Raw genomic sequence first — 110950 nt, 5'->3', positions numbered from 1 at the left:
GCGCTCCTCCGTCAGGTCGTCGGCGGCACCGGCCTCCAGTGCCGCCGGCGACGAGATGGCGAAGCCGGGTGCTGCGAGAGCCGGGATGAGGCCTGTGATCCGGCTGGTGAGCCGTAGCTCGACGGTGTGGTCCCCGCGCGCCGTGCAGCCCGAGTAGAGGGTGATCTCCGGCTGGTCGGAGTACCCCTTGAAGACGTTCTCGAACGGCAGGCGGCTCACCCCGGACCGGGCTTCGCGGGGCAGCGTGAACCAGCGGTCGAAGTTGGCGCACACTGCCGCCGCGTCCAGGGTTGTGCCGTCGTGGAAGGTGACGTCGTCCCTCAGCCTGAACTCGTAGGTACGGCCGTTGTCCCGTTCCTTCCACGACTCGGCGAGCAGCGGCGTCGGCTCGGAGGTCAGCGGGTCCACGCCGACGAGCCCCTGCAGTATCTGCTGCGTCACTCGATAGGACTCGGTGTCGTTCGCGAGCGCGGGATCGAGCGTCCGCGGTCCGGCGGCCGTGCCGAAGGTGAAGGTCGAGGCGTCGCTCGCCGCGGGGGACGACGACGCCGGCGCGGGTTGGGGAGCGGGGGCTTCGCCTCCGGTGCAGGCGACCAGCGAGGCAACCGAGATCAGGGCGGACACCACCCGCAGCCGGCGGGTCGCCGGTCGCCGGCCGAGCCGGGTGCCGCGCGCAGGGGAAGTGTTCACAGGGAGGTTCTCCGAGGGCAGGGGGAGTCCGGTCATCGCGATCCGGGGGTGGCAGCCCTCAGTCTAGGTGATCGCCCTGCACGGGCCGGTCAGGATGTCCGGCCCTGGGCCGGACCCGGGCCGAAGCCTGCTCGAGCCGCGTCGAGCCGGAATGAGGACGGGCCCCCTCACCGTGAGGTGAGGGGGCCCGTCCGTGATCCCTGGAACACGTTAGAGGGGTGTATCAGGGAGGTCATTCATGATCAGCCGGCTGCCGGCGGCATGAGGACGGTGTCGATCAGGTACACGACGGCGTTGGCGGTCTGGACGCCACCGCAGATGACGTTGGCGTCGTTGACCATCAGCTCGTCGCCGGAGCCGGTGACCTCGAGCGTCTCACCCTGGACCGTGGTCTGGGTGGTGCCCTCGAGCTCCGACGGCTGGATCTTTCCGGGGACCACGTGGTACGTGAGGATGTTGGTCAGGCCCTCGGTGTCGGTCTTCAGACCCTCGACGGCCTCGGCCGGCAGGGCTCCGAAGGCCTCGTCGGTGGGGGCGAAGACGGTGAACTCGTCGCCGTTGAGGGTGTCCACGAGGTTGACGTCGGGGTTGATCCCGCCGGAGACCGCCGCGGTCAGCTGGGTGAGGATCGGGTTGTTCGATGCGGCGGTGGCCACGGGGTCCTGGGCCATACCCGCAACGGAACCGTCGCCCTCGGGGACGTCGGCTGCATAGCCTTCGCAGCCGGGGCCGACGAGGTTGGCGGCGGGGTCCATCATGGCGTCCTCCGTGGCCTCCATCGAGGGGCTCATGCTGGCCTCTTCCGAGGGAGCTTCGCTGGCCATCATGCTTTCGCTGGTCCCGGTGCTCGGGGCGGTCTCAGCGGCGGTGTCATCTCCGCCGCCGCAGGCCGCGAGGCCGAACATGGAGACGGCTGCGATGCCGAGGATCGAGAGGTTCCTGCGCTTGGTGATTTCCATGAGATTTTCCTCCATAGATGTGACCCGGCGGGTGCCTGCGGTCTGTGGCTGTCTGGTGAAACACATCGTGTCGATGTCTCACAGGTACTTCGGGTGACCCGAGGGGGTGGATGGGTTGGATCTGCAAAGAAATTCATGACCCCGCCGCAGGCACGGCATCGTGACCTGCCTGTGACCTGCGGCGATGCTCACCGCGGCGTCCGCAGACACGCGAAAGCCCCGCGGCGAGTGCTGCCCGCGGGGCTTCCTGGGGACCGTGACGATCACGGTCGAAGGAGGCTGGTCGTGCCTGCCTTCGTAGAGCCTTGTGTCCTGTCTGTTGTGCGCGAGAGGGGACTTGAAAACTTGGCTGAGGCTTTCGGCGGGGTGACGACGATCTATCTCGCCGCGTAATGGCGCGAACTTGAACAGTCCCGGTGGTATGGCGAATCGGGGTTCTGTTGATGCGATCAACATGCGCGGAGAGGGGACTACGTCCCCGCGCGAGGCAATGAAGTAGCGTTCAGCCGTCGCGGTGGCGTTGTCGTTCCTCGATCTGCCGGCGTCGGACAGCGCCGGCGTCTACCCAGGCCTCGCGGGCGATGCTGAATTCGACCCATTGCACGCGGACGAGGCTGTTCGTCCATGCCATCGCGAAGGCCTTCACGGTCTGCTTGCTGCCGTCCGTGTAGATCAGGTCTACCCAGAGCGGCGGCGCTTTCGATGAGGTCTCGGTGATCCCCGAGGTCGGCGCTGGCAGGGACAGTGGCGGCACGTATCGGTCGGTCGAGGGCGGGATGCCGTGCCAGCCTGGCCGAGGTGCTCGTTCCATGCGGTGACCGTAGTCGCCGGCGGTGACTATTCGCCGTGACCCGGAACGTGACATGACCGGACGTGAGTGTCGGGTACGCCTAATGCTTCCTGTCGCTCGATCGCCATCTCCCGCAGCGCTACCGAGATGAGGTCGCGTTGCAGTGGAAAGAGTTGCACGTCTCCGACTGCGTAGCGCACGAACTGCTCCTCAGTGGCCGAACCTCCTATGGCAAAGTAGCGGAGCCACACATCCCACAGCTCCAGTCCTTCCTCGACCACGATCCTGGCCAGCTGCCCCCGCTGCTCGTCGGCGTCCACCGTTATCCCTCCGTCTGCGTCCGTTCGTTCGTCCATGCTGTCAAAGTCGACGCCGTGGGTGCGTGGGGAATTATCGGTTGCGTTCGACAGTGGGACTGTCTACTGCCTGAGCCGCGAAGGCAACGACGAAAGCGCCCCACCCTCACGAGGAGGGTGGGGCGCTTTGCTGTCTCAGTCAGAGTCGGTGGTCGGGGCCGTCGACGCGGTCGAGGGACGCCGCCTGCTGCCTGGTTGCAGCGTCCGCGGTGGTGTCCTCGATCGGCTTGGCCTCGTGGCGTCCGGGCGGGTTGCCGTCGGGGGAGAGTGCCCGCAGGTATTTGCGGAACCACTCGACGACGCCCGGGATCGCCATGATGCGGGTGATCGCCGCGGACGCCGCGGTGATGAACCCGGCGGCCGCGACGAGCCAGGCGATGAAGCCAGGTGGCAAGTATTCGCTGAGCGGCCCGCTGGCGAGCTCAGAGAGCACCAGGGGCAGCAGGAGGACGAGGCCGGCGAAGGCCGGGATGCCGACCGCCACGGCGGTGCGGAGGGTGGCCCGCCACGGGTGCGCGGCCTGCGTGGGTGTTGCCTCGATGGTGGCCATCACTCCTCGCCTCCCTGGGCATCGGCGTCGCGACGCAGCTGGTCGAGGAAGCCCCCGAACGCCTTCTGAGCCGCATCGCCCATGATCTTCTGCACGACCGCCGGGCTCAAAGCCGGGTCAGTGGACTGCGCAGCGATGGTCTGCGTCAGCCCGTCCAGCATGCCGATGATCTTGGCGGCGTTGGCGTTCTGGTTGTTGTCGATCCACCCGATGGTGTTGCCCAGCGGTCGCACCTCCCCGTTGGGGAGCTTGATCGGGGTGGATGCGACCTTGGCGGCGACGTCGCTGATCTTCAGGTCGAGGTAGGCGACGGCCTTCTTGGCTCCGTCGACGACCGGGCCGTCGAAGTTCTTCTCGCGTGGTGTTGCCATGGTGGTGATCCTTACTTGGAAAGGCCGGAGATCCCGGCGATGAGGGTGTCGGTTGTGTCTGCTGCGCCGCCGGTGTTGCCCGGGGCGATGGGGATGGTCAGGCCCGCGGGGATGCGGGAGAGCGGGTTGATGCGCCCATACATGACCGTGGTGTAGACCTCGGCGGCGACGATGAGGGACCAGTGGAGGTGCGGGCCGCCGGAGCGCCCGGTGGTGCCGCTGTATCCGCAGAGGTTGCCCGCCAGCACCCAGGTGCCGGCGGTGAGGTCGGTCTGGTCGAGGTGGAGTAGCGCGGACAGGAGCCCGTTGCCGTGGTCGATGAGGACCGCGATGCCACCGCTGTCGTCGTTGACCAGGTACCCGTACTTGTCGGCCACCCATTGCGGCATGTCCCTGAACCAGCCGGCGAAGTCGACACGGCCGGCGCCCGGGGCGAAGACGAGGGTCCGCATCTGGCAGCCGAAGTCGATGCCGTCGTGGCCGTACTCCTGGTAGTTGCCGTGCTTCGCGACGAGCTGCTCGACCGTCGTGCCGTTCGGGTTCGGGGTGACGCCGGCGGTGGCATTCGCTTTCCACGCCTGGCTGATGAAGTCGCCGACGGGCAGCCGCTCGAGCATCGCGATACTCATGCGCTCAGCCCTCCCAGCTCGGGGATGAGCAGGCCAGCGGCGGCTTCGGTGACTGCTGCTCGGAGTCCCGGCATGGGCCCAGGGTCCCGGTGGTTCTCGCCGGGGACTTGGATGTGGCCGTAGTGGCCTGCCCGGGCGTTCCACACGTCAGCGTCCTGCGTCGATTCCCAGGTGGGTGAGCCGAGCGGCCAGACGGGCGGAACGCCCCAGGACTCCATCCAGTCCACGATCTCCTCCAGACCCGTGCAGGGTGTCTGGTCAACGCTGAGGTACTGGGTTCCCCCGCGGATCACTCCGGGGCTGAAGTAGATCTCGACCTGCAGGTTCACCGCCCCGTCCTCGTTCCAACGAGACAGCGCCCGGGCGCCGACGTCGGCCGGGTACGCCTGCACCAGGTACCCGTCGAAGGGGTCCCAGAGCAGGTGCGGGCAGTAGCCGACGTTCCGCAGGTAGTTCCAGACGTTGGCCCGGGCGGGCTGCGCCATGGTAACCGGGTCGAGGCGGTCCGCGGTGATGTGCCACGTACCGCGCGCTGGCAGCGCCTTGTTCAGGCGTACGCCGCCGGGCTGCGGGTCCTTCACCGCGCCCGGCAGCCAGAGATCAGGCATGAGCGTGTCCTTCCGTTGGGCATAGAAAAAGCCCCGACCAGATGGTGGGGCTCGTGCTGATCGTGAGACCGGTCAGGCTTTTGGGGACGCGTCGTGCTCCCGCTGCTGTCGGTGGTGCTCGTCGATGAGCGATGGGTCGAGGTGCTCGTAGAGCGACTCGGGGATGTCCGGGATGGGAGGGCGGGACCCGGTCTTCGCCCACTGCCACAAGCGCTCGATGTAGTTCATGCTGATTCGGAAAGTGCGGGTTACCTTGTCGAGGTCCGCTCGCACTTCCTTGAGCTCGTCCTCGAGCTTGTCGAGGCGCTTCACGAGATCCTGCGACCAGGTGATGGCGTTCGCTTCCTTGGACAGTTCGGCTGTGACCTTGTCTCGTTTTCTGGTGGAGTGGTACACGAACCATGCTGAGGCGAGCGAAACGGACGCGAGAGCCAGGCTGCCGGTCACTTGCAGGATGGCGTCAAGCATGCGGAACCTCCCGATCGAGTTTGTTGATCATCCGAGAGATACACACGACGATCACCGCCGTCGCGATGTACGTGGCAGCGGTGATCCATGAGCCACGGGCGGCGTCGAGTCCGTCCACGTAGGTCCGCGTACTCGCGGCCCACACATACACGCCGGCCCACAGGGTTGCCATCGAGGCCATGACGGCTAGCGCGAGCGCGTGGTCGCGGCGGAACGCTTGCACGAGCAGGAGGATGCCAACCGCACCCCAGAGGGCACCCCAGACGGGTATCGGTATCGGCCACTCCTGCAGCAGTGCCGGCGTGAACGTGGGGTGCTCGGAGGGCAGGTAGGCGACCGCCCTGCCGAGCGCGACGATTGACAGGGCGAGCATGATCACCCCGCGGGGCCCATAGGGTTTCGCGCGACGCAGCATGCCGCGGTTCATGCTGTCGTCGATTCGGTGCCTCGGTGGAGGTAGCCGGCGACGGCGTCCCACTTCTCGTTCACCGTGTACTGGATGTCGGCGTCGGGCACCGTCGATGCGTCGACGGTGCCCTCGCTCACGGTGACGTTCGCGGCGATGCCCGGGCTGGTCGACACGTGGGCGACCATGCGGTCCACGACCTGCATCGGGTTCTCCAGCACCCAGGAGCACAGGGCCCTGGACGGCGGGCTCAGCTCGAACAGCTCAATCTCTTGGGCGCGGACGGTCATCGCTGCGGCGATGCGGGACACGAAGTCCGTGTCGTCGCGGGCCCGGGCGTATTTCAGCAGGTCGGACATGGTGGTTCTCCTTACTTGGTGTACTTGATCCGCAGGCGTGCCCGGTTGGCGATGCCGTAGGTCTGGAGTGTGTTGTCTCCGTCGAGGGCGAGCCCGCGGGCCGCACCGGATTTGAAGCCGGCGTAGAGGCTGTCGGGGAGGCGCACCCAGAGCCCGGTGGCGCGTGGCCACTTGGCGCGGTCGATGCCGTTGCCGATGCCCCCGTAGGTGGTGGGGGCTGAGCTGTGGCCGTGGGTGCGGATGCGGGCGGTGCCGCCGGCGCCGTAGTTCCAGTGCTCAAAGTAGAAGTAGGCGTAGATGTCCGTGATCGTCGCGCCCGAAAGCTCGGCGGTCAGGGACGGGAACGTCCAGATCGATTTCAGGTTGCCGCTGTTCGTGTAGGGCTGGAGGCCCTGGTATCCCTTTCCCGGCTGGTAGGTGTACTGGGCCCCGCTGCCGAGGTAGGACCTGACGCCGGTGTATTCGAAGTACCGGTCGTAGTTCCGCACGATCGGCGGCGGCGTCGGATCGGTCTGGGGCGGCTGGGTGGCCGACCCCGTGGGCGCGTCTCCTGATCCGTTGCGAATCTCACCGGTCTCCGGGATGGCAGGCCCGATGTCGATCACGGTGAAGCTCACCGTCCTGGTGCCCGTACCTGCGGAGATCTTCGCTCTCCCGCCCAGGCACGAGTAGGACAGGAGAAGGCTGACGTCACCGGCGGGCGGTGTGATGAGCCGGTTGATCGTGACCGGCGAGCGCCGGGTCTGCAGGCTGGCTTGCACGGACATGCCTTCCGCGATCACCGGGGACGCCGTGGTCGCGTTCGTGCCCGACGTTTCGTAGTGAAGGTGGACGCGGGCTTCGGTGTTGGCGGTGTCGCCGTCCAACCAGATCGGGGTGGTCTGGATCATGTAGGCGCGGCCGGGCGCGGCCTCGAACCGGAGGTGAAGGTATGGCTGGAGTGCGTTCGCCCAGTACAGGCTTGAGCTGGCACGGGAAGCCCAGGCTGCCAGCCTGCTGCCGGACCCGTCGAGGAGGTCCTGCAGCTCGGTGCCCTTGTAGGTGAAGGAGTCCCGGGCTGCGAGGTCCCGGCCGGCGATACCTCCGTCCTTGTCGATTGAGACCGACAGCTCGTTGCTGTCGTCGGTGAGGCCGAAGTAGTCGGCGGTCCCGTTGAACGTGCCGAGGCTGATCCGGTCCTGCTCCTCCCCGGTGACCGGGTCGGTGTAGAAGACGCGGAGGCCTTCGCTGGTGATCTGCGAGGTGAACCCTGACCCGTCCGTGTTCGACAGGAGTGTGAGGACCTGGGCGTTGGCCTTGGAGATCCACGCAGTGTCCGCCCACAGGTCATTCACGTCGACCTGGTTCGCTTTCACGGTGAGGAACTGCGCGATCTTCGCTGTCAGTTCCTCGCTTGCGACGATCTTCGGTGCGGTGACCGCCCCATCTCCGATCATGACCGCTCCGACGGCACGGCGGACGATGACGTTGGTGATCTGGTAGGTCCCGTTGGCCGGGTTGTACCAGGTGAACCGGGGGTACATGAGCCGTCGGCCGGCGGGGACCTCGTAGGTCCCTTCGTAGGTGTGCCAAACGCCGTCTGCCATGGGTTTGGTGCCGAGGACCGAGACGTTCATGTTGCTGTTGTTGGCGTCGTAGAAGTAACCCCTGAGGTCAGCGCCCGAGGGCATTGACCCGCCGGTGAGCTTTACCGTTGCTGAGAAGTACAGCAGCTCCCCGGGGGTGACCGGGATTCGCCAGGCGTAGGAGGTCGGCGCGTAGACCGTGCTTGGGGTTGTGTTGACGTACTGAGCGACGTTCTCCCCGTTTGGCCCTGCCCCGGTGACGATCGTCCATCCGTCGGCGGACCACTGGTCGAAGCCAAGCGCGAAATCCCCGTTCGCCCGGAGGTTGGTGTAGTCACCGATAGCGATCTGCCCGGCGGTGATCTTCCGGCTGTTGACGACTTCGGTGTAGAGCTTGTCGATGACGCCGGTGCTGATGCTGGCGGCGCCGGCGGTGAGCTGCGATACGGCGAGGCTGATGAAGCTTCCGGTCTCCGCGGCCAGCCGTTTCGCGACGGCGTCCGCGAGGGACGCCGTGCCGGTGACGAAGAGGTTCTTCGCGTCGACCTGCTGAAAGGACGCGGTGCTACCCGCGACGCTCCTGGCGACGACGTCGGCCAGCGTGGACGTTCCCACGACGGTGAGGGCGCCGAGGTCGACGCTGGCGATGGACTGGTGCCCGCGCTGCTGCTGCGACCAGGCGGTGCCGGTCCAGGTCCATTCATCGATGACGACCTTGTAGGTGTCGTCCGCGAACCTCCACCAGATGTCACCGGCCGTGCTCCCGGCGCCGCTCGGGGCAGCGAGGTCCCGGTAGACCTTGGTCTTCCCGTTCGCGCTGGACAGGGCGAGGTCGGCGGTCTCCTTCGCTCCGCCGGCGAGCGAGTAGGCGTCGTTCGCCCGGGTCTGGGCGGTCGCGGCCGCGGCTGCGGCTTCGTTCGCCTTTGTCTGGGCAGCCCCTGCCGCGGTGGCGGCGTCGAGCGCCGCCTTGTCGGTGACGGCCTCCCACTTCGAGACGTTCGTGCTGTCCGGGTTCCACCGGTGCGGCTTGTTGTCCGACGAGCGAATCCAGAGGTTCTGCGCGACAGCCCGGGTACCGGTGGGTGCGCTGAGCTGGTAGATCACCTCACCCTTGCTGCCGGCCAGACCGGACGCGGCGAGCGCGTCCGCCTTCGCCTGGTCCGCGGCCGTCTGTGCCGTCGTGGCCACAGCTTTCGCCGCGTCGGCTTTCGTCGTCGCGTCGGATGCTGCGGCCTCCCGCACCAGGGCGTCCTTCGCTGCAGCGTCGGTTTTCGCGTCGGCGAGGGCCTTATCCGCGCGGGCCTGAGCGTCCAGGGCCGCTGCGTCGGTGGCGGCCTTGATGGCGGCCTGATCGGTGATCGGCGTCCAGGTTGCCCCGTTCCACTTCTTCGGGATGTTCTTCCCGTCCGTGGTGTCTATCCACAGGCCGGTGAGGCGAAGGTCTCCCGTGCCGCCGTCGAAGTACTCGTCGCTGGTGGGCGTCGTCGTGCGGAGCTCCTGCAGTGCATCGCTGCCGTAGGTCCGCAGCCCGTCGATGCCGAGGCCGTCAGTGCCGAAGTCGAGGACGTTCTCGAGCTGGACGTTGGTGGTGCCCGCGGGTGCTACGCCGACGGCCGCGAACCACTGCCACGTGTTCGCTGGCAGTGAGGCCGTGGGCCCGTTCACGGTGCCCTTGCTGGCTCCCGCGTCGTCCTGCCAACGCATGGTCAGGCGGGCGATGGGAATTGCGACGGGGGAGTACATCCACAGGCCGGCTCCGACGGACTGGCCGGGGGCGACGCGCATGGTCGCTGCGGCGAGCTGGCTACCGCTCGCCCCGGTGTTCCCGGCTCCCGCGGCACGCCCGTAAGGGCTGTATCGTCCTGTGCCGGACTTCACCCACATGCGCGTATTGATGCCCGGCCGGCGCTGCATGGTCGAGGTCGGCTGGCTGTTGTAGCCCGAGCTCGTCGCCCAGCCGGGCTCGCCGCCCTGCGGGCTGGTCGAGTGGTTCGTGCGGACTGTTCCGTCGGGCATCGTGCACGTGCTCGCGCTGCGGCCGGGTGTGCCGGTCCACGCGTACTGGGTGCTGACGATTGGCTCCGTGGACTGCACCCACGTGATCCCGCCGGCCATCCCTGCCGCGCGGGCGGCAGCAGCCTTCGCCGCGTCGGCCTTCGCGGTGGCGTCGGCCGCGGCGGCGTCGAGGGTTTGCTGCTTCGCGGTGCTGATCTGGGCGGGGACGGCGTTGATCGCCCCGAACGCGTCCGAGAGGTCGGATTCGGCGGCGTCCAGACGGACCTGCGCGTTGGATAGGTCCGTGGTCAGCGCGGGCAGGGTGGTGTTCTTCAGCGTGGACACGGTGGCTGCGAGGGCGGCCTGGTCGAGGTCGCTGGCGGCGAGCGCGGCGGCGAGTTGCTGCTGCGCGGCCTCCAGCTCCGCCTTGGCTTCGTCGAGTCGGGTGTTGGCCTGGTCGATCTCGTCCTGGATGGCGTCGACGTCGACGGGGAGGAGGACCTCGACCTGCACGGCGGGGCTCGGGTCGGACTGGCGGCCGGGCTTGGATTCGGCGACGAGCTGCACCCAGTAGGTGCCAGCGGCGATCTGCGCAACGACCTGCCCGGCGGCGACCAGTGTGCCGGCGGAGACCGGGTTAGTCATGGCCTCGTTGTCCGCGACCCGGGTGCGGATGAAATCGAGGTCCAAAGGCCGGGCGGCATTGCCAGCGAAGTACCCGTCCCAGACGATCGATAGGGCACCGGGCGCCCCAGTGACGGTTGCGGCGGTCGGTGCTGGCGGGATGGGGCCCTGGAAGGCTACGGCGCCGTGGGTGCCGTCGAACTGCTTGCCGACCACGCCGACGAGGTTCCCGGCCTCGTCGTACTCGTCGATGCTGCCATTCTCGATCGAGGAGTGGATGAGCTGCGGGGTGGAGAGCCCTGCCAGGTTCCGCTCGAGCGCGTGGAGACGGCGGGCGATCCGTGCGTAGTCCTGCTGGGTCATCGTGGTTCAGACCCTTTCTACTCGGGTGACGGACAGCACGGAACGCTCCGTCTGCGGGTCAAGGGTGATCGACAGGATGCGCACCCACAGGGACACCTCCCCGGCCCAGTCGTGGCGGGTCTGGATGAGGATCTCGTCGCCGGGGGAGTACTCCCCGATGCGGGCGTGCGGGTGATTGGTCACGTCGACTTCGGTGATGTCGACCTCGCCCAGCCGGGACCGCAGCTCCAGCAGCGCGGCCCGGTCGGCTGCGGCCTTGGACTGCAGGGACTTGTCCTCCAGGACCGCGGTCCGGTGCAGGCGCCTGGTCGGGGTGGACTGGACGCTGCGGACCATCTTCCGGCCTTCGCCGGCGCCGAGGACGAGGACCTCGGAGGCGTAGTCCCCGCCGGTCAGGTCGATCGTCGGCCGCTGGAACAGGTTCTCGCCGAGAACGAACCGCAGATCCTCCCGGCGAGCGCCGAGGTTCGGGTAGCCCAGGATCAGGCGGTGTCGGATCGTCTCACCGTCCCACTCATGGGACACCCGGTAATCGAAGGGGGTGCTGGTGGCGAGGTCGTCGAATTCCTTGCCAAGGTCCCGGGTCTTCCACCAGGCCAGGGTGTAGGGGCCGGATTCGAAGTTGACGTCCTCGCCGGCGCCGGTCGTGAAGCTGGTCTCCTTCACCGGGGTGCCGATCCGGATTGGTGACGTTGTGGTGTCGACGGTCAGGCCGATGTTCCCGTTGGTCTTGGCCTGCCGGTGCTCCCATAGGTGGCGTGCGACGTCGAGTGGGTCGACGGCGACCCTGGAGTAGTCCGCGGTGTAGGGCTCGTCCTTCAGGTACCCGGTGAAGCCCACACAGTCCAGGGACAGGGACGGGCCCTGCGCTTTGAGGCCGGCGAGGATCGCGCCTCCGCGCAGCTTCCCGTCGACCTCCGCGTAGAGCGCCGTCGACCACGCGTGGAAGATCGGTTCCCCGCCGGCGGTCTGCAGCCGCTGCACCTCCGGGCTGATGGAGCCCTCGAGGCCGCCGGGGCCGGACAGGTCGTCGGTGGTCCGCACGCCCTGCAGCGGCACGTCGAAGGACAGCGGGGTCTCTGTGCCGTCGCCGTTGAGCCGGGTGGCGATGTAGCGCATCAGACAGGGACCGCGCTGAACTGCACATCGATTGCAACCGCGGACTGGTAATCGGCCTGCCACGACCCGGTCCCCGAGGATCGGACGCCCTGCAGGTTCAGTGCCTGCCGGGTGCCGCGCTGCGCGGCGAGCACCTGGTGGGTACCGACCACCGTGTAGTGGCCGCGGCCGGCCTTGTCCGCGATGATGATCCCGTTCTCAGCCCCTTCCGCGCCGAACCCGGACCGGATGCCGGCGACCGTCTTCGTGGTGCCGATGAACTCGATCCCGGAGAGGTGTGCGACGACGTCGAGGCGGGTCGCCCACTCTGGGACCTGCAGGATGGGCCGCTGCGCGGCGGTGATCGGCCACGAGGCGTACCCGGCGGTCGGGATGTTCGCGTTCGCCGACGGGTAGATCGGGGGTAGAAGCTGCCGGTCCTGTAGCGGGTAGGCGAGCTGCCGGAGGTCCTCGATCATGGCCTGCGTGATCGTCGCCGTCGACGCCGGCTGATTGATCCGCGCGAGCACCACGTGCGGGTAGGACAGCCCGAGGTTATACGGCCACACCCCGGTCGCAGATCCCGGGACGAGGGCGAACTCCGCGAGCGGGGCCTGCCCCTCGAACTTCGGATCGAACACCCGCTGGATCAGGTACCGGGTCGCGCCCGACCCGGAGCCCGTCGCGGGGACCGAGACGTCCTCCGTCGCCGACAGGAGCGTCAGGTACGACTGCCCGGCCGCGGACGCATACCGGGACCGCAGTGCGGCAGACCCGGACGGGCCGCGGACGACCCGGACAAATGCGCCAGGTACCGGCAGGGCCGTGACCTTCAGATCCTCCGGGAGGCTGATCCCGTTCCCGCCACGGGTGGCATGGAACGCGGCCAGGCGGAGCCCTGCGGCCGTGACGCCGGATGCTTCGATTGCCAGTACTTCGATGGCCATGAGGTGCCTTTCTAGAATCCGTAGTGGGCGGGCCGCCAGGCGACGGTGCAGCGGGAGGTGCCAGTGAGGTCCGAACCGGAGTACACGACCTCCGACAAGCCCGGCTGCAGCCGGACGTCCTCGAGGTAGGTCCGCCTCGACAAGGCGCCCGCCAGGGACGCGCCGTCGTTGCGGGTGACGGTCATCGTCCGGGTATTCACCGTCACCGACTGATCGAAAGCCAGCGTCAGCCCGGGCAGGGCGACGAGCTGACCGCCGATAGTGGCTGACGGGCCGGTGACCGGCCCAGCGAAGGTGACCTCCACCGGGGCCGGTGCGTCCCCGCCCACGTCCTGGATGATCCCCGAGCGGGGTCCGCCCGGGGCGAACGTGAACGGCAGCGCCGACGGCAAAGGCTGGGACCCGGAGACCTCAGCGAGGAGCCCCACCGACACCGAACGCAACGCGTCCTCATAGTGGACGGCGTCCGACGTAACAAATTCTCCAGATGCTACTGCGTAGCCGGTGAAGAAGACGTAGTTCGGGTCGTAGTCAAAATGACGCGCTCGGCCATAAACTCTCCGAACCCGGCCTCCCACTTTGTACCGCAACACCGATTCCGCGCCAGGCTCTCGGTGAACGTACTTCCACGCAGCAGAGAGGCTATTCAATGCGGCCAGCGAAGCGGCCGACGACTCGGAGGCCATCCCGAAACTGAACGACCACGTCGACCCGAGGGCTGCATCACGGCCGAACAGCCGACCATCACCTACCGGGTTGTCGAAGTCCTGGCTGCGGACATCGGACCGGCCGGGTAGAAAGGATTTGATATAGACAGGGCGGTCTCTGTCTCCTCCAATGACATATCCGTCGAGTTCGAAGTCTCCATGCAGAAGGTCGGTCACCATATACGCTCCACATACTTCCCACCACGGTCGTACCGTGTCATCTGATGGTCAATCCTCGATATAGAGGCATCCGCTTCCTCCCTTGCGACAGCTCGGACGGGAGCAAGCATCTGCTCGCCCGTCCACGGGTTCTGCACATACGCCACGAGGTCAATCGCCGGCGGCGCGGAACCGATACCCCCGGTGCCCGCCGGGGGGTGCTGCCCGCTACGCATGACCTGCCCGCCGCCTGCGAGCGCGGAGAGGCTGGAGACCGATGGGTCGTCGCGGTTGATGGCTCCGAGGACACGGTGGTACTTCTCCGAGGACTTGCTGTTGATGACCCATTCCCCGCCGTCGAGCCAGGACATGGGCGCGCCGGTCTTGGAGCTGATGCCGAGGATGCCGTCTGTGACGTCCGTTCCGGGCCCGGTGGATGGAAGCCGGTACCCGGCGGCGTGGGCTGGCAGGCGTCCGCCGAGGGCTTTGAGGCCTACCTGTCCGACGCCGACCCGCTCATTGCGTTCGGTGACGACGACGATCCTTGATTCCTTGTAGGAGGGAATCGCGTCGATTGCCGCTTTCGTGTTCTGCGCTTCGATGCGGGCGTAGTTGTCCATGTAGGACGTGACTGACACCCCGGGTGGGATGCCGAGGATGCGAGCCGTCGTGTTGTCGGCCTCGTTCCTGGCGGCCGAGGACATGAAGCTGTCGATGGCTTCCTTTTCCGGAATGCCGAGAGCAGCTGCACGAGTCCGCACCGCTTCGATGAACGCCGCGTCGGACATCCATGAGTCGATCGTCTCCTTCTCAGGGACGTCGTCGGCGGACTTTTTCGTCGCGTCTGCCGTCAGCTTCGCGGCCTCGGACATCGAGGACTCGATGCGCACATTGGTCGGGACAGCCTGGGCTGCACCGGTTGTCTCGGCAGCCATGTTCTTGGCTTCCTCCGACATCCACGACTCGATGGTCACGCCCTCAGGGATTTGCAGGACTTCGCGTGTGAGTGCAATCGCAGCTTCCTTCGACATCCCGAAGCCCATCGCGGACTGCACGCCGGCGTCATATGTCGAGAGCAGCTGCGCTTGCACGTCCTGAATGGACTTCGTTGTGTCACCCGAAAAGGTTGAAGCCACACTCAGGCCCTGCTCGACCAGACCCTGAAAGACGTCGTTCGCCGCGAGACCAGAGTCCGTCATCGTATTGAAGTCGGTGGCCGTGCCGTCCAGGACGGCTCCAAGCTCGCCCTGCGTGTTCAGGACCTCCAAGATCGCGTCGTTCATGCCACGCAGCGAGTCCTCCCACTGGAACGACGCGTCCCTCGAGGACATCACAGCGAGACCGGAGGCGAAGAGCGCCTCTGTGTATGCCTGGATGTTCACGATCGTTCCGTCCGCCGCGAGACCGAGCTCCTTCAGCCGGTCCAGCATCGCCTCGTTCAGCTCGGCTGCCTGCTCAGCTGCTGCCCCCTGTGCCTCCAGAGCCGCAGCGGAACCCTCGGTTGAGGAGGCAGCTGCCTCCATCGCTGGAGGCACTTCACCCATCGCCCAGTTCAGAAGCTCCTGCTCATCCAGTGCAACTCCGGCCTCCGTGGCAAGCGACCGAAGGTGATCTAGATACTGCGGGAACTGGGCTGCCGTGTCTTCGAGGCTGACGCCCGATTCCTTGGCATCAGCGGCAATCTGTCGGAACCCCTCAGCTGCTCCTTCGAGATTTCCCGAGGACGCGAAGTCGGTCAGGGCGGTGTCCATGTTCGCGATGGTTTCGCGCGTCTCGTTGATCTGGGACTTCCACCCTGTGAGACCGTGATACCAGTCGTTGACGGTCTCCCCGAAATCAATCGAATTCACCTCGGCGAGCGCATCACCCATTCCGGTGATCTCGTCGCGCATCGCGAAGCCGTTGGAACTCGCGAACAGGTCGGACGTGAATACGTCGCTGAAGGCCTCTCCTTCGCGGGTCACACGGAGGATGGCTTGCGCCATTTCCTCAGCGCTCTTCGTCGCTTCACCCAAGCTGTCGTTGATCGCGGCCCCGACCTGAAGTGCGACCATTGCCACAGCTGCTACCCCGGCGACCCGCCCGAGCCTGCCGATCGCGGTCGTGGCACCGGGGGCCTTGGCTCGCAGGTCAGAGATTGCGCTGACGGTGTCTGCGATTCGGGGTACGACGGTGAGGAAGGCCCCTCCTAGTAGGAGTGCTCCACCAGTGAGGCCGGCGACGATGCCGACAGCAGAAAGGACAGGGCCGGGAATTTCCCCGACCCGGTCGACTACGTCCTCGAGGGTCTGCACCAGGGACCTGAGGGAGTCGTTCGCGCCGGACCCTGCCTGGAGGAACACGGTGTCGAAGGCCCCGCCGAGCTTCTCGAGGTCGCCTGCCAGGTTGTCCTGCATGAGTGCTGCCGTCTCTGCCGCGTACCCCGCGTCGTTGACAGCGTCTTCCCACTTCTGGACGCCTTCTGCGCCGTTCTCGTACAGCACTGACGCGGCGCGCACGGCGTCGGACCCGAAGATAGTAGCCATCGCGGCGTTGCGCTCTTCGACGGTCAGTTCAGCCATAGACTGCTTCAGGTTGCCGGCGAACTCGGATAGGCCGATGAAGTTGCCCTGGGCGTCGTAGGCGCTGATGCCCAGCTCCGCCATCTTCTCCTGGGCTTCCTTCGACTGGGGTGTCAGCCGCTGGAGCATCGACTTGAAGGATGTGCCCGCATCCGAGCCCACGAGGCCGGCGGCCGCGAAAGCAGCCAAGCCCCCGGTCGTCTCCTCGATGGACAGGCCCGTCTGGTCCGCGACGAGCCCTGCCTGCTTGAGTGCCATACCCATGTCCTCGACGGAGCCCTGAGCTTTCCCCGCGCCCGCCGCGAGGAGATCCGCGATATGGGGGATGTCCTCTCCGGAGAGGCCGAACTGGGTCATCGCCGTAGCGGCCAGCTCGGCAGCGTCACCGACATCCAGTGCGCCGGCTGCTGCGAGCGCGAGCGCGCCGTCGAGGCCTCCGCCCATAATGTCGGCGGTGGAGACTCCGGCCTTCGCCATTTCCTCGATGCCGCGAGCTGCTTCCTCGGCCGAGAATGCTGTGTCGGCTCCGGCCCGGACTGCTGCCTCGCGGAGCAGGTCCATGTTGCCCTCGGTCTCGTGCGTTGCGGCGCGTACCGAGGACATGGCCTTGTCGAAGCTGGCGAATTTGGTGACTGCGAGGCCGAAACCAGCGGCCAGGGTCCCGCCGACTGCCATGCCCGCCTGCCCGAGCTGCTCCAAGGACTGGCGGTTGTCCTGCGCGAACCGCTGCGTCTGCGATCCGAAGTCCTTCGCGGCCTGCTGCCCAGTCCGGAATCCTGCGACCAGCCCCTGCACGTTCGCAGTCAGGCGCAGGGTTATAGAGCGATCGGCCATGATTCCCCTCTCTGGGGTGCTATGTGAGAATGGGGCGCATGGAGACGCGACACAGGTACAAGCGGGGAACGCCGTTCATCTACTTCGGCACCTTGATGGTCGCGCTCGGCCTGATGCTCACGGTTGGAGGGCAAGGCGCGCTGCCGCCGATCCTCCTGCTGGCTGGCGCAGCCTGCCTGATCATCGGCTTCGTCCGCCGCCCCTAGGACCTGATCTCCGCGGTGTAGAGCAGGGCCTGCGGCTGGTTCGGCTTGGCCTTGCCGTTCTTCCCCGACGTATGCGCTTCCTGGCGCATGCTGGTCTGCGTCGTGAAGTGGCAGCGAATGGGGTCGTTGGACTTCACGCGAAGCTCGTTCTCCGGCGCCTGACAGATACTGGCCGGCATCCCGCAGAGCGGGCAGAGGCCGTCCCGGTAGTACTGCAGCGCGAGCATCCAGGTCTGCTCCGGTTCGTCCCACTCGACCTCAGGGGTCGAGGACAGGAGCCGGCCACCGTCGTACGTGTACGTGGTGACCGGCTCCCAGCCGAGGAACCGCTTCAGACTGATTCCGAGACGCTCGGCTGTCTCTACGTCGCGGCGGAGTCTTGGATCCGCCTGTAGGCGTCCAGCGAGAAAGGGACCTCCTGGCGGCCCCGGTTCAACGCGATCACCGCCATGCCGAAGTCTTCGTACTGGCGGTCCGTCATCTCGTCGGCCGTCTCGTCCCAGTCCTTCGCGGGGTCGAACTCGACGGGCTCGCCGTCCTTCGTCACCGACACGATGGAGCGGGGGATCGCGGTGTCGATGACGGCCTCGACGTTGAAGCCGTAGGGCTTGTCGACGGCGCTGCCTTCGCGGGGCGGGTTCTCCGCGGTAAGGGTCGCCCATTCCTTGCGGTTCATGCCGCGCATCAGGAATGACACAGACTCCTGCTGGATGCGACCGCGCAGCTCCACGAGCTCACGCGCCAGCTTCGTGGTCGTGCTGTTCAGGCGTGAATCCTTCGTCGCGAGGTCCTTCTTCCGAGCTTCCTTGAGCTCCTCCTCGGCGGTCGCGTACTGGGCGTACAGGGCCCCATCGAGGCAGAACTGGACGGTCTGCTCGGGGCGCTTGACTTCAAGCTTCATGGGTTCAGGCTCCAACTAGCCAGGCTCGGGAAGTGGTGAGGTGACCCGCCCGGAGCCTGACATCGCAGGCGGGCCACCGGTCATGCAGCGCGGTCAGCTTGTTACGCGGCCGCGGCGATCTTCTTGCTCACGCCGGAGCGGCCGGTAATGAACTGCTTCTGCGTGATCTTCAGGACGGAGTTCGCCTCGGGAGGCATCTCCATGTACTGGCCCGGCTTGATCCGGAACGCCGTGTACGTCTGGTCGGACGCGAGCGGCGTCTCGAAGGGGATGCCGCGCCGGACGAGGAGCACGTGCTCGGACCCGGGCACGAGCGCGTCCTTCGCCTCGTTGTCGGTTGCCTCGTTCGGGGCATTCGTGTTGTCGATGTACGTCAGCGACAGCCCCCGCTGCGAGCGCCCGGGCTGCTCGTACGTCTCGCGTGAGCAGAGGCGATCGTCGGTGATGACCTGCTCGTCCAGGGACGGCGTGTAGCCGTCGCTGGTGAGGTAGCAGGAGATGTCGACGGCGCTGGTCGCTGTAGCCTCGGCGAGGGTGATGGCGTCGATGTCGGTGACGGCGGGCAGGAGGACGGCGAGGACGTTGCCGTCCGCCGGAGTGCTGGGGATTTCAGCCATTGTCGGCTACCTCTTTCTGGTTCGCCCTCGCGGGCAGGATGTAGTACTTGGGTCGGCGGGGGCGATCAGCCGGCGGGTACCGGCTGGGCTTGACCTTGAGGAGGCTGACCCCGATGCGCGGGTCTTCCTCCGGAACGTCGAACTCGTGGCGGGTGTCTTTGTCCTTCACGCGAACGAACACTGTGTGCCTCCTCGGTGCGGTGATGCGCCACGAGGAGCGGCGCGGGTGAGGTCCGGAGGTGCTGCTATCCGGGGAGCTGCGAGGCTGTCGCAACCCAATCGAGCACCAGGTACATCGGGTGCCCGAAGTTCGGGACGACGACGTCGTCGTCGGTCTGGATCGGCTGGCCGTTCGGCACACCCTCCACACGGCCCACGACCCATCCGGGTACAGAGGGGCGGGCGCCTTCAAGGCTGTCCACGACGGCGCCGGCGACCTGCAGGATGGAGTCCTGAGTGAAGCCCGCGATCGTCGTCCGGATGCGCGCCTCGCGTGCCTGAACTGTTCGGGCCTGCGAGCGCTCTGAGGCTTGGGGGAAGCCTGCGGTGACGAGGACGTAGGGGTACTCGGGGTCCTTGGAGCCGAGGTTGCCGCTGTAGACGGTCGGCCAGTCGATGAGGTGCTCCAGTGCCGCGATCAGCGCTGAGGCGGTCATAGCTGGCGGCCGAACTGCTCTGCGAGGTCCGCCAGATTCTGCTCGAGCTTCGGGCCCTCGGTGCGCAGCGGCTTATCGATGTCGCCGGTTCCGCCGCCTCGGCTCGTACCGAAGTAGTAGACGTTGCCCAGGCTGCCGCCGCGCCGGTTCTTGTCCGGGCCGACTTCGTAGGCCGCCTGCCCGGGCCGGTAGTCCGAGTCGTAGGACATCGCGCCGGCGAGGGCCCGGAAGTGCCGGGAGGTTGCGGCGTCGGCCGCGAGCTCTTCCTTGACGTTCTGCGCGCCCTTCTTCAGCACTTCGTCCGTCCGCTTGAGAACGTCGCCGGAGACCTTGCCAAAGTTCTGCTCGAGCACGCGCATCTCTGAGGAGTCGATGTAGAAGCTCACGTGAGTACCTCCACGATGAAGCGCTGCAGGGTGGCCTGGGACTTCGCGCCGAGGCCTGTGATTCGGTAGGTGTTGCCGACCAACGCGGGGTTGTACGGTGCGTTCATGTAGGTGACGACGTCGCCCTGCTCGAAGGCAGTGCCGAACGGTAGCTGCAGCTCGAGGCGTTCGACGGTGAAGACAGCGCCTGCCGCTTCAGCGTCTGTGGCCTGCACGCGGCCGGACTGCATCCGGCACTTCCCGGGGTTCCCTTCGGCCACCTGTTCGGGCGTCGGGTAAATCGTGTTTCCGGCGCTCTCGTACTTCCTGGTGGTGGCGTTGTAGACAGGCCTGCCAGCGCCGCGAGTGACGACGCACGTGTCTGTGAGGCCCTCCTCGGCGTCCCGACGGGACTCGACCAGGTCGGCCATGTCGTAGAGCTGCACGTCAGCCTCCCAGTGGAATCACGAACATCCCGGGCGTCGAGTACTCCGGTGGCGGATCGAGCAGGTCGAGCTCGCGATCGTTGACGTACAGCTCACCCGTGGAGATGGACGAGTCGAGCGTCTGCGAGCGCGACCAGTCGTCGTGGGACTTGCTGATCTGTCGTGCGGACTCCGGGTTCTTGAGGACCCGGATGACCATGGACGCGATGACCGACTTCACAGTGGCCACGCTGACCGTGGGTGGGTTCGCGTCGAGTTTGGCCTCGAGGTCGCTGAGCCGCGGGTGCGCGAGCATGCGGACCCACGCCTGCTCGGCGAGGCCGGGCACGACGGCGGTCTCCGCAGGGGAGAGAGGACGCCACTGATTGGCGATGTCCTGGGCGGTAATGGTCACCATGGCGTCCTCCTCCTACCTGCGTAATTCACGGTCAGCGGGTCAGCTGTCCGCCTCGACCTTGGAAACACCGGTGTCGATGTTCCGGGTCACCGTGACGACGTCGCCGTTGGGCTTGGTCGCCTTGTACCTCTCGACGCGCTCCTTCGCCGCGGACCGCGTCGCGGCCTTCGACTTCGGAACCGACTTCACCGCGTTGACCGTGCCGGCGGCGAGCGCGTCGGGGCCGGGGTTCACGGGCGCGGACTGCGCGCGCTCGTCCGGGTCAGTCGTGTCGGCCGGGCCGTCGCCGGGAGCGGTAACGGACGGCTTCGTGGTGTCCGAGTCGAGCGTCGTGCTCTTCTCGGCCTTGGGCTGGGTGGCGTTCGCCATGGTGCTGCCTTCCTCTGGTAGGGCCGGTGAGCCGGTCGGCTACAGGTTGCGGATGCCGCGGAGGCGGGCCGCTGCCTTGCCGCCGAACAGTGCGAGCCCGCAGTAGAACTCGATGCGGGTGCGGTACGCCGGCTTCTCCTGCAGCTGGCCGAGGTCATCGACCTGCACGCCGCCGTTGGTGAGGCCGGTGACCGCCTGGTCGCCTTCGTCGTTGCCGAACTTGACGGCGTAGATCGAGGACGCGTCGGCGGAGGTGCCCTGGGCCTCGTTCTGGCCGAGGATCGGGGCACCGGCGGCGTTGTTACCGGGGTCCAGGATGGAGATGCCGTTCCACTGCAGGACGCGCTTGCCGGTGAGGTCCTCGCGGACCGTCTCGACACCGCCGAGGCGACGGCCCGCGGAGCGGATCTTCCCCTGCAGGACGGAGTTGGCGTAGAGCGCGCCGTTCGTCCCGTCGATGCCGGGGACCCGGGAGATCAGGTCATCGAGCATATCGAAGAACGTCTGGGCGTCGGAGGCCCCGTTGCCGAGGACAGGGGACCCGTTCGTGGCGGCGTCCATGACCTGGTTGCCGATGAGCCGCTTCCGCAGCCCGTCGAAGCCCTTGGGCTCCACCGCGACGTCGCCGTTGAAGAACGACTCCTGGAACTTGTAGGAGGCAGCCTTGACCTTCATCGCGGTCTGCGTGGCCCGCTGGTCGTTGAGGTTGCCGCGGGTCTGGACGATGAAGCGGTCCACGTCCGCGTCGCCACCGAGGATGACCAGCGACTCGCTCGACTGGTTCACCGTGCCCGTGGACTCGGTGTAGGCCTCGTTGACCGAACGGAAGGCGACTCCGGGGAGTGTTCCCTCGGAGTTGTACGAGTAGGCGTTGCCCTCGATCGGCATCAGCGGAAGCCGGTCGAGGATGGGGGAGGTCTGCACGAACGTCTCGATGACGCCTCGCTGCAGGGTGTTCTGAGACAGTTTCGCTGACTCAACGAGGGTGACAGCCATTGAAGGCTCCTTTTCCTGTTAGATGGGCCCTCGGGCTGCCGCCGTTGGGTGCTTACTTCTTCTCGTCGTACCCCGCACGCAGGGTTCCGATGCCGGGGGAGGACTGGACTCGGTCGCTCCCGCGGGCGCCAGCGCCGGGCACCTGCTGGGCGCCGCCGGTGTTGCCCCACTTCGCGATCCAGCTGTCAGCGTCCTTCTCGAGCTCTGCCTTCGTAGTACCGCGGAGTCGCTCCGCAGCTTCGAGGTCGAGGCCCTTGGCCGCCGCTACCCGGTAGCGGTCGATGATGCCCTGCTGCTGGGTGATCGTGGCTGACTGCTCGCGTTCGGTGGTCTCGAGCTGCTGGAATCGCTCCGAGCGCTTTTCCTCGTCCGACTTCGTAGCATTCTCGAGCTCCGTAATCCGGGCGGCTCGTTCGTTGGCCAGCTTCTCCGCGGTCTTCCGAGCGTCGCGCTCGGTCTGCAGAGCCTTCTGGCCGTTGGGGCCGAGCTGGCCATCGGTGCCGTCCTTGCCGTCACCGGAGCCCTCGCCGGAACCATCGCCCGACGCACTGCCAGAGCCGTCGCCGCCGGCACCCGCGCCGTCGCCGCCGGCCCCCGCGCCGTCGTCCTGCATCACGGCGTCGCCGAAGGTCAGCCGGTGGTGCTCGAGCAGCGCCTCGATGCCGCCGGGAGCGTTGAGGTCGATACCGTGCGGGGCGAGTACTGCTGGGGCGAGCGTGGTGTTCTTCTTCATGGTGGTGCTCCTCCATCGCGGAGTTGGACCCGCCGGCCTCGCGCCGTCGGGTAGGAATGTGGTCAGCGGGTGAAGACCTCGCCGTTCATGCGCAGCAGCTTGCGGTACTCGGCCTCGGCCTTCGCGGCAGCGACCGGCGTGAGCGGTGAGCGCCCCGCCGGGTTTCGTCCCTGCTGGACTGCCCGCCAGTTTGACTCGGCGTCCGCGAGCCGGCGCTCGGCTTCGGTCATCGTCGCCCTGATGCGCGGGTCCCGGGCGCCGGTCTCCCTTGCCCGATCTACGGCGGCAGTGGGCCCTACACGGGTTCCCCCGCGACCGAGAGCGCCGTAGCCTTCGCGCTGTCCGCGCAGAGCGCCGAGCGGGTTCTGTCCGCCGGGCAAGATGTATCCGTAGCGTTCCAGGTCCTTGACTGCAGCCACGCGGTCGCCCTTGTGGAGCTGGTAGATGGATTGCGGGGTGAGGCGCTGCGATCGTCCGGATGCTTGGCGGAAGTTGCCCCGCTTTGAGGTGCCTTCCTTCGTCATCAGCCCGGACGCAGACATGCCGCGTCGAGAGTTCACGACCTGCGAGATGTCGGCGCCGTCGCGAATAGCTTGGGCCCCGGCCTTCCCGAAGTGCTTGTCCTGCTGCGCGGGAGTGTAGGAGTTGAACGCCTCGTAGGCGTCCGTCCGCAGGTCGCCTGCGACGTTCTCCGTCGAAGGGATGTGCCGGCAGTCGCAGCGTGGATGCCGGAGGAACCCCGCATTCCACCTGTAAAACCGGCCAGCCATGACCACGCAGCGGCCGCACGATGGCAGATTCAGCATCCGCACGTACCCGGTCCTCGGGCGCGCAGCCAGATCGACGCTTGCCGCCGCGCGGCCCGTGTCGGAGATCGTGGTCTTCATCAGCATGTCCAAAGCCCTCCCACCCTCGGCGAGCGCCTCCGCGAGGGATGCGCCTGCCCCTATGGCGGTCTTGGCCCTGGTGGCTGGCGAAAGCAGGAGCCCTGACAGCGACCGGCCGTCGGGGGCCACGCCTACGAAGCTGCGCGGGTCCGCGAAACCGTCCGGGGCTTCGTAGAGGCCTTGCCCTGCGAGCGCAGCACTGACGTAGTCGACAGACTCGGCGGCGACACTGAGCTGAAGCGTAGTTACCGCCGGGACGAGCGAGGCCAATGCTTCCTGCCAGCTCGCGGAGATGTTCGCACCGCTGACGCTGCGCCAGTGGACCTTCCCTGCAGCGATTGCCCGCACCGACAGGCGACGCATGCGCAGGTCGTAGGCTTGCGCCGCCTGGGGGTAGTCAGGCATCGAGCGCCAGCTTCTCCGTGGTGCGCAGGAGCTGCTCGTCGCGGGCTTCCGCTTCGCCATCCGAGTTCGACACCCAGTTGGCGACGCGCGCCGGGGTGGCGCTCGGAAGGAACGCCCACGCGTCGGTGCGGGCCATCCCGGAGGTGATGAGCTTGCCGATGGCGTCGATAATCTGCGCGAACGAACGGATCTCCGTGTCGGCCCAGATCACCTCCGAGGCAAGGTCTTCCTCCGTCTCACCTCGAGCGACGTTCGCCAGGCGCATCACCTGCTCGATGCCCTCGCCCGCCGCACGTTGGATGTCGTTGATGAGGGATTGGAAGGTGGACTCCGCGCCGGCCATGCCATCGCCGGTGAGGTTCGCCATCTTCGTGAGTGCATAGGACGGCGGGATCTGACCAGTGGCGAGCATATCGGTGAGGAACTGCTGGAGGACCTTGATGTAGTTGTCCAGATTCGACTCCGGCAGGTCGAACACCTTCGTGTCAGCACCAGGGAACACCAGAGCGCGGTCGACGCCGATCCTGCCGGGTGAGGTGACGATGGGCAGTGGCTGACGGTTGCTATCCAGGACGAGCGTCCCGTCCGGGTTGGTCTGCCAGATGGGCTCGCCGCGCTTGTCCCGAACCACCGGATCGTACGCGGTGAAGACGCGCTGCCGGTATGCGCTGAACTGCATGGCCAGCAGGGTCTGGAAGCGAATGGTGTTGACCGCGTTTTGCTGCGGGATCAGCTCGTCCATCGCTGAGCGGGGGTTGCCGTCTGCGTCCACGTTGAAGTCGAAGCCGACGAACGGGATTCCGCGCATGTTGTGGCGGCCGGCGTCGGCGAGCTCCCAGACGTTGCCCGAGATGCCCTTCGCTTCGAAGCGCACCCACTCCATCGCCGTGTAGACGTAAGCGATCTTCGTCGTGACCGTGTTGCTGTAGGAGTCCGGGGTCCAGAGCGTGCTGATCGGACCAGCGTCGGCTGCGACCTCGAGCGTCTTTACCGCGAACAGGGCCTCGAACGGGTCTTCGGGGTTCGGTTCTAGCCATACCCGCTTCGCGTTCTCCGGGCGGATGATCGGGCTCTTGCGGTTCCGGGTGTTCGGGGAGACCGACATGATGCCGCGGCCGTGATTGAACATCTGCTGGAAGACGATCGGCGAGCGCGAGTCGAGCTTGTTCGGCTGCCAGATCTCGACCCACGAGCGGAGGTCTGCTTCGCCCTGGCGTCCGGTGCGGAAGCCGTCGGCCTGCATTCGCTGGATCGGGGCTTTCATGCACAGGCCGAGGACGTTGGCGAGAGACATCTCCCGAAGCTCGAGGTACTCGGCGTTCACCCCAGGAGGCGCGTAGGGGAGATCCTGCTTGCCCTCGAAGTAGTCCTGCCGGCGGTTCCACGCCGGGGCCCGCTCGCTGAGCTTCTTCAGTCCCGTCTCCAGGTAGCTGCGTGCCTGCGCTTCCTTCACGCCACCACCTCTTCCTTAGCTGAATCCGTATGCGGCCGTCGAAACGCCCTTGCCTGCCACGTACCTGTCTGTCCATCCGTCGGCCCGCGCGTCGGCAGCTGCCTCGTGGGTGACGACCGAGGTCACCGCGAGGTCGATCTTCTGCGTCTGCGAGGGCTTGAGAATGATGTACCGCTGGTTAGTCCGGGCGAACATGCGCGCGTTGGCGATGTGTGCCTCCGTCGTAGGGCAGCCGTCATGTGTGAGCGCTCCGGAGCCGAGGTCCACGATGAACCGCTCGAGCGCGGCATGCATGGGAGCGACCCGGTAGGTTTCCCACGGGATGACCCGTTCGTCGCCGTACTTGAGCGCCCACTCCTCAATCTCTGTCTTCCACAGCGGAGGGTCGAAGTAGCCGCGTTCGACGTCGTGCTCTTCGAAGATTTCGTCCATGGCCGCGTGCACCTCAGAGCGGGGTATGCGCCCGCCCCACTCGGCTGGATTCCAGATCGTGGGACGCTTGTCCGGCCCGTAGGTTGGCGTGAATTGCCAGCCTTCGATGGTTTCTGCGCGGATGCCGGTGAAGTCGTCCTTGTCGGAGCCGTCGAAGCCGATGCAGATCCTCATTTCGGCACGTCCTCCGTCTGCTTCCAGAGGCCTTCCGGCATCCATGCGCCCTTACCCTGCGACAGGATGTTCCCGAAGAAGCGTTCGGCTTCCTGCGGGTCCTTCTCCATCAGCTCCAGAGCCTCGGCCTCGATGCCGTCGAGGTCCACCCACGTGGACCCCTCGTACACGTACCGCAGGATCTTCCGACGGTCGGCCTTGTTCTTGAACTTGAGGTTCGGTGGAGGCTGGCGGAAGAAGCGGAAGATGTCGGCCGCGGCGGCCTCGTAGGTGTTCTGCGCCGTGGAGTTCTCGCTGGGGTCCCAGGAGTTCGTGGTCTCCACCGCACGACCACCCATGCCGGCGAGGCCTCGGCGCATGGTGCGCGCGACGCCCTTGAGCTTGTTCCGGTCTGTGTAGGTGCCGGTCTCGTCCATGTTGGCGTAGGTGATCGGGTTGCCCAGGCGGGAGAGCGCCGAGGAGGTGATGGGGTCGATGCGGCCCCCGTCGTTGATGCGGATGAACTCTTCGCCCACGCGCATCATCTGCGCCAGCGGCCCACCCTTGACCATTTCCTGCAACGGCCCGTAGACGTTCCTCACCTGGTCCTCGGAGGCAGCGAGCAGCTGGATCTCCGGGTCCGGCCGGCGCATGCCCTTCGGCTCGCCGGGGGAGTACTCGTAGACGAACCCACAGTGGCAGTCATCGTCCGCGCAGTCGTAGACATCGCCTGCGCGAGCCCAACCGGCGAACAGAGACGGCCCGGTCGCTTCGTTGCACACCATCGCCGCGGACCACGGGCCCTTGCCCGTCTTCTGCGGAGCGACGACCTGCGAGCGCCGGTTCTGGAAAGCCGTGGCCAGCATCGGATCTTCTGGACGCCACAGGGCAGTGGGCTTCACCCGGTAGTGGTTGAGTGTGCACCACAGCTGCCAGTCAGCCATGGTGAACGGCAGCCCGCGTTTGAAGCCCTTCGGGACGATGCAGTGCGCTTCGATGTAGTCCGCTGCGAGGAAGCCGAGGGTGGGGAAGTCGACGACGAACGCGCTAGGCCCCTGCACTGCTCACCACGCGGAAGCGGTCCCTGGACGACTTCGGGCGCTGCGTTGCTGGGCGCTGCTGCGTCCGGCGAGCGCCGACTTCGTCGGCGGCGATACGCCACCGGTTTCGGAGCATGGCCATCTGGGAGAGGCCGAGGCGGTCCGACCACTGCCGGGCCTCGCTGGCGGCCTTCATGTTGCCCTGCTCAGCTCCGACGAGCATCCGGACGTAGAGGGCGACGTCGTGCTTCCAGCCGAGCTTCTCCCACTGGGCCGCCTGCGGTGTCTTCCAGATCTGTCGCCATACGACCAGCTCGCGCGCATCGAGGGCGCGAGCGCCGGCGTCGTCGCGCTCCTCCGGGTCCTTCGCTTTCTCCTGGTCACGCCACTTCGACAACGGCCAGGCGGGGGCATTGCCCTTGCGCCCCTCGGATGGGAGGACCGTCCACGAGTCCTTGTCCGCCGGCCGATCCCGTCGGAGTGCCTGCGGGTCCGCGGCTGGGCCGCTGTTCACTCGAGCTCCACCGCGTGGCATCTGGCCTCATTTCCTCGCTGCATCGCGCAGCAGAAAGGCCGGGGCATCGCGCCGGCGGCCTGGTACAGCGTTCGAACGGCGGGCGCGGCCCGCTTGTCGGGTCGCGGTCGCACCCGCCGTGTGTGGCCTAGAAGGGCCAGTTGCCGACTCCGCGCATGGTGGTACCCCCTCCCGGTTCTACGTTCCGAAAGGGGGCTTGGGGAAGTCGGTGGGCTGGCAGGGCCTCGAACCCTACGGTGAGCCAACGCCCGCGTGTTCCTTCGCGCGGCGACTCGCAGCCCGTCCGGGGCTCTCACCTCGGACGCTTTGAACCTGACAGGCCAACTCTTTGAACCTGACCAGGGAGCTCAAAAGTCATATGAACCTGACGAACCATCGAGAGCCCTCCCCGGCGGTCCGGCGGTTCGCGTTCGATTAGGGGGTGCCCCCCACCCTCAGCGGCGGCCTTCGGGGCGCTTGAACACCGCATGGGATGCGGCGCCGGCCGCTGATGTGTTGCATCGGATGTGCTCCGGACCCGACCAGTTGAGCCTGTCGTCGGTGTGACCGAGCTGGAACGGCTCGCCGCGCTCGAACCATGCGCCGCAGCGAGCGCAGCGATGGTTCTCGATGCCCTGCTTCTCGATGCGACGTCGTTCCTTGTCGTGGGCTGCGTCGTATCCGCGCTGCTGTCGCGTGCCGCGTCGCTTCTCGTGCGATCGAGCATGCTCGTCGCATAGCTTGGCGTCCTGGATGCGAGGGCAGCCGTGCATCCGGCACACCCGCTTCGTCATGCGGACAGCAGCTGCATGATTTTGGCGCGCCGATCGCGGTCGCATCGTAGGACGTCGACGACTCGGAAGTACTTCGGTCCCGTGCTGCTTGGGTTGATGGGCGTCAGGTGTCCGCGCTTCACCCACTGACGGATGGCAGCAGGTGATCGTCGCACGCGCTCGGCCGCCTGCGTGGTCGTGACGTGGGATTCGAGAGCGGCCAGCTCTTCCGGGGTCAGCATGGGGATACCTCCGGGCATGAGAAAGGCCGGGTCAGTGTCCTGATGCCCGGCCTTGGATACAGATGTGGCGCTGCAAACAGTGTGACACTGAGGCACGCGGTGTGCAAGCTGTAAGTCATCGAACTAATCGGCACTGCGTCTCGGCCCGATGTTGGTGATTCGCATCATCCTCGACATTCGAGCCTGTACCTCAGCGTTAGGCTCCATGTCCTCAAGCCAGCGTTCTGCTCCAGCAGCTAGATCGTCGCAGAAGACATCAATGCTGAGCTGTAGGCGGAGGTCAGTCTGATTCATGTGAATGTTCCAGTCCACTCCGTCAGTCACCGTGAACTCAAACGAGTCGAGCGCGTCGCGCGCGCTCTGCTCGATGATCTCTGCGCTTCCTTCGTGGAGTAGGGCGCATCGCAGCGCATAGCAGTCCGAGCCGCTCAGAAACACGTGCGGAATCTCATCCCAGTCTGCGGGCGCGGTGTATTTGGGCTGCAAGTACTTCTCGCACCAACGGACGTATCGGGCCCGGGAGGTCTGTGGCGCCTCTCCCTCGAGCTTTCCGCAGATGTCCGGGAGGGAAAGCGCCATCGTCAGGGCTGCGTACCAATTCTTCTGCTCGAGGGCAGCTTCCAGTGCGTCAATCAGGTGTTCCATCCATGCTCCACTTCTCGTCTTGAGTTCGCGTCATCGTAGCGGTCTAGAAGATCCCAGTCGCTAGCTCTGCTTGTTGTGATCGCGGTCTCGGCGGCCACCTTCGTGAGGTACTCGTAGTGCTCGGGCCTGACTCGATGGCCACATGCCTGGCACTCGATAACGGCTCGGTTTCCGCCGAGGGAGACGAGGCCGACGGTGTTGCACTTCGGGCAGGGGGTGGGGAGCTTGTCGGCCTGCCTGGTGTAGCCGAGACCTGCCCGAATGGTGCGGTGCTTGTCGACGATGGCTGTAGCAGCGGTGCCGGCCTCGGGGTAGGTGCACAGCGATTCGAAGTGGAGGGCGAGGTAGGCGAAACCCTGCAGGGCGAGGCGGTCCTGGAAGATGCCCGGGTGGTCCGCTGGTTCTTGGCCGGAGTACTCGCGCAGGCCGTCCTCGATTTGGTTCAAGAGCAGCGCGATCGACCGCGCTTCGTCGGAAGCCCACTCGGCTGGGTGGCCGAACTCTTCGCGCGTCGTTGTCCTGACGCGGACGCCTCGAATCGTGGGGGAAGGCAGGCCGAGGCGGAGGGTGGCGTAGTCGTCTGCTAGCCAGCGGATAACCTGCCCGTAGCGAATCCGGTCGTTGTCGCAGATGCCGAGGCTGGTCAGTACTGGGTTGCCCTCGCCGTCGGTGCAGCGTGGATAGGTGCATGGTCCGGTGCTCACGCGGATGGTGTCCCTTCGATGGTGCTGTCTGCTCGTGCTGCGAGCTCGCGCTGTATGGATTCGCTGGCCCAGTCCTCGGGCTTTTTGATGCCAACGTTCAGGCCGAGGTTCCGGAGTGCTGTCAGCCAGGTGAGTTGGGCCGGAGTTGCTCGACCGTTCTTGCTCTTGAGCTCCCAGATGATGAGGCGCCGGCAGACTGGGTGGACGAGGACGAGGTCAGGCCAGCCCGGATTAGACCGCCGGCTGTCATAGACGTGGAAGGTCATCCAGCCGAGTTCTTCAGCGAGCTGGACGACCTTGTCCTGCAGCTGCTGCTCGGACCAGGCGTTGCACATCTTGAGCCTGTGCTCGGCGGCGGTGAGGACGGGGAATCGGGTCATGAGCTATTGCCTCTCCTGCGGGGCCTGGATCTGTTTCGTCTGCGCTTCGACGGTTTGGAGGCAGGGTCAGGTTGAGAGGGTGGTTGGTCTGCAAGACCAGACCTCACCTCACCTACCCGTCCCGTCCCGTCCCTACCCGTCCCGGAATTTCTAGAAGTTGCACACTGCTGACCTGCTGGATCTGCTGGAATCCGCAGATTTCTGGCAGGTAGCTGTGGAGGGGGCTTCTCTTCGGCTCGTTTGCGCGGTTCTGCGCCGTTCTGAGGGCCGGTGTCGCCGTTGCCCTGCGTCTGTGGTGCTGCTGGTGCTGTCTGGCCGGGTGTTCCGTTGCCGGACGGCTGTCCTGGTGCAATGGTTCGAGCCGGAGGCCGTGGGGGCCTGTATCCGTTGCTCTGCGCCCACTCGTGACCCCTAAACCAGTCGATGGTCTTCGGGGAGTAGTACGGCTTCGGTGGTGCTGGCAGGAGCGGGTAGGCGGTGTCTGCAGCGGGGTCATCGGACCGGCCGGCATTGCAGGCGCCGCAGGCGACGACGTAGGTGTCTACCGTCGCCGTCTTCCCAGGCTCTCTGTGGTCGTACGTGCCCGCGAGGCGTCCCTTGCGCGCAAGGAAGTTCACGACCTTGCCGCAGTAGCGGCAGGCGTCACCGTCGCGGAAGCGGACCGGGATGATCAGGGCGGGATTAGAGTTGTCCGTCTTGCGCTGCCGCTCCCACTCGATTTCCTCCTTCGTCCTCATGTGGATGAACTCGGGGTCCTCCACAAGTTTGTAGACCGTGCGCTCCGCCCCGTCGGTCTCTACGCGCTGCTCCACCCAGTAGCCGGCGAACGTGGCCACGTCCGTCAGCAGGCCCACCCTCGAGGCGCCGGCCATCTGGATGGCGGTGCCTCGGGACACGACGTAGTCGGTCAGGTGAGCGGTCGACTGAAGCGCGCAGCGCATGACGAACCCGAAAACCTCATTGAGAAGGCGATCGTCGAAGTTGTCGTGCTCGAGAGCGGCGAGCGCGATGGGGTGGTTAGCGGCGGTATCGCCGGAGCGGAGCCATGGCATGGATTAGCGGTTCAGCTTTCGGTCGTGGATGGCCTGCACGAGCGCCCGGCCCTTCTGATCGGCGAGCGCAGGACTGAGGGTGGCCTGGCGCTCGCTGTCACGCTCCGCGTCCTCATGGGCGGCCACGGCGTGCGCGAGGGCGAGGGCGTCAGCGGCGGCCGCGAAGAGACGCTCGGAGGTGCTGATGCCGGTGGCGGCGAGCGCGCCGTTGGGTGTGCGGAAGGTGATCTGTCCGGGCCCGGTACCGCGTTCGGCTTGGACTTCGGGGAGGCTGTCGACGAACGCGGCATACATGCCGAGGGCTCTGCCTGGTTCGTCGACGTACTGGAATGGGTTGTTGGTTGGGGCTGGGGCTGGGTCTGCTGGTGTGGTGGTCATGATCCTGTGTCCGCCATTCGCATCTTGAGGGGGAGGGTGTTGCGCCAGCTGTCGCGAGCGCTGGTGAGTGCGGGGTTGTCTCGGGCGTCCGCGTTGCAGAACCCGATGAAGTCGCGCCCGCACTGGACGATGAGGCTGCCGAAGCCGTCTGCCGGCTCGACGCTCAAGGGTTCCTTGTAGGCCGAGGCAGCGGCCCGGAAGAGCGCGAAGTCCTTCGGCTCGAGCGACGTCCTTGGGAGGGCCGGGGCGCGCTTGCGGAGACCGGCGGCGATCGCGTGCCAGACACCTTCGACGTCGCGCCGGGACTGGTCCGGAGTGGACAGGCGGATCTCGCGGCCGCCGAAGAGGGCGCCGAGCTCGCGGATCTGCACCTGGTTGATGACCTCGGGCTTATCGTCCGGGGACATCGGGGTGGTCGTCATAACGTTGACCGTCACCTCGAGGTCCTTGATCGTCCCCGCGAACAGCCCCCGAATCGTGGCAATGTCGTCACGGTCCAGGGCGAAGCGAGACAGCTCACCCGTCGTGTCCATCAGCGCCGCCCGGGCCACTCCCGTCGTCCCGCCATTCGACGCCGTCAACATCAGGTGGTCATCGATGATCTGGACATCCACCGTCCGCATGTACTCGTCCTCCTTGCCCGACGTCGTATGCGCAACCGTCGCGGCGAGCGCCGCGAGCAGCTGCCCCGACTCGATCGTGATCTTCATGGGTCGGCTCAGAACTTCTTGCCGTGCTTGAAGCCGCGGCTGGCGTTGTAGGCGAGCTTCTCGGTGATCATGGACTCGAGGTCGATGTCGTTGGCTCCGCAAAAGTCGAGTACTCGGATCACGACGTCGGCCATTTCGGAGGGGACTCCCTCGGGCTTCTGCAGCTTGCCCTCGTTCTCCTGCTTGATGAGTCGCTCGGCCTCCGCGTAGCCAGCTTCGATTGCGAGCGAGGTTGGAATGACCAGTGGCGCGTACCAGGTCTCGTTCGCGGCCCGACCGGTGCGCAGCTCCTCGAGCGCTTCGGAAAGCTCGGAGTGCATGAGGGCGATGCGCTCAGCGTTGAGGGACAGGAGCGCCCGTCCCTCAGTTGGTTCGTCGTCGTGGAAGCCTTTGTCGGCTGACTGCTTGTAGCAGAGGGTTTGCAGTTCACTGATTCGCATGATGGTGCTCCTTCTTGATGTGGTCGGTGACCAGGGAGGCCACCGGGTGCTTCCACCCGCAGTGCGGGCAGATGTTCGGGTCTGAGCCGGTCACGTCTTCTCCCGCTTCGGCTTGCTGGTCAGGTGCAGGTACTTGCAGACCGGGCACCGGTACGAGCGCATGAACCCAGAGTGCTTGGCCATCGAGGCGTCAGCCGCGGCCTGCGTCGCGTACCGGTCCTTCCCGAGGCACTGGGTGCCCGATGTGCGGCCGTAGGACGCGTGAGCGCGGCGGCGCTTGGCACCAGCGCTCACGGGCCCGTGTCCCGCTCGTGAGCGCGCACCGGCTGCCATGTCACGTCCGGGTCCTTCCCGCGCTGCTCGCAGGCCTGGATGAAGGCGACGGCGGCGAGCGCGATCAGGGCGTAGGCGATGATGCCGACGATGATTAGGACGACGTCCGCGGCGCTCATCGGTTGAGTCGCTTCACGAGGATGAACTTCGCGCCGGGCACATGCTGGGAGGTGCGGAGCGCGGCCTGCCCCTCCCATACGTAGTGCATGGCACAGGTGGGAGATCCGGGGACGACGCGGACGATCTCGCGGTGCCGGCCCTTCGGTGCGTTGAGGGCCACGACGACGTCGCCGGGCTGCATGTCGCGAACGCGGACGTACTCGGTCGAGGCCGGTGGGGCCTCCGTGGCTGGCGCTGGCACCGGTTCAGGTGCAGGTGGTGATGGTGGTGGTGGAACGGCGGGCGCTGTTCCGCCGCCGCGCCAGAAGTCGTGCTTGGCGATCGTGTAGTGCCGGCCTGTGCTGGAGAGGTCGAACATGTAGTAGTCGACGTCGCCGGAGCGGATGGTGTTGACCAGGCGCAGGGCTGGCTTCGCGGTCAGGCCGTGGCGCTTCATAGCGCGGGCAACGCCTGCCATCAGGCGGCCCTCCCGAGCGGCGCGTCGTCGCGGCGAGCGCGGGTCAGGCGGTCGAGGATGTCGCGGCGGCGCAGTCGCATCAGGCGGGTGCGGAGGTGCTGGCGGTCCTTGTAGCCCAGCCGGAGAGCGATGTCGTCCTCGTGGACGCCGTTGTCGAGGAGGAATTCGAGGTCCTCGAGGAACGCGGCCTGGCGGGCGCGGACCTTCGGTGCGGTTGTTCGCCCGACTCCGAGGTGAGCGGTGATGATGATGTGGGCTAGGAAGAGCATCTGCATTCTCCTGTCTGCTGGTTGATGGGTCCGCCGCACGAGGTGCAGCGCTCGATCGGGACGAGTGGTGGTCTGGTGGGTCGGAGGTTGGTCATCGTGGCCTTCGGTGGTTGGTGACGGTCTGGCCGGCGGCCAACCGTTCGTGGTGGACGCGCTGCGCGGCCCAGTCCATGGCGTCGGGCTGGTGCAGCCAGGCGATGTGCTTGTCCCGGGCGTCGGCGACCTCGTCGCGGTCCGCCCAGAGGGTCACCCACCAGCGGCCGCGGATCTTCCGGACCGTCGCGCGAGGATGGGGGAGGCCCGCCGTCGCACTCAACGGGAGAGTCAGGAGCCGGGCTGGGACGGCGCCGGCGTCAGTCGTTGTCATCCGAGTACTCGTCATCGCCCTGCTCGGCGGCAGCGGCCCCGGCGGAGTCAGCTTCCTCGCGAGCCCGCCGCAACTCAGCCATCCGTGCGTCGTGCTTCTCCTTCTTCAGCCGCAGTCGCTCCATCGCTTCCTTCTCGATGTCGCTCCACTGGTAGCCGAGGACCTCGTGGAGCGTCCGCCGTGCTTGGGCCGTGTAGTCGTAGCCGTACTCGCCCGGACCCCAGTGGTCCGGCAGGAGAAGCTCCTCGCTGTCGAGGAGGGGCACCAACGCCTGAGCGATGATGAGCTGCTCGAGCGAGTACTTCTGGAGCGCCGTACCGACCTCAACAGGCTTCGAGTCCTCGGTGAGGCCGATGAGGCTGCGGGCTCCCTTGCGCTGGATGAAGTACTCGGCGGTCTTCGGGATGAGGATCTGCTTCGCCAAGCTCGTCGATGGTGCGGCGAAGAGGTCCTCGAGGAACTGGCGGCGGACGTGATTGACCACTTCGAGGCCGGCCTTGATGCGTTCGTGCTCCTCAGCTTCCGCGACCTCCTCAGCAGTCAGCTCGCGAGGTGCGGTGGCGTCGGGCAAGTCGGCGCGCAGGACCGCCCACTCGGCAGTCCCGTTCTGGGCGACGACCGCCTGGTGGCCAGCCTTCACGTGCTGCTCCGGACTGAGCTGCTCATCCTCCAGCGGCGCCGGCGCGTACTCGCCTCTCCATGGCCAGCCATCCGGCCGGGGAAGAGGCGCCACCCCCAGCCCGGTCAGCATCTTCCGCGTGCGCTGCGCTGTTGCTTCGTGCTTGCGCGCCTCGCGGAGACGACGGACCTGGTACTCCCAGTCGTAGGTCCCGGCTGCGTTCAGCAGCTTCTTCGTTGCCGCCTCGTCGTCCGTGAACTCCGCGAAGATCAGGGCCTGCTCGAGGGTGATCTGTCCGTTGTCGAGCTTCTCCGCGATCGGGTCGGAGACCTTAGAGAGCTTGATGCGGTCCTGCACCAGGCGTGGCTTGCGGCCGGTATTCTCCGCGATCAGCTTCGCGTTGTACCCGGGCAACTCGAGCAGCTGCTGGTATGCGCGAGCCTCCTCCATCGGGGTGAGGTCGTTGCGCTGCGTGTTCTCCACGACCATGAACTCGGTCTGCGCCTCAGCTGTGCTCAGGTCCTCACGGATCATGCACGGCGCGGTCCTCACCTTCGCGAGCTTCGCGGCCGCCAACCGGCGGTGGCCGCCGAGCACCATGTACTTCGTCTTCGCCGTCGGATGGGGGACGACCGTCAGAGCCTGGACGATGCCCTTGGCCTTGATCGAGGCGGCAAGGTCGTCCAGGTCGTGGAGCTCCCGGCGCACGTTGTGCGGGTGTGGCTCCAGCTTCGCGAGGGCAATGTCCTGCAGGTCACTCATGACGTTCCTTCCGATGGGGTGTTGTCGATCTGTTCTGTGGTGATGAGGGCGCAGACGAGGAGCATCACGCCGTAGTCGTGGTTCCCTCGCGCCAGCTCGTCCGCCGCGCGCTGAGCCTGCGTCTGGGCTCGCACCTCGAGGACGCGGAGGCGCTCAGCCGTCCCGGCAGCGAAGCCCGCCTCGACCGCGGCGACGGGGTCGCTCACGGCTTCCGCTCCGCTTCGAGCACGAGGCCGGCGAGCGCGATGGTGGCGATGAGGTGGCGGCCGTCGAGGGTGGGGGTGGGTGTGCCGGTGAGGGCGAGGACGAGGATGCCAAGGAGGGCGAGGACAGTCCAGGTGAGGAGTCGGCGGCGGTGGCGGACTGCTGGTGAGGTGGTGCTCATAGCGGGAGTCCTTCCTGGTCTGCGGTGGGTCGGGGTTCGGTAATGGCGAAGCCGGCGGCGACGGTGCCGTTGATGAGGATCTGGCGGGTGCCGAGGTCGATGTCGATGCGGGTCGCGGTGGTCCACTTGCTGCGGGCGTACTGGGTGAGCTGGGCCTTCAGCTCGGCGTTGTCCCGGTAGTGGAGGTGTGCGGGGTCGCGATAGGGGCGGCAGCCGGTCGGGTGGACGTATGCGACCGCGCGGCGGCGGGCGCCGCTCACCGTGGTGGCCAGACTTCGTGCTTCCGGATTGGGGTGACGGTGCCCTTCGCTATGTCCGCCGGCGTCGGGAAGCTGTTGGCGAGCGCTTCGGCTGCCTGGTCGAAGGTCGTCATCGTCGCCGCGGTGCGGGCGGCGAGCGCGGTGATGACCTGGTCAGTGGCGCGGGCGTCCGCGGCCGCGTCGAGGTCTTCGGCTTCCCGCTCGGCGAGGTCTGCGGCGTCGGCTGCGAGGTCCTCGTGGTGGTCTGCGGCGTCCGGGTCGTCGTGTGCGTGGAAGCCGTGCTCTTCGCAGTGGTACTCGTGGCCGGCGTCCTGCACCTCGACGTCGTCGAGCGCAGAGAGGGAGGTGGCGGGGTCCTGCAGCTTGCGGTCCTCCACCACGGCTGGGGGAGTAGCCGCGGCGACCTCGTCGGTGCGGTAGGCGTCGACAGCGGCGTTGATGTCCGCGAGGAGGGAGCAGCACTGGGACACGGTGTTCGCGAGGCGACGCTCGATGTGTCCGGCGGCGACGTCGGTGAAGCCGGTCTCGTCCAAGTCCTGCAGCGCGAAGACCGCTTTGTCGAGGCGCTTGATGCTGTCGTGCAGGGCGGCGACCTTCCGCCGGCGGGCGCCGGCGACCAGGACGCGGGACTTCTCCGCGAGGCGCTGCGCTTCCGGGTCCGGTCGGAACCCGTCCGTCTCCGCCGACCAGTGCGGCTTGTCGAGGCCGTGGAAGTAGAGATTAAAGGGGATCGACATCGGTGGCCGGGCCGATTCAGGCATGGGTGTAGCGGACATTGACGAATCCTTCGGGTGAGAGGTGGAGACCGAGTGGTGTGGGGCGGGCTGGGAAGCGCGGAATTCTTCACGCTTCCCAGCCGCGTGGCTCCCGCGACTGCTGGGGGATTGCCGCGGGAGAGTCTGTGTCAGCCCGTGCGCTGCGAGCGCCGGTGGGATCGCTCCGTCGCGCCGAAGACGTTCGGGCGTTCCGGTACCGCGACCAGCTCAGCCGGCGCCGGAATCTGCTTCGGGGCGGCGGGCTGCTTCATCGAGTCGATGAGCAGATCGATCTGCCTACGCGTGAAGAGGATGGCGTTCTTCGATCCACGCGAGCACTCGATCTCCTTCGCGCGGGCCTTCCTGATGATCGTGAACTCCTGGATAGCGGGAGCAAGCTCCTCCGCCACTTCCTTCGGGGTGAAGAACACCTTGGTCGTCATGCCGGCACCTTCTCTCGTTGCTTGACATTTTGTACCGCAGTGGGGGACTTAGTTTCCACGAAAAGAACGCTTGTGGGGACGTGGAGAACCCTCGAGATCCGGTCGGCGAGCAGCGGGGTGCAAGACCTCCGGCGCTCAGCGAGGAGGTGAGAGATGAATCCCTTGGAGCATCCGACGTAATCGGCCATCATGCCCATCGAGATTCGGTTCTGCACCATCAGCGCCCGCAGCGTGTCTGCGCTGTTCAGTCGCATCCAGACTCCTCTGGTCGGTCTTCTTCTGTTTTCCATAGTGTCCCCTAGTAGACGTCTAGCTGTCAATCAGTACGGTACAAACATAGGTCTACTGGTAGACGAGTGTCAACAGGGGGCGCCAGCCGCGCTAGGCCGCAGTAGCGCGGGGCGGGGGTACCTGCTCAACTATTTAGTAGACGGTTCGATAGTGTGAGCGTGTCCCGCGCTGGTAGACGGCTCGTTTTCAAGCCGCTTGCGCATCCCGAATAGGAACGATGAAGCTATGACAATGCAGTCGATCAGCGAGCTACTCAGGTCCGAGAAAGACGCCTCCGGGCTGTCCTATCGCGACCTGGTGGAGCGAGCATCGAAGGCGGGTTACAGCCTCAAGTTTCAGTACGTGAATGAGCTCGTCGTTTCTGGGCCGAAGAGTTGGCCGAAGAACCCGGACACCTTTCGGGCGCTTGCGGCCATTCTTCGGGTCAGCGAAAAGTCAGTAGTGCTGGCGTATGCAGCCAGCCTCGGGCTAGACGTCACCGACTCCACCTCGCCCTTCGCCACCAGGCTGCCGGCGGGCACCGAGAAGCTGTCACCCTCCATGCAGGACGCCCTGATCGCTGTGGTCAGAGCTGCAACTCAGGAGGAAGGTGATGGGAATGTCAGTACCGCCCCCATTACGCGAGCAGGGGAGAGCCCTGCACCAAGCGACGAGGCGACGCAAGACGACGTCGACCTCGCCGCATACGACACCGGCCGGGAGAGCCAGGGAAGACGCCTCAGGCGGCTGCAAGACGAGGCCGCCGAGGCCGGGGGCGGAGCTTGAGCCCCGTACCCGGCTTCCCTTCGATGAAGGCTAAAAAGCTACGAGGAATCCTCTGGCGCCTCGGCTACCGCGACGATCCGGAGCGTGGCGGCGGAAGCCACCTTCTGCTCAGATGCGAGGGGCGGCAGGACCTACATTGGTGGTCTCACGACAAGCACACCTTCGCCCCCCACACAGTGCGGAATATACTTGTGGTACAAGTTGGTTTGACTATTGAGGAAGCGCGGGAGGTGTTGCGAAATGGCTGACCTACATCTGATCTTCACGGACTACGAGCAGTTTGGCTACGCCGTGACCTCTCCGCAGATCCCGGGATTAGTGGCCGCCTATGACACCATGGCCGAAGCGCTGGGGCAGGTGCCAGCGCTTGAGGCACTGGTGGACAGTTCTGCGACGACCTGGCTGCACGAGCAGAAGGTTGCAAGCACGCCGGACGGCGATGAATACCTCGTGCGCTTCCTAGGCATTGATCAAGATGAAGCCGCCAAAGAGCAGCGCAATGCTTGCGTAGGGCGCATGCTCGCATCCATTGAGAGCGGAACGATCGACGACAGCTCCTGGCGGAAGCCGCAGCTCAGGACTGGGGAACGCCTCCTCGTGTGTGTAGCACCGACGGACCTGCTCGGATGGTGCCTAGACCAGCTGACAGATGACGAGGGCATGACGCTACAGATGAACCCACACACCGACATCGTCTATGGCGTTGCGATGCTCAAAGAGGGCTCGATGCCAAACGCGAAAAGCCTTGAAGAACTGGGGCTGGCCCGGGGATCAACCGTGCAGAATCTGTTCGATAAGGTGATCGCGGCCGAAGTGTCTGATCTGAAAATCAGCGTTCACGGCTAGTTTGCTGTCGCTAAATAACAGCGATGTAGTTCACCCTGCGAACCAATAAGGTCACCGGCCCTATTTAGCTTTGGTGGCATGGTCTCAACCCACCCCTGGCGCGAACTGCGCGCGATGCCCCATGTCACCGTTGAGTGGGGCGAGCTGCCCGAAGGCATACACGCCCGAACCAACGGCGTCGACCGCATTCTTATGGACAAATGGCTCCTGCAGGTCGAACGCCGGTGTGCACTGGCCCACGAGCTCCAGCACATTCGTATGGGACACCGCGGCCACCAATGCCCGCGGGTCGAGCTGGTCGTCCGAGTCATCGTCGCGCGCCGGCTCATCCCCCTCGAAGACCTCACCGCCGCCAGGCAATGGTCCGGGAACGACTTGTGGGAGATGGCCGACGAACTGTGGGTCACGCCCGAAGTCCTTCTCGACCGCCTCAACCACCTCGACGCGAAGGAACGCGACACTCTTCACTCGCTTGGCTGAAGAATGCCCAGCTTGGGACATTAAGTTGACGGTCTGTGAGATCGCCGACCGAACGACGCGGGCAGCGCAGCCCAGTGCAGCGTTGTCGGGGGATGTCCGAGCCAACGTTTGGTCTGCTGTGAAATACTCACATGCATGACGACGCATGCCGAAGACCCGCAGAACTTCCAGTTGCCTTCTCAATGGGAGATTGACCCGCGGAGTCAGCCACTGTTCGTCAATCAAGTGATGGTGCAGCCCGGTATCAACGCTCTTCCCGACGGCAGCGCGCCAGCTGGGATCTATGTGCGCTTTGGGCATGCAATGCCGCCACTTTTTCCTGACAACCCCACGCCGGAGATGATCAGCGAATTCGGTGCCATCCCTGTAACGGTGACAGGGCAGTTCTACCTGACCCTAGATATCGTGCGTAATCTGCGAGACTCGCTCGACAACATCCTGAAGGCGTTCGACCGGGCAGGGGAGGACAGCCGTGACCTCTAGGCTCGTACGCCAGGCCGGAACTATCGCCGTCCTTAGCACGGCAGCTTCCTTTGGTCAGCCCATCTACTTGCAACAGCTTCCCGAGGGGGATGCGCTTCCGGACCCGATGACCCAGTTCGAGCGGTCGTCCGCTCGCTCCAACTTTGGTCACCCTGCGTCAATCGATCTCGTTCACGTCCCAACTAGGTTCGTGCACGACCGAGTACCCATCACGGTTGCTCATGTGCCAACAGTTTCACTGGAGCTGAGGAGCACTGCTCCGTCGGGCCTACACGACACCGCCGCCGAAGAAGAGGAGTACGATTTCGGCGACCCTGCCCCGGTCGCTGTGCCCCGCGAGTGGTTTGAGGTCATGAAGCGGGCGCAGGTGGTTCAGCCGAATGTCGACGTGATGGCTGATGAAGAGCCGATGGGATGACTTCCGATCTTGAAGCTCTGCCGGTCCTCCGCCAGGGCGACGTTTGCTCTGTCGACTTCTTCCCGCACTGGGACCTGAGAAGGTCGGCATACGTAAGTGCCGGCGGCAGTACAGTAAGCGCGCAGGTTCCGGAGTTTGGGCAAACGATTCGAGCGGCGCACGACACCGATCAACGCCTAGTAATCGTCTGCTCCTACGACTGTGATTTGGAGAACCCTCGCGCCCGAAAGGGAATACTCGTTGCGCCGCTGATCCCGGTTCCGCCGACTCACTCTCAACACGGGGCAATTGCAGGGTGTGGAACGCCAGACATCAACGACGCTGGAGACCCAGTGTTTTCGTTCCTCAACTACTTTCCCGTCATCCTGCGGGACCATATAGATGGACCCGTGGAGTTAGCAGCCGCCGAGTTCAGTGCTATTACGACGCTTGGACCAGCAGTGCCGGCCATCGAGTCCCTTGTGCAGAGCAAAATATGGGAGATGACTGAGGACCAAAGAGTCGACTTCCGTACCAAATTATCCGTGTTCGTCGGTCGCCCTGAGCTGAAGGCCTAGGTCTCGATCTACCCCAGCAGATCTGCCGCACTGGCGTCCGCACCAATCGCCAGATGTCCGTAAGTGCCTACGGTGGTCGTTATGTTCTCGTGCCCCAGCCTTGCCTGGATAACGGGGAGTGGGACGCCGGCGGCGATCAGCCAGCTCGCATGAGTATGTCGGAGATCGTGCGGGGTGGGCGCTTGGTCGAAGACCGGCTCGACGTCGCGCCCGAGCAGGGCCTCCATCGCGGGCAGCCAGTAGACACGGCGGAACAAATCGTGCCGGAGAGGGTCGCCCTTGGTGTTCTGAAACACTAGGCGGTCGGGCCGGAGTCCCTCGAGCTGCTCCGTGACGGCCGGTGTCAGCGAGCGCTGTAGCGCGACGGTGCGTCGGCTCTTAGGGCTCTTGGGGCCGCTTAGCTCGTAGCCTTTCTCAATCTTTTTCCACGCCCTGGTCACGTGCACGACGTACCGTCCGTCGTCGTGCTTCCTCACGTCCCGCCGGCGTAGTGCCGTGGCCTCGCCGTACCGGAGGCCGGAGGCTGCGAAGAAGCGGACGAGGGTGGCGTATCGGGGGTCGATCGTGTCGGCCAGCACTTCGACCTGTTCCTTGCTCAGGAAGACCGGCTCTCGCGTCCGCACGGAGGACTTGGGACCACGGATGCCCTTGGCCACGTTCTCCGCGACGAGGCGGCCAGCGACGGCCGTCTCCAGCGATGCGGAGAGGAGCGCGTGGATGTTCTTCCGGGTCTTGTCCGCCACGCTCATCCCTTCGAACCAGGACAGGACCTGCGAGCGCCGGAGCCGGTCGACGGGGATGCTGCCCAGGCACGGGTCGATGTGGTTCTCAAGGAGGCGGCGATAGCGGAAGCGGGTGCCCGGTTCGATGCCCGTGATGCCGGCGATGTGGTTAGCGACGACGTCGCGCACCCGCGGCGCGGTGGAGCGGAGATCGGCGGCCGCCTCGGACGCGAGCGCGAAGGACTGGCCGTTGGCGTTGAGGAAGTTCTTCAGCATCTCCGCGGCGGAGGGATCATCGAAGGACTGCGAGCGCTGCATTCGCGTCTCGGGGTCGCGCCACAGGACCTGGTGACGGGTCGATCCATCGGACCGGGTCTGGTGTTTGATGCTGGCCATGACCGGAATAGTACGAGTCCGATCAACACTTTCGCCAACTTCATCAACACCAGCCCGGCCGATGTGCCGCTGACTAGTCGTTTTACTGTGCGCGAGAGGGGACTTGAACCCCTACGTCCGAAGACACTGGAACCTAAATCCAGCGCGTCTGCCAATTCCGCCACTCGCGCCCGGATGCTCCCGTCAAAGACCATCCAGCCATCCACCCTAGCGCTCGGTGAGCACGGGCTGCGCCCTACGCGTCGATGCCGAGATCTCGGCGGAGCTTCGCAACATGGCCTGTCGCCCGCACGTTGTACTGGGCGAGGCTCACGGACCCCTCTTCGTCGACGACGACTGTCGAACGAATCAGGCCCTCGTAGGTCTTCCCGTAGTTCTTCTTCTCGCCCCACGCCCCGTAGGCTGCCGCGACGGCGTGGTCCTCGTCGGAGAGCAGCGGGAAGGTCAGGGACTCCTGTTCGGAGAAGGAGGCGAGCTTGCCGACGGCATCGGGCGAGAGGCCCAGCACCGTATAACCGGCGCCCTTGAGGGATGCCAGGTTGTCGCGGAAGTCGCACGCCTCCGTGGTGCAGCCGGGGGTCGCCGCCGCCGGGTAGAAGTAGATGACCACTTTGGTGCCGCGGAGGGCAGAGAGGCTCACGGACGTGCCGTCCGCGGCGGGAAGGGTGAAGTCGGGGGCACTGTCGCCGGGGGCTAGTCGTTCTGACATACAGACTCCTGAGGATCGAGCGGCCGGATGGTCGGGCGTACCGGGAGGCAGGCCCTGGACTGCTGGCATGGACGGATTGGCTAGCCAGCCTAGCTATCATAGAGGGAAGATCCGACACCGACGGCGGCTGCCGGTTACCTGAGCGAGAGGAAGTGCACTGTCCTATGCCCGATCTGGAGCAATGGCCCACCGGTCGACTGTTGACCACTGCCGCGCGCCTCGTCGAACACGCGTGGAACGAGCGGCTCGTCGACATCGGTGTCACCCACGCCGGCGTGATCGCGCTCGGTGTCCTGGCCGATCAGGGTGCCATGACGCAGGCCAGCCTCGCGCAGATCGTCCGTGTCCAGGCGCAGACGATGGGCAAGACCCTTTCCCGCCTCGAGACGAGAGGGCACGTGACTCGTGTGCGGAACGATCTCGATCGCCGCTCGCACATGGTCTCGATCGCCCCGGCGGGCCACGCCGTCCTCGAGGCGGCGGACGACATCGAGCGCACCCTGGTGGCAGGTGGCGGCTTGGTGTCTGAGGAGCTGAGAACGCACCTGCAGAGCGTGATCCGTGAACTCGGGGCCCCACGCTGGAACTGGGTGGCCAGTGACGCCGCAGCAGGCGAAGATGCGACCAGCGCGAAGCCCGGCGCATCCGGCCCCGCCGCCACCGTGGTGAGCTGACCCGCCGACCTCCCATCGACACACCGCCGCCCGGTCGCCCGCCCCGCCCCCTGCCGACCGGCAGGGGGCTTTTTCGTCGGATGATCGAAGCAGTCACGGCCGGCTGCCTACACGACGGGTAAGGAGAAGGGAAGGCCTCGGAGGAAAGTAGCTGTGGTGGAGAAGGTGATTGCGTACTAAGCATGCTGATGTTTTGTTGGGAAGCGTACGACGCGCCTTCCCGATGGAGAACAGTATGCAGAGCACCCTCACGCCCCGGATCACCGACGCAGCCCGCAGGCCGTCCTCGGACCAGGCCACGGCCGACCAGCCGCATGGCAGGGGGCCTCGGGTCGATCGGCCCCTCAAGGCGGCGCTGCAGGATGACATCGCGCTGCGGCACCTCGACATCGCGGAGTCGGTGGCACGATCGTTCGCCGTCACCGGGCCGGAAGCATCCGATATCCGGCAGGTCGCCTATCTGGGTCTCATCAAGGCCGTCCAGCGGTTCGACCCGGCGCGGGGCGTCCCGTTCGCATCCTTCGCCGTGCCCACGATCACCGGCGAGATCAAGCGGTACCTGCGCGATTCGTGCTGGGTCGTGCGACCGCCGAGGGATGTGCAGGACCTGCGGACGGAGATCGCGAGGACTGCGCCCGCGATGGCGCAGCGGCTGGGACGAGAGGCGACGGCGCGTGAGCTCGGCGTCGAACTCGGGTGGCCGGAGGCGAAGATCCTCGAGGCGCAGGCCTGCCAGTCGAGCCTCCGCCCGGACTCGCTCGACGCTCCGTTCGAGGGGCGCAGCTGGGCGGACACCCTTGCGACGGATGCCGCCGGCACGGATCGCAGCGACGACATGATCTCGCTGCGGGGTGCCGTCAATGCACTGGACGGCGGGGAGAAGGAGCTTCTCTACCGCCGCTACTTCATGGAGCAGACCCAGCAGGCGATGGCGGACGAGTTGGGGATGTCCCAGATGCAGGTGTCCCGCGCGCTCGCGCGCATCCTCGTCAAACTGCAGAAGCGACTCCTGGAGGCGCCGGCGCAGGAGGAAGCACGCGGCGCGGGGTCCAGCATCGCCTGATGGTGGCGTGATGTCAGCGTCGTCCTCGGGTGGTCAAGGCCGCGCCCGGCGAAGCGCTAGGCGACGCCGTGGGCGGCCGCGGCAGCGAGGACCTGTTCGACCGTCACGGCCATGAGGGCGGGGTCGGGCGTGGGGGAGAATGTCTCGCCCACGCGGAGCGACTCGTCCGTGAGGACCGTGTGGGGGCCGGGTGGTGGGCCCCACTCCGACGCCGGGGCGGGACCGAACAGGACCACGGACGGCCGCGCATAGGCGGACGCCAGGTGCGCGGCTCCGGTATCCGCCGAGATCACGAGGCCGGCGCCGGCGACGAGTCGCGCGAACCGGTCGAGGGGGAGGGTGCCGGCTGCGACCGTGTCCTCGGGCAGGCCGGCGGCATCGGCCACGGCCAGTGCACGTGCGCGCTCCTTGTCGCTGCCCGTGAACACCACCCGGTGGCCGGCGGCGGCCAGTGTGCGGGCCACCTCGCCGAAGCGGTCGACGGGCCAGAGGCGGCTGCCGTACGCCGCCCCGACGTGGATGACCACGGCGTCCGGTGCCGGGCTCTCGCCGTCGGGAACGCGCAGCCTGCAATCCAGGGGGTCGGCCGGGACGCCGTGCCAGCTCACGAGATGCGCCCATCGCTCACGCTCGAGGACGCCGTCCTGCCACTCGGGGCCGTCCCAGCCGGGCGAGCGGTGACCCATCCGGCGTGCCGCCCCGATCTCTTCGAGCCGTCCGCGGCTCTCGGCCCCGTTGCCGTGGAGGTTGACGGCGAGATCGATCCGCCCGTGCTCGATGGGCAGGGGATCGTCGAGTCCGTGCGTGGGCAGGAGGTCGTCGATGGCGTCGGTCAGCCCGACGATGGGGCGCAGCCACTCCTGGGCCGCATAAAGGATCCGGTGGTCCGGGAAAGCCCTCCGCAGACCCTTGAGCGCCGGCACGGCGACGAGGAGGTCCCCGAGCTTCAGTGCGCGGAGGGCGAGGATCTCGGGGCGCCCGTCCGGCGCCGGGGTGGACGCCCGAGTGGGGGTCGTCGTGGAGGCCCCAGTGGAGGCCCCAGTGGAGGCCGGGCCGGTGCGGGAAGGTCGTCCTGCTTCGCTCTGCGCGGAGACGGCTACCCCGGATGCAGGTGGGGTCGGCTGCTGGGTGCTCGCGGCGCTGATGCCCTCGGAAGTCATGCGCAACATCCTGCCAGAGGATGGGACAGGCGCTTTCCCCACGCGTGGTGGGCAGGTGGGGCGCTCGCGGTCCTCCAGCTGAAAGAACAGCTGGAAGAACAACTGGAAGAACAGTCGGAAGAACAACTGGACGAACAGTCGGGCGCAGGCAGGAGGAGCTGCAGCAGGAGAAGCAGGAGAAGAAGTTCGACGCAAAGTGTTTAGTACTGCTGCTTCTCGGGAACTAAGCCTGTATGCATACTTCGGCCGAACTCCCACGGGCAGCTCCTCGGGCCGTCCTGTTCGACCGCGACGGGACCATCGTCGTGGACGTCCCGTACAACGGCGAACCGTCCCTGGTGCGCCCCATGCCGGGTGCCCGCGAGGTGCTCGACGGTCTGCGCTCGCGCGGAATTCCCATCGGTGTCATCACGAACCAGTCGGGTATCGCGAGGCGCCTGGTCACGCGTCAGCAGGTGGATGCCGTCAATGCGCGCGTCGAGCACCTGCTCGGCCCCTTCGACGTGTGGGAGATCTGCCCGCACGGGAACGACGACGCCTGCGGGTGCCGGAAGCCGGCACCCGGCATGGTCCTCTCGGCGAGCGCCCGCCTGGGGGTCGACCCCGGTTCCGTCGCCGTGATCGGGGACATCGGCGCGGACATGGGAGCGGCCGCGGCCGCCGGCGCACGCGGCGTCCTGGTCCCGACGGGCATCACGCTCCAGAACGAGGTGGACGCCGCTCCCGCCGTGGCGGACAGTCTCGCCGAGGCCGTCGAGCTGCTGTGGGCGGGGACGCCATGAGGCGCCGCGTCCTGGTGGCACGCCTGGACAGCGCGGGCGATGTGCTGCTCGCAGGTCCGGCGGTCCGCGCGATCGCCGCGGGCGACCACGGGGACTCGCCCAACGACGTCGTCATGCTCTGCGGGCCACAGGGTGCTGCGGCGGCACGGCTGCTGCCGGGGGTCGTCGACGTGATCACGTGGTCCGCACCGTGGATCATCGATCCGGCGCCGGAGCCGACGCCCGGGCTGGTGACCGAGCTGCACGATGCCGTCGTGGCCGTCGGAGCGGACGAGGCCGTCATCCTCACGTCCTTCCACCAGTCACCGCTGCCGCTGGCCCTGCTCCTGCGCCTCGCCGGGGTGAGACGCATCGCCGGAGCGTCCGTGGACTACGCCGGCTCGCTCCTCGATGTTCGGCTCAAGCCCGGGGAGGACTTCCCGGAGGACCAGCCGGAGGCCGAGCGGGCCCTGGGGATCGCCGAGGCGGCCGGCTATGTCCTGCCCGCGGGCGACGACGGACGGCTCCAGGTCGCGAATCTCGCAGGCGCCGACGAGCTGGCCGCACTCGTGGGGAGCGGCCCCTACGTCGTCGTGCATCCCGGTGCCTCCGTACCGGCGCGAGCGTGGCCGCCGCTGCACCACGCGGCCGCCGTCGAACTGCTGACCGCGACCGGTTTCCGGGTGGTCGTGACCGGCGGTCCGGGCGAGACGGAACTGACCTCCACCGTGGCGGGACCCGAAGCGCTGGATCTGGGCGGCCGGACGGACCTGCCGGTCCTCGGAGCGGTGCTCGCGGGCGCGAGCGTCGTGATCACCGGCAACACAGGTCCGGCGCACCTGGCTGCCGCGGTCGGCACTCCGGTGGTGTGCCTGTTTTCACCCGTGGTCCCCGCCGTCCGCTGGGCACCCTACCGCGTGCCGGTGGAGCTCCTCGGCGACCAGAACGCGCCCTGCGCCCTGAGCCGGGCACGGATCTGCCCCGTCCAGGGCCATCCCTGCCTGTCCAACGTCTCGCCGGAGGACGTCGTCGACGCCGCCCTACGGCTCAGCTCCGGAATATCATCGCTCGGCTCGCGCCGCAGCATCGGCCGTACCGACGGCCGCAGAACACCGAGGGGAAACCGATGAGGATCCTGTTATGGCACGTCCACGGCGGCTGGACGGACGCTTTCGTCAGGGGAGCGCACACCTACGTACTGCCCACGACGCCGGACGGCGGACCGTGGGGGCTCGGCCGAGCCAGTCGCCCGTGGCCCGCCTCGGTGGTCGAGGTGGCCCCCGCCGCTCTGGCGGACGCCGACATCGACGTCGTCGTCCTGCAGCGGGTCGAGGAGATCGCCGAGTGCGAACGGCTGCTAGGACGCGTCCCCGGCCGCGATCTGCCCGCGGTCTTCCTCGAGCACAACACACCACGTCGGGACACCGTGGGCACGGTCCACCCGCTCGCCGGGCAGACCGCGATCCCGATCATCCATGTGACCCATTTCAACGAGCTGTTCTGGGACAGCGGGGTCGCGAGCACCACCGTGATCGAGCACGGGATCGTCGATCCGGGGTACCTCTACACGGGCGAGGTGCAGCAACTGGCCGCCGTCATCAACGAGCCCGTCCGTCGCGGACGCATCACCGGGACCGACCTCCTGCCCCGATTCGCGGGCGTGGCCCCGCTCGAGGTCTTCGGGATGGGGACGGACGGGCTCGGCGATGCACTCGACCTCGGACCGGCCGAACTGCGGATCGGGGGAGACCTCCCGACCGGTGAGCTCCACGCCCGGCTGGGCCGCTCGAGGGCCTACGTACACCCCCTGCGCTGGACCTCGCTCGGCCTCTCCCTCTTAGAGGCGATGCATGTGGGCCTCCCGGTCCTGGCATTGGCCACCACCGAAGCGGCCCGGGCCGTCCCGCCGGGCGCCGGGGCAGTCTCCACCCGTGTCGAGGACCTGGTCCGCACAGCTGCCCGGCTCATGGCGGACCCAAACGACGCGCGCTCGCGCGGACTGGTGGCGCGTGAGGCAGCCCTCGAGCGGTACGGGCTCGCACGGTTCCTGGGCGACTGGGACGCCGTGCTGGAGGAGCAACCCGCGAGGACCCGTGTCCTGGCGGTCGGAGAGAGGAGAACCCAGTGAAGATATCGATGGTGTCAGAGCACGCGAGCCCGCTCGCGGCCCTCGGGGGAGTCGATGCCGGCGGACAGAACGTCCACGTCGCGGAACTCTCCCTCGCGCTCGCGCGCCGCGGGCACGACGTCACGGTGTACACCCGGCGTGACGACCCCGCACTACCGGATCGCGTCAGGACCGACCCCCGCCTGGAGGTGGTCCACATCGCGGCAGGCCCGGTGCGCCATGTGCCGAAGGATCTGCTCCTGCCGTTCATGGGCGAACTCGCCGACGGGATCGTCGAGGACTGGGGGCAGGCGCCGCCGGACATCGTCCACGGTCACTTCTGGATGTCCGGTCTGGCCGCGCTCGACGCCGCCCGCCAGTGCCACGGCGCGGGGCGGGACGTTCAGGTCCTCCAGACATTCCACGCCCTCGGAACCGTCAAGCGGCGCCACCAGGGCTCCGAGGACACGAGCCCCCCGGAGCGGCTCATGCTCGAGGCGATGGTGGGACGGAGCGCTGACCGCATCGTCGCCACCTGCTCGGACGAGGTGTTCGAGTTGAAAGCCATGGGCGTCCCGGCGAACCGCGTCTCGATCGCCCCCTGCGGTGTCGACCTCGAACTCTTCAGCCCCCACGGGCCCGTCGAGGGGCGCGGCCTGCCCCACCGCATCGTCAGCGTGGGACGCCTCGTCCCCCGCAAGGGTATGGACCTCGTGATCCGGGCCCTGCGCGCACTCAAGGACGCCGGGCACGACGACGTCGAACTCCTGATCGTCGGCGGAGGGGGCAACACCTCCGTGCTGGAGGAGGACCCCGAGGCGCAGCGGCTCCTGTCCCTCGCCGCCGAGCTCGGCGTCGCCGACCGGGTGATCCTCCGCGGGCAGGTGTCGCGGGCCGAGATGCCGGCCCTCCTCCGCAGCGCCGACGCCGTGGTCTGCGCACCCTGGTACGAGCCCTTCGGCATCGTGCCCCTCGAGGCGATGGCGTGCGGTGCGCCCGTCGTCGCGGCCGCGGTCGGAGGCCTCGTGGACACCGTCGTGGACGGCAAGACAGGCCTGCACGTCCCCCCGCAGGATCCCTCAGCCATCGCGGGGGCGGTCGCCGAACTGCTGGCCGACCCCGACTGGGCACGCGACCTCGGCGACAACGGCTACCGCCGGGTCCGGGCACGGTACTCCTGGAGCCGGATCGCGGCGGACACCGAGAAGGCCTACCAGACAGCACTGGGCGCAGCCGTGCCCGCACAACCGGCCACTGCGCGGCGGACCGCCGCGCGTCGACTCGAGAGCACAGGAGGCAGGGCACTGTGACCACGCACCTTTCCGACACGTACACCGATCTGGCGACACCGGGAAGCCGGGCGCGGGACGACGCGTCCGCCGCCCCGGCACATCGCGATCACGAACGGCGGTCGCAGGACGACGTCCAGCAGGACGCCCGCCGTGTGGTCCTGGAACATCTCCGCGCAGTGACGCCCGCACTGGAGTCACTGGCGCAGAACGCCGGGACCCTCGCCGGCTGGGGAGTCGAGATGGCGACGCGCCTGATGGCCGGACAGCGACTGCTCGCGGCCGGCAACGGAGGGTCGGCGGCGGAGGCCCAGCACCTCACTGCCGAACTCGTGGGGCGCTTCGACGGTGAACGCGAGCCGTTCTCCGCCATCTCGCTCCATGCCGAGAGTTCGGCCGTGACCGCCATAGCGAACGACTACGGCTTCGAGCACATGTTCGCGCGCCAGGTGAGCGCCCACGGACGTCCGGGCGACATCCTGATCCTGCTCAGCACGAGCGGGAAGAGCCCGAATCTGCTGCGCGCGGTGGAGGCCGCCCGTGCGGCCGGCATCACCACGTGGGCGCTGACGGGGGCGGGTTCCAACCCGCTGACGGCTTGCGTGGACGACTTCGTGGCCGTGGAGGCGCAGTCCGCGAACGCCCAGGAGGGGCACCTGATCGCCCTGCACGCCATCTGCCGGGCCTTCGACGCCGAGGTGCGCCGCCGCCGCCAGGAGGACCAGCGATGAGGATCGTCGTGGTCGGTGATGTCCTCCTCGACACGGATCTGTCCGGCGATGCCGGTCGGCTGTCACCCGACGCGCCGGTGCCGGTCGTCGATGTCGACGCGGTCCGGCGCCGCGCCGGAGGTGCGGGCCTCGTGGCCCGCATGCTGGAGGCCGACGGGCACGAGGCCGTGCTGGTGACGGTTCTCGGCGACGACGACGCCGCGGTGCTGCTGCGAGCCGAGCTGGACGGCATCACGGTGGTCGCCGGCCCGTCCGGGGCCCCCACCCCCGTGAAGACCCGTGTCCGGGCCTCAGGTCAGCCGGTGGTCCGCTTCGACGAGGGATGCGCCACGCCGCTGGTCCCCGCGTGCAGCGCCGCCATGATCGCCGCGCTCGAGGGCGCCGATGCCGTCATCGCCGCGGACTACGGCAGGGGACTGCTCGCGAACGTGGAGCTCCGGCGTCGGCTGGAGGCGATGGCCGGTTCGACACCCGTGGTCTGGGATCCGCATCCCTCCGGGGCGCAGCCGGTCCCGGGTGTTGCCGCGGTGACCCCGAACCTCGGAGAAGCGCTCCGCTTCGCGGGCAGCACGGAGTCCGGGACACAGGGTGCGGCAGCGGCCGCCGATGACCTGCTGGCCCGCTGGGGCAGCAGGGCCGTGATCGTCACCATGGGCGAGCACGGCGCGCTCGTCGCGGCCTCCGGGCTCCTGCCCCAGGTGGTCCCCGCGCCGCGCGTGACGGCGTCCGATCCGTGCGGGGCCGGGGACCGTTTCGCCTCGGCCCTCGCCGTGGCCCTCGCGGAGGGGAGGACCGTCGACGCCGCGGCGCACCGGGCCACCGAAGCGGCCGCGCACTTCCTCGGTTCCGGCGGTGTCGGGGCGCTCGGCGGACCCCGCGGGGAAGCGCCGCGGCAACTGCCCGTCGACGGGCTCGACGCCCTGACCGTCGCCCAGCGCACGCGGGACGCGGGAGGCACCGTCGTGGCGACCGGCGGCTGCTTCGACCTGCTCCACGCCGGCCACGCCCGGACACTCGCGGCGGCCCGCCGGCTCGGTGACTGCCTGATCGTGTGCCTCAACTCCGACGAGTCCGTCCGCGGGCTCAAGGGTGAGCACCGACCGATCATCCGGCAGGAGGATCGCGCCGAACTGCTCGCCGCCCTCGAGTGCGTGGACGCCGTCCTGGTCTTCGGCGAATCGACACCCGAGAACGCCATCTCCCGCCTGCGCCCGGACATCTGGGTCAAGGGCGGTGACTACGCGGCCGAGGATCTTCCCGAAGCCGCCCTCGTGAGCACCTGGGGTGGTCGGACGGTCACCGTCCCCTACATCCCGGCACGCTCCACCACGAAACTTGCAGCCGCGCTCGCCCGGGTCGGCTGACGGGCTGCAGAACCGTGCGGGGTCCGATTCGACGGACCCCGCGCACGCAACGAAAGGAACACAGTGAGCGAAAACACCAGCGAGAACACCAGCGGCACCACCAGTGCGACCACCCGTGCGACCAGTGCGGGGGCCGCGGGCTTCAACCCCGGACGCGTCCTCGTGACCGGGGGAGGCTCCGGCCTCGGTGCGGCGATCGTGCAGGGCGTGATCGCGGCGGGTGGGACTCCCGTGGTCCTGGACCGGGACATCAGCCGGGTCACCGGGGTCAAGGCGTTCGAAGTGGACGTCTCCGATCGCGAGGCCGTCGAGCAGGCGGTGCGTGAAGCCGCCGAGACCATGGACGGACTCGATGCCGTCGTGACAGCGGCGGGGATCGACCGCTGCGGTGCCCTCGACACCGTTCCCGCAGACCAGTGGGAGAAGGTGATCGGCGTGAACCTCATGGGGACGGCATCCACCGCCCGCGCGGCGCTGCCGTACCTGAAGGAGACACACGGCCGCGTGGTCACCATCGCGTCCACACTCGGCATCAAGGCTGTGGGCGACGCGACGGCCTACTGCGCGTCGAAGTTCGGCGTCATGGGCTTCTCGCAGGCCCTGGCCGCGGAGACCGCAGGTCAGATCGGCGTGACCACGATCATTCCCGGCGGCATGAAGACCCGGTTCTTCGACGATCGCGACGAGCAGTACAAGCCGCAGGACGACTCACGGCTGAACGATCCCGAGCGCGTGGCCGAGGCCATCCTCTTCGCGCTCTCGCAACCGAAGAGCTGCGAGATCCGCGAGATGGTCATCGCCCACGCAGAAGAAGGCTCGTGGCCCTGAGTTCGGCCACATCCGCATAGACGGCCTCGGGCTGGACGGTCGCGACGAACGAGTCATCGTGTTCGCATCGCTGCGCCGTCCAGCCCACCTGCGTCACGTCGACCCCGCACACGGGGCACTGCGAGATCCACGAGAAGTGCACGCGGTGGAGGGAGCGACCGATGGCTCCCGCGTTGATCACGTTCCCGATCCAGTACACGCCGATGGTCGGCGTGCCGACGGCCTGCGCGAGATGTCGGGGGCCGCTGTCATTGCCCACCATTACGGCGCTGCGGTCGAGGATGCCTGCGAGGTCGCCCAGACTGAGCTGGCCGGCCAGGGACCGCACGTCCGCGGACGGACTCGTGGCCCGGGCGATCCGCACGATCTCCTCCGCCGCGGCGGCGTCACCTGCATCGCCGACCACCACCACCTCGCAGCCGTCGGCCGCCGCCCGCACCGCGATCTCGGCGAATGACGCCGCCGGCCACCTCCGGCGCGCATCTGTGGCTCCCGGGTGCAGGGCCAGCACGGGGCCGGTGCCCGTGAGCTCAGCGGCCCGGGCGGCCTCGGCCGGCGTGACCGCCACGCGCGGCTCCAGGTCCACCGGCACGGCACCGGCCAGGCCCACGACCTCGAGCGCGCGGAAGACCTCGTGCTGGTAGTAGACGTACGGGATGGTGCGCTCCAGCCCGGGGGCGTCCGGCGTCCGCGTGCCGATCGTGTGGCGGGCGCCGAGGCGGAGCAGGAAAGGATTGGAGTTCCGGCCGCCGCCGTGCAGTTGCACCGCGAGGTCGAAGGAGCCGGCAAGGCCTTCGAAGAAGGCATCGACGGCGTCCGCGTCAGCCGTGCCGTCCACGGCGCCACCAGGACGCACGCCGGGGGAGTACGGAAGCTCGACGACCCTGGAGACGGGCCCCGGCCTGCCCTCGAGGAGGGCGGCGTGCCCCGGCATGCCGAGAAGGGTGATGTCCGCCCCGGGATAGCGTGCCTTCAGTGCCGCGATCGCAGGCAGGGCGAACATGAGATCACCCAGGCCGCCGCCCCGCAGCACGGCGATCCGCCGAACATCCTCGAACGGGGGGAGGACGGGGCCGACGGATCGCGTCGTGTCCCGCTGCCCGCCGAAATCCGCCGTCGTGTCTCCGTGCGCCATCAAGGTCTTCCCCGTTCCTGTTCGTGTCCACCGGCTCCGACCAACTCCGATCGGTGCGGCCGGCTCCGACCGGCTCCGCTCGTCCATCCCTACACAGCGCTGCTGCTGCTGTCCATGGGTTTTCGCCGTCGCCGGGCCGGCCGCGCATGTCCTCCCGCCACCATATGCTAAGCGTGCTGATGACTGCGTGGGAGTGACGCAGAAATCAGCCGGTGCCCTGTGTGAAGCCGCTGGAGCGGGGTACGGAACCAGCACACCACCCCGTAGGTCACACTCAAGGAGCGCAATGTCCATCCAGTCCCAGGCACTCTCCCTGCTTGATGCGCAGGACGACGCGTCCATCACCATCCACAGTCCTCTCGACGGCGAGGAGGTCGGAACACTCCCGGGCACCTCGCGCGAGCAGATCGGCCTCGCGGTGTCCCTGGCCCGCGCTGTCCAGCCCGAATGGGCCGCCACGAGCCCTGCCGACCGCGGAGCCGCGCTCCGCCGGGCGGCAGCGGCACTGCGGTCCGGGGCGGAGGAGCTCGCGGCTCTGAACACGCGGGAGACGGGCAAACCGGCCGCTGACTCGCTCGGCGGGATCGAGGCGGCAATCTCCACGCTCGAGCAGTACGCGGAACTCGGGCCCGTGCATCGCGGACTCAGCCTGCGGGGCGCCGTCACGGCCACCGACTACACCGTCGCGGAGCCGCGCGGCGTCGCCGTCCTCCTCACGCCCTGGAACGATCCCGTGGCGGTCGCCGCCGGCCTGATCGGCGCCGCCCTCGTCACCGGCAACACCGTGATCCACAAGCCGAGCGAGCGCTGCCCGCATGTGGGCGAGATGCTCGGGCGGCTCCTGCAGCCCGCCTTTCCGGACGGCGTCCTCACCACGCTCACCGGGGGCGCGGAGGTGGGCCAGCTGCTCACCATGGAGACCGACGTCGACGTGTTCGCCCACGTGGGCTCCAGCGCCACCGGCGAGCGCATCGCCCGGGCCGCCTCCCTGACGGGTGCCTATGTGATCCGTGAGAACGGCGGCAACGATCCCCTCGTGGTCGACGCCGACGTGGACCCGGCGTGGGCTGCCGCGCAGGCGGCGCTCGGCGCGTTCGCCAATGCCGGGCAGATCTGCACGTCTGTGGAGCGGATCTACGTCCACCGGGACGTCGCGGAGCCGTTCCTCGCCGCACTGACCGAGGAGGCGCAGGCATGGACCGGGAGCAGCGGCTTCCCACCCCTCGTGGACCGGCGCATGCGCGATGCGGTGGAGGCGCAGGTCGGGGAGGCACTCCACCTCGGCGCCCGCTGCCTCGCCGGGGGTACGGTGCCGGACGGCCCCGGAGCCCACTACCCGGCGACGGTCCTCACCGACTGCACCGGGGCCATGACGATCATGACGGAGGAGACGTTCGGGCCCGTGGCACCCGTGACCGTGGTCGATTCCTTCGACGACGGCCTGCGCCTCGCGGCCTCCGGCCCCTACGGGCTCGCGGCGACCGTCCTGACCGGCTCGATCGCCCACGCCCAGCGAGCCATTGCAGCCCTGGCGGTCGGCACGGTGAAGATCAATGCCGTGTTCGGCGGAGCGCCCGGCGGATCGGCGCAGCCCCGCGGGATCAGCGGGGCGGGGTTCGGCTACGGGCCGGAACTGCTCGACGAATTCTCACTCGTGAAGGTGGTCCACATCAGCTCGCCCCCGCAGGGTGACGCGTGATGGCCGCCCGCCCCGAGTCGCACTCCGGGTCAGGCACGGACGCGGCCGGGGCAACCGGCGGCGCCGGTGCCGGTGAGTTGGCAGGGGTACGGGGGCTCGCCGCGTGGGTCCCGGCCGCCATCGCCGACCACGCACCCCGCATCACCGTGGTGGGGGATGCCATGCTGGACGGATGGTGGACGGGGACCATCGAGCGTTTCTGCCGTGAGGCACCCGCACCCGTCGTCGACATCACGCGCCGCGACTACGCGGCCGGCGGCGCCGCCAATACCGCGATGAACCTCGCCGCCCTCGGTGCCCGGGTCCGGATCTGCGGCCTGATCGGGAATGACGACGCCGGTCACCGCCTGCGCGCGATCCTCGACGGTGCCGGAGTGGACACCACGGACCTCTGCCAGGACGAGCGCGTGGGCACGACCACGAAGTACCGGATCCTCGGGGGCGACCAGGTGATGCTGCGCATCGACGACACGCATGACGGTCTTCCCGCAGACGCGATCCGTTCCCTCGCCGACCGCGTCCCGGGTGCGGTCGCCGGAGCCGACGCCGTCGTCGTGTGCGACTACGGGTCCGGTGCCCTCGGTCCGGAGGTCCGTGCCGCCCTCGCTCCGGAGTCCGGTATCGATCCCGACATCCTGATCGTCGTGGACGCCCACGACACCGCCGCGTGGGCTGAGATCTGCCCCGACATCGTGACACCCAATGCGGCGGAGGCCGCGCAGGTGCTGGCGCTGCGGCTCGACCCGCGCTCCGACCGGGTGGCCGTGGTGACCGAGCGGCGGAGCGAACTGCTCGCCGCGACCAACGCCGCCGCGGTCGTGGTGACCCTGGACCGCGACGGCACGGTGCTCCTCACCGGCAACGGCGGGCACCGTACCTGGGCCAAGCCCGCGACCGAGAAGCAGGCCTCCGGGGCGGGAGACACCTTCGTCGCGAGCCTCACCGCCGCGCGGGCGGCCGGGCTGCCGCTCACCACGAGCCTCGACCTCGCCCAGGCCGCCGCGGACGTCGTCGTGCACCGACCCGGCACCTCCGTCTGCACGACGGCGGACCTCGCGGAGCATCTCCAGCAGTTCGCGGACACCGCCCTCGCCACGGCCGACCTCCTGCGGCGGGTCGAGGAGGACCGTTCCGCGGGCCGACGCATCGTCCTCACCAACGGGTGCTTCGACGTCCTGCACCGCGGCCATACGCGCTACCTGAACCAGGCCAAGCAGCTCGGCGATGTGCTCGTGGTCGCGCTCAACGACGACGCCGGCGTGCGGCGGCTCAAGGGCCCCGACCGGCCCATCAACCCGATCGCGGACCGGGCCGGGATCATCGCCTCCCTGAGCTGCGTGGACTACGTGACGGTGTTCTCCACGGACACCCTGGTACCGCTGATCGAGCTGCTGAAGCCCGACGTCTACGCGAAGGGCGGAGACTACACGGCCCAGATGCTCGAGGAGACACCGGCCGTCGAGGCGTGCGGCGGCCGCGTCCGTATCCTCGACTACGTGCCTGAGCGCTCCACAGCGGCCGTGGTGCGGCGGATCCGGTCGACGCGCCTCGCGGGTGATGTGCCATGACATCGCGCTGGTCGGGGGAGTGGGCGCTCGAATCTCCCGGGGACGAGCCCCTGATCGACGTCCTCATCCCGTCCTTCGGCCGGCCGGCCGAGCTCGCGGTGACCCTCTCCGGGCTGGCCGCGCAGGAGTCCGTGTCGTTCCGAGTCGTCGTGAGCGACCAGACCGAAGGTGAGCCGGCGTCCTTCTCGCAACCCGCGGTCCGCGCCATGGTGCGCGTGCTCGAGGCACAGGGGCGTTCGGTGCAGCTCGAGCGGCACCTGCCCCGCAGGGGACTGGCAGAGCACAGGAACTATCTCCTGAGCCTCGCCCGCGCACCACAGGTGCTCTTCCTGGACAACGACGTCTGGCTCGAGCCCGGATCGCTGGACCGCATGAGCCGGGCGCTGCGCACGGCGCACTGCGGTTTCGTCGGGTCCGCGGTGCAGGGGCTGTCCTACCTCGGCGACCACCGGCCGCACGAGCGCACGGAGCTCGAGCTGTGGCCCGGCAATCAGGTCCTCCCCGAGAGGATCCGGCCGGACACCCGCGAGTTCGACCGGTGGCCGCTCCACAACGCGGCCAACCTCGCGCACGCAGCCGCCGAGTTGGGGGTTCCCCCCGGTGGCTACCAGCTCTACCGCGTGGCGTGGGTCGGCGGATGTGTCCTCTTCGACCGCCTGGCCCTCGTCGAAACCGGCGGGTTCGACTTCTGGGACCGGTTGCCTCCCGACCACGCGGGGGAGGACGTGGCGGCCCAGTGGCGCGTCATGGAGCGGTACGGCGGGGCGGGCATCCTCCCGTCCGGCGCGGTGCACCTCGAGGCGCCCACCACGGTGGTCAACCGTGACACAGACGCTGCCCACGTGATTCTGGGCCAGTGACGGCGCTCCCGGACCGGGAACGCCACCTGCAGGAGACGGACAACCACTACGAAGGAGCACGACATGGCAGATCCGAGCCCGATCGACATCCAGAAGGCCCTGGGCGGCATGGACTACCCGGCGTCGAAGGAGGACCTCGTCCGGCACGCCGAGGGGAAGAGCGCCGAGGATTCGGTCCTCGAGACTCTGAAGAACCTCCCGGACCGTGAATACGACTCCCCGACCGACGTGAACAAGGAAGCGTCGAAGTAGCATCCGAGTGACAGCACGGCGGTGCCCCACGGGGTGCCGCCGTGCCGGTCCGGCTCCGGAAGGACCGCATGAAGCAGGACACGACATCGCCTCCGGGGGAGAACGGCGCGGCGGAGGATGAGCAGTCGTCGGGCGGCGAACGGCCGCTGACGGTCATCATCGCGTTCGTCGCGAATCTCCTGGTGGCCGGGGCCAAGACCGTCGCCGCGCTCATCACGGGCTCGGCCTCCATGACAGCCGAGGCCGCGCACTCCTGGGCGGACACCGGCAACCAGATCTTCCTGCTGATCGCCGAGCGCAAGTCACGGCGCCGGAGGGACCGCACGCACCCCATGGGCTACGGACGGGAAGCCTACGTCTGGTCCATGTTCGCCGCGTTCGGGCTGTTCACCGCCGGCGCGGTGGTCTCGATCACCCACGGAATCCAGCAATTGCTCGCGCCCGAACCGGCCAGCGACTACGGCATCGCCTACGCCGTCCTCGGGGTCGCCTTCGTCCTCGAGGGGATCTCGTTCACGCAGGCGTTCCGGCAGGCGCGGGCCGCGGGGCGCGAGCGCGGCACGACGACCCTGGAGAGCGTGTCGACGACATCGAACCCCACCCTCCGCGCGGTGTTCGCGGAGGACGCCGCCGCCCTCATCGGACTGCTGATCGCCTTTGTCGGGATCTTCCTGCACCAGGTCACCGGATCGCCCCTGCCGGACGCCGTCGGCTCCATCCTCGTCGGGATCCTGCTCGGGGTGATCGCCGTGATCCTCATCGAGCGGAACCGGCGCTTCCTCGTGGGTCAGGCCGTGTCACCCGAACTCCTCGCCGCCGTGGCGAAGCGGCTGAACGGCCACGCCGCCATCGAACGCATCACCTACCTGCACCTCGAGTACGTCGGACCCGAACGGCTCTATCTCGTCGCCGCGGTGGACCTCAAGGGCGACCGCAGGGAACACGAGGTCGCCGTCGCGCTCCGCGCCGTCGAGCGTGACATCGAGGAGCACGAGCGCATCGAGGAAGCAGTCCTGACGCTCTCCACCCCCGACGAACCCACACTGACCGTCGGAGAGTGAGCCTGGGTTGCAGTGACCTGTGTGCCGGTGATCCGGACGCCGGTGATCTGGACGCCCGTACCTAGACGCCGGTGGCCTGGCCCGGCGTGTCCACGGGTGCAGCGGTCGGTGCGCTGTGTGCGGCAGGTTCCTCCGCCGCCGCACCCGGGGCGCCCGCGATGTTCACCATCCAGGTGATGCCGAAGCGGTCCACGCACATGCCGAAGCTGTCGCCCCAGGGAGAGACCTCGAGCGGCACCAGCACACTCCCCGACCCGGAGAGTGCCTCCCAGTAGCCCCGCAGCTCCGCCTCGCTATCGCCGCTGATCGACAGTGAATGGCCGGCCGGAGGGCGGTACTCCATGCTGTTGGGTGTATCGGCCGCCATCAGCACCTGACCGGACGGCGTGGTCAGCATCGAATGCATGATCTTGTCCTGCTCGGCGGGGTCCTCGCTCACCTGGTACTCGGCGAAGGTGCTGCGCTGCATCTCCCCGCCGAACACCGAATGGTAGAAGTCCATCGCCTCGGCCGCGGTATCGCGGAAGCTGAGATAGGTGTTGATGGTTGCCGCCATGGGTCCGCTCCTGTCGTCGGCCCCTGCCCGCGCGGCCGTGGGGCATCGATGGAAGAAGTATGCGCCGGAGGAAGCACCCGGGGAAGGGACCGACGCCCGTCAGGACGCTGTCGGCTCGGGTCGCGACCCGAGAGCCCCCGCGACGGTCTTCTCGAGCGCGGCGACCGTGGCATCGGGAAGCACGATCAGGCCGTCGAGTTCCCGCCGCGCACGCCGGTAGGCCGTCTGCCGCTCCGCCTCGGTGGCGGCCTCGTCCACGGCCACCGTGACGAGCGTGCGTGCCGTCGCCAGGCGCCGGCGTTCCTCGGGGGTGAAGCCGCCGGCCCGGACCCGCCGTGCCTCGGTCTCGGCGACCTGGAAGGCCACGTCGTAGGTTGTCACCGCCGAGCGGTAGGCGGCGAGGTCCTCGGCCGACGCTCCCTCGCGGTCCTGCGGTCGCAGGGCATCGGCCTCCCGCTTCGCGCGGAGGAAGGCCACGGTCAGTGGCTCCCGGACGTCCGTCATGGTGGGGTAGTCGATGAGTTTCGAGGCGTCGAGCTCATACGTCAGCCACTTCCCATCAACCTCGTCGTGCATCCGCTCGATGTGGCGGAGATCACGCTCGCGGGCCGGTTTCCGTGCCTCGCCGTCGACGGCGGTGGCACCCTTGCCGGGCACGGCGTCGAGAGCGGGGTGCTTCAGGCGGTACAACTCAACCTTGCGCCGGTGCCGGCGTTCGCTCGCCTCGGACCAGGACGAGCCCCACATGGCGAAGACGCCCGAGAGCGGGAAGATCAGCCACCAGTAGTTCCCGGCGAAGGACAGGATCTCATTCACTCGTCCATGGTAGGCCCCGGGTAGAACGAAACCCCGCCCTCCAGGCGGCGAGACCTGGCGGACGGGGTAACGAAGTGCACCCCTCGGGACTTGAACCCGAAACCCATTGATTAAGAGTCAATTGCTCTGCCAATTGAGCTAGAGGTGCGTGGCGTTTTCCCTGACGATTTCCACCGATCGGGTCATCCGCAACAGCATGAAACTCTACCAGCATCCGGGCGGAATCATGAAACCGCCCCTGTCCCTGGTCCTGTCCCTGCCATCGGTCCCCGCCCCGATCACTGGTCCTGTGCCACGCCGACCCGCAGGATCCGGGCGCCGTCGGGCTCGTTGGTGGCCACCAGGAGGGCGCCGTCGGCCGCCGCGACGTCGCGCAGGCGCCCGTACCGGCCGTCGAAGTAGCTCACCGGTTCGCCGGCCGTGCCGCCGGACACCGGGACCTGCCACAGCCGCTGTCCGCGCAGCCCCCCGATATACGCCACATCGTCGATGATCGCCATGCCGCTCGGGGAGGACGACGCCGTCGTGGGCCACACCACCTGTGCGTCCACGAAGCGCTCGTCGCCAGGAGCCCCCGTGACCTCCGGCCAGCCGTAGTTCGCTCCGGCGCGGACGAGGTTCAGTTCGTCGTCGACCTCGGGCCCGAACTCCGTGGCCCAGAGCCGTCCGGCGGAGTCCCACGCGAGGCCCTGAACGTTCCGGTGCCCGAGGCTGTACAGCGGCGAGCCCGCCACGGGGTTGTCCTCGGGTATGCCGCCCTCGGCGGTGACGCGCAGGATCTTCCCGCCCAGGCTGTCGGGATCCTGTGCCGAGTCCTCGACGGCGGCGTCGCCGGTACCGATGTACAGGTGGCCGTCCGGTCCGAACGCGATCCGCCCGCCGTTGTGGCGGCCCGCGCTCGGTATGCCTGTGAGGATGGGCTCGGGCACGCCGAGGGTGCCGTCCTCGATCGGCATCCTGACCACCCGGTTGTCCTCGGGGGACGTGTAGTAGGCGTACAGCGCGGCGGGACCGGGCCCGGCCGGGACTGCGAGTCCCAGGAGGCCGCCCTCTCCGCCCGCGGCAACGGCGTCGGGGATGCTGCCCATGACGTCCCTCGTCCCACCGCTGATGCGGCTGATCTCGCCCGTCTCGCGGTCCGAGACCAGCAGCACGCCGTCGTCGAGGACCACCACCGACCACGGGAGTCCGAGGCCGGTGGCTACATCCCCCTCGTAGGCGGGCGTCGGGCGGCCCGCGTCGGCTACTTCGCCGGTGGTCGATGCGCCGGTCCCTCCCGATGCCCCGGCATAGGCTGGCTCGGACTCGTCCGGTGCGGCGGTGCAGGCGGTCGCCGCCATCAGGGCGCACGCTGCCGGGACCGTGCGGAGGAGCAGTCGGGCGGGCCGGGCAGGCCGTGGGGCTGGGTGCGACATGCCCCGACAGTAGGGTGCCGTTCCCGGGGTGTCCATCCATGCACGGTCTCCGTGCGGTCGCCGGCGCGTGAAGGCTCCGGCGCTAGGCTGGCGCCATGACGACTCCCGCCGGAACCTCTGCCACGCCCACGATCCGCACGGTCAGCGTCCCGACCGCCGACCTGCGGGAGGCCCTCGCCGATGCCTCGCCGGACGTCGACGTGGTGCTGTGGGACTTCCGCAGCCCGCCCGAGGGCTGCGACCCGGGGCGGCTGGACGCGGCCGTGCTCCCGTACACGGGACGTGCCCACCTCGACGGTGCCCTCGATGCCGCGACCAATCTCCGACTCGTGCACACCCAGTCCACCGGCTTCGACGGCATCGCCGATCTCGTGGGCCCGGACGTCGCCATCGCGACGGCGTCGGGCGTCCACGCCGCCGCCACGGCGGAACTCGCCGTCGGGCTCGCGCTCGCATCCCTGCGCGGGATCGACGACGCCGTCCGGCAGCAGGCCGAGGGAGTGTGGCGCAGCGAGAGGTATCCGGGCCTCGCGGACCGGCGCGTCCTGCTGGTCGGCGTCGGCGGGATCGGTGAGGAGATCCGACGCCGGCTCGTCACCTTCGAGGCCGAGGTCACGAGGGTCGGCAGTGCAGCGCGCGAGGACGACCTGGGACAGGTCCACGGCAGCGACGAGCTGGTGCGGCTCGCTCCGGACCACGACGTCGTCATCGTCATCACGCCCCTCACGGACGCGACCCGCGGCCTGATCGGCAGCGAGGTCCTCGCCGCACTACCCGACGGCGCGCTGGTGGTGAACGTGGCACGCGGTGTCGTGGTGGACACCGAGGCGCTGACCGCCGAGGTGCTCTCGGGGCGGCTGAAGGCTGCGCTCGACGTCGTCGACCCCGAGCCCCTGCCCGAGGGTCATCCGCTGTGGAGTGCGCCCGGCGCCATCATCACGCCGCACGTGGGTGGCAACACCGGCGCGTTCCCGCCGCGCATCCTCGCACTGCTCCGGAAACAGATCGCGCTGCTCGGCAAGGGGGAGAAGCCCCTCAACCTCGTCCGCACCGGATCCTGGACCGGGTAGGCAGGAGCTGCGGCGGGTCGGGCGGAGGACAGGGAGCGGTAGGGCGAGGCAGGCGTGAGGCAAGGAGTAGGGCAGGGCTCGGACTGGGGTCAGGCCATGGCGATGAAGGAGTCCATGAACGCGGTGAAATCGGTCTGGTCCTCCTCCTGCGCCAGGCGGAGGGGCGAGCCGGGACCGATGTCCAGGACGGGGGCCGCCGCCACGCCGAAGCGGAAGATCCGCCCCGTACTCGTGCCCACCTCGTAGACGCCGTCGTCCCACAGCACGGCGTGCGCCAGATTGGTCATGTTGACCTCCACGGGAACTCCCGCGCCCGTGATCGCGGTCAGGTCGACCGGCGCGATCATGAGCTCCATGGGTTTCCAGCGATACCCGAGCACGAGGGCCCTGCCGCTCGCCGTGCCGATGGATGCAGGACGACGCCCCGCATCGCGATCGGTTCCCGGAGCCGCCTGGGCGCCGACGACGAGGTTGTAGTCGCCGTAGTTGGGGATCTGTCCGTCGAAGACGCGGCGCAGGGCGTTCTTCAGCCCCTGACCGCCGTCGAGCGGTGCGCTGGTCTCGTGGGGTTCGTCGGGGGTCATATCACGCCGTTGCGGTAGGAAACTCTCGGACGGGTCCCTGACGGGACGGCTTGCGGGGTGCTCGACCGGCGGGCCGGTGGAGTCGCCCGCGATCCCCACACTGTACCCGAGCGGCAGGGGCCGGACGAGGGACCGCGCGGCCCGGCGACGCGGTGCATCGGCGCCCTGCGAGGGGGTGGAGCGGGGGCGGCGAGGGGGTGTAACAGGAGGGTCACATGGCGAAACCTGCCCGCAACACGGGCCTAGACTTCCCTCATGAGCGTGGAAACAACCCCAGACATCAAGCCCAGAAGCCGCGTCGTCACGGACGGCATCCATGCAGCGCCGGCGCGCGGAATGTTCCGAGCGGTCGGCATGGGGGACGACGATTTCGCCAAGCCGCAGATCGGCGTCGCCAGTTCGTGGAACGAGATCACCCCCTGCAACCTCTCGCTCAACAGACTCGCCCAGGGTGCGAAGGAGGGGGTGCACGCCGGCGGCGGCTTCCCCATGCAGTTCGGCACCATCTCCGTCTCCGACGGCATCTCGATGGGCCACCAGGGCATGCACTTCTCCCTCGTCTCCCGCGAGGTCATCGCCGACTCGGTGGAGACCGTGATGGAGGCCGAGCGGATCGACGGTTCGGTCCTGCTCGCCGGCTGTGACAAGTCGCTCCCCGGCATGCTGATGGCCGCCGCGCGCCTCGATCTCGCCTCCGTCTTCCTCTATGCCGGGACCATCATGCCCGGCTTCGCGAAGCTGGAGGACGGTACGGAGAAGGAGGTCACCCTGATCGACGCCTTCGAGGCCGTCGGGGCGTGCGCTGCGGGCAAGATGAGCCTCAAGGACCTCGACAGCATCGAACGCGCCATCTGCCCGGGCGAGGGCGCCTGCGGCGGGATGTACACCGCCAACACCATGGCGTGCATCGGTGAAGCACTCGGCATGTCCCTGCCCGGCTCGGCGGCACCGCCGTCGGCGGACCGGCGACGCGACATGTTCGCCCGCAAGTCCGGCGAAGCGGTGGTCAACCTGCTGCGCCTCGGCATCACGGCCCGCGACATCATGACCAAGAAGGCCTTCGAGAACGCCATCGCCGTGACCATGGCGTTCGGTGGTTCCACCAACGCCGTCCTGCACCTCCTGGCGATCGCCCGCGAGGCGGAGGTCGAGCTGACCCTCGACGACTTCACCCGCATCGGCGACCGCATCCCGCACCTCGGCGACCTCAAGCCCTTCGGCCGCTACGTCATGTTCGATGTCGACAAGGTGGGCGGCGTGCCGGTCATCATGAAGGCGCTGCTCGACGCCGGGCTCATCCACGGCGACTGCCTGACCGTCACGGGCAAGACCGTCGCGGAGAATCTCGCGGAGATCGACCCACCGGATCTCGACGGCAAGATCCTGCGCGCGCTGGACAACCCGCTGCACAAGACCGGCGGCATCACCATCCTGCACGGTTCGCTCGCACCCGAGGGCGCCGTCGTGAAGAGCGCCGGATTCGACGCCGACGTCTTCGAGGGCACCGCGCGGGTCTTCGAACGCGAGCAGGGTGCGCTCGACGCCCTCGACGCGGGGGCCATCCACGCCGGAGACGTCGTCGTGATCCGCTACGAGGGGCCCAAGGGCGGACCGGGCATGCGCGAGATGCTGGCCATCACCGGGGCGATCAAGGGCGCCGGGCTGGGCAAGGATGTCCTGCTGCTCACCGACGGCCGGTTCTCGGGCGGTACCACGGGCCTGTGCATCGGCCACGTCGCGCCGGAGGCCGTCGACGGCGGTCCCATCGCCTTCGTGCAGGACGGCGACCGCATCCGCGTCGACATCGCGGCGAAGAGCTTCGACCTCCTCGTCGACGAGGCGGAGCTCGAGCAGCGGAAGATTGGCTGGGCGCCCCTGCCCGCCCGCTACACCAAGGGCGTGCTCGGCAAGTACGCCAAACTCGTGCACTCCGCGTCCACGGGTGCCTACTGCGGCTGAGCGCCCACACGCCGTTGCCGCCCGCCGGCCGGAAGGACCGCAGTCCTTCCGGCCGCCGTCGGCCGGTCGTGTTAATGTCCACTAACTGGACTACTTGTCCACGATGCGAGACGGCAGAGGGTCCGGTTGACACTCTTTCGCGGAGGCGTGGAGACTACTCATATGCAGCCCGAACCCGTAGTCGTCGTCCTTATACAGCGCGTGGCCTGAAGCCCGTCCACCAGACGACTGCAGTCACGCGCAACCCCTCGCAGAGCCCACCAGGCTGAGGGGTTTTTTTGTTGACATGACCTGTCGGCGAAGAAGCCCGCGGAGGCCGTCCGCAGTCATAGCCGCACCCGTGCAGCAAACGTTCCGAAGGAAGTCCGAGATGTCCAAGGGATCGCCCATCAGCCCAGCGCTGCTGGCAGCAAGGCCAGCACCTCCCGCAGCACCTGCGCGTGAGACCGCGCCCGTCCCGGTGAGCGCCGTTCGCGGCCCCAACGCCGTGGTCGCGCCCACCCAGATGCTCGGATCCGCCGCGATCGTCCGGTCCCTCGAGGAACTCGGTGTCGACGACGTCTTCGGCCTGCCGGGTGGGGCGATCCTGCCCACGTACGATCCCCTCCTCGCCTCCACGAAGCTTCGGCACATCCTGGTGCGGCACGAGCAGGGTGCCGGACACGCCGCCCAGGGCTACGCCATGGTGACGGGCCGTCCCGGAGTCTGCATCGCCACCTCCGGTCCGGGCGCCACCAACCTCGTCACGGCCATCGCCGACGCGCACATGGACTCCGTGCCGATGGTCGCGATCACGGGACAGGTGTCCAGTGCCTTCATCGGGTCGGACGCGTTCCAGGAGGCGGACATCGTCGGCATCACCATGCCGATCACCAAGCACTCGTACCTCGTCACCGACGCGCAGGACATCCCGCGCGTCCTCGCCGAGGCCTTCCACATCGCGACCACGGGCCGCCCGGGCCCCGTCCTGGTGGACGTCGCCAAGGATGCGCAGCAGTCCACCATGACGTTCTCCTGGCCGCCGAAGGTGGACATCCCCGGCTACCGTCCCGTCGTGCGGGGCCACTCCAAGCAGGTCCGCGAGGCAGCCCGGCTCATCGGCGCGTCCCAGCGCCCGGTGTTCTACGTCGGTGGCGGCGTGGTCAAGGGCCACGCATCGGCCGAGCTGAAGGAACTGGCCGAACTGGTCGGTGCCCCGGTGGTGACCACGCTGATGGCGCGCGGGGTCTTCCCCGACTCCCACGACCAGCACGTCGGGATGCCCGGCATGCACGGTTCGGTCTCCGCCGTGACCGCCCTGCAGCAGGCGGACCTCCTGATCACCCTCGGCGCACGCTTCGACGACCGCGTGACCGGTGTCCTCTCGAGCTTCGCCCCGAACGCCAAGGTGATCCACGCGGACATCGACCCCGCCGAGATATCCAAGAACCGCACCGCCGACGTCCCGATCGTCGGATCCGTCAAGGAGATCATCCCTGAACTGACCTCCGCGGTCCGCGAGAACTTCGAGACCCAGGACCGCCCCGACATCTCCGCCTGGTGGAGGACCATCAACCACCTGCGGGAGACCTACCCGGTCGGGTTCACGCAGCCCGACGACGGTCTCTCCGCGCCGCAGCAGGTCATCAAGCGCATCGGCGAGCTGACCGGACCCGAGGGCGTCTTCGTCTCGGGAGTGGGCCAGCACCAGATGTGGGCGGCACAGTTCATCCAGTACGAGCGCCCGCACGCCTGGCTCAATTCGGGCGGCCTCGGCACCATGGGCTACTCCGTCCCGGCAGCCATGGGTGCGAAGGTGGGCAATCCCGACCGCGTGGTCTGGGCCATCGACGGCGACGGCTGCTTCCAGATGACCAACCAGGAACTCGCGACCTGCGTGATCAACAACATCCCCATCAAGGTCGCGGTCATCAACAACTCCTCGCTCGGCATGGTGCGGCAGTGGCAGACCCTGTTCTACGAGGGCCGCTACTCCAACACGGACCTGAACACGGGGCACGACACCGTCCGCGTCCCGGACTTCGTCAAGCTCGCGGATGCGTACGGGTGCGTGGGCCTGCGCTGCGAGCGCGACGAGGACATCGACGCCACCATCCAGCAAGCACTCGCGATCAACGACCGGCCCGTCGTCGTCGACTTCGTGGTCAGCCGTGATTCGATGGTCTGGCCGATGGTCCCGTCGGGAGTCAGCAACGACCTCATCCAGATCGCCCGCAACATGACCCCGACCTGGGAGCAGGAGGACTGACCATGGCACGGCACACACTCTCCGTCCTTGTCGAGGACGTACCCGGCGTCCTGACCCGCGTCGCCAGCCTGTTCGCACGGCGCGCGTTCAACATCAACTCGCTTGCGGTCGGACCGACCGAAGTCGCGGGCATGTCCCGCATCACCGTTGTGGTGGAGGCCGAGGGCGATCTCCTCGAGCAGGTCACCAAGCAGCTCAACAAGCTCATCAACGTGATCAAGATCGTCGAGCTGACCAGCGAGCAGTCGGTTCAGCGCGACCACGTCCTGATCAAGGTCAGGGCCGACGCCTCGACCCGCCTGCAGGTGACCCAGGCCGCGGACCTCTTCCGCGCCTCGGTCGTCGACGTCGCCATCGACTCCCTGATCATCGAGGCCACCGGCACGCCCGAGAAGCTCTCGGCCCTCCTGTCGGTGCTCGAACCCTTCGGCATCCGCGAGATCGTCCAGTCGGGCACGCTCGCGATCGGCCGGGGGGCGAAGTCGATGAGCGACCGCGCCCTGCGCAGCGCCTGACCCCTCCCGAACTTTTCCGTACCACTCCACCCAATCCAAGGAGAAATACCCGTGACCGAGTTGTTCTATGACGACGATGCCGACCTTTCGATCATCCAGGGCCGCACCGTGGCCGTCATCGGCTACGGCAGCCAGGGCCACGCCCACGCGCTGAGCCTGCGTGACTCCGGCGTCGATGTGCGGGTCGGACTGAAGGAAGGTTCGGCGTCGCGCGCCAAGGCCGAGGCCGAAGGGCTCCGTGTCCTCTCGGTCGCGGACGCCACCGCGGAGGCGGACCTCATCATGGTGCTGACCCCCGACCAGGTGCAGCGCCATGTGTACAAGGACGACATCGCCCCCAACCTGCAGGCGGGCGACGCCCTGTTCTTCGGACACGGCTTCAACATCCGCTACGGCTACATCCAGCCGCCGTCCGACGTCGACGTCGCCCTCGTGGCGCCGAAGGGTCCCGGCCACATCGTGCGCCGCGAGTTCGAGGCCGGGCGCGGTGTGCCCGACCTCATCGCCGTCGAGCAGGACGCCTCGGGCACGGCACGCGATCTTGCGCTCTCCTACGCGAAGGCCATCGGCGGCACCCGGGCGGGCGTCATCGAGACCACCTTCACCGAGGAGACCGAGACCGACCTGTTCGGTGAGCAGGCGGTGCTGTGCGGCGGTGCGTCGCAGCTCATCCAGTACGGCTTCGAGACCCTCACCGAGGCCGGCTACAAGCCGGAGGTCGCGTACTTCGAGGTGCTGCACGAGCTCAAGCTGATCGTCGACCTCATGGTCGAGGGCGGTATCGCCAAGCAGCGCTGGAGTGTCTCCGACACCGCCGAGTACGGCGACTACGTCTCCGGGCCGCGCGTCATCACTCCCGAGGTGAAGGAGAACATGAAGGCCGTCCTCGCGGACATCCAGAACGGTGCCTTCGCCCAGCGCTTCATCGACGACCAGGACGCGGGAGCACCCGAGTTCACCGAGCTGCGCAAGAAGGGTGAGGACCACCCCATCGAGAGCACGGGCCGCGAACTCCGCAAGCTCTTCTCCTGGATCAAGACGAACGACGACTACACCGAGGGCTCCGTCGCGCGCTAGCGCAGCACCCTCTCCGGCAGGGCACGTGTTCGACGCTCATCGACGAGCAGGTGCCCTGCCGGACCCATGTCCCGGCCCGGTCCGTCCGGTGCCGGCCCCCACGCGATGACCGTCCCCGTTCGATCCGCCTGCCACCCGTGAAGGAACACCGTGACCCCGAAGCCCGTCGTCCTCCTCGCCGAGGAACTCTCACCCGCCACCGTCGAGGCTCTCGGCCCCGACTTCGAGATCCGCAGCACCGACGGCGCGGACCGCGCGCAGCTGCTGGGCGCACTGGCCGACGTCGACGCCGTCCTCGTGCGGTCGGCGACGCAGATGGACGCCGAGGCCATCGCCGCCGCCCCGAAGCTCAAGGTCATCGCGCGCGCCGGGGTGGGCCTGGACAATGTGGACATCAAGGCCGCCACGCAGGCGGGCGTCATGGTGGTCAATGCGCCGACGTCGAACATCATCTCCGCCGCGGAACTGACGGTGGGCCACATCCTGAGCCTCGCCCGGAACATCCCCCAGGCGAGCGCAGCCCTGAAGGCGGGGGAGTGGAAGCGCTCCAGGTACTCGGGCTCGGAGCTGTTCGAGAAGAACATCGGCATCATCGGCCTCGGTCGCATCGGCGCCCTGGTCGCAGCACGCCTGCAGGGGTTCGGCACGCAGATCCTCGCCTACGACCCGTACGTGACCTCGGCCCGCGCGGCCCAGCTGAACGTCCGGCTGGTGACGCTCGACGAGCTGCTGCGCGAGTCGGACTTCGTCACGATCCACATGCCGAAGACCCCGGAGACCATCGGCATGCTCGGCGCCGACGCGTTCGCCCTCATGAAGGACTCCGCCTACGTGGTCAACGTGGCGCGCGGCGGCCTCATCGACGAGGCGGCGCTGCACACCGCCCTCGAGCAGGGCCAGATCGCCGGCGCCGGCGTGGACGTGTTCGTCCAGGAGCCGAGCACGGACCTGCCGTTCTTCGCGCACGATTCCGTGGTGGTGACTCCCCACCTCGGCGCCTCGACGGACGAGGCCCAGGAGAAGGCCGGCATCTCGGTGGCCAGATCCGTCCGGCTGGCCCTCGCGGGCGAGCTGGTGCCCGACGCCGTCAACGTGGCCGGCGGTGTGATCGACCCGGCGGTCCGCCCCGGGATCCCGCTCATGGAGAAGCTCGGCCGGATCTTCACCGCCCTCACCCACGACTCGCTCACGCAGATCGACATCGAGGTGGCCGGCGAGATCGCGTCCCTCGACGTGAAGGCCCTCGAGCTCGCCGCCCTGAAGGGCGTGTTCACCGACGTGGTCTCCGAACAGGTCTCCTACGTCAACGCACCCGTCCTCGCGGAGCAGCGCGGCGTCACCTCGCGCCTCATCACCACACCCGAGTCCGAGGAGTACCGCAACGTGCTCCGACTCCGCGGGGCGCTCTCCGACGGTTCCCGGATCTCCGTCGCAGGGACCCTGACCGGCCCGAAGCAGGTGGAGAAGCTCGTCGGGGTGAACGGCTACGATCTCGAGATCCCCATCAGCGAGCACCTCCTCGTCCTGCTCTACACCGACCGGCCGGGGGTCATCGGCACGCTCGGGCGGCTGCTCGGCGAGCGGAACATCAACATCGCCGGCATGCAGGTGGCACGCAACACGGAGGGCGGCCAGGCACTGTCCCTCCTCACGGTGGACAGCGCCGTGCCCCAGGAGGTGCTCGATGCCATCCGCGCCGAGATCGGTGCCACGGTGGCGCGCGAGGTCGATCTCCAGGACTGACCCGGCGGGTACTGCCCGGATACAGCGCTCTCTCGGTAAGGACATCGATGCCAACACACCACCTCCCCGCGGAGCAGGCCACCGCCACGCAGGTGCTCTCGCGCGCGACGCCTCCCGTGCTGCGGATCGAGCCCGGAGACCGCGTGGTCGTCGAGTCCCTCGACGCGTGGGGTCACCTCGAACGGCAGGCGTCACCGGGAGCGGTGACCCCCTACCGGTTCCCTGACCGTCGCGGCCACGCCCTCACCGGGCCCATCGAGATCGCCGGCACCGTGCCGGGCGACGTGCTGGCGCTCCGGTTCGAAGCGTTCGAGACCGCCGGGTGGGGCTGGACGGCGGCCGGACGGCTCGACGACGCGTTCGCACACAGCCTCGGCCTGGCAGGGACCGATCCCGCCTGGCTCCTGTGGGAGCTCGACCGGGACACGATGACGGGGACCAACCAGTACGGACAGTCCGTCCGCCTGGACCCGTTCCTCGGCGTCGTCGGCCTGCCCCCGGCCGAGCCCGGCGAACACTCGACCACGCCGCCCCGCGCCGCCGGTGGCGGGAACATCGACTGCCGTGAGCTCACCGCGGGGTCCACGCTGTTCCTGCCGGTCACGGTTCCGGGCGCTCTCCTGCACCTCGGGGACGGCCATGCCGCGCAGGGCGACGGGGAAGTGGGCGGCACCGCGATCGAGTGCGGCATGACGACGACCCTGACGGTCGACGTCGTCCGTGACGCTCCACTGACCGGCATCCACGCGCTCACCCCGTCGGCGCGGATCACGTTCGGCTTCGACGCGGACCTGAACCGGGCGACGGCGGAAGCCCTCGGCGCCATGCTGACGTGGCTGCAGCGGCTGTACGGGCTGGAGCGGAAGACCGCGCTCGCCCTGGCGAGCTCCGTCGTCGACCTCCGGGTCACGCAGATCGCCAACCGCACGTGGGGTGCGCATGCAGTCCTCGGCCTCGACGCCGTCGGCCGGGCGTAGCGCGGGCGCTTGGGCAAATCCGTACCGGGCGGGGTAATTTCATAGGGTGACTCCCGCAGCCGGCGCCAAGCCCTCGTTCTACATCACCACCGCCATCTCCTACCCCAACGGGGTGCCGCACATCGGGCACGCCTACGAGACGATCGCGGTCGACGCCCTGGCCCGCTTCAAACGGCTGGACGGGTTCGACGTCAGGTACCTGACCGGGACGGACGAGCACGGACTGAAGATGCAGCAGGCTGCGGACCGCGAGGGTATCCCCGTCCGCGAGCTCGCCACCCGCAACGCGCTGGCATTCCGTGAGATGAACGACGTCGTCGGCACCTCCTACGACCGCTTCATCCGGACCACGGACGAGGACCACTACGCGGCCGCCACCGACATCTGGAAGCGCATGGAGGCCAACGGGGACATCTACCTCGACACGTACGCCGGCTGGTACTCCGTCCGCGACGAGGCCTTCTGGGCCGAGGACGACACCGAGCTCCGTGACGACGGCGTGCGCTACTCGAAGGAGACCGACACCGAGGTCACCTGGACGGAGGAGGAGAGCTACTTCTTCCGCCTGTCCGCCTACCAGCAGCGGCTCCTGGACCTCTACGAGGAGCAGCCGGAGTTCGGTGCGCCGCAGTCGAGGTTCAACGAGGTCATCTCCTTCGTGCGCCGCGGCCTCGAGGACCTGTCCATCAGCCGCACCACGTTCGACTGGGGTGTCCCGGTCCCGGGGAACGACCGCCACGTCATGTACGTGTGGGTGGACGCCCTCACCAACTACCTGACCGGTGTGGGCTTCCCCGACACCGAGTCCGAGTCCTTCCGGAAGTTCTGGCCCGCGGACGTCCACGTGATCGGCAAGGACATCTCGCGCTTCCACGCCATCTACTGGCCGGCCTTCCTCATGTCCGCGGGCCTCGAACTGCCGAAGCGCGTGATGATCCACGGGTTCCTGCACAACCGCGGCGTCAAGATGTCCAAGTCCCTCGGCAACACGGTGGCCCCCCGCGACTGGGTGGACCAGTACGGGCTCGACCAGGTGCGCTTCTTCCTGCTGCGGGAGGTGCCCTTCGGCGCCGACGGCTCGTACAGCCACGAAGCCGTCGTCGGACGCATGAACTCCGACCTCGCCAACAACTTCGGCAACCTCGCCCAGCGGTCGCTGTCGATGGTGGCCAAGAACTGCGCGGGCGTCGTCCCGGAACCGGGAGAGCTCGCGCCGGCGGACACTGCGATCCTCGACCAGGCCCACGGCCTGCTCGATGCGAGCCGCTCCGCCTACGACCGTCAGGAGTTCTCCCGGGCCCTCGAGGCGGTCTGGACGGTGCTCGGTGACACGAACGCCTACTTCGCGGACCAGCAGCCCTGGGTTCTCCGCAAGACCGACCCGGAGCGCATGAACACGGTGCTCTACGTGACCCTCGAAGTGCTTCGGGTCGTCGCGATCCTCGCGCAGCCCGTCATGCCCACCAGTGCAGGGCAGATCCTCACCGCGCTGGGCCAGGGGACCGACGCCGGCGACGATCTGCGCCTGTTCGCAGCGCTCGACGAGCGGATCGTCCCGGGAACGGTCCTGCCGGCCCCGTCACCGGTCTTCCCGAAGTACGAGGAGCCCGCGGGGCAGTAGGGCAGGGCGGCCCGCACACCGGTCACTGATGGAGGAAGCGGTCGGGCGCCGTCTCCGTCATCACGCGGGCCACGACGTCCTGCTGCCGCCTCGATGTCTCGAGCAGGCGCTCGAGCTCCGCCGGGTCGAGGAGGGCGTCTCCCGAAGGGGCAGGCGTCCGTGCTGCCAGGGCGACCAGGGTGGACCAGAGCGCCTCCTTGCCCTTGAGCAGGGACTGCAGGGATTCCAGCTCCAACTGCGAGCCGGCGCTGGCCTTGCGCCGCAGGGGGTTGAGCGGGTTCACCTCGGCCAGCACGGAGAGCGCCCGGGCGAGGGCCATCTTGAGCGGCCCCGGTCGGTGACCCAGCGAGATGATGAGGCCCTTGAGGAAGGCCCGCTCCTCCAAGATCTCGGTGCGGAGGCGGCCGAAATCCTCCTCGTAGGGCGTGTCCGCCCACGACCTGCCCGCCGCCTCGAACAGCCGCACTCCGTTCGTGGCGCCGACCAGATGGAGATCGAGATAGGGCAGGAGGGTCTCCAGGTCGAGGTGGTGAACGGGAATGCCGTTCCGGGCCGGGGTCATCTGCGGGTCCTTCCGATAGGGGCCCTTCAGCTTATGGCAGCCTGATCGAGCAGCGGTAGCGTGATGACGACCGTGGTCCCGAGGCCCAGGCTCGAGTCGATCCTGATACTGCCCCGGTGGTCCTCCAGCGTGTTCCTGGCGATGGACAGGCCCACCCCGGCACCCGGGAGAGCCTGCGGGGCGTTGGCAGCCCGGTGGAAGGAGTCGAAGAGCCTCGGGAGGTCGTCCGGCGGGATCCCGATGCCCGTGTCGCTCACCGTGATGACCACCCGATCGTCCTCGGGCCCGCCGGCCACGCGCACCGACACGGTGCCGTCCTCGCGCGTGAACGTGAGCGCGTTGGAGAGCACGCCGGCGAGGGCGTCGGAGAGTTGCTCGCGGTCGCCGGAAACGGTGATGGGTCGGTCCGGAAGAACGCAGTCGAGCAGGATCCCGCCGGCGGAGGCCTGCAGTACCGAGCGGCTGGTCAGCTCCGAGACGAGGTGCACGATGTCGACGGGCTCGTGCGCGGGGAGATCGTCCTCGCGCGAGGACAGCGCCGAGATGTTCTCGATCAGCCGGCTCAGTTTCGCGGTGTTGCGCTCCACGGCGTGCAGCATGGTGCTCGCCTCGGGCGGAAGCTCCCCGCCCACTCCGTCGATGATCATCTCGAGGTAACCGGTGATGGAGGCGAGCGGAGTGCGGAGCTCGTGATTGACGGTGCCCACGAAGTCGCTCTTCGCCTTGTTGAGGGCGTGCAGCTTGCGCACCGCCTGTTGCTGGGTCGAGATGAGCTTCGCCTGGATCAGTCCGTGGGCGAGGTTGCCGAGCACATGCTGGGTCAGCGCGCTCTTGACGCCGCTCCACGCGAGGTCCGTATCCTCCGCGACGATCCAGAGCAGGCCAAACGGGCCAGCCCCTTCACCGAGGGCCGCCACCGCTCCGCTGACCCGGACGGTCCTGTCCGAGGGGAGCCGGATCCAGGCGGGCACGGGTGCGGCGCCGGACCGGCTCGCGGGAGCAGCGTCCGAATCGAAGGTCGCCGCGGCAGTCTCCTCCCACAGCGAGCGCGCGACGGCGAACGCCGCGTCGTCGTCCGTGCTCGGCGTGGAGTAGCTCGCTACCCGGGCCTCCCCGGCGGTCCAGCTGCTTCCCTGCGCGGCGATGCGCTCGTCGTCGAACAACTGCAGGGCTACATGGTGTGCACCCAGGGCCCGGCCCACGGCGGGGAGGGCGTCCCCGACCATCACGGTGGGATCGTTGGTGGCGCGGATGCCCGCCGAAATCCGTCGCATGTCCTCACGCAGGCGGGCGGACGCGGCGCGCTGCGACTGGCGGCGGCGCCGCCGGGTGACCGCCGCACGGACCCGGTGCACCAGCTCGGCGGCGGTGAGTGGCCTGAAGACGATGTCCGAGACGTAGGGCAGGAGACCCTCGGGCAGCTGTCCCACCCCCGCATCGGGCAGGAGCAGGATGACGGGCAGGCCGGCGAGCTGCCGGTGCTGCGCGATGATTTCCGGCAGGGACTCCGCATGGGTCAGGGCGATCTCGAGGTCGACGACGAGGATGTCCGGCTGGAAGGACAGCACCTCGACGAGCAGGTCGTCTCCCGCTGCGGTGATCGTGCCGGTCAGGCCACCGCTCCTCAGCATTTGCTGCACCTCGGCGGCCTCGGACGCGGAAGCGGAGGCGACGACGGCGGCGGCAGTGCCGCGACGTCCGCGCGTTTCGTCCTGCGTCACGCTGTCCTCCGACCGCTGCTGGGAATGTTCCCAATATAGGTGGCGCGGGAGGGTGAGGCGGTCATGCAGCAGTCGCGGGTGCCAGTGCGGCGCGGGCGATTCCCGCGCCGCGCGCGGGTCACGGCCGGACGATGCCCGTCTCGTAGGCGATCACGACGGCCTGCACCCGGTCGCGCGCCTCCAGTTTCGCGAGGATGTGGCCCACGTGCGTCTTGACGGTCGCCTCGGAGAGGAACAGCCCCGCAGCGATCTCCGGATTGGACAGTCCCTGGGCGATCAGCCCGAACACCTCGCGTTCGCGTGCGGTCAGGCGGCCGACGGCGTCCGCGTGGGCGGACTGGGTGGGGGAGGGCTCACGGAGCAGGGGCGCCACGTGATCGAGGAGCCGGCGCGTGGTGGACGGCGCGATGACGGCGTCGCCGCGGTGGACCGTCCGGATCGCGTCGAGCAGTTCCTCGGGCGGGGCATCCTTCAGGAGGAAGCCACTGGCCCCCGCGTGGATGGCCGCGAGCGCGTACTCGTCCAGGTCGAAGGTCGTGAGGACCACGATGCGGGGTCCGTCGCTGTCGGTCGCGGAGCCGTGGCCGGCGAGGATGCGGCGGGTCGCCTCGATCCCGTCCATGCCCGGCATGCGCACGTCCATCATGACGACGTCGGCGCGCGTGGCGGCGAGGGCCCGCACGGCGTCGGCGCCGTTGGCGGACTCGCTCACCACCTCGAGGTCGGGTTGCGAGTTGATTAGCATGGCGAAACCACTGCGCACCAGGTGCTGGTCGTCGACGATCGCGACGCGGATCGGGGCGTGGCCGGCGGTCGTCCCGGAGCCTTCCGGGTACCCCGGCGCGGCTCGCCGGGACGCCGGCGCCGCTGGTCGTCCCGTCCGGGCGCCCTCGACACTCGTCGTGTTGTCCATGCTGTATTTCTCCTCGTTCCGCACCGGTCCTGCCGACCGGTGGCTAGGCCTGGGTATAGGGGATGAAGGCGTTGACGCTGTAGCCGCCACCTGACCGGGGGCCCGCGGTGACAGTGCCGTCATAGAGGCGGACGCGTTCCGTCATACCGATGATGCCCTGTCCGGCGCCCGCCGTCCCGGGATCCGGGGCGGCGCCGCGGCCGTCGTCGTCGACCATGATGGTCAGGCCGCGCTGTCCGTAGTCGAGGCAGACCTCGGTGCTGGTGTCGGCGCCGGCGTGCTTGAGGACGTTCGTGAGGGATTCCTGCACCACGCGGTAGGCGGTGAGTTCGGCACCGAGCGGCAACTCGCGCCGGGGCGAGCCGAGGCGGCGGCACGAGACCCTGACGCCCGCGCTCCGCACGGAGTGGAGGAGCGCATCGACGTCGTCGAGCGTCGGGAGCGGCCGGGTCGAGGCGTCCTCGTCGCCGCGCAGCACGCCCAGCAGGCGACGCATCTCGCGCAGTGAACCCCGGCCGGTGTCGGCGATGGTTCCGAGGGTCTGCACGGCGAGTTCCGGCCGCTGTACGCTCGCATATCGCGCGCCGTCGGCCTGGGTGATGATCACGGACAGGGAGTGGGCCACGATGTCGTGCATCTCCCGCGCTATGTGGCTGCGCTCGTCAGCAGCAGCGAGATCCCTCTCCTGCTGGCGCTCCACCTCCAGGCGCCGGGCGCGGTCCTCGAGGGCCTGGTACGTCAGGCGGCGCGACCGGGCGAGATCGCCGATCGTCCAGGCGAGCAGCACCAGCGACTCCGCGAAGAACAGGACGATGAGGAAGAGCGGAACCGTCGCCAGCACCGAGCCGTCCCCGGTCAGGCCGAAGTTCTCGCCGTACCGGACGAGTCCTATCGCCGTGCCGGCGATGGCGAGTCCCAGCGAGCCGAGACTCGCCCACCGGGGTGCGTAGGCCGCGAGGGTGTAGAGGGTGATCAGGATGACGAACTGCGTCGGCACGGGTTCCACTCCCGTGACGAGTTGCAGGACCGAGACGCCCGCGATCACGCCCGCGGACAGGATGGGACGGGATCGACGCACCGCCAGTGCTGACACCAGGACCGTGGAGACCAGGAGGACGATCTCGTAGTCCTGTGCGCCGCCCGCGGCGAACGGGAGCACGAAGACCACGAGGATCGCCAGTGCGAGACAGAGGTCGATCGTTCCGGGATGGGTGCGGAGCCAGCGTGCGATCCGCAGGTGGATGTCCATTGGAGCAACTCTAGGGGGGCTGCGCGCCGTTCCACATCCCACTAGGGGTGGACCGATCCGGGCCCGTCTCACCCTGCGGACGGATTGGGACACATCCCACGGTTTTCCTACGCTGGAGCCATGACTCCAGCCCCCAAGAGCATCGACCTCGCCGTCATCCCGGGAGACGGGATCGGCCCCGAGGTGACCGCCGAAGCCCTCAAGGTGCTCCGGGCCGTGCTGGGCGACGACGTGGCCCTGGAGTCCACCGAGTACCCCCTCGGTGCGCAGCACTGGCTGGCGACGGGGGAGACCCTGCCCGATGAGACCCTCACCCGGCTCCGCGGCCATGATGCGATCCTCTTTGGCGCAGTCGGCGCGGCGCCGGGAGACACCCGCATCCCGTCCGGTCTCATCGAGCGTGAATTCCTGCTCAAGCTCCGCTTCTCGCTCGACCACTTCGTGAATCTCAGGCCGTCCCGCCTGTTCGACGGCGTCTCCAGTCCGCTCGCCGACCCCGGCGCCATCGACTTCGTGGTGGTCCGGGAGGGGACGGAGGGGCCCTACACGGGCAACGGCGGAACCCTGCGCGGGGGAACGCCCCACGAGGTGGCCACGGAAGTCTCCCTCAACACCGCCCACGGGGTGGAGCGGGTGGTCCGGGACGCCTTCCAGCGCGCGTCTGCACGCCGCGGGAAGCTCACCCTGGTGCACAAGCACAACGTGCTGGTGTACGCGGGGCATCTGTGGAGGCGCACGGTGGAAGCGGTGGCGCTCGAGTTCCCCGAGGTGACGCACGACTACCTCCACGTGGACGCGGCGATGATCTTCCTCGTCACCGACCCGTCGCGCTTCGACGTGATCGTCACGGACAACCTCTTCGGCGATATCGTGACCGACCTGGCCGCAGCCGTCACGGGAGGTATCGGGCTCGCCGCCTCCGCGAATCTCAACATGGACCGCACCGCGCCCTCGATGTTCGAGCCGGTGCACGGCTCCGCACCGGACATCGCCGGCCGGCAGATCGCCGACCCGACGGCCGCGATCCTCTCGGCCGCGCTCCTGCTCCGCCATCTCGGACTGGACGCGCAGGCAGGACGCATCGAGCGGGCCGTGGAGGAGGACGTCGCGACGCGGACCGCGGGCCGCGGAACCGCCGCCGTCGGCGATGCTATTGCCGCCGCCGTGTCCTAAGGTGGTTACACATCATTAACCCAGTGCCGGTGCACTGACCATCCACGGGCGACGGCGGCCCTGTCGCCTGTGCGGCCCGCGTGAGCGCGGAGGAACCATGACAGCCACCGATACCCAGTTCGCCCAGCACCTGTCCACGCAGCGGGTGCCGGACGAGAAGCGGATGGCGATCCTCGCCGATCCGGGCTTCGGCAACTATTTCACCGATCACACGGCGATCGTCGACTTCAGGGTCGACGAGACCGGCACGGGGGGCTGGCAGGACGCGCGGCTGGAACCCTACGGTCCCATCGCCCTGGACCCCGCCGCGGCCGTGCTGCACTACGGCCAGGAGATCTTCGAGGGCATGAAGGCCTACCGGCATGCGGACGGCTCCATCTGGACCTTCCGCGCGGACGCCAACGCGGCCCGTCTGAATCGTTCGGCCGTCCGCCTCGCGCTGCCGCAGCTTCCCGCGGAACTCTTCCTCGAGTCGCTGCGGCAGCTCGTCTCCGCCGACCAGGACTGGATTCCGTCCGGGGACGGCGAGAGCCTCTACCTGCGCCCGTTCATGATCGCCACGGAAGCGTTCCTCGGCGTCCGCCCGGCCCGGGAGGTCTCCTACCGGGTGATCGCGTCCCCCGCGGGGAACTACTTCGGCGGTGAGGTGAAGCCGGTCGACATCTGGGTGTCCCGGACCTATGCGCGTGCGGGACGCGGCGGGACGGGTGCCGCGAAGGCAGGCGGCAACTACGCTTCCTCCCTCGCGGCCCAGCTCGAGGCGGAAGCGCACGGCTGCAAGCAGGTGCTCTTCCTCGACCAGTTCAACGACAACGCGGTCGAGGAGCTGGGAGGCATGAACGTTTTCTTCGTTTTCCGTGACGGGTCGATCGTGACGCCGGCCCTCTCCGGAACCATCCTGGAGGGCGTGACGCGTTCCTCGGTCATCCAGCTGGGACGCGACCGCGGCCTGGAGGTCACTGAGCGGAAGATCACCCTGGACGAGTGGCGTGACGGGGTCGCGAGCGGGGAGATCACCGAGGTCTTCGCGTGCGGTACGGCCGCCGTCATCACCCCGATCGGCCAGCTCCGTGACGGGGACGACTACATCGGTACGGCCGGAGCCCCCGCGGGCGAGGTCACGATGTCCATCCGCAGCGAGCTGCTGGGCATCCAGACCGGGGCCGTCGAGGACACGCACGGCTGGCTGACGCGCCTGGTCTGACGGATCTGATGCCCTGCAGGGGTGCTCGTGGATCGTGGTCCCGGGCGCCCCTGCTGCCTCCCGGGCGACCCTGCTGCGCAGGGGGAGCAGGAGGGCGCCCCGCGGGTACGGTGATGTCCGACGGCGTGATCGTCAGCCTCGTCAGGCCCACCGCGTCAGGCTCACCGCGTCAGGACGACGTCGTCACTTCCGCGCTTTTCACGCCGTCGCCCAGCTGCAGGTGATGGGTCGTGGCGAGCAGCGCGCCTGCCTCATCCGCCGGCAACGGGCGGCTGAAGTAGTACCCCTGCCCGCTGGCGCAGCCCAGCGCGCGCAGCTGTTCCGCCTGTTCACGGGTCTCGATGCCCTCGAAGACCGCCTCGAGGCCGGCTGCACGGATGAGCTGCAGGATCGCCGCGACGAAATCGAGCTGACCCGCCCTGGTGTTGAGCTCCACGAGCAGCGAGCGGTCCACCTTCACCATGCTGACGGGAAGCTCCCGCAGGTAGCTGATGGACGAGTAGCCCGTCCCGAAGTCGTCGATCTCGATGCCCACGCCCAGCTGCTGCAGGCTCAGCAGGGAGTACATCTCGACCTCGCCCCGCGTCACGATCGCCGTCTCGGTGATCTCCACCACCAGGTTGCCGGCCGGCAACTCCAGCTCGCGAAGCAGTGATCGGATGTGGTCCACGAGATTGAGTTGCTTGAGTTCCATCGCCGAGAGATTGACCCTCAGCTGGAAGTCGTCGTCGAGGTCGAGCTCGGAGCGCCATCGGGCCAGTTGCCGCAGCGATGCGGCCATCACCCAGCGGTCGAGGTCGTGGATGACACCGATCTCCTCCGCCAGCGGAATGAAGGTGTCCGGCGGGATGAGCCCTCGGAGCGGATGCTGCCACCGCACGAGGACCTCGACCCCGAGAATGCGGTTCGTCGCGAGTTCCACGACGGGCTGGTAGTGCAGCACGAGTTCGTCGGCACTGATGGCACCGCGCAGTTCGGTGGCCATCTGACTGCGTAGCTGCCGCGAGTAGAGCATGACCGGCTCGAACACCTTGATGATGCTGCGGCCTTCCCGCTTCGCCGCGTACATGGCGGTGTCCGCGTCCAGGAGCAGTTCCTCGGCGCTCTGGTCGGCCGTTCCGAGGCGGACCCCGATGCTCGCCCGGGAGTGGATGTAGAGCGAGTCGAGCCGGATCTGCTCACCCAGCACCTCCAGCGCCCGGCGGGCCACCTGCATGGCGATGTCCATGGTCGCGGCCGGCAGCAGGATCGCGAACTCGTCGCCGCCCAGCCGCGCCACGAGGTCGCTCTCCCTGACCACCCCGTTGAGGCGGGAGGCCACCTCCTGGAGTACGCGGTCGCCGGCGTCGTGGCCGAACCGGTCGTTGACGTTCTTGAAGCTGTCGAGATCGAGGAGCAGCAGCGCAGGCGGGGCCGCGCCGTCCGCGGCCTGGCCGAGGGCTTCCTCGATGGCGTCCATGAGTGCCACGCGGTTGGCGAGTCCGGTGAGGGCATCGGACATCGCCATCTTCATCATGTCCAGGTGCGCCTGCCGCAGCATGGCCGTCCGGCTCTCCACACGCTTCTCGAACTGCTCGTAGACCTGCTCGAGTTCCTCGGCGAGCAGGTTGACACCCGTGATCACGGCGTCGACGTCGTCCCGGGCACTGGACGGCTCGATGCGGCTGCTGAGCTCTCCCCGCGACAGGCGCACGATGCTCTCGACCAGCATGGCGAGCCGGGGATCCTTGTGGTCAGCGCTCATCGGTTCCAGCGTACATTCCTCGTGGGGCGGGAGTCGGAGCCCGAACCGCAAGGGTACGGGCGGTGAACAAGCGAGATGCCGTGCCGTGCGACGGAGCCCGTCCGGACGATTGGCCTCGTCATGGCGCTCTACCCCCGTACGCTCGCCGAAGAATGAAGATGTGCCCGGCGTTGTCCTGCGCCGGTGGAAGGTGTCGATGGGCGAACGACCGTTCATCCGCCACCCGACGGGGAAACACTAGCATTCGGTCGAGCCGCAGAGGCTGCTATCGGGCATCAGCGTTTCGTCAATTTCTACGTCTGATTCGCGAGACAGGAGAACCCCGGTCGGAGCGGGAGTAATGGGGGAAAACGCCCGGCCCGACCAGGGCCTCGGAACCAGTCTACGTCAGCCGCTCCGTCTGCGGGACCGCACGCGGCGACGACGCCCTGGATGACACCGATGCCCGATCCGCTCGGCAGGAGGTGCCGCGCTCAGGCGCTCGGGTGCTCGATGCTGCGGATCAGCCCGCGGGCCATGGAGGCGCGGTCCTCGGCTCCGGACGCGAGGAAGAGTTCCTCTCCGATCGTCAGGTGCCGGACGGCGTCGGTCTCGTGTCCGCAGGCCGAGAGAGCCTGACCCAGGAGGAAGTGAGCCTGGGCCGCAACGTGGGAAGCGAGCAACTCCTCGCGTTCGATGATCGCATTCAGGTGGCTGACAGCCATCTCGAACTGCTCGGTGAGAACGAGCCACTGCGCCCGTGTCAGTTTCAATTCGAGACGATCACGCTCGGTGCCGCCGACGATCGATGCCGCGAGCTCCGCGCGTTCGATACATTCGAGCGTCTCTGGTCCAGTAACTCCGGCGGTCAGCCTGAGCGACGCGGAAGCCCGGTTGAAGTGAGCCCAGAGGTCCAAATCATTGGTGGGCGAGAGATTCTTGGCTGCTAGCTGGTGATACGCCACCCCGTCGGAGATCCTGTCCAGGAGAAAGGCTACATTTCCGATGGCCCAGTAGGACTGTCCCGCATACTTGTTGTCCCGATCCTGCTTCAGGAGGTCGTCGAGGAGGAGGGACTCCTTCCATGCCTCGGGAAGCAGCCCGCTCTCCGCCAGGGCCGCGATGAGAGCATTCATGGCTTCGACAGCGACTTCGGTGTGGTCAGGGCCTGTCATCGCCTCCTTGACTGCGGCGCGTGCAGCTTCCACTGCTGAAGGCAGGTCCCCGCTTCCCTGCAGCGCAAATGCCCTCAGAGTCGAGACCCGGGCCTTGAGGGCCGGCGACCTCTGGGTCACCGGTGAAAGCTCGAGACGCTCTGCCACAAGTCGGGACTCGTCCATCAAGCCTTGTTTTCGAAGACACTCCCCAGCGAGGAAGGAGGCATTCCACAAGCCCTCTTCATCGTCGTTCGCCCTGCAGAGGTCCGCCCACGCGTCGGCAAGCCGCTGCGCACCGGAATAGTCCCTCTGGTTCCACGCATCGCGTGCCCGGAATTCGAGGATCAGTCGCTCACCTGGGGCTTCTCTGTCTGCCATTCGTCTTATCGGCCTTCCGCCTCTGTTGACCGTGCTCACCACTTTATGGGCGGCCGGGTGTCATGGATCCACTGGACGAAAAGATTCTAAAAAAAGTAAGTGAAAAATGTTACTAAAGTGGCTGGTGTGGCTTACGATGTTTTCAGAGGCGCTCGTGGTACGGGCGGAACTCCACAACCACTGTCGATCACCGTCAAAGGACACTCCATGAAGCGCATCACCTCCGCACTGCTGCTCGCCGCACTCCTCGTCACCACCGGCGCGGCCACCGCGAATGCCGCTCCGGCCAAGAGCGGTGTAGTTGCTCCCGTATCGTCGCTGGACCGCGTGGGCAACTGGCCTTTCTAACTCCACCATCGGCATGCAGCGCTCTTGCGTAAGCTGGGCGCCCTGCTGATCCACCGGAGTACCTATACCGCGGGCACCCTCTTCGCTGGGGAGGGAGTGCCCGCGGTATCTCCTTTTAATCACCAAGCCGCCCGTACCTGCACCGTCCTGGGCCGGACCCGCGTCGCCGACGGTGCGCGCTAGGCTGGACCGCATGCGAATTGCACGCTTTGTAGTCCATGATGACCCCCTCTTCGGCATCGTCGAAGGCCCCGCCGGCAGCGAGGAGGTCGCCGTCATCCAGGGCGATCCCTTCTACAACGGCATCCAGCTCACGGGGGTGCGGCACGCGCTCGAGGACGTCCGCCTCCTCGCCCCGGTCATTCCGCGCAGCAAGGTGGTCGGCGTAGGCCGGAACTATGCCGACCACATCCAGGAGATGGGTAGCGAGACGCCTGCGGCGCCCCTGATGTTCCTGAAGCCGAACACCTCGGTGATCGGGCCGGGCGACCCGATCCTGCTTCCCTCCTTCTCCGACCAGATCTCCTACGAGGCCGAGCTCGCGGTCGTCATCGGGAGGATCTGCAAGGATGTTCCACTCGAGCGCGTCGACGACGTCGTCTTCGGGTACACGTGCGCCAACGACCTCACGGCCCGCGACGTGCAGAAGACCGACGACCAGTGGGCGCGGGCCAAAGGCTTCGATACTTCCTGCCCGATCGGACCATGGATCGAGACCGACCTCGACCCGGAGAACCTGTCGATCCGCGGAACGCTCGACGGCGAGCTGCGGCAGGACGGTTCCACGAGCGACATGATCTGGGGCGCGCGCGAACTCGTGGCCTACGTCTCGCAGGCCTTCACGCTGCTCCCGGGAGACATCATCCTGACGGGGACCCCCGCAGGCGTCGGCCTGATCTCGGACGGCCAGCGCTTCGACGTCGACGTCGAGGGGATCGGTCGACTGTCCAACCCGGCCCGGCGCTGACCCCGTGAGCGTCGCCGGTTCCCCGCACGGGGGACCGGCGACGCACCCCCGCAAGGGGTCCCGCCTAGACTGGGGTCATCATGACTATCTCCGCTGAACTCCCCGTCGTCACCGATGCCACGCCCGTCAGGGTCCGATTCTGCCCGTCGCCGACGGGCACGCCGCATGTCGGGCTCATCCGGACGGCGCTCTTCAACTGGGCGTATGCCCGCCACACCGGCGGCAAGCTCGTCTTCCGCATCGAGGACACCGATGCCGCGCGTGACAGCGAAGAGAGCTACCAGCAGTTGCTCGAGTCGATGACCTGGCTCGGGATCGACTGGGACGAGGGTGTGGAGGTGGGCGGCCCGCACGCCCCCTACCGCCAGTCGCAGCGCGGCGACCTGTACCGGGACGTGATCGAACGGCTCACCGACGCCGGCCATCTGTACGAGTCGTTCTCCACCCCGGAGGAGGTCGAGGAGCGCCACCGTGCTGCGGGCCGCGACGTGAAACTGGGCTACGACAACCACGATCGCGAGCTGACCGAGGAGCAGAAGGACGCCTTCCGCGCGGCGGGCCGGCCCGCCGTCCTGCGCCTGCGGATGCCGGACGAGGACATCACGTTCACGGACCTCGTGCGTGGAGACATCACGTTCCGCGCCGGGAGCGTCCCCGACTTCGCGGTGGTCCGGGCCAACGGTGCGCCGCTCTATACGCTCGTCAACCCGGTGGACGACGCCCTCATGGGCATCACCCACGTGCTGCGCGGCGAGGACCTGCTCTCCTCCACGCCCCGCCAGGTCGCGCTCTACCGCGCGCTGATCGACATCGGCGTCGCGAAGTACATGCCGCTCTTCGGTCATCTGCCCTACGTCATGGGCCAGGGCAACAAGAAACTGTCCAAGCGGGACCCCGAGTCCAACCTGTTCCTCCACCGCGAGCGGGGCTTCATCCGTGAAGGACTGCTCAACTACCTCTCGCTGCTCGGCTGGAGCCTGTCGGCGGACGAGGACATCTTCTCCGTGGACCAGCTGGTGGAGAAGTTCGACGTGCGCGACGTCCTCGCCAATCCGGCCCGCTTCGACCTCAAGAAGGCCGAGGCGATCAACGGCACGCACGTGCGCCTGCTCGACCCGGCGGAGTTCCGCAGCCGGCTCCTGCCCTACCTCGCTGCCGAGGGCGTCATCGGCAGCGAGCCGACCGACGACGAGCTGCGGATCGTCGCCGCGGCAGCACCCCTCATCCAGGAACGCATCACCCTCCTCGGCGAGGCCCCCGACATGCTCGCCTTCCTCTTCAAGGAGGACGACGCCGTCGACATCGCCGACGACGCCCGCAAGGGGTTGCCCGCGAACCTCGCGGAGATCCTCGACGCGACCCTTCAGGCACTGGAGGCGTGCGAGCAATGGGACGCGGACTCGTTGCAGGCGGCCCTACGTGGCGCCCTGGTGGACACCCTCGGCCTCAAGCCCCGGCTCGCCTTCGGTCCCGTACGCACCGCGATGTCGGGCAGGCGCATCTCCCCGCCCCTGTTCGAGTCGATGGTGATCCTCGGTCGCGAGTCCTCGCTCAGCAGGGTCCGCGCCCTGCGTGCCACGGCGCACTGACGCATGCCGGCGGAGACAGGGGCCGGCCGTGCAGGAGTGACGGCTTCACCGGTCGGGGAGGTGGCGGCGGTCCTGTTCGACATCGACGACACGCTCGTGGACCTCGAACGGGCGATGGGCCGGACCCTGCAGTCCATCCCCGATCCGGCGCTCGATCATCTCGGCGACGACGACTGGGTCCGGTACAAGGCGCTCTACACCGCCGATCCGCAGCGCCACTACGGTCGATTCCTCGCGGGCGAGCTCACCTTCGAGGAGCAGCGGGTGCACCGCGTACGGCACGCCCGGGCCGGGTTCACCCCCGAGCCGTTCCTGGGATCGGTGGCGGAGGCCTGGGTGCGCGCCTACGAACAGACCCTGCCGCTGCACTTCAGGGCGTACGACGACGTCGTCCCCCTGCTGGATGCCCTGGACGATCGCGGAGTACCGTACGGCGCGGTGAGCAACAACGTGCACGACTACCAGCGCGCGAAGCTGGACCGGGCAGGGCTCCAGCGGATCCGGGTCCTCGTCGGGATCGACACCGTCGGGGTGGCGAAGCCGGAGCCCGCCATCTATCGGGAGGGCGCCCGCCTGCTCCACACCGATCCGGCACGAACCCTCTACGTGGGGGACAACCTCGTCGTCGACGCACAGGGGGCGCGCGCTGCGGGCCTCGTCGGGGTGTGGCTCGATCGCGCCGGGGGCTCGGCAGCGCCGGGAGTGCCATCGAGAGCAGGACGGTCGGCGGCAGCAACCTGCGCGGGAACGAGGGATGCGGGCACCGGAGAACGAGGGGATGCTTCCGGATCGTCAGAGCCGGAGGAGGTTCCTCGCATCGGGGGATTGGACGCCGTTTTGCAGTTCCTGCCATCCGTCCGGTAACGTTATATCTCGGCGCGGAGCGGTTACGCGGTCGAAACCCGGCACGATCAGGGCTTCGGGAAGTGCCATTGGGGTATGGTGTAATTGGCAACACACTGGTTTCTGGTACCAACATTCTAGGTTCGAGTCCTGGTACCCCAGCGCAATCCGGCCCTGACGGGCAGGGTGGCAAGAGCAGTAAAAATGAGTAGTAAGATGGAAAAGTACGGGCCCCATCGTATAGCGGCCTAGTACGCTGCCCTCTCACGGCGGTAACGCGGGTTCGAATCCCGCTGGGGTCACATCGGTCCGCATGGACACACAGGACGTCCCGGTCATCATCACGATGACCGGGACGTCCTGGTTAACGGGGATGCGGGGGAGTCCCGACCCTACGGCCGTTCCACTGCCCCGGCTGGCATGATGGTCCCATGAGTGCACCCTCCCCGGCCGGCGATGCCCGCGGGCTCTCCCCGCTCCTGCGGGAGGTCAGCACAGCACTCCAGAGCCTGAGCTTCCCCCTCGCCCTTCCGGCATCAGCCGATGCGCGCGGTGCCGCCGCGTCCGCCCGAGCGCAGCTCGGCGACTACATTCTGCCTCGCCTGGCCAGCCTCGACGCGCCGCTCGTGGCTGTGGTCGGTGGCTCGACGGGCGCCGGCAAGTCGACCCTCGTGAACGCGATCGTCGGACGAGCGGTGTCCGTTGCCGGTGCAGTCCGGCCCACCACCCGGCAGCCCCTCCTGCTGCACCACCCCGATGACGGCGCCTGGTTCGACGACGCCCGCATCCTGCCCACGCTGAGCCGGGTACGCCTGTCCGGTGATCTGCCGGGCGCCGGGGACGGCGGGAGCGCCGGAGCGGGTGCGGGTATCAGCAAGGCCGGCCCGGAAGTTACGGCCGGCATCCCGGCCCTCGCCGTCGCACCGTCGAGGGCCGGGCGACCGCCGGTTCCGGCGAGCAGTGGGCCGGAGCATCAGCCGCGGCTGCATCAGGCGACGGGAGCAGACACCCTGCTCCTCCGGCCGATGCCGACCCTGCCCGCCGGACTCGCGCTGATCGACACGCCCGACGTCGATTCGATCGCCGACGAGAACCGCCGGCTCGCGGGGCAGCTGCTCGCTGCTGCCGACCTCTGGATCTTCGTGACGACCGCGAACCGCTACGCAGACGCCGTGCCGTGGAAGCTGCTGGCGGAGGCGGGCCGTCGCGACATCCTGGTGGCGGTGGTGCTGGACCGCGTGCCGCCGGGAGTGGAGGAGGAGATCCGCGGAGACCTGCTGACACTACTCGCCGCCGAGAATCTGGGGCATGCCCCGATCTTCGTCATCCCGGAGGTGCGGCTCGCGGGGGAGCGGATGCTTCCCCCGGACGCCGTCGAGCCCATCTCGCGCTGGCTGCAGGCACTGGCAGCGGACGCGGAGGGCCGCCGCGACATCGCACGGCGCACGGTGGGAGGTGCCCTCCGCGCGCTCGCAGGACAGCTCGAGACCATCGGCGACGCCGTCGCCCAGGAACAGCTGGTGGGTGACTCGCTGCACGCCGCGGTCCAGGCTGCCTTCCGCGATGCCCGCGCCGATGTGCTCGCCGCCACCGAGGACGGCCGGTTGTTGCGGGGCGAGGTCCTGGCCCGGTGGCAGGATTTCGTGGGGACGGGTGAGTTCATGCGTGGACTGGAGACGAGGATCGGGCGCGCGCGTGACCGTGTGACGGCCTTCTTCACCGGGAAGCCGGCACCGGCGTCGACGGTCGCCGAGGCGATCGGGAGCGGGCTGCAGACCGTCATCGTGGAACAGGCGGCCCGGGCCGACGAGGCGACCAGGCGGCGGTGGCGGTCCGACCCCGCGGGGGCGGCGCTGCTGGTGGACGTTCCGGCCTGGCAGGCCGAGGCCTTCTCGGGGAAGGTGGCCCGGGAGATCCGTGCGTGGCAGCAGGACCTCCTCCAGCTGGTCCAGGCGGAGGGCGCGGACAAGCGGTTCACGGCGAGGATGCTCTCCTTCGGGGTCAACGGCATCGCCGTCGCGCTGATGGTGGTGGTGTTCGCCTCGACGGGTGGATTGACGGGCGGTGAGATCGGGATAGCCGGAGCCTCGGCGATCGCGGGCCAGAAACTGCTGGAGGCGGTATTCGGCGACGATGCGGTGCGCCGGCTCGCCGCGACCGCACGCCGGAATCTCGCCGACCGCGTCGAGAGCCTGTTCCAGCTGGAGCAGGCGCCGTTCGAGGCATGCCTGGCTCCCCTCGCTCTTCAGACCCCGGCCGAATCGCTCCGCGTCCTTGCACGTGAGCTGCGCACCGCGTTGCCCGCGGGGCAGCGGGACCCGCTGGAGGACGGCGCGTGAACCGGCAGGGGAAGCCGGCGGGCTTGGCAGCGCCCGCGACCACCCTCGGCAGGGTGCTCGACCAGTTGCGCGAGGCCCGCGACCTCGGCGCGGACCGGTTGCCGGAGGATCAGTTCCAGCGCCTCTCCGGCGTCCTGGAGCGAGCGGGCACGCGCCGCTCGTTGTCCGCGGCCCACACCGTCGTGGGTGTGTTCGGACCGACGGGTAGCGGAAAGTCATCCCTCGTGAATGCCCTGAGCGGCACGGACGCGGCGCGTGTGGCCGCACGCCGGCCCACCACCTCCGAGCCGCTGGCACTCGTGTGGGGACGGCAGGGGAGCGACGGACTGCTCGATTGGCTCGAGGTGCGCACACGCGTCGACCTGCCCGACGGAGCGCCGCTCGCCGCCGCGCCCGCCGTGAACGTCGGCGGGCGGGTGGCCCTGGACGAACGGGCGCAGGACGGTCGTGGTGCCGGCTCTGAACGCGCTGTCGTGGCGGAGCGGACAGGAGAACACTCCGGTGGGCGGCAGCTCCCACCGTCGGACGGCACTGCGGACGACGACGGCGTGTCCCGCACCCGCAGGCGGTGGCTCCGCTGGCCCCGGCGCTCGCGTCGGCAGCGCCCTGCCGGGCCGACGCCGCGTCCACCCGTGGTGCCGGAGGCGGTGGACGTGACGGCCGGCCTGATCCTGCTGGACCTCCCCGATTTCGATTCGACCACGCTCGCCCACCGGGAGATCGTGCAGCGGCTGGCCGGGCAGGTCGATGTGCTCCTGTGGGTCGTCGATCCCCAGAAGTACGCGGACGCGGCCCTGCACCACGACTTCCTGCGGGGGCTCGCAACCCACGAGGCCGTCACGCTGGTGGCCCTGAACCAGGCGGACCGGCTCGAGCCGGCCGACCTCGCGGCGGTCACGGCGTCCCTCTCGGCCATCCTCGCGGAGGAGGGGCTGCGGAACGTCGCCGTCCTCCCGGTATCCGCACGGACGGGCCAGGGCGTGCAGGAGCTCGCCGCCCGCATCAGGGAACTCGCGGAAACCCGCGAGGCCGCGACGCACCGGCTGGTGGCGGACGCGTCCCGCACGGCCGCCGAGCTCCTGCCGTTCGCCTCCGGCGGACCCGTCACCGAGGCTGCGGAGGAGGCCCGACAGGCGCTCGCCGAAGAGCTGGGAGTCGCGGCCGGGGTCGGCGTGGTGGTGGATGCCGTCCGCAGTTCCTATCGCCGCGACGCCCACGCAACGGCCGGGTGGCCTGTGACGCGCTGGCTCGGCCGGCTCCGCCCCGACCCCCTGCGGCGTCTTCACCTCCGCTCGCAGGACGTGATCCCCGAACTCAGGAGTTCGTCCCTCCCACTCGCGCAGCCCGCACAGCGCGCGCGTGTCGATCATGCGCTGCGGGTGTTCGGCGACGCCGCCGCCGCCGGCGCCGTTGAGCCGTGGCACACCTCGATCCGCGCTACCGCCCGTGGTACCGCGGAGGACGTCACCGATGCACTGGACACCGCGGTCACCGGCACCGACCTCGAGACCGTCAGGCGTGCCTGGTGGAGTGCCTTCGGGGTGGCGCAGTGGCTGGCCTTCGCCGCCTTCGTCGGCGGCCTGGCGTGGCTCGGTGTGCTGGCCGTCCTGGGGTTCTTCCAGTTGCCCGTCGTCGACGTCCCCCGCGTCGAGGGTTTCCCGGTCCCGACACTGCTGATCGTCGGTGGGCTGGCGGCGGGCATCCTGGTGGGGGCCATCGCGGCGGTTTTCGCTCGCTGGGGAGCGGCCCGTCGCGCCTCCCGCGTCCGCAGACGGTTGCTCGCCGCCTGCGGAGGCGTTGCGGACGACGTCGTCCTGCGGCCCGTGCGTGACGAGGTGGAGCGGTACAACGCCTTCAGCTCGACCGTCCGGTCCGCCGCGTCGGGCGTCTGACGCCGGAACGCGGTCCGTGGGTCACGCGGAGACGGGAAGCGGCCCGCGCGTCAGGCGGATGCCGCCGTCCTGGCCGTCGCACTATGGCCCGAGCACACCCACTCGACGGACCCGGTCCGGATGCGTTCCGCCAGGAGCTGCACGGTCCGCGCAGCGACCGCCCCGTCGTTGATGAACGGCGCGAAGAAGTCGCGCACCGTGCCGTCCGACGCCACGCGGACGGCGTCACCCGTGAACAGCACCCCGCGCCACTGGTAGGCGTAGTGACCCGGTGTGTGGCCGGGGGTGGGGAGGTAGTGGAGCCCGGAGAACACCTCGCCCGAACCGCTCAGTTCCCGTGCCCCCGACGGCAGGGTCACCGGCGCCACCTTGCCGAGTACTTTCCTGAACAGGGTCTTCGGTGCGATGCGCCCGCGCAGAACATCGGCGTCCGCGGCGCCGATCCACACGGTCGCGCCCAGCGCAGCCTGGAGCTCGTGTGCCACCTGTGCGTGGTCGGCGTCGTAGTGGGTCAGGACGATGTCGGTGATCCGGCCCGTCGTCGCCTCGTTGGCGCGCAGTTCGGCGAGCACGGCGTCGCGTCCTGAGCTCATGCCCGGATCGATGACGGCGGCCCGCCCCGCGCCGGCCACGACGAAACCGTGCGAACCCTTCTGGTGTTCGAGCTGGTAGCAATCCTGGGCGATCAGTCGCATGGCTGTCCTTCGGTGGGTCGACGGGTGTGCTGGTCATCGGGGTGCGGGCTCGGCGGTGAAGCTGCCGCAATCTTGCGCCTTTTCCGTGCTCGATACGACGCGGGTCTTCGGGCAGGAAAGGAAGGATAAGGGGTAGGTGGGATCTTTCCCTGCCCCGTGGAGCGCGGAAGGAATCATGGTGATCAAGAACGGCTGGACCTCTGACAGGAGCGGAGCCCGCTACCCCCGTCAGGTCCAGGAGGAGGTCCTGCCCGCAGCCGGACGACGGCGCACAGGTGAAGGGCTCGCGGGCTTGCGTTCCACCCGAGGAATCGGTGCCTTCTCACTGACGCTCCTGATCCTCATGTTCGTCGTCGCAGGGTCGTATGCGCTCGCCGTGGTGTCCCGCCGCTCCGAGGAGTTCAGCCCTCTTGTCGATGGGGTCCTGAGCTTATCGGCCATGTGGCTTCCCACCCTTGCCGTCTGGACCACGGTGATCCGAGCGCGCGGCCGGCGCCCGGACCTCATGCTGTCGGCCGGCGCCCTGTCCTGCTGGGCGGCGGGCACCACCCATTACGTCATTCGCACAGCTCAGGGTGTCGATGTTCCGTTCCCCTCCCCGGCGGATCTCGGCTTCTCGGGCTTCTATCTTCTGATGGTGGCGGCCCTCGGTTTCATCGTCCGGAACCGGCTGCGGGCCATGACCTGGCCCGTGGTCCTGGACGGAGCGGTCGGCGCGCTCGGGGCGGCGGCCGTTCTCGGCGTCCTGCTCGGTCCCCTGCTGGAATCGGCGCTCGGCGGCCCGCGGACCCTGGCCGTCGTTCTCGGCGCAGGCTACCCCTTAATGGATCTCATCCTGGTCGCGACGATCATCGGGGTCACCGCGACCACGGGCTTCTCCGCCGGTGAAGGCTGGATCTTCGTGGTGCTGGGTCTGGTCACCTTCACCGGTGCGGATGTGGTGTACGCCCTGCTGGAACTGAACAATTTGTATGTCGTCGGGATGCCGGTCGACGCGGGGTGGGGCATCGGCATGGCGCTGATCGCGGCGTGGGCGGTGCTCCAGGGCACGACCGTTCCGAGTGACTCGAGGAAGCGGCTGGCCGTTCCAGTGCAGACCGTCCCGGCTGTGGCAACCCTCGCCGGGCTGGGAGTCCTGATCCTGGCGTCGCAGCAGCGCGTCGTGGTCCTCGCCGTCGTGCTGGCCGGACTGACGCTGGCACTTGCGGCACTGCCGCTCGTGTTCCGTCAACGGCTCCAGCTGGCACAGGTCACCGAACAGGCACGGACCGACGAATTGACCGGCCTGCCGAACAGGCGCGCCTTCTACACGGATGTGCCAGAACGGCTCACGGCGGACTCCCAGCGTCCTAGCGCCGTCCTGCTGCTGGACCTGGACAAGTTCAAGGAGATCAACGACGGCCTCGGCCACGACGTCGGTGACACCCTCCTGGCGCAGGTCTCCGTGCGCCTGTCCGCCCAGCTGCGCCCGGCAGATCTGCTCGCCCGCATCGGGGGCGACGAGTTCGTGATGCATCTGGCCGCCTGCGGACAGGACCAGGCCGCCTCGGTGGCGGAGAAGCTGAGGACCGCACTCGCCGAACCCTACGATCTGGGGGGCATCACCGTGCACGTCAACGCGAGCATCGGCATCGCGTGCTTCCCGGATCAGGGGAAGGACCTCACCATGCTGCTGCGCAAGGCCGACATGGCCATGTACACGGCGAAGACGACTCATAGCGGCTACGCCGTGTACTCCGACGGCGCCGCCGAGGGACTCTCGCTCCACTTCCACTCGGTGAAGAGCCTGAACGACGCGCTGACCGAGAACCAGCTGGTTCTTCACTTCCAGCCGAAGATCGACCTCGCCACGGGAGGGGTCCGCGGTGTGGAAGCCCTCGTGCGCTGGGACCACCCGACGCTGGGGCTCCTCGGGCCCGACACCTTCCTGAAACGGTTCGACGAGGCCGGGCTGCTGCCCGCGCTGACCGACGTCGTCTTGGCGCAGGCCCTCGATCGCGCGGCGGTCTGGGCTGCCCGCGGCGAGACTTTGTCGGTGGCGGTGAACCTGGCGGTCAGTTCCATCATGGACTCGCGGCTCCCGGCCCAGATAGCGGTTATGACGGCGTCGCGGGGGCTCTCCCCGTCGGTGCTCGTGCTGGAGATCACCGAGGACGCCCTGATCGCGGACCGCCACCGGGCATCGGTCAATCTCGCAGCGCTGCGGGACATGGGCGTCAGGATCGCGGTGGACGACTTCGGCAAGGGCTACAGTTCGCTGTCCTACCTGCGCGAGTTCCCCATCGACGAGCTGAAGCTCGACAAGTCCTTCATCCTCACCATGATGGACGACGCCCGCGCCACGGCCCTCGTGGTGTCCACCATCGACCTGGCGCACAGTCTGGGGCTCGAGATGACGGCCGAGGGTGTCGAGGACACGGAGGCATACCAGGCGCTCAGCAGGTTCGGATGTGACCTCGCGCAGGGATTCCTGATGTCCCGGCCCATTCCGGCTGCCGAACTCGACGTGTGGCTCAGCGCGCGTGTGGCTCAGCTCCCCACCGATCTCCACCTCCTCCTCCGGCAGGACCCCGACACGGCAGTGGGCCCGGCGTCAGCTGTCGATACCCGCAGCAGGGAGGTCGCGGGCGACCTGCAGTGACGCCCGGAACACCCCGTCACTCGAGCAGTCGAAGGACCTTCTCGACGGTGTTCAGGTTCCGGGTCGTCGAGACGGCGGCGTACCGGGTGCGGGAGAGCACCTTCGCCAGGGGCACGTCCGTGGAGCGGCCCTTCGGGCAGAACCAGGCGACGGCGGTGCCTCCGTCCAGGCCCACAGGCCTGTCGGTGAACTCCCGGACCTCGGCCAGGAAGGCATCGCGCTCGTCGGTGCCCGTGAACAGGGTCACGTAGGTGTGCAGCTCCGGCAGGACAGGTACCCCGGTCCCGCCGGCAGTCGGAGCCGGAGTCGGGGACGACGGGGGGACCGACGCCGCCAGGGCGCGAAGATCCTCGTGGGCCACCACGATCACCCACGCCTCGTAGCCGAACCGGTGGCTCAGGGAATCCTCGACTGCGGCCTTGAGGGCTGCCGCGTCAAGCTCCGAAGTGCACGTCACGTTGCCGCTCGCCAGGACGGTCCTGACGTCCCGGACGGGGAGCTCTTCCAGGAGTTCGCGGAGGTCCGCCATCCGCACGGTGATGCCGCCCACGTTCACTCCACGGAGGAAGACGGCGAAGCGGCAGGCCGTGCGGGGCGGCTCGTCGTGATCGTCCTGCCGGCGGTCGCCCGAAGGTCGCGCGCCCATGTCAGTCCGCGGCCTTCGCGACGGCGAGGGTCAGCTGCTTCGCCGCGTCCGAGACGACCTCCGCATGGATGCGGCCCGGCTGCCGCGTGAGGCGCTCCATGGGACCGGAGATCGAGACGGCCGCGATGACCCGGCCGGAAGGGCCCCGCACGGGGGCGGACACCGACGCCACGCCCGCTTCCCGTTCGCCGAGGCTCTGCGCCCACCCGCGGCGCCGGACGCCGGCAAGGACCGTGGGCGTGAAGCGTGCGTTCTGCAGGCCCTTCAGGAGGCGGTCGTGGTCTTCCCAGGCCAGGAGGCACTGCGCCGCCGAGCCCGCCCGCATGGACAGCTGGGTGCCCACAGGGATGGTGTCGCGCAGGCCCACGGGTCGTTCGGCCGATGCCACGCAGACGCGCCACTCGCCCTGCCGGCGGAACAGCTGGGCGCTCTCACCGGTGGCGTCCCGCAGGCTCAGCAGCACGGGTCCCGCCGCGGCGATCAGGCGGTCCTCACCCGCGGCGGACGCGAGCTCCACGAGTCTGCTGCCGAGGACGAACCGCCCCTGCATGTCCCGTCCGACGAGCCGGTGGTGCGCCAGCGCCAGGGCCAGCCGGTGGACCGTCGGTCGGGCGAGTCCCGTCGAGGCGACGAGCTGGGCGAGGGTGGTGGGCCCCGCCTCGAGGGCGTCGAGCACGAGGGCGGCCTTGTCGATCACGCCGACGCCGCTAGAATTGTCCATAGGATGATATTGCAGTCTCATTATCTGAGACGCAAGCCGGTCGGCTGGCACTCGGCCGGGGCCACTGGTTGAGTTGTCCTCACCGTTGGTTCAGCAGGAGCCGCCAACCCGGCGCGGCACCGAGGAACAGAGAAGGACGACCGTCATGGGCAAGACACTGGCAGAGAAGGTCTGGGACGCGCACGTGGTCCGCAAGGGCGAGGTCGTCGGTTCCGAGGCTCAGCCCGATCTCCTCTACATCGACCTGCACCTCGTGCACGAGGTGACGTCACCCCAGGCCTTCGAGGGCCTTCGCCTCGCCGGCCGCCCCCTCCGACGCCCCGACCTGACGATCGCGACGGAGGACCACAACACGCCCACCCTCGACATCGACAAGCCGATCGCGGATCTCACGAGCCGGACGCAGATCGAGACCCTGCGCGCCAACTGCCGGGAGTTCGGCGTGCGTCTCCACTCGCTGGGAGACGTCGAGCAGGGGATCGTCCATGTGGTGGGCCCGCAGCTCGGCCTGACGCAACCGGGACTCACCGTGGTGTGCGGCGACTCCCACACCTCCACGCACGGCGCCTTCGGCGCACTGGCCATGGGCATCGGTACTTCCGAGGTGGAGCACGTGATGGCCACGCAGACGCTCTCCCTGAAGCCCTTCAGGACCATGGGCATCACGGTCGAGGGAACATTGAAGCCGGGCGTCACGTCCAAGGACATCATCCTGGCCGTCATTGCGAAGATCGGCACCGGCGGTGGCCAGGGCTATGTGCTCGAGTACCGCGGCTCCGCGATCCGCGCGCTCTCGATGGAGGCGCGCATGACCATCTGCAACATGTCCATTGAGGCCGGAGCCCGCGCCGGCATGGTGGCCCCGGACGAGACCACCTTCGCGTACCTCGAGGGCCGCCCGCACGCCCCGCAGGGCGCGGACTGGGATGCCGCCGTCGCCGACTGGCGGGAGCTGCGCACGGACGACGACGCCGTCTTCGACGCCGAGGTCTTCCTCGACGCGAACGAGCTCGAGCCGTTCGTCACGTGGGGCACGAACCCGGGCCAGGGCGTCTCCCTCTCGCAGTCCGTGCCGTCACCCGATGATTTCGCCGACGAGAACGACAAGGCGGCCTGCAACCGCGCGCTGGAGTACATGGCCCTCGACGCGGGAACTCCCATGAAGGACATCCGGGTGGACACCGTCTTCCTCGGCTCCTGCACCAACAGCCGTATCGAGGACCTCCGCATCGCGGCCGACATCATCCGCGGCCGCGAGAAGGATCCGGACATCCGCATGATGGTGGTGCCGGGCTCGGCACGCGTCCGCCTGCAGGCCGAGGCCGAGGGCCTGGACCGCGTGTTCAAGGACTTCGGCGCGGAGTGGCGCTTCGCCGGCTGCTCCATGTGCCTCGGGATGAACCCGGACCAGCTGGCACCGGGGGAGCGCTGCGCGTCGACGTCGAACCGCAACTTCGAGGGCCGGCAGGGCAAGGGCGGGCGGACGCACCTGGTCTCACCGGTCGTCGCCGCGGCCACGGCGGTCCGCGGAACGCTGAGTTCGCCGTCGGACCTCGACCCGTGTCCGGGCGGTGCCGACCGGCCCGCAGCTGCATCCGGTCCAGCGTCCGACACCCCCGCCGTCCCCGCCGCCTAGGAGCCTCGCCATGGAGAAGATCACCACCCACACCGGCATCGGTGTCCCGCTGCGCCAGAGCAACATCGACACCGACCAGATCATCCCCGCGGTGTATCTGAAGCGGATCACGCGGTCAGGCTTCGAGGACGCCCTCTTCGCGGGCTGGCGCAAGGAGGGCTCGTTCATCCTGAACCGCGAGCCGTACTCGCGCGGGTCGGTCCTCGTCGCTGGGCCCGACTTCGGCACCGGCTCCTCGCGCGAGCACGCCGTCTGGGCCCTGAAGGACTACGGGTTCCGGGCGGTCCTGTCCTCACGCTTCGCGGACATCTTCCGCGGCAACTCCGGCAAGCAGGGTCTCGTCGCCGCGCAGGTGGCGCAGGACGACATCGAGCTCATCTGGAAGGTGCTGGAGAACGAGCCCGGCACCATGGTCACCGTGGACCTGGAGGCGCGCAGCGTCCAGTGCGGATCGGTCAGCGCACCCTTCCAGATCGACGACTACACGCGCTGGAGGCTCCTGGAGGGGCTGGACGACATCGGTCTGACCCTGCGCCAGGAGGAGCACATCACGGCGTTCGAGGCCGAGCGCGCCGCCTACAAGCCGACCACCCAACCAGTCCGCACCTGACGACCCGGCGCCTCCGTCGTTCCGTGCCGGGGCGGGGGTGTCATGCACATCACCTGCCGTGCGTCGACACGCAGGAATGCCGACGCACCTGCGGGAGTTGGTCTCGGGGAACAGGGAGTGCGCGTCGTACCCTTGTATTTCTGTCTACCCCGTGGTGCTTCTATGCTTGGAACGAGTAATTTCGCGTCCGCGGGGGTTCAACGTAGAAGGAAAATAGGTATTCATGGGTAGCGTTCTGACCATTCGCGGCGGCATTCCGTTGGCGGGCAAGGTATCCGTCCGTGGTGCGAAGAACCTGGTGCCGAAGGCCATGGTCGCATCGCTCCTCGGCAACACGCCGTCCGTGCTCCGGAACGTCCCCGAGATCAAGGACGTCGACGTCGTCACCAGCCTGCTGCAGCTGCACGGCGTGAAGGTGACCAAGGACCCGGTGACCGGCGACCTCACGATGGACCCGAGCGACGCGAAGATGGCCCGCTCGAAGGACATCGACGCCCACGCCGGCGACTCCCGCATCCCCATCCTCTTCTGCGGCCCCCTCATGCACAGCATCGGCGAGGCCTTCATCCCCGACCTCGGTGGGTGCAAGATCGGCGACCGCCCGATCGACTACCACCTCGAAGTGCTCCGCAACTTCGGCGCCGTCGTGGACAAGCGCCCGGGCGGCATCTCCATCTCGGCACCCAAGGGACTGCACGGCGCGAAACTGACCCTGCCGTACCCCAGCGTCGGGGCGACGGAGCAGGTGCTCCTCACCGCCATCCGCGCCGACGGCATCACCGAGCTCTCGGGTGCCGCCGTCGAACCCGAGATCATGGACCTCATCGCCGTGCTGCAGAAGATGGGCGCGATCATCACGGTGCAGACGGACCGCGTGATCCGCATCGAGGGCGTGCGGGAGCTGACCGGCTACAACCACAAGGCCATCTCCGATCGCAACGAGACGGCATCCTGGGCGTCCGCCGCCCTCGTCACCCGGGGTGACATCTACGTCGAGGGCGCGCGCCAGCTCGATCTCACGGCCTTCCTCAACACCTACCGCAAGATCGGCGGCGCCTTCGACGTCGACGACGACGGCATCCGCTTCTACCACCCGGGCGGGGACCTCTCGCCGCTCGTCCTCGAGACCGACGTGCATCCGGGGTTCATGACCGACTGGCAGCAGCCGCTCGTCGTCGCGCTCACGCAGGCGGCCGGCGTCTCGATCGTCCACGAGACGGTGTACGAGCAGCGGTTCGGCTTCACGGAGGCGCTGATCCGCATGGGGGCCAACATCCAGGTGCACCGCGAGTGCCTCGGCAGCGTGCCGTGCCGCTTCGGCCAGCGCAACTTCCTGCACTCCGCCGTCATCTCCGGGCCGACGCAGCTCCGTGGCGCGGACATCGACATCCCCGACCTTCGCGGCGGATTCAGCCACCTCATCGCGGCCCTCGCGGCCGACGGCGTCTCGCGCGTCACCGGGATCGAGCTGATCAACCGCGGGTACGAGCGCTTCCAGGACAAGCTCGAGGGACTGGGCGCCGACTTCGATGTCACGGGGGATGCCCCGGCGGCCACCGTGGCACCCGCCTAGGCGCATGGGGGAGCCCAGGGGCTCACGCGCCATGTTCACCTTCCTCGCCTCGTGGGTGAGGCCGGTCATGAACGCCATGATGGCCAAGGAATGGCGGGGGCAGGAGCGTCTGCCGCGGGGAACAGGCATGATCGTGTGCCCGAACCACGTCACGGAGATCGACCCGGTCGTGGTGGGGCACTTCCTGTACAACCAGGGGGTCATGCCGCACTTCATGGCGAAGGCGTCCCTGTTCTCGGTGCCCGTCATCGGGTCCATCCTCCGGGTGATCCGCCAGGTGCCCGTCGAGCGAAGCACCTCCGGCGCGAACCGCTCGCTCGAGGCGGCGCGCGACGTGCTGGCCGACGGCGGCGGGATCATCATCTACCCCGAGGGCACGCTCACCCGCGATCCCGGCATGTGGCCCATGAAGGGCCGCACGGGCGCTGCCCGGCTGGCACTGCAGACCGGAGCGCCCGTGGTACCGATCGCGCAGTGGGGCGCCCATGAGGTCTTCCCGCGGTACGCGAAGCGGTTCCACCTCGTTCCGCGCAAGACCTCCCGCGTCCTCGTCGGTGATCCGGTGGACCTCAGCGACTTCCGGGATGCTCCGCTGACCCGCGCCACCCTCGACGCCGCGACCGACCGCATCATCGATGCCATCACGGAGCTCCTCGCGGAGCTGCGCGGCGAGCCGGTACCGGCCGAGCGCTGGGACCCGGCAGCGAAGCAGCAGAAGCCCACGGGACGCGATTTCCAGTCCGGCGACCACGAGCCGGGCGGGACACCTGACGGAACGACCGGCGGGACACCTGACGGGATGACCGGCGGGACGACGAAGGGGAACGGTTCATGAGCGACGCGACGCCCGGAGCCGCACCGGAGATCCTGCGGCTGGACGAGGCCCCGCGACGGATCGCCGTGCTGGGCTCAGGAAGCTGGGGGACCACCTTCGCGAAGGTCCTCGCGGACACCTCGCCGCAGACGGACGTGGTCCTGTGGTCCCGGCGGGCCGAGGTGGCCGAGGAGATCAACGCCGACCACCGGAACTCGCGCTACCTCGGCGACATCCGCCTGCCGGACAACGTGTCGGCGTCCGCCGACGTGGCGACCGTCCTGGCGGGGAGCGACCTCGTGGTCCTCGCCGTCCCGGCGCAGACGCTCCGCTCACAGCTGCCCGCATGGCGGCCGCTCGTCCCGGCCCACGCCGTCGTCGTGTCCCTGATGAAGGGCCTGGAGGTCGGCACGGATGCCCGCATGAGCGAGGTCATCGCCGAGGAGCTCGCCCTGCCCGCCGAGCGCATCGCCGTCCTCTCCGGACCGAACCTGGCCATGGAAATCGCACGCGAGGAGCCCACGGCCTCGGTGGTCGCGTGCCCCGACCACGACACAGCGACCTGGATCGCCGCCGCCTGCACGGCGTCCTACTTCCGCCCGTACACCTCCACCGACGTGATCGGTGTGGAGATCGGCGGGATCGTCAAGAACGTGATAGCCCTGGCCGTCGGCATCTGCGAGGGCCGCCGCATGGGCGACAACACGAAGGCCTCGGTCATCACGCGCGGACTCGCCGAGAGCACGCGCCTTGCCGTCGCGCTCGGCGGCCGTCCCGAGACGATGTCCGGGCTCGCCGGCATGGGCGACCTCATCGCGACGTGCTCCTCCGCGCTGTCCCGGAATCACACGGCAGGGCACCTCCTGGGCCAGGGACTGACCCTCGACCAGGTGACGGTGCGGCTGAACCAGACCGCGGAGGGCATCAAGTCCGCGCAGGCCGTGCTCGAGGCCGCCCAGACCCTCGGCGTCGACATGCCCATCACCGAGAGCGTGGTGGCCGTCCTGCAGGGACGCCTGTCCGTCAACGACCTCGGGCAGCGCCTGCTGTCCCGGAACCTCAAGCCGGAAGGCGATTCCGCACCGTGACCACCGAGAGTCCAGCAGCCCCCCGGACCCGCGTCCTCGTCCTGTTCGGCGGGCGCTCCAGCGAGCACGCCGTCAGCTGCGTGACGGCCGCGGGCGTCCTCGAGGCGATCGACCGCTCACGGTACGAGGTGGTACCCGTGGGCATCGCGAAGAGCGGTCAGTGGTCGCTCGTCTCGGCCGACCCGTCCGCGTGGTCGCTGCGCGCCGACGTCCTCCCGGAGGTCACCGCGACCGAGCATGCAGTCGTGATGGGGACGTCGGCCGACGGCGGCGCCGGTCAGGAGCTGCTCGTCGCCGCCCCGGGCTCCGTGCCCGAGAGCCTCGGTGGCGTGGACGTGGTGCTCCCACTGCTCCACGGGCCGTTCGGCGAGGACGGCACGCTGCAGGGCATGCTCGAGATGGCGGACATGCGCTATGTCGGCGCCGGTGTCCTGGCGTCCGCCGTCGGCATGGACAAGCACTTCATGAAGGTGGTCTTCGCCGCCGCGGGGCTGGAGGTGGGCCCGTACGCGGTGGTGACCGACCGCCAGTGGCGCACCGATGCCGAGGGCGCCCTGCACCGCGCGACGGCGCTCGGCTTCCCCCTGTTCGTCAAGCCGGCCCGCGCGGGCTCCTCCATGGGCATCAGCCGGGTCGAGGACACCGCCGCACTCCGGACGGCCATCGAGGCCGCGCGCGCCTTCGATCCCAAGGTCGTCATCGAGGCGGGCATCGAGGGCCGCGAGATCGAGGTGGCGGTGCTGCAGGGGCGCGGGCTCGACGCGCCGCGGACGTCCCTGCCCGGGGAGATCGCCATGCAGCCGGGTGACCACGCCTGGTACGACTTCGACGCCAAGTACGTGGACGGCGCGGCCGCCGAACTGACCTGCCCGGCCGACCTCCCGAGCGACGTGATCGACCGCGTGCGGCAGCTCGCGGGCGAGGCGTTCGAGGCGATCGGCGGCGAGGGCTTGTCCCGTGTCGACTTCTTCTACACACCGGACGGCCGGCTGGTCATCAACGAGATCAACACCATGCCGGGATTCACGCCCATCAGCATGTACCCGCAGATGTGGGCGAAGTCCGGCCTCGGCTACACCGAGCTGATCGACGAGCTGATCGGCCTCGCGCTCGAGCGGGGTACCGGCCTCCGCTGACGCGGGCCGCGGGGGCACGGCCTCCGCATCAGGCCAGCACCACCACGCCGAGCAGCGACACTGCGGCGAGGAGCACCGTCGATGTGGCCCCGACGGCGGCGAAGCGCCCGCCCGAGCGCAGGAGCTTCCGGAGGTCGATCCCCGCACCCAATCCGAACATGCCCGCCGCGAGGAGGATGGTGGTCGCCGTGCGGCCGAGGTCGAGGACCGGCAGCGGAAGGACCCCGAGCGAGCGCAGAAGCACCATCGCGAGGAACCCGAGGACGAAGAGCGGTACCAGGGGCGTGGAGCGGCTCGTCGCGACGACGGCCGCCTCGGCCCGGCCGGCCGAACCGGTTGCACCGGTCGTGGCTGCGGACGCGGCAGCACGCCGTCGTTCACCGATGCTCGCCACGGCGGAGACCGGCGCCAGCATGAGGACCCGCCCGAGCTTCACGACCGTGGCGGACGCCAGTGCCGCCGTTCCCGCGGTGCTCGCCACCGCCACGACCTGCGCCACCTCGTGGACGGCGAGGCCCGACCAGATGCCGAAGCGGGTCGCGTCGAGACCTATCCCGGCGTTGAGGAGCGGCAGGGCGACGATCATGAGCGAGCCGTACAGGGTCACCATGGCGACGGCGGAGGCCACCTCGTCGTCGTCGGCGTCGACGATGCCCTGCATCCCGGCGATGGCCGACGCCCCGCAGATGGAGAAACCGGCGGCCATGAGGAGGGCACCCGCGCGCGTCAGGCCGAGCCGACGTCCCACCCAGAGCGTGCCGTAGAAACTGATGGTGACGCAGGCGACGATCAGCAGGATGACCTGCGGCCCCAGCGCGAGGATGTCCGGCAGCGCGAGCTGCAGGCCGAGGAGCACCACGCCTGCGCGGAGCAGGCGCTTGGTGCCGCCGCCGATGCCGACGCGGAGCGCTGCGGAGTAGAGGCCCGAGTTGCCGAGCACCATGCCGAGCAGCAGGGCGATGACGAGCGCCCCGAGCAGGGTCTGCAGGCTTGCGAGCACGATCGAGGCGGCCACTCCGACCGCCATGACGAACAGCCCGGGAGCCCATCGCGTGAGCGAGGCACCGACGGAGCGGGCCCCGGCGGTCGGCGTGCGGTTCTCTCGCATCGACGCGAATCCTCTCGGTAGCCACTGGCTGGGCTGGATGCCGGCCAGACCGATTCTGCCAGAGCGACGGGTGCCGGGTGCCACGGTCGGGTGTTCAACACGACGGAGGGGTGGGCCGTCGCCGGCCCACCCCTCCGATCGGCTGGACTGCTAGACGATGCCCGCGGTCAGTGCGTTCGGCGTGCCGAACCGGTGGGCCGTGATGCTGATGGCCTGCTCCTGCACGAACGGGAGGATCTCGACGCGTCCCGCCTCCGTCACGGGCTGCGCGTACACCGCGAGATCCGGGCGTCCTCCGGTCGCCGCCATGAGCGCCGAGGCATCCCCACCGACGAGGCGGATCCGGCGCACGGGCAGGTCTGCCACCCGGGCGTGCCAGGCGGCGTCGCCCTCCGACGTGACGCTCTCGACCTGCCGGCCGACGGCCTGCCTGAGCGCTGCGGGCAGGTCGACACCCGTGGAGACCGAGACCGGTGCACCCGCGGTCCGTCCCGCGAGGAGCACACGGAGGAGGTCAGCCGGTCGGCCGTCCTCGGCGAGGCGGACCGTCACGGGGTGGGGGAGGTAGCGGAAGAGGTTGCGCTCCGCGGAGAGGGCCGAGACGTCCTTCACCGCCCCGAACTCGCTGCCCCAGGCGGCTGCGTCCGAAACCGCGGCGCGTGTCAGGCGCGCGAGGTCACTGTCCGCGAGGCCCGCCGTCCGTGCTGCCGTGAGCAGCGGTGCCACGACGGGCAGCGGTGTGCCCTCGGCCGTGGCTTCCTCCGACGTCCACGAGCCGAGACCCACGAGATAGTTGGGTCCGCCGGCCTTCGTCCCGGCGCCGACGGCCGATTTCTTCCAGCCGCCGAAGGGCTGGCGCTGGACGATGGCCCCCGTGATGCCGCGATTGACGTAGAGGTTCCCGGCCTGCACGCCGTCGATCCAGGTGGCGATCTCCCTGCTGTCGAGGGAATGGATGCCGGAGGTGAGTCCGTAGTCGATGTCGTTCTGCAGGGCGATGGCCTCCTCGAGGGTCGCGGCCGTCATGATTCCGAGGATCGGGCCGAAGTACTCCGTGAGGTGGTAGGTGGAGCCGCGCTTCACGCCGTCACGGACACCGGGACTCCACAGGCGGCCGCTCGCATCGAGCTTCCGCGGCTCGATCAGCCAGGACTCGCCGTCACCGAGCGTGGTCAGGCCGTCGAGGAGCTTGCCGGTGGCGGGTTCGATGACGGGACCCATCTGCGTCCCGGCGTCCTCCGGGTAGCCCACGGTGAGGGAGGCGACGGCGTCGAGCAGCTGGTTGCGGAAGCGGTGCGACGTCGCGGCGCTGCCCACGAGGATCACGAGCGAAGCTGCGGAGCACTTCTGGCCCGCATGCCCGAACGCGGACTGGGCCACGTCCTTCGCCGCGAGGTCCAGATCCGCGCTGGGCGTCACGATCACGGCATTCTTGCCCGAGGTCTCCGCGAGCAGCGGCAGATCCGTCCGGAAGGACCGGAACAGTTCCGCCGTCTCGTAGCCGCCCGTCAGGATGACGCGGTCCACGCGGGGGTCGGCGATCAGCTGCCGGCCGAGGTCGTTCTCCTCGAGCTGGACCAGCCGCAGCACCTCGCGGGGCACTCCTGCCGCCCAGAGGGCATCGACCATGACCGAGCCACAACGGCGGGCCTGCGAGGCCGGCTTGATGATGACCGCCGACCCCGCCGCCAGGGCGGCGAGCGTGGAGCCGGCGGGAATCGCGACCGGGAAGTTCCACGGCGGTGTGACCACGGTGAGCCGGACGGGGGAGAAGGACGCGCCGTCGACGTCGTCGAGCTCACGGGCCCGCTCGGCGTAGTAGTGCGCGAAGTCGACGGCTTCGGAGATCTCGGGATCCGCCTGGTCGAGGGTCTTGCCGGTCTCGGCGGCCATGACCTCCATGAGGTCGGAGCGGCGCGCTTCCAGGGCGTCGCCCGCCCGGTGGAGGACGGCGGCCCGTTGGGCGCCGGTCATCGCACCCCAGGCTCCGGCTGCGGAGACCGCGCCCGCGATGGTCTCCTCGAGGTCTTCGGCGCCCGAGAGCGTGGTCCGTGCCACGAGGTCGTTCCCGAGTTGCGAGGTGGTCACCCGGTCGAGGATCGCGCGGCCCCAGGTGCGGTTCGCCGGGAGCGAGGGATCGGTGTCCGGGGTGTTCCCGAAGCCGGTGCCCGGATGGGCAGGGGCAGGCACGCTGCGGTCCTGCTGACGGTTTGGCGCCGGCACGGCGTCGTCGAGGTCTTCGAGGGAGGCGAGGAACCGGTTCTTCTCGCGCTCGAACAGGGCCTCGTTCTCGGTGAGCTCGAACACGGCGGACATGAAGTTGTCCTGGCTCGCGCCCTCCTCGAGACGCCGGATCAGGTAGGCGATGGCGACGTCGAACTCGCTCGGGTGCACCACGGGGGTGTAGAGCAGGAGCGAGCCGACGTCGCGCTTGACCGCCTCGGCCTGGCCCTGCGCCATCCCGAGCAGCATCTCGAACTCGATGCCGTGCCGGACCCGGCGTTCCCCGGCGAGGAGCCACGCGAAGGCGAGATCGAAGAGGTTGTGCCCGGCGACGCCGATGCGGACGTTCTCCACGTGACCGGGCTGCAGTGCGTAGTTGAGGACGCGCTTGTAGTGCGTGTCGGACTCCTGCTTGGAGCCCCAGGTGGCGAGCGGCCAGTCGTGCAGGGAGGCCTCGACGGTCTCCATGGGCAGGTTGGCACCCTTGACGACGCGCACCTTGATACCGGCTCCACCGCGCGCACGCCGCGCGGCCGACCACTCCTGGAGCCGGATCATCGCGGCAAGGGAGTCCGGGAGGTAGGCCTGGAGCACAATGCCGGCCTCCAGGGTGTCGAACTCGGGACGGTCGAGGATCTTCATGAAGACCGCGATCGTCAGGTCGAGGTCCTTGTACTCCTCCATGTCGAGGTTGATGAACTTCCGCGCCTCGGACCGGGCGGCCAGGGTGTACAGGGGCGTCAGCTTCTCGGCCACGTGCTCCACCGCCTCCTCGAAGGCCCAGGCGGGGTGCGGGGCGACGGTGGAGGATACCTTGATGGACACGTAGTCGACGTCCGGGCGTTCGAGGAGGCGGACGGTCCCCTCGAGGCGGCGCTCGGCCTCGCGGTCGCCCAGCACGGCCTCGCCGAGGAGGTTGACGTTCAGATGGATGCCCTCGCGCTTGATCTTCGCGATCGAACGCCCGAGCTTGGCGTCCGAGGCGTCGATGATGAGGTGTCCCACCATCTCGCGCAGCACGCGCCGTGCGATCGGGATGACCACCTGGGGAAGCACGGGTGCGACGGCGGCGCCGACCTTCACGGCGGCGCGCATGTACCAGGGGAGGAAGCCTGGCACCATGGGGGCGATTGCGCCGAGGTTGCGCGCGGCCACCGAGAGGTCCTCGGGCCGGATGACGCCGTCCACGAAGCCGACGGTGAAGGCCAGCCCATTCGGATCCTTCAGGACGCCCGCCAGTTGCTGGGCGGAGGCGTCCACCGGGACCTTCGAGGCCTCGGTGAGCCAGCGCCGGACGAGCGCGATCGATTCCTCCGGCAGCGCCGCCGGGATCTCGGTGGTGCCGCCGGGCGCGGCGGTGAAGTGGGCGGGTCCGGCGGGGGCCACCGGGTAGGTGGGGGCTGACGGGGTGAGGGGGGCCGCGGTCACGGCGACTCCCTCGAGCGGTGGGATCTGGGTTGTCATGGCAACGGCTCTCGGTCGATCGGCTTGCGCCGGGCAGGATGAAGCAGCTACTTCATTTCTCAGTATCACCGGGTCGTAGGATGAGGAAAAGCGATGAATACCGAAGAGTATTCATCAGCAGAACCGACGCGATCCGATCGCCCGAGCAACCCCTGGAGGTACCGTGCTGGACCTACGGAGGCTGCGCCTGCTCCGGGAACTCAAGATCCGCGGAACGCTCGCGGAGGTGGCTGCCGCCCTGAGCTACAGCCCGTCCTCGGTCTCCCAGCAGTTGGCGCTGCTGGAGAAGGAGGTGGGTGTCGAACTGCTGCGGAAGACCGGACGGCGCGTGGTCCTGACCCCGCAGGCCGAGATCCTCGTCGCACACACCGCAGACCTGCTCGAGACACTCGAGCGGGCCGAGGCCGGTCTCGCGGCATCCCTGACCTCCGTCACCGGGACCGTCCGGGTGGCCGTCTTCCAGTCGGCGGCGCTCGCCCTCATGCCCGATGCCCTCACCGCGATGACGCAGGACTATCCGGACGTGCGCGTGGAGATGGTGCAGCGCGAGCCGGAGACCGCCCTCTGGGAGACCTTCGCCCGTGATTTCGACCTCGTGATCGCCGAGCAGTATCCGGGCCACGCGGCCCCGCGCCATCCCGAACTGGACCATCTGGCACTCACGGAGGACGCCATCCGCCTGGCGGTGCCGGTCGGACCGTCCCGCTACGCCGGGATCGCCACGGTGGCGGCGGCCGCCGACGCCGCGTGGGTCATGGAGCCGCGGGGAGCGGCGTCGCGGCACTGGGCCGAACAGGCGTGCCGCAGGGCCGGCTTCGAGCCGGACGTGCGCTACGAGACGGCGGACCTGCAGGCACAGATCCGGCTCATCGAGTCCGGCAACGCCGTCGCGCTCATGCCGGACCTCGTGTGGACCGGTCGGGACGTCCCCGTGCGGCTCGTGGAGCTGGAGGACAGTCCGCGACGCGCCATCTTCACCTCGGCCCGACGTGCGGGAGCAGAACGCCCTGCCGTCGTGGCCGTCCGGAAGGTGTTGGACCGCGCGGCCCGCGAGGTCCGCCGACCGGAGCCGCCCGCCTGAGTACGCCACCTCTCCCGACGCTGTGGGTCAGCGGGTCCTCGGCGGACGACGGCGCGGGACGACCCACGTTTTCGTCGTCCTCCGGCTCCGCTCCTACAGTTGAGACATGTCCTCGCAATCCTTCCGGGCCGCGCAGCTCGCGGCGTCGACCGTTCCGGCCAGCGTGGAGCGGGTCGTGGAGACCGTGCTGCCCACCAGGCACGGGACCTTCCGGATGATCGGGTACCGCGACTCCGGGGGAACCGAGCACGTGGCGCTCGCCCAGGGGATCGAGGATGTGACGCCGATCGACGAGCCCCCGTTGGTCCGGGTCCACAGCGAGTGCCTCACCGGAGATGCCTTCGGCTCCTGGCGCTGCGACTGCGGTGAGCAGCTGGACGCCGCGCTCGCGGCTGTCGCGCGGGAGCGGCGCGGGGTGGTCGTCTACGTCCGCGGTCACGAGGGACGAGGGATCGGTCTGCTCGCCAAGCTGAAGGCGTATGCGCTGCAGGACGAGGGCATCGACACGGTCGACGCGAACACCGCACTGGGGCTACCCGTGGATGCGCGCCACTACGACCAGGCAGCCGAGATCCTCCAGGACCTCGGGATCCGCGCCGTCCGGCTCCTGTCGGGCAATCCCGCCAAGGAGGAGGCCCTCGAGGACCTCGGGATCGCCGTCGTCGAACGCCACGGGCTCGCCGTGTCGGAGAGGTCGGAGAACGCCGGCTACCTCGCGACCAAGCGAGCGCGCATGCGGCACGATGCCCCGCCGGTCGCGGATGCCTGGGAATCCCTGCTCGACGGAGTGGTGCCCGTGGCACCGTCGCAGGGCGAGGGGGAGGAGCTAGCTGTACTGCCCAGGGAGGTTGGTTAGCCGGGTGATGGGTGGTTTGCCTCCGATGGCGGTGTGGGGCCTGTGGTGATTGTATTCGTGGAGCCAGCCCGGTAGTGCTGCCCGGCGGGCTGATTCG

Annotated in this window: 119 protein-coding genes and 4 tRNA genes (1 of these 123 cut by a window edge); 48 read left to right on the top strand and 75 right to left on the bottom strand. The window is 68.5% G+C overall.

The features are described 5' to 3' along the window. The 16 genes from FJV46_RS10785 to FJV46_RS10710 all read right to left on the bottom strand — a co-directional run. Positions 1-690: the beginning of an ABC transporter substrate-binding protein gene (locus tag FJV46_RS10785; RefSeq protein WP_232008403.1), read on the bottom strand. It extends 1038 nt beyond the left edge of the window; only the first 690 of its 1728 coding nucleotides appear in the window; the start codon lies at positions 688-690; the stop codon falls past the left edge of the window. A gap of 242 nt (positions 691-932) precedes the next feature. Beyond that, positions 933-1649: a fasciclin domain-containing protein gene (locus tag FJV46_RS10780; protein ID WP_087027371.1), complete on the bottom strand. Its 717-nt coding sequence runs from the start codon at positions 1647-1649 to the stop codon at positions 933-935. A gap of 502 nt (positions 1650-2151) precedes the next feature. Beyond that, a complete protein-coding gene (locus FJV46_RS10775) occupies positions 2152-2460 on the bottom strand; it encodes a hypothetical protein (protein WP_126130619.1) in 309 nt (102 codons plus the stop codon). Positions 2461-2486: 26 nt separating this feature from the next. Beyond that, entirely contained in the window at positions 2487-2795 is a 309-nt protein-coding gene (locus FJV46_RS10770) for a hypothetical protein (RefSeq protein WP_126130618.1), read from the bottom strand. Between the two features lie 139 nt (positions 2796-2934). Then, positions 2935-3345: a hypothetical protein gene (locus tag FJV46_RS10765; RefSeq protein ID WP_087027376.1), complete on the bottom strand. Its 411-nt coding sequence runs from the start codon at positions 3343-3345 to the stop codon at positions 2935-2937. Further along, entirely contained in the window at positions 3345-3716 is a 372-nt protein-coding gene (locus tag FJV46_RS10760) for a hypothetical protein (RefSeq protein WP_087027378.1), read from the bottom strand. The genes FJV46_RS10765 and FJV46_RS10760 overlap by 1 nt, the downstream gene beginning before the upstream one ends. Before the next feature lie 11 nt (positions 3717-3727). Next, the gene (locus tag FJV46_RS10755; protein WP_087027380.1) at positions 3728-4345 is read right to left on the bottom strand and encodes a M23 family metallopeptidase; all 618 of its coding nucleotides are present in this window, start codon (positions 4343-4345) and stop codon (positions 3728-3730) included. Beyond that, entirely contained in the window at positions 4342-4953 is a 612-nt protein-coding gene (locus FJV46_RS10750; protein ID WP_087027382.1) for a hypothetical protein, read from the bottom strand. Before FJV46_RS10750 ends, FJV46_RS10755 begins: the two co-directional genes overlap by 4 nt. Positions 4954-5025: 72 nt before the next feature. Further along, positions 5026-5421, bottom strand: coding sequence for a hypothetical protein (locus FJV46_RS10745; RefSeq protein WP_087027384.1), 396 nt, complete (start codon positions 5419-5421; stop codon positions 5026-5028). Further along, complete coding sequence (locus FJV46_RS10740) at positions 5414-5794, bottom strand: hypothetical protein (RefSeq protein WP_126130617.1); 381 nt, start codon at positions 5792-5794, stop codon at positions 5414-5416. The genes FJV46_RS10745 and FJV46_RS10740 overlap by 8 nt, the downstream gene beginning before the upstream one ends. 50 nt (positions 5795-5844) lie before the next feature. Continuing rightward, positions 5845-6186, bottom strand: a complete 342-nt coding sequence (locus FJV46_RS10735) for a hypothetical protein (RefSeq protein ID WP_087027387.1) — start codon at positions 6184-6186, stop codon at positions 5845-5847. 11 nt (positions 6187-6197) lie between these two features. Then, positions 6198-10733 carry a hypothetical protein gene (locus FJV46_RS10730; RefSeq protein ID WP_087027389.1) on the bottom strand — a complete coding sequence of 1512 codons (4536 nt, stop codon included), beginning with the start codon at positions 10731-10733 and terminating at the stop codon, positions 6198-6200. Positions 10734-10739: 6 nt separating this feature from the next. Beyond that, positions 10740-11852 carry a hypothetical protein gene (locus FJV46_RS10725; RefSeq protein ID WP_087027391.1) on the bottom strand — a complete coding sequence of 371 codons (1113 nt, stop codon included), beginning with the start codon at positions 11850-11852 and terminating at the stop codon, positions 10740-10742. Next, positions 11852-12778, bottom strand: coding sequence for a hypothetical protein (locus tag FJV46_RS10720; RefSeq protein ID WP_087027393.1), 927 nt, complete (start codon positions 12776-12778; stop codon positions 11852-11854). The genes FJV46_RS10725 and FJV46_RS10720 overlap by 1 nt, the downstream gene beginning before the upstream one ends. Before the next feature lie 11 nt (positions 12779-12789). Further along, on the bottom strand, positions 12790-13665 hold the full coding sequence (locus FJV46_RS10715) for a hypothetical protein (protein WP_104150513.1): 876 nt from the start codon (positions 13663-13665) through the stop codon (positions 12790-12792). Beyond that, complete coding sequence (locus FJV46_RS10710) at positions 13659-16880, bottom strand: phage tail tape measure protein (protein ID WP_256940807.1); 3222 nt, start codon at positions 16878-16880, stop codon at positions 13659-13661. Before FJV46_RS10710 ends, FJV46_RS10715 begins: the two co-directional genes overlap by 7 nt. 197 nt (positions 16881-17077) lie before the next feature. Here FJV46_RS10710 and FJV46_RS15255 point away from each other — a divergent pair, with 197 nt between their 5' ends. Further along, positions 17078-17245 carry a hypothetical protein gene (locus tag FJV46_RS15255; RefSeq protein WP_158250124.1) on the top strand — a complete coding sequence of 56 codons (168 nt, stop codon included), beginning with the start codon at positions 17078-17080 and terminating at the stop codon, positions 17243-17245. On the opposite strand, the gene FJV46_RS10705 is transcribed toward FJV46_RS15255, so the two are convergent. The 37 genes from FJV46_RS10705 to FJV46_RS10535 all read right to left on the bottom strand — a co-directional run bounded on the left by FJV46_RS10705 (position 17242) and on the right by FJV46_RS10535 (position 37957). Then, positions 17242-17472, bottom strand: a complete 231-nt coding sequence (locus FJV46_RS10705) for a hypothetical protein (RefSeq protein ID WP_087027398.1) — start codon at positions 17470-17472, stop codon at positions 17242-17244. The two genes, FJV46_RS15255 and FJV46_RS10705, sit on opposite strands and share 4 nt — an antisense overlap. Positions 17473-17606: 134 nt before the next feature. After that, the gene (locus tag FJV46_RS10700) at positions 17607-18146 is read right to left on the bottom strand and encodes a hypothetical protein (RefSeq protein WP_087027400.1); all 540 of its coding nucleotides are present in this window, start codon (positions 18144-18146) and stop codon (positions 17607-17609) included. Positions 18147-18247: 101 nt separating this feature from the next. Continuing rightward, positions 18248-18763, bottom strand: a complete 516-nt coding sequence (locus FJV46_RS10695; protein WP_087027402.1) for a phage tail tube protein — start codon at positions 18761-18763, stop codon at positions 18248-18250. Continuing rightward, the gene (locus tag FJV46_RS15250; RefSeq protein WP_158250125.1) at positions 18756-18932 is read right to left on the bottom strand and encodes a hypothetical protein; all 177 of its coding nucleotides are present in this window, start codon (positions 18930-18932) and stop codon (positions 18756-18758) included. Before FJV46_RS15250 ends, FJV46_RS10695 begins: the two co-directional genes overlap by 8 nt. A 76-nt stretch (positions 18933-19008) precedes the next feature. Further along, complete coding sequence (locus FJV46_RS10690; protein WP_087027405.1) at positions 19009-19419, bottom strand: hypothetical protein; 411 nt, start codon at positions 19417-19419, stop codon at positions 19009-19011. Then, positions 19416-19805: a hypothetical protein gene (locus FJV46_RS10685; protein WP_087027407.1), complete on the bottom strand. Its 390-nt coding sequence runs from the start codon at positions 19803-19805 to the stop codon at positions 19416-19418. Before FJV46_RS10685 ends, FJV46_RS10690 begins: the two co-directional genes overlap by 4 nt. Continuing rightward, complete coding sequence (locus FJV46_RS10680; RefSeq protein WP_087027409.1) at positions 19802-20230, bottom strand: DUF6093 family protein; 429 nt, start codon at positions 20228-20230, stop codon at positions 19802-19804. The genes FJV46_RS10685 and FJV46_RS10680 overlap by 4 nt, the downstream gene beginning before the upstream one ends. A gap of 1 nt (position 20231) precedes the next feature. Continuing rightward, positions 20232-20627: a Gp19/Gp15/Gp42 family protein gene (locus FJV46_RS10675; RefSeq protein WP_087027410.1), complete on the bottom strand. Its 396-nt coding sequence runs from the start codon at positions 20625-20627 to the stop codon at positions 20232-20234. A gap of 39 nt (positions 20628-20666) precedes the next feature. Beyond that, positions 20667-20996: a hypothetical protein gene (locus FJV46_RS10670; RefSeq protein WP_087027412.1), complete on the bottom strand. Its 330-nt coding sequence runs from the start codon at positions 20994-20996 to the stop codon at positions 20667-20669. A 39-nt stretch (positions 20997-21035) separates the two neighbouring features. Continuing rightward, on the bottom strand, positions 21036-21992 hold the full coding sequence (locus FJV46_RS10665; RefSeq protein WP_087027414.1) for a major capsid protein: 957 nt from the start codon (positions 21990-21992) through the stop codon (positions 21036-21038). Between the two features lie 52 nt (positions 21993-22044). After that, complete coding sequence (locus FJV46_RS15360; protein WP_158250126.1) at positions 22045-22725, bottom strand: hypothetical protein; 681 nt, start codon at positions 22723-22725, stop codon at positions 22045-22047. Between the two features lie 62 nt (positions 22726-22787). Next, a complete protein-coding gene (locus FJV46_RS10655; RefSeq protein ID WP_087027417.1) occupies positions 22788-24017 on the bottom strand; it encodes a hypothetical protein in 1230 nt (409 codons plus the stop codon). Then, the gene (locus tag FJV46_RS10650; protein WP_087027419.1) at positions 24010-25470 is read right to left on the bottom strand and encodes a phage portal protein; all 1461 of its coding nucleotides are present in this window, start codon (positions 25468-25470) and stop codon (positions 24010-24012) included. The genes FJV46_RS10655 and FJV46_RS10650 overlap by 8 nt, the downstream gene beginning before the upstream one ends. 15 nt (positions 25471-25485) lie before the next feature. Continuing rightward, positions 25486-26076 (bottom strand): terminase large subunit domain-containing protein, encoded by a 591-nt coding sequence (locus FJV46_RS10645; protein WP_087027421.1) that lies wholly within the window; start codon positions 26074-26076, stop codon positions 25486-25488. Continuing rightward, the gene (locus FJV46_RS10640; RefSeq protein ID WP_087027422.1) at positions 26073-27116 is read right to left on the bottom strand and encodes a terminase; all 1044 of its coding nucleotides are present in this window, start codon (positions 27114-27116) and stop codon (positions 26073-26075) included. The genes FJV46_RS10645 and FJV46_RS10640 overlap by 4 nt, the downstream gene beginning before the upstream one ends. Further along, on the bottom strand, positions 27103-27609 hold the full coding sequence (locus FJV46_RS10635) for a hypothetical protein (RefSeq protein WP_197715691.1): 507 nt from the start codon (positions 27607-27609) through the stop codon (positions 27103-27105). The genes FJV46_RS10640 and FJV46_RS10635 overlap by 14 nt, the downstream gene beginning before the upstream one ends. Before the next feature lie 455 nt (positions 27610-28064). Further along, positions 28065-28403 carry a hypothetical protein gene (locus tag FJV46_RS10630; protein WP_126130616.1) on the bottom strand — a complete coding sequence of 113 codons (339 nt, stop codon included), beginning with the start codon at positions 28401-28403 and terminating at the stop codon, positions 28065-28067. Then, positions 28400-28624, bottom strand: a complete 225-nt coding sequence (locus FJV46_RS10625) for a MerR family transcriptional regulator (protein WP_126130615.1) — start codon at positions 28622-28624, stop codon at positions 28400-28402. Before FJV46_RS10625 ends, FJV46_RS10630 begins: the two co-directional genes overlap by 4 nt. Positions 28625-28747: 123 nt before the next feature. Beyond that, a complete protein-coding gene (locus FJV46_RS10620; RefSeq protein ID WP_087027427.1) occupies positions 28748-29269 on the bottom strand; it encodes a hypothetical protein in 522 nt (173 codons plus the stop codon). Further along, on the bottom strand, positions 29257-29973 hold the full coding sequence (locus FJV46_RS10615) for a hypothetical protein (RefSeq protein WP_087027428.1): 717 nt from the start codon (positions 29971-29973) through the stop codon (positions 29257-29259). The genes FJV46_RS10620 and FJV46_RS10615 overlap by 13 nt, the downstream gene beginning before the upstream one ends. Next, positions 29970-30353: a VRR-NUC domain-containing protein gene (locus tag FJV46_RS10610; RefSeq protein ID WP_087027430.1), complete on the bottom strand. Its 384-nt coding sequence runs from the start codon at positions 30351-30353 to the stop codon at positions 29970-29972. The genes FJV46_RS10615 and FJV46_RS10610 overlap by 4 nt, the downstream gene beginning before the upstream one ends. After that, positions 30350-31405 carry a hypothetical protein gene (locus FJV46_RS10605; RefSeq protein ID WP_126130614.1) on the bottom strand — a complete coding sequence of 352 codons (1056 nt, stop codon included), beginning with the start codon at positions 31403-31405 and terminating at the stop codon, positions 30350-30352. The genes FJV46_RS10610 and FJV46_RS10605 overlap by 4 nt, the downstream gene beginning before the upstream one ends. A 3-nt stretch (positions 31406-31408) precedes the next feature. Further along, entirely contained in the window at positions 31409-31783 is a 375-nt protein-coding gene (locus tag FJV46_RS10600) for a hypothetical protein (protein WP_126130613.1), read from the bottom strand. Continuing rightward, positions 31780-32493: a hypothetical protein gene (locus FJV46_RS10595; RefSeq protein WP_087027433.1), complete on the bottom strand. Its 714-nt coding sequence runs from the start codon at positions 32491-32493 to the stop codon at positions 31780-31782. Before FJV46_RS10595 ends, FJV46_RS10600 begins: the two co-directional genes overlap by 4 nt. Positions 32494-32501: 8 nt before the next feature. Continuing rightward, positions 32502-32933 (bottom strand): nucleoside triphosphate pyrophosphohydrolase family protein, encoded by a 432-nt coding sequence (locus FJV46_RS10590; RefSeq protein ID WP_087027435.1) that lies wholly within the window; start codon positions 32931-32933, stop codon positions 32502-32504. A 90-nt stretch (positions 32934-33023) separates the two neighbouring features. Then, a complete protein-coding gene (locus FJV46_RS10585) occupies positions 33024-33227 on the bottom strand; it encodes a hypothetical protein (protein ID WP_087027437.1) in 204 nt (67 codons plus the stop codon). Beyond that, a complete protein-coding gene (locus tag FJV46_RS15240) occupies positions 33224-33385 on the bottom strand; it encodes a hypothetical protein (protein ID WP_158250127.1) in 162 nt (53 codons plus the stop codon). The genes FJV46_RS10585 and FJV46_RS15240 overlap by 4 nt, the downstream gene beginning before the upstream one ends. Next, positions 33382-33843: a hypothetical protein gene (locus tag FJV46_RS10580; protein WP_126130612.1), complete on the bottom strand. Its 462-nt coding sequence runs from the start codon at positions 33841-33843 to the stop codon at positions 33382-33384. The genes FJV46_RS15240 and FJV46_RS10580 overlap by 4 nt, the downstream gene beginning before the upstream one ends. Continuing rightward, positions 33843-34112, bottom strand: a complete 270-nt coding sequence (locus FJV46_RS10575; protein WP_126130611.1) for a hypothetical protein — start codon at positions 34110-34112, stop codon at positions 33843-33845. Before FJV46_RS10575 ends, FJV46_RS10580 begins: the two co-directional genes overlap by 1 nt. A gap of 91 nt (positions 34113-34203) precedes the next feature. Next, complete coding sequence (locus FJV46_RS10570) at positions 34204-34479, bottom strand: hypothetical protein (protein ID WP_087027444.1); 276 nt, start codon at positions 34477-34479, stop codon at positions 34204-34206. Further along, positions 34466-35860, bottom strand: coding sequence for a ParB/RepB/Spo0J family partition protein (locus tag FJV46_RS10565; protein WP_087027446.1), 1395 nt, complete (start codon positions 35858-35860; stop codon positions 34466-34468). Before FJV46_RS10565 ends, FJV46_RS10570 begins: the two co-directional genes overlap by 14 nt. Further along, positions 35857-36066, bottom strand: a complete 210-nt coding sequence (locus FJV46_RS10560; protein WP_087027448.1) for a hypothetical protein — start codon at positions 36064-36066, stop codon at positions 35857-35859. Before FJV46_RS10560 ends, FJV46_RS10565 begins: the two co-directional genes overlap by 4 nt. Beyond that, positions 36063-36245, bottom strand: a complete 183-nt coding sequence (locus FJV46_RS10555; RefSeq protein WP_087027449.1) for a hypothetical protein — start codon at positions 36243-36245, stop codon at positions 36063-36065. Before FJV46_RS10555 ends, FJV46_RS10560 begins: the two co-directional genes overlap by 4 nt. Continuing rightward, complete coding sequence (locus FJV46_RS10550) at positions 36242-36505, bottom strand: hypothetical protein (RefSeq protein ID WP_087027451.1); 264 nt, start codon at positions 36503-36505, stop codon at positions 36242-36244. Before FJV46_RS10550 ends, FJV46_RS10555 begins: the two co-directional genes overlap by 4 nt. After that, positions 36502-37281, bottom strand: coding sequence for a hypothetical protein (locus FJV46_RS10545; RefSeq protein ID WP_126130610.1), 780 nt, complete (start codon positions 37279-37281; stop codon positions 36502-36504). The genes FJV46_RS10550 and FJV46_RS10545 overlap by 4 nt, the downstream gene beginning before the upstream one ends. 128 nt (positions 37282-37409) lie before the next feature. Next, a complete protein-coding gene (locus FJV46_RS10540) occupies positions 37410-37703 on the bottom strand; it encodes a hypothetical protein (RefSeq protein WP_087027455.1) in 294 nt (97 codons plus the stop codon). Next, entirely contained in the window at positions 37700-37957 is a 258-nt protein-coding gene (locus tag FJV46_RS10535; RefSeq protein WP_197715690.1) for a helix-turn-helix domain-containing protein, read from the bottom strand. The genes FJV46_RS10540 and FJV46_RS10535 overlap by 4 nt, the downstream gene beginning before the upstream one ends. Before the next feature lie 262 nt (positions 37958-38219). Between FJV46_RS10535 and FJV46_RS10530 the strand changes: the two genes are divergently transcribed. The 6 genes from FJV46_RS10530 (at position 38220) to FJV46_RS10500 (ending at position 41543) form a co-directional block, all read left to right on the top strand. Continuing rightward, positions 38220-38759, top strand: a complete 540-nt coding sequence (locus tag FJV46_RS10530; protein ID WP_179195198.1) for a hypothetical protein — start codon at positions 38220-38222, stop codon at positions 38757-38759. A 240-nt stretch (positions 38760-38999) separates the two neighbouring features. Next, a complete protein-coding gene (locus tag FJV46_RS10520; RefSeq protein ID WP_087027462.1) occupies positions 39000-39605 on the top strand; it encodes a hypothetical protein in 606 nt (201 codons plus the stop codon). 78 nt (positions 39606-39683) lie between these two features. Further along, entirely contained in the window at positions 39684-40085 is a 402-nt protein-coding gene (locus FJV46_RS10515; RefSeq protein ID WP_087027464.1) for an ImmA/IrrE family metallo-endopeptidase, read from the top strand. Between the two features lie 135 nt (positions 40086-40220). Beyond that, positions 40221-40568 carry a hypothetical protein gene (locus tag FJV46_RS10510; RefSeq protein WP_104150514.1) on the top strand — a complete coding sequence of 116 codons (348 nt, stop codon included), beginning with the start codon at positions 40221-40223 and terminating at the stop codon, positions 40566-40568. Next, positions 40558-40986 (top strand): hypothetical protein, encoded by a 429-nt coding sequence (locus FJV46_RS10505; protein ID WP_087027468.1) that lies wholly within the window; start codon positions 40558-40560, stop codon positions 40984-40986. The genes FJV46_RS10510 and FJV46_RS10505 overlap by 11 nt, the downstream gene beginning before the upstream one ends. Continuing rightward, positions 40983-41543, top strand: a complete 561-nt coding sequence (locus tag FJV46_RS10500) for a hypothetical protein (protein ID WP_126130609.1) — start codon at positions 40983-40985, stop codon at positions 41541-41543. The genes FJV46_RS10505 and FJV46_RS10500 overlap by 4 nt, the downstream gene beginning before the upstream one ends. A gap of 8 nt (positions 41544-41551) precedes the next feature. Here FJV46_RS10500 and FJV46_RS10495 read toward each other — a convergent pair whose 3' ends face one another. From FJV46_RS10495 to bcp, 3 genes are all read right to left on the bottom strand, one after another. Then, positions 41552-42661, bottom strand: coding sequence for a tyrosine-type recombinase/integrase (locus FJV46_RS10495; protein WP_087027471.1), 1110 nt, complete (start codon positions 42659-42661; stop codon positions 41552-41554). Positions 42662-42749: 88 nt separating this feature from the next. Continuing rightward, positions 42750-42831, bottom strand: a tRNA-Leu gene (locus tag FJV46_RS10490). Between the two features lie 65 nt (positions 42832-42896). Continuing rightward, positions 42897-43370: a thioredoxin-dependent thiol peroxidase gene (bcp, locus tag FJV46_RS10485; RefSeq protein ID WP_087027473.1), complete on the bottom strand. Its 474-nt coding sequence runs from the start codon at positions 43368-43370 to the stop codon at positions 42897-42899. A 164-nt stretch (positions 43371-43534) separates the two neighbouring features. Here bcp and FJV46_RS10480 point away from each other — a divergent pair, with 164 nt between their 5' ends. Together FJV46_RS10480 and FJV46_RS10475 are read left to right on the top strand one after the other, a co-directional pair. Further along, complete coding sequence (locus FJV46_RS10480) at positions 43535-44044, top strand: MarR family winged helix-turn-helix transcriptional regulator (protein ID WP_087027475.1); 510 nt, start codon at positions 43535-43537, stop codon at positions 44042-44044. Between the two features lie 235 nt (positions 44045-44279). Then, on the top strand, positions 44280-45107 hold the full coding sequence (locus FJV46_RS10475) for a sigma-70 family RNA polymerase sigma factor (protein ID WP_158250128.1): 828 nt from the start codon (positions 44280-44282) through the stop codon (positions 45105-45107). A 56-nt stretch (positions 45108-45163) separates the two neighbouring features. On the opposite strand, the gene FJV46_RS10470 is transcribed toward FJV46_RS10475, so the two are convergent. Next, entirely contained in the window at positions 45164-46267 is a 1104-nt protein-coding gene (locus FJV46_RS10470; protein WP_087027479.1) for a glycosyltransferase family 9 protein, read from the bottom strand. Between the two features lie 233 nt (positions 46268-46500). On the opposite strand from FJV46_RS10470, the gene FJV46_RS10465 reads away from it, so the two are divergent. From FJV46_RS10465 to FJV46_RS10435, 7 genes are all read left to right on the top strand, one after another. Then, positions 46501-47049 carry a D-glycero-alpha-D-manno-heptose-1,7-bisphosphate 7-phosphatase gene (locus tag FJV46_RS10465; protein ID WP_087027481.1) on the top strand — a complete coding sequence of 183 codons (549 nt, stop codon included), beginning with the start codon at positions 46501-46503 and terminating at the stop codon, positions 47047-47049. Further along, positions 47046-48158 (top strand): glycosyltransferase family 9 protein, encoded by a 1113-nt coding sequence (locus FJV46_RS10460; protein ID WP_087027597.1) that lies wholly within the window; start codon positions 47046-47048, stop codon positions 48156-48158. The genes FJV46_RS10465 and FJV46_RS10460 overlap by 4 nt, the downstream gene beginning before the upstream one ends. After that, positions 48155-49156 carry a glycosyltransferase gene (locus FJV46_RS10455; protein WP_087027483.1) on the top strand — a complete coding sequence of 334 codons (1002 nt, stop codon included), beginning with the start codon at positions 48155-48157 and terminating at the stop codon, positions 49154-49156. Before FJV46_RS10460 ends, FJV46_RS10455 begins: the two co-directional genes overlap by 4 nt. After that, positions 49153-50445, top strand: coding sequence for a glycosyltransferase (locus FJV46_RS10450; protein WP_087027485.1), 1293 nt, complete (start codon positions 49153-49155; stop codon positions 50443-50445). Before FJV46_RS10455 ends, FJV46_RS10450 begins: the two co-directional genes overlap by 4 nt. Positions 50446-50579: 134 nt before the next feature. Further along, a complete protein-coding gene (locus FJV46_RS10445) occupies positions 50580-51155 on the top strand; it encodes a D-sedoheptulose-7-phosphate isomerase (protein WP_232008691.1) in 576 nt (191 codons plus the stop codon). Then, complete coding sequence (locus FJV46_RS10440) at positions 51152-52519, top strand: PfkB family carbohydrate kinase (RefSeq protein WP_087027486.1); 1368 nt, start codon at positions 51152-51154, stop codon at positions 52517-52519. The genes FJV46_RS10445 and FJV46_RS10440 overlap by 4 nt, the downstream gene beginning before the upstream one ends. A 162-nt stretch (positions 52520-52681) precedes the next feature. Continuing rightward, positions 52682-53347 (top strand): SDR family oxidoreductase, encoded by a 666-nt coding sequence (locus FJV46_RS10435; RefSeq protein ID WP_232008690.1) that lies wholly within the window; start codon positions 52682-52684, stop codon positions 53345-53347. On the opposite strand, the gene FJV46_RS10430 is transcribed toward FJV46_RS10435, so the two are convergent. Beyond that, positions 53313-54482, bottom strand: coding sequence for a glycosyltransferase family 9 protein (locus FJV46_RS10430; protein WP_087027492.1), 1170 nt, complete (start codon positions 54480-54482; stop codon positions 53313-53315). The two genes, FJV46_RS10435 and FJV46_RS10430, sit on opposite strands and share 35 nt — an antisense overlap. Before the next feature lie 286 nt (positions 54483-54768). On the opposite strand from FJV46_RS10430, the gene FJV46_RS10425 reads away from it, so the two are divergent. The 5 genes from FJV46_RS10425 (at position 54769) to FJV46_RS10405 (ending at position 59922) form a co-directional block, all read left to right on the top strand. Then, entirely contained in the window at positions 54769-56181 is a 1413-nt protein-coding gene (locus tag FJV46_RS10425; RefSeq protein ID WP_087027494.1) for an aldehyde dehydrogenase family protein, read from the top strand. Then, positions 56181-57749 carry a PfkB family carbohydrate kinase gene (locus FJV46_RS10420; protein WP_087027602.1) on the top strand — a complete coding sequence of 523 codons (1569 nt, stop codon included), beginning with the start codon at positions 56181-56183 and terminating at the stop codon, positions 57747-57749. The genes FJV46_RS10425 and FJV46_RS10420 overlap by 1 nt, the downstream gene beginning before the upstream one ends. Next, on the top strand, positions 57746-58609 hold the full coding sequence (locus FJV46_RS10415) for a glycosyltransferase family 2 protein (protein ID WP_087027496.1): 864 nt from the start codon (positions 57746-57748) through the stop codon (positions 58607-58609). The genes FJV46_RS10420 and FJV46_RS10415 overlap by 4 nt, the downstream gene beginning before the upstream one ends. Positions 58610-58672: 63 nt before the next feature. After that, positions 58673-58861 carry a DUF2795 domain-containing protein gene (locus tag FJV46_RS10410; protein WP_087027498.1) on the top strand — a complete coding sequence of 63 codons (189 nt, stop codon included), beginning with the start codon at positions 58673-58675 and terminating at the stop codon, positions 58859-58861. A gap of 68 nt (positions 58862-58929) precedes the next feature. Then, on the top strand, positions 58930-59922 hold the full coding sequence (locus tag FJV46_RS10405; protein ID WP_087027500.1) for a cation diffusion facilitator family transporter: 993 nt from the start codon (positions 58930-58932) through the stop codon (positions 59920-59922). Between the two features lie 61 nt (positions 59923-59983). On the opposite strand, the gene FJV46_RS10400 is transcribed toward FJV46_RS10405, so the two are convergent. The 4 genes from FJV46_RS10400 to FJV46_RS10385 form a co-directional block, all read right to left on the bottom strand. Continuing rightward, positions 59984-60478 carry a VOC family protein gene (locus FJV46_RS10400; protein ID WP_087027502.1) on the bottom strand — a complete coding sequence of 165 codons (495 nt, stop codon included), beginning with the start codon at positions 60476-60478 and terminating at the stop codon, positions 59984-59986. Positions 60479-60577: 99 nt separating this feature from the next. Beyond that, entirely contained in the window at positions 60578-61294 is a 717-nt protein-coding gene (locus FJV46_RS10395; protein ID WP_087027504.1) for a hypothetical protein, read from the bottom strand. Positions 61295-61369: 75 nt separating this feature from the next. Further along, positions 61370-61442: transfer RNA gene (locus FJV46_RS10390), tRNA-Lys, on the bottom strand. Between the two features lie 130 nt (positions 61443-61572). Further along, positions 61573-62709, bottom strand: a complete 1137-nt coding sequence (locus FJV46_RS10385) for a PQQ-dependent sugar dehydrogenase (RefSeq protein WP_232008402.1) — start codon at positions 62707-62709, stop codon at positions 61573-61575. Positions 62710-62804: 95 nt separating this feature from the next. Between FJV46_RS10385 and FJV46_RS10380 the strand changes: the two genes are divergently transcribed. After that, positions 62805-63779: a 2-hydroxyacid dehydrogenase gene (locus tag FJV46_RS10380; RefSeq protein ID WP_087027506.1), complete on the top strand. Its 975-nt coding sequence runs from the start codon at positions 62805-62807 to the stop codon at positions 63777-63779. An 89-nt stretch (positions 63780-63868) separates the two neighbouring features. Here the strand turns inward: FJV46_RS10380 and FJV46_RS10375 are convergent, their stop codons facing one another. Beyond that, complete coding sequence (locus FJV46_RS10375) at positions 63869-64363, bottom strand: hypothetical protein (RefSeq protein WP_087027507.1); 495 nt, start codon at positions 64361-64363, stop codon at positions 63869-63871. 255 nt (positions 64364-64618) lie between these two features. On the opposite strand from FJV46_RS10375, the gene ilvD reads away from it, so the two are divergent. The 7 genes from ilvD to metG all read left to right on the top strand — a co-directional run bounded on the left by ilvD (position 64619) and on the right by metG (position 74503). Next, positions 64619-66322, top strand: coding sequence for a dihydroxy-acid dehydratase (gene ilvD, locus FJV46_RS10370; RefSeq protein ID WP_087027508.1), 1704 nt, complete (start codon positions 64619-64621; stop codon positions 66320-66322). A gap of 370 nt (positions 66323-66692) precedes the next feature. Then, positions 66693-68570 (top strand): acetolactate synthase large subunit, encoded by a 1878-nt coding sequence (locus FJV46_RS10365; RefSeq protein WP_087027509.1) that lies wholly within the window; start codon positions 66693-66695, stop codon positions 68568-68570. Between the two features lie 2 nt (positions 68571-68572). Continuing rightward, a complete protein-coding gene (ilvN, locus tag FJV46_RS10360) occupies positions 68573-69085 on the top strand; it encodes an acetolactate synthase small subunit (protein ID WP_087027511.1) in 513 nt (170 codons plus the stop codon). A gap of 51 nt (positions 69086-69136) precedes the next feature. Beyond that, positions 69137-70162, top strand: coding sequence for a ketol-acid reductoisomerase (ilvC, locus tag FJV46_RS10355; RefSeq protein WP_087027513.1), 1026 nt, complete (start codon positions 69137-69139; stop codon positions 70160-70162). Between the two features lie 150 nt (positions 70163-70312). After that, a complete protein-coding gene (gene serA, locus FJV46_RS10350) occupies positions 70313-71905 on the top strand; it encodes a phosphoglycerate dehydrogenase (protein WP_087027514.1) in 1593 nt (530 codons plus the stop codon). A gap of 47 nt (positions 71906-71952) precedes the next feature. After that, positions 71953-72882, top strand: coding sequence for an acetamidase/formamidase family protein (locus tag FJV46_RS10345; protein ID WP_087027516.1), 930 nt, complete (start codon positions 71953-71955; stop codon positions 72880-72882). 46 nt (positions 72883-72928) lie between these two features. Further along, positions 72929-74503 carry a methionine--tRNA ligase gene (gene metG / locus FJV46_RS10340; RefSeq protein WP_087027518.1) on the top strand — a complete coding sequence of 525 codons (1575 nt, stop codon included), beginning with the start codon at positions 72929-72931 and terminating at the stop codon, positions 74501-74503. A gap of 22 nt (positions 74504-74525) precedes the next feature. Here the strand turns inward: metG and FJV46_RS10335 are convergent, their stop codons facing one another. The 4 genes from FJV46_RS10335 to FJV46_RS10320 all read right to left on the bottom strand — a co-directional run bounded on the left by FJV46_RS10335 (position 74526) and on the right by FJV46_RS10320 (position 78948). Further along, a complete protein-coding gene (locus FJV46_RS10335) occupies positions 74526-75065 on the bottom strand; it encodes a hypothetical protein (protein ID WP_087027520.1) in 540 nt (179 codons plus the stop codon). 26 nt (positions 75066-75091) lie between these two features. Beyond that, positions 75092-76786, bottom strand: a complete 1695-nt coding sequence (locus FJV46_RS10330; RefSeq protein WP_087027522.1) for a sensor histidine kinase — start codon at positions 76784-76786, stop codon at positions 75092-75094. 118 nt (positions 76787-76904) lie between these two features. Continuing rightward, the gene (locus tag FJV46_RS10325) at positions 76905-77699 is read right to left on the bottom strand and encodes a response regulator (protein WP_087027606.1); all 795 of its coding nucleotides are present in this window, start codon (positions 77697-77699) and stop codon (positions 76905-76907) included. 43 nt (positions 77700-77742) lie between these two features. Further along, complete coding sequence (locus FJV46_RS10320) at positions 77743-78948, bottom strand: sensor histidine kinase (RefSeq protein ID WP_087027524.1); 1206 nt, start codon at positions 78946-78948, stop codon at positions 77743-77745. 120 nt (positions 78949-79068) lie between these two features. Between FJV46_RS10320 and FJV46_RS10315 the strand changes: the two genes are divergently transcribed. Next, the gene (locus tag FJV46_RS10315; protein WP_087027526.1) at positions 79069-80121 is read left to right on the top strand and encodes a 3-isopropylmalate dehydrogenase; all 1053 of its coding nucleotides are present in this window, start codon (positions 79069-79071) and stop codon (positions 80119-80121) included. 97 nt (positions 80122-80218) lie between these two features. After that, entirely contained in the window at positions 80219-81325 is a 1107-nt protein-coding gene (locus FJV46_RS10310; protein WP_087027528.1) for a branched-chain amino acid aminotransferase, read from the top strand. Positions 81326-81494: 169 nt separating this feature from the next. On the opposite strand, the gene FJV46_RS10305 is transcribed toward FJV46_RS10310, so the two are convergent. Both FJV46_RS10305 and FJV46_RS10300 read right to left on the bottom strand, forming a co-directional pair. Continuing rightward, positions 81495-83069 (bottom strand): putative bifunctional diguanylate cyclase/phosphodiesterase, encoded by a 1575-nt coding sequence (locus FJV46_RS10305; RefSeq protein ID WP_087027530.1) that lies wholly within the window; start codon positions 83067-83069, stop codon positions 81495-81497. Between the two features lie 473 nt (positions 83070-83542). Continuing rightward, complete coding sequence (locus tag FJV46_RS10300) at positions 83543-84583, bottom strand: tetratricopeptide repeat protein (protein WP_126130607.1); 1041 nt, start codon at positions 84581-84583, stop codon at positions 83543-83545. Positions 84584-84790: 207 nt separating this feature from the next. Between FJV46_RS10300 and FJV46_RS15235 the strand changes: the two genes are divergently transcribed. The 8 genes from FJV46_RS15235 (at position 84791) to FJV46_RS15390 (ending at position 92561) form a co-directional block, all read left to right on the top strand. After that, positions 84791-84931 carry a hypothetical protein gene (locus FJV46_RS15235; RefSeq protein WP_158250129.1) on the top strand — a complete coding sequence of 47 codons (141 nt, stop codon included), beginning with the start codon at positions 84791-84793 and terminating at the stop codon, positions 84929-84931. 193 nt (positions 84932-85124) lie between these two features. Continuing rightward, on the top strand, positions 85125-85898 hold the full coding sequence (locus FJV46_RS10295) for a fumarylacetoacetate hydrolase family protein (RefSeq protein ID WP_087027534.1): 774 nt from the start codon (positions 85125-85127) through the stop codon (positions 85896-85898). A gap of 80 nt (positions 85899-85978) precedes the next feature. Continuing rightward, on the top strand, positions 85979-87487 hold the full coding sequence (gene gltX, locus FJV46_RS10290) for a glutamate--tRNA ligase (protein WP_087027536.1): 1509 nt from the start codon (positions 85979-85981) through the stop codon (positions 87485-87487). A 36-nt stretch (positions 87488-87523) separates the two neighbouring features. Continuing rightward, positions 87524-88351, top strand: coding sequence for an HAD family hydrolase (locus FJV46_RS10285; protein ID WP_232008401.1), 828 nt, complete (start codon positions 87524-87526; stop codon positions 88349-88351). A 69-nt stretch (positions 88352-88420) separates the two neighbouring features. Continuing rightward, positions 88421-88492, top strand: a tRNA-Gln gene (locus tag FJV46_RS10280). Positions 88493-88559: 67 nt separating this feature from the next. Beyond that, positions 88560-88632, top strand: a tRNA-Glu gene (locus FJV46_RS10275). A 129-nt stretch (positions 88633-88761) separates the two neighbouring features. Next, on the top strand, positions 88762-90669 hold the full coding sequence (locus FJV46_RS10270; RefSeq protein WP_087027540.1) for a dynamin family protein: 1908 nt from the start codon (positions 88762-88764) through the stop codon (positions 90667-90669). Further along, positions 90666-92561 (top strand): GTPase, encoded by a 1896-nt coding sequence (locus FJV46_RS15390; RefSeq protein WP_087027541.1) that lies wholly within the window; start codon positions 90666-90668, stop codon positions 92559-92561. Before FJV46_RS10270 ends, FJV46_RS15390 begins: the two co-directional genes overlap by 4 nt. Before the next feature lie 50 nt (positions 92562-92611). On the opposite strand, the gene FJV46_RS10260 is transcribed toward FJV46_RS15390, so the two are convergent. Continuing rightward, complete coding sequence (locus tag FJV46_RS10260) at positions 92612-93256, bottom strand: MBL fold metallo-hydrolase (RefSeq protein ID WP_087027543.1); 645 nt, start codon at positions 93254-93256, stop codon at positions 92612-92614. Positions 93257-93431: 175 nt separating this feature from the next. Between FJV46_RS10260 and FJV46_RS10255 the strand changes: the two genes are divergently transcribed. Next, complete coding sequence (locus FJV46_RS10255; protein ID WP_087027545.1) at positions 93432-95897, top strand: putative bifunctional diguanylate cyclase/phosphodiesterase; 2466 nt, start codon at positions 93432-93434, stop codon at positions 95895-95897. Positions 95898-95913: 16 nt separating this feature from the next. Here the strand turns inward: FJV46_RS10255 and FJV46_RS10250 are convergent, their stop codons facing one another. Beyond that, positions 95914-96543 (bottom strand): DUF1697 domain-containing protein, encoded by a 630-nt coding sequence (locus FJV46_RS10250; RefSeq protein WP_087027547.1) that lies wholly within the window; start codon positions 96541-96543, stop codon positions 95914-95916. A gap of 1 nt (position 96544) precedes the next feature. After that, complete coding sequence (locus FJV46_RS10245; protein ID WP_087027549.1) at positions 96545-97264, bottom strand: IclR family transcriptional regulator; 720 nt, start codon at positions 97262-97264, stop codon at positions 96545-96547. Between the two features lie 145 nt (positions 97265-97409). On the opposite strand from FJV46_RS10245, the gene leuC reads away from it, so the two are divergent. From leuC to FJV46_RS10215, 6 genes are all read left to right on the top strand, one after another. Continuing rightward, entirely contained in the window at positions 97410-98900 is a 1491-nt protein-coding gene (gene leuC, locus FJV46_RS10240) for a 3-isopropylmalate dehydratase large subunit (RefSeq protein ID WP_087027551.1), read from the top strand. A 10-nt stretch (positions 98901-98910) separates the two neighbouring features. Then, positions 98911-99510, top strand: a complete 600-nt coding sequence (leuD, locus tag FJV46_RS10235) for a 3-isopropylmalate dehydratase small subunit (RefSeq protein ID WP_087027553.1) — start codon at positions 98911-98913, stop codon at positions 99508-99510. A 223-nt stretch (positions 99511-99733) separates the two neighbouring features. Beyond that, the gene (gene murA / locus FJV46_RS10230) at positions 99734-101083 is read left to right on the top strand and encodes a UDP-N-acetylglucosamine 1-carboxyvinyltransferase (RefSeq protein WP_087027555.1); all 1350 of its coding nucleotides are present in this window, start codon (positions 99734-99736) and stop codon (positions 101081-101083) included. Between the two features lie 4 nt (positions 101084-101087). After that, positions 101088-101918: a lysophospholipid acyltransferase family protein gene (locus FJV46_RS10225; RefSeq protein ID WP_087027557.1), complete on the top strand. Its 831-nt coding sequence runs from the start codon at positions 101088-101090 to the stop codon at positions 101916-101918. After that, entirely contained in the window at positions 101915-102985 is a 1071-nt protein-coding gene (locus tag FJV46_RS10220) for an NAD(P)H-dependent glycerol-3-phosphate dehydrogenase (RefSeq protein ID WP_087027559.1), read from the top strand. The genes FJV46_RS10225 and FJV46_RS10220 overlap by 4 nt, the downstream gene beginning before the upstream one ends. Continuing rightward, positions 102982-104121, top strand: a complete 1140-nt coding sequence (locus FJV46_RS10215) for a D-alanine--D-alanine ligase family protein (RefSeq protein ID WP_087027561.1) — start codon at positions 102982-102984, stop codon at positions 104119-104121. Before FJV46_RS10220 ends, FJV46_RS10215 begins: the two co-directional genes overlap by 4 nt. Before the next feature lie 28 nt (positions 104122-104149). Here the strand turns inward: FJV46_RS10215 and FJV46_RS10210 are convergent, their stop codons facing one another. Next, a complete protein-coding gene (locus FJV46_RS10210; protein ID WP_087027563.1) occupies positions 104150-105229 on the bottom strand; it encodes a YeiH family protein in 1080 nt (359 codons plus the stop codon). Positions 105230-105379: 150 nt separating this feature from the next. Then, on the bottom strand, positions 105380-108916 hold the full coding sequence (locus FJV46_RS10205; RefSeq protein WP_087027565.1) for a bifunctional proline dehydrogenase/L-glutamate gamma-semialdehyde dehydrogenase: 3537 nt from the start codon (positions 108914-108916) through the stop codon (positions 105380-105382). A gap of 163 nt (positions 108917-109079) precedes the next feature. On the opposite strand from FJV46_RS10205, the gene FJV46_RS10200 reads away from it, so the two are divergent. Beyond that, a complete protein-coding gene (locus FJV46_RS10200; RefSeq protein WP_087027567.1) occupies positions 109080-109997 on the top strand; it encodes a LysR family transcriptional regulator in 918 nt (305 codons plus the stop codon). Between the two features lie 106 nt (positions 109998-110103). Beyond that, the gene (ribA, locus tag FJV46_RS10195; RefSeq protein WP_087027569.1) at positions 110104-110853 is read left to right on the top strand and encodes a GTP cyclohydrolase II; all 750 of its coding nucleotides are present in this window, start codon (positions 110104-110106) and stop codon (positions 110851-110853) included. Here the strand turns inward: ribA and FJV46_RS10190 are convergent. Then, the coding region (locus FJV46_RS10190; protein WP_140995578.1) for an integrase core domain-containing protein at positions 110824-110950 on the bottom strand (127 nt) is incomplete at its 5' end. The genes ribA and FJV46_RS10190 overlap by 30 nt on opposite strands.

Source organism: Arthrobacter agilis (genome assembly GCF_006494655.1).
In the GTDB taxonomy this organism is placed as follows: domain Bacteria; phylum Actinomycetota; class Actinomycetes; order Actinomycetales; family Micrococcaceae; genus Arthrobacter_D; species Arthrobacter_D agilis.
Note: the sequence above shows the minus strand (reverse complement) of the source record. Positions and strands in the feature narration are given on the sequence as shown.

Excerpts from the sequence above, each read along its gene's own strand:
- FJV46_RS10780 (WP_087027371.1), bottom strand. The coding sequence starts at position 1,649 with ATGGAAATCACCAAGCGCAGGAACCTCTCGATCCTCGGCATCGCAGCC.
- FJV46_RS10775 (WP_126130619.1), bottom strand. The coding sequence starts at position 2,460 with ATGGAACGAGCACCTCGGCCAGGCTGGCACGGCATCCCGCCCTCGACC.
- FJV46_RS10770 (WP_126130618.1), bottom strand. The coding sequence starts at position 2,795 with ATGGACGAACGAACGGACGCAGACGGAGGGATAACGGTGGACGCCGAC.
- FJV46_RS10765 (WP_087027376.1), bottom strand. The coding sequence starts at position 3,345 with ATGGCCACCATCGAGGCAACACCCACGCAGGCCGCGCACCCGTGGCGG.
- FJV46_RS10760 (WP_087027378.1), bottom strand. The coding sequence starts at position 3,716 with ATGGCAACACCACGCGAGAAGAACTTCGACGGCCCGGTCGTCGACGGA.
- FJV46_RS10755 (WP_087027380.1), bottom strand. The coding sequence starts at position 4,345 with ATGAGTATCGCGATGCTCGAGCGGCTGCCCGTCGGCGACTTCATCAGC.
- FJV46_RS10750 (WP_087027382.1), bottom strand. The coding sequence starts at position 4,953 with ATGCCTGATCTCTGGCTGCCGGGCGCGGTGAAGGACCCGCAGCCCGGC.
- FJV46_RS10745 (WP_087027384.1), bottom strand. The coding sequence starts at position 5,421 with ATGCTTGACGCCATCCTGCAAGTGACCGGCAGCCTGGCTCTCGCGTCC.
- FJV46_RS10740 (WP_126130617.1), bottom strand. The coding sequence starts at position 5,794 with ATGCTCGCCCTGTCAATCGTCGCGCTCGGCAGGGCGGTCGCCTACCTG.
- FJV46_RS10735 (WP_087027387.1), bottom strand. The coding sequence starts at position 6,186 with ATGTCCGACCTGCTGAAATACGCCCGGGCCCGCGACGACACGGACTTC.
- FJV46_RS10730 (WP_087027389.1), bottom strand. The coding sequence starts at position 10,733 with ATGACCCAGCAGGACTACGCACGGATCGCCCGCCGTCTCCACGCGCTC.
- FJV46_RS10725 (WP_087027391.1), bottom strand. The coding sequence starts at position 11,852 with ATGCGCTACATCGCCACCCGGCTCAACGGCGACGGCACAGAGACCCCG.
- FJV46_RS10720 (WP_087027393.1), bottom strand. The coding sequence starts at position 12,778 with ATGGCCATCGAAGTACTGGCAATCGAAGCATCCGGCGTCACGGCCGCA.
- FJV46_RS10715 (WP_104150513.1), bottom strand. The coding sequence starts at position 13,665 with ATGGTGACCGACCTTCTGCATGGAGACTTCGAACTCGACGGATATGTC.
- FJV46_RS10710 (WP_256940807.1), bottom strand. The coding sequence starts at position 16,880 with ATGGCAGTCGGCGGGACCCTGGCCGCTGGTTTCGGCCTCGCAGTCACC.
- FJV46_RS15255 (WP_158250124.1), top strand. The coding sequence starts at position 17,078 with ATGGAGACGCGACACAGGTACAAGCGGGGAACGCCGTTCATCTACTTC.
- FJV46_RS10705 (WP_087027398.1), bottom strand. The coding sequence starts at position 17,472 with ATGCTCGCGCTGCAGTACTACCGGGACGGCCTCTGCCCGCTCTGCGGG.
- FJV46_RS10700 (WP_087027400.1), bottom strand. The coding sequence starts at position 18,146 with ATGAAGCTTGAAGTCAAGCGCCCCGAGCAGACCGTCCAGTTCTGCCTC.
- FJV46_RS10695 (WP_087027402.1), bottom strand. The coding sequence starts at position 18,763 with ATGGCTGAAATCCCCAGCACTCCGGCGGACGGCAACGTCCTCGCCGTC.
- FJV46_RS10690 (WP_087027405.1), bottom strand. The coding sequence starts at position 19,419 with ATGACCGCCTCAGCGCTGATCGCGGCACTGGAGCACCTCATCGACTGG.
- FJV46_RS10675 (WP_087027410.1), bottom strand. The coding sequence starts at position 20,627 with ATGGTGACCATTACCGCCCAGGACATCGCCAATCAGTGGCGTCCTCTC.
- FJV46_RS10670 (WP_087027412.1), bottom strand. The coding sequence starts at position 20,996 with ATGGCGAACGCCACCCAGCCCAAGGCCGAGAAGAGCACGACGCTCGAC.
- FJV46_RS10665 (WP_087027414.1), bottom strand. The coding sequence starts at position 21,992 with ATGGCTGTCACCCTCGTTGAGTCAGCGAAACTGTCTCAGAACACCCTG.
- FJV46_RS15360 (WP_158250126.1), bottom strand. The coding sequence starts at position 22,725 with ATGAAGAAGAACACCACGCTCGCCCCAGCAGTACTCGCCCCGCACGGT.
- FJV46_RS10655 (WP_087027417.1), bottom strand. The coding sequence starts at position 24,017 with ATGCCTGACTACCCCCAGGCGGCGCAAGCCTACGACCTGCGCATGCGT.
- FJV46_RS10645 (WP_087027421.1), bottom strand. The coding sequence starts at position 26,076 with ATGAGGATCTGCATCGGCTTCGACGGCTCCGACAAGGACGACTTCACC.
- FJV46_RS10630 (WP_126130616.1), bottom strand. The coding sequence starts at position 28,403 with ATGACGAAGCGGGTGTGCCGGATGCACGGCTGCCCTCGCATCCAGGAC.
- FJV46_RS10625 (WP_126130615.1), bottom strand. The coding sequence starts at position 28,624 with ATGCTGACCCCGGAAGAGCTGGCCGCTCTCGAATCCCACGTCACGACC.
- FJV46_RS10620 (WP_087027427.1), bottom strand. The coding sequence starts at position 29,269 with ATGGAACACCTGATTGACGCACTGGAAGCTGCCCTCGAGCAGAAGAAT.
- FJV46_RS10610 (WP_087027430.1), bottom strand. The coding sequence starts at position 30,353 with ATGACCCGATTCCCCGTCCTCACCGCCGCCGAGCACAGGCTCAAGATG.
- FJV46_RS10605 (WP_126130614.1), bottom strand. The coding sequence starts at position 31,405 with ATGCCATGGCTCCGCTCCGGCGATACCGCCGCTAACCACCCCATCGCG.
- FJV46_RS10600 (WP_126130613.1), bottom strand. The coding sequence starts at position 31,783 with ATGACCACCACACCAGCAGACCCAGCCCCAGCCCCAACCAACAACCCA.
- FJV46_RS10595 (WP_087027433.1), bottom strand. The coding sequence starts at position 32,493 with ATGAAGATCACGATCGAGTCGGGGCAGCTGCTCGCGGCGCTCGCCGCG.
- FJV46_RS10590 (WP_087027435.1), bottom strand. The coding sequence starts at position 32,933 with ATGCGAATCAGTGAACTGCAAACCCTCTGCTACAAGCAGTCAGCCGAC.
- FJV46_RS15240 (WP_158250127.1), bottom strand. The coding sequence starts at position 33,385 with ATGAGCGCCGCGGACGTCGTCCTAATCATCGTCGGCATCATCGCCTAC.
- FJV46_RS10580 (WP_126130612.1), bottom strand. The coding sequence starts at position 33,843 with ATGGCAGGCGTTGCCCGCGCTATGAAGCGCCACGGCCTGACCGCGAAG.
- FJV46_RS10575 (WP_126130611.1), bottom strand. The coding sequence starts at position 34,112 with ATGCTCTTCCTAGCCCACATCATCATCACCGCTCACCTCGGAGTCGGG.
- FJV46_RS10570 (WP_087027444.1), bottom strand. The coding sequence starts at position 34,479 with ATGACAACGACTGACGCCGGCGCCGTCCCAGCCCGGCTCCTGACTCTC.
- FJV46_RS10565 (WP_087027446.1), bottom strand. The coding sequence starts at position 35,860 with ATGAGTGACCTGCAGGACATTGCCCTCGCGAAGCTGGAGCCACACCCG.
- FJV46_RS10555 (WP_087027449.1), bottom strand. The coding sequence starts at position 36,245 with ATGAGCACCACCTCACCAGCAGTCCGCCACCGCCGCCGACTCCTCACC.
- FJV46_RS10545 (WP_126130610.1), bottom strand. The coding sequence starts at position 37,281 with ATGTCCGCTACACCCATGCCTGAATCGGCCCGGCCACCGATGTCGATC.
- FJV46_RS10540 (WP_087027455.1), bottom strand. The coding sequence starts at position 37,703 with ATGACGACCAAGGTGTTCTTCACCCCGAAGGAAGTGGCGGAGGAGCTT.
- FJV46_RS10535 (WP_197715690.1), bottom strand. The coding sequence starts at position 37,957 with ATGCGACTGAACAGCGCAGACACGCTGCGGGCGCTGATGGTGCAGAAC.
- FJV46_RS10530 (WP_179195198.1), top strand. The coding sequence starts at position 38,220 with ATGACAATGCAGTCGATCAGCGAGCTACTCAGGTCCGAGAAAGACGCC.
- FJV46_RS10520 (WP_087027462.1), top strand. The coding sequence starts at position 39,000 with ATGGCTGACCTACATCTGATCTTCACGGACTACGAGCAGTTTGGCTAC.
- FJV46_RS10515 (WP_087027464.1), top strand. The coding sequence starts at position 39,684 with ATGGTCTCAACCCACCCCTGGCGCGAACTGCGCGCGATGCCCCATGTC.
- FJV46_RS10510 (WP_104150514.1), top strand. The coding sequence starts at position 40,221 with ATGACGACGCATGCCGAAGACCCGCAGAACTTCCAGTTGCCTTCTCAA.
- FJV46_RS10500 (WP_126130609.1), top strand. The coding sequence starts at position 40,983 with ATGACTTCCGATCTTGAAGCTCTGCCGGTCCTCCGCCAGGGCGACGTT.
- FJV46_RS10495 (WP_087027471.1), bottom strand. The coding sequence starts at position 42,661 with ATGGCCAGCATCAAACACCAGACCCGGTCCGATGGATCGACCCGTCAC.
- bcp (WP_087027473.1), bottom strand. The coding sequence starts at position 43,370 with ATGTCAGAACGACTAGCCCCCGGCGACAGTGCCCCCGACTTCACCCTT.
- FJV46_RS10480 (WP_087027475.1), top strand. The coding sequence starts at position 43,535 with ATGCCCGATCTGGAGCAATGGCCCACCGGTCGACTGTTGACCACTGCC.
- FJV46_RS10475 (WP_158250128.1), top strand. The coding sequence starts at position 44,280 with ATGCAGAGCACCCTCACGCCCCGGATCACCGACGCAGCCCGCAGGCCG.
- FJV46_RS10470 (WP_087027479.1), bottom strand. The coding sequence starts at position 46,267 with ATGACTTCCGAGGGCATCAGCGCCGCGAGCACCCAGCAGCCGACCCCA.
- FJV46_RS10465 (WP_087027481.1), top strand. The coding sequence starts at position 46,501 with ATGCATACTTCGGCCGAACTCCCACGGGCAGCTCCTCGGGCCGTCCTG.
- FJV46_RS10460 (WP_087027597.1), top strand. The coding sequence starts at position 47,046 with ATGAGGCGCCGCGTCCTGGTGGCACGCCTGGACAGCGCGGGCGATGTG.
- FJV46_RS10455 (WP_087027483.1), top strand. The coding sequence starts at position 48,155 with ATGAGGATCCTGTTATGGCACGTCCACGGCGGCTGGACGGACGCTTTC.
- FJV46_RS10440 (WP_087027486.1), top strand. The coding sequence starts at position 51,152 with ATGAGGATCGTCGTGGTCGGTGATGTCCTCCTCGACACGGATCTGTCC.
- FJV46_RS10430 (WP_087027492.1), bottom strand. The coding sequence starts at position 54,482 with ATGGCGCACGGAGACACGACGGCGGATTTCGGCGGGCAGCGGGACACG.
- FJV46_RS10425 (WP_087027494.1), top strand. The coding sequence starts at position 54,769 with ATGTCCATCCAGTCCCAGGCACTCTCCCTGCTTGATGCGCAGGACGAC.
- FJV46_RS10420 (WP_087027602.1), top strand. The coding sequence starts at position 56,181 with ATGGCCGCCCGCCCCGAGTCGCACTCCGGGTCAGGCACGGACGCGGCC.
- FJV46_RS10415 (WP_087027496.1), top strand. The coding sequence starts at position 57,746 with ATGACATCGCGCTGGTCGGGGGAGTGGGCGCTCGAATCTCCCGGGGAC.
- FJV46_RS10410 (WP_087027498.1), top strand. The coding sequence starts at position 58,673 with ATGGCAGATCCGAGCCCGATCGACATCCAGAAGGCCCTGGGCGGCATG.
- FJV46_RS10405 (WP_087027500.1), top strand. The coding sequence starts at position 58,930 with ATGAAGCAGGACACGACATCGCCTCCGGGGGAGAACGGCGCGGCGGAG.
- FJV46_RS10400 (WP_087027502.1), bottom strand. The coding sequence starts at position 60,478 with ATGGCGGCAACCATCAACACCTATCTCAGCTTCCGCGATACCGCGGCC.
- FJV46_RS10385 (WP_232008402.1), bottom strand. The coding sequence starts at position 62,709 with ATGTCGCACCCAGCCCCACGGCCTGCCCGGCCCGCCCGACTGCTCCTC.
- FJV46_RS10380 (WP_087027506.1), top strand. The coding sequence starts at position 62,805 with ATGACGACTCCCGCCGGAACCTCTGCCACGCCCACGATCCGCACGGTC.
- FJV46_RS10375 (WP_087027507.1), bottom strand. The coding sequence starts at position 64,363 with ATGACCCCCGACGAACCCCACGAGACCAGCGCACCGCTCGACGGCGGT.
- ilvD (WP_087027508.1), top strand. The coding sequence starts at position 64,619 with ATGAGCGTGGAAACAACCCCAGACATCAAGCCCAGAAGCCGCGTCGTC.
- FJV46_RS10365 (WP_087027509.1), top strand. The coding sequence starts at position 66,693 with ATGTCCAAGGGATCGCCCATCAGCCCAGCGCTGCTGGCAGCAAGGCCA.
- ilvN (WP_087027511.1), top strand. The coding sequence starts at position 68,573 with ATGGCACGGCACACACTCTCCGTCCTTGTCGAGGACGTACCCGGCGTC.
- FJV46_RS10345 (WP_087027516.1), top strand. The coding sequence starts at position 71,953 with ATGCCAACACACCACCTCCCCGCGGAGCAGGCCACCGCCACGCAGGTG.
- FJV46_RS10335 (WP_087027520.1), bottom strand. The coding sequence starts at position 75,065 with ATGACCCCGGCCCGGAACGGCATTCCCGTTCACCACCTCGACCTGGAG.
- FJV46_RS10325 (WP_087027606.1), bottom strand. The coding sequence starts at position 77,699 with ATGGACAACACGACGAGTGTCGAGGGCGCCCGGACGGGACGACCAGCG.
- FJV46_RS10320 (WP_087027524.1), bottom strand. The coding sequence starts at position 78,948 with ATGGACATCCACCTGCGGATCGCACGCTGGCTCCGCACCCATCCCGGA.
- FJV46_RS10315 (WP_087027526.1), top strand. The coding sequence starts at position 79,069 with ATGACTCCAGCCCCCAAGAGCATCGACCTCGCCGTCATCCCGGGAGAC.
- FJV46_RS10310 (WP_087027528.1), top strand. The coding sequence starts at position 80,219 with ATGACAGCCACCGATACCCAGTTCGCCCAGCACCTGTCCACGCAGCGG.
- FJV46_RS10305 (WP_087027530.1), bottom strand. The coding sequence starts at position 83,069 with ATGAGCGCTGACCACAAGGATCCCCGGCTCGCCATGCTGGTCGAGAGC.
- FJV46_RS10300 (WP_126130607.1), bottom strand. The coding sequence starts at position 84,583 with ATGGCAGACAGAGAAGCCCCAGGTGAGCGACTGATCCTCGAATTCCGG.
- FJV46_RS15235 (WP_158250129.1), top strand. The coding sequence starts at position 84,791 with ATGAAGCGCATCACCTCCGCACTGCTGCTCGCCGCACTCCTCGTCACC.
- FJV46_RS10295 (WP_087027534.1), top strand. The coding sequence starts at position 85,125 with ATGCGAATTGCACGCTTTGTAGTCCATGATGACCCCCTCTTCGGCATC.
- gltX (WP_087027536.1), top strand. The coding sequence starts at position 85,979 with ATGACTATCTCCGCTGAACTCCCCGTCGTCACCGATGCCACGCCCGTC.
- FJV46_RS10270 (WP_087027540.1), top strand. The coding sequence starts at position 88,762 with ATGAGTGCACCCTCCCCGGCCGGCGATGCCCGCGGGCTCTCCCCGCTC.
- FJV46_RS10260 (WP_087027543.1), bottom strand. The coding sequence starts at position 93,256 with ATGCGACTGATCGCCCAGGATTGCTACCAGCTCGAACACCAGAAGGGT.
- FJV46_RS10255 (WP_087027545.1), top strand. The coding sequence starts at position 93,432 with ATGGTGATCAAGAACGGCTGGACCTCTGACAGGAGCGGAGCCCGCTAC.
- FJV46_RS10250 (WP_087027547.1), bottom strand. The coding sequence starts at position 96,543 with ATGGGCGCGCGACCTTCGGGCGACCGCCGGCAGGACGATCACGACGAG.
- FJV46_RS10245 (WP_087027549.1), bottom strand. The coding sequence starts at position 97,264 with ATGGACAATTCTAGCGGCGTCGGCGTGATCGACAAGGCCGCCCTCGTG.
- leuC (WP_087027551.1), top strand. The coding sequence starts at position 97,410 with ATGGGCAAGACACTGGCAGAGAAGGTCTGGGACGCGCACGTGGTCCGC.
- leuD (WP_087027553.1), top strand. The coding sequence starts at position 98,911 with ATGGAGAAGATCACCACCCACACCGGCATCGGTGTCCCGCTGCGCCAG.
- murA (WP_087027555.1), top strand. The coding sequence starts at position 99,734 with ATGGGTAGCGTTCTGACCATTCGCGGCGGCATTCCGTTGGCGGGCAAG.
- FJV46_RS10225 (WP_087027557.1), top strand. The coding sequence starts at position 101,088 with ATGGGGGAGCCCAGGGGCTCACGCGCCATGTTCACCTTCCTCGCCTCG.
- FJV46_RS10220 (WP_087027559.1), top strand. The coding sequence starts at position 101,915 with ATGAGCGACGCGACGCCCGGAGCCGCACCGGAGATCCTGCGGCTGGAC.
- FJV46_RS10210 (WP_087027563.1), bottom strand. The coding sequence starts at position 105,229 with ATGCGAGAGAACCGCACGCCGACCGCCGGGGCCCGCTCCGTCGGTGCC.
- FJV46_RS10205 (WP_087027565.1), bottom strand. The coding sequence starts at position 108,916 with ATGACAACCCAGATCCCACCGCTCGAGGGAGTCGCCGTGACCGCGGCC.
- ribA (WP_087027569.1), top strand. The coding sequence starts at position 110,104 with ATGTCCTCGCAATCCTTCCGGGCCGCGCAGCTCGCGGCGTCGACCGTT.